This is a genomic window from Sphingomonas sp. LR59 (genome assembly GCF_036855945.1).
Classification (GTDB): domain Bacteria; phylum Pseudomonadota; class Alphaproteobacteria; order Sphingomonadales; family Sphingomonadaceae; genus Sphingomonas.
In genome coordinates this window covers 745,344-860,686 of record NZ_JASPFL010000001.1, presented here as the reverse complement: position 1 = coordinate 860,686, position 115,343 = coordinate 745,344, and the positions used below count along the sequence as shown (strand labels likewise).

Here is a 115,343-nt window from a genome sequence, read left to right as displayed (position 1 = left end):
CCGTCCTCGCGATCATCGCGCTGGTGTTCGTCCTGCCGACCGCACTGGCAATGGCCTTGTCGGTCACCGATTACTCGATCTACGCGCTCGCCGACTGGGCGAACCTGCGGTTCGTCGGGCTCGGCAATTTCGTCGACCTGTTCTCGACGCCGCTGTTCTGGCGCGCGATCGGCAATACCGCGCTGTTCGCGGTGCTCGGCGTACCGATGGCGATCGGTACATCGCTCGCCGTCGCGCTGCTGCTCAACGACGCGACGGTCCGGTGGAAGCCGCTCTGGCGCGTGCTGTTGTTCGCGCCCTACGTCACCAGCATCGTCGCGACCGCAGTGGTGTGGCGGTTCCTGTTCAACGAACGTTCGGGCCTCATCAACCGCGCGCTGGCGACGATCGGGGCGGCGCCGATCGACTGGCTGGGCAACCCGCACACCTCGATCCCGGCAATCCTGATCTTCGTGACGTGGAAGATCTTCGGCTACAACATGATCGTCTTTACCGCCGCGCTGTCCGCGGTGCCGCAGGACCTGATGGAGGCCGCGCGGCTCGACGGCGCCGGCCGCTGGGGCCGCTTCCGCCACGTCACCCTCCCCGCGATCGGCCCGACGCTGTTGCTCGCCGCGGTGATGAGCGTCGCGGGCTTCCTCCAGATCTTCGCCGAACCCTATGTGATGACGCTTGGCGGGCCGGCGCAGAGCACCACGACGATCCTGTATTTCATGTTCGACGAAGGCTTCAAATGGTGGAACCTGGGGCAGGCGAGCGCGGTCGCGTTCGTGCTGTTCCTGATGATCCTCGTGCTGACGATGGTCCAGACGCGGATCGGGAGGCGCTACGAATGGCTCTGAAACCCCGGGCGATCCTCGCCAATGCCGCGGTGGCGACCCTGACCGCGCTGACGATCGCCCCTCTGCTCTACATGGTGATCGTGTCGTTCATGCCGCGCGGCCAGTCGAGCAACCTGCCGACGCCGCTGTGGCCGTCGCACTGGTCGCTGGAGAATTACCACGAACTGCTCGTCCGGCGGCTGATCGACGGGGCGTGGTTCGATTACCGGATCGTCCCCGCATTGTTCAACAGCATCGCGGTCGCCGCGATCTCGACGCTGCTCGGGCTGCTGCTGACGGTGCCGGCGGGGTATGCGTTCGCCAAGCTGCGGTTCCGCGGGCGAGAGCGGCTGTTGAAGATCCTGATCGCGTCGCTGGTCGTGCCCGGTCAGGTCGCGATGCTGCCGCTGTTCCTGATCTTCAAACAACTCGGGCTGGTAAACACCTATGCCGGCGTGATCCTGCCGAGCCTGGCGGGGATTTTCGCGATCCTGTTCGTGCGGCAGGCGACGCTGGCGATCCCCGACGAGATGATCGACGCGGCGCGGATCGACGGCGCGAGCGAGGCGCGGATCTTCGTGACCATCGTCCTCCCCCTCCTCACCCCGATCGTGGTCACGCTGGCGCTCTTCATGTTCCTCGGCTCGTGGAACGACTTCCTCTGGCCGCTGATCGTGCTGGCCGACCAGCATCTCTACACGCTGCCGGTCGCGGTCGCCGCGATCGCGCGCGAGCATTCGGCGGACGGCGAGCTGATGATGGCAGCCGCCGTCGTCACGACGATGCCCGTGCTGCTGCTCTTCCTCGCGATGCAGCGTTATTACCTGACCGGACTGCTCGGGGGTAGCGTGAAGGGATAGGCGCGGCCATCGACGCCGAACACATGCGCGTCGTCGGGCGCAACGCCGACCCGCAGGACTTCGCCAAGCGTGATCGACCGATCCCCCGGCAACTGCGCGACGATCGTATCCGCCGCGCCGCGTGCGCCGAGATGCGCGAACGACAATGGCCCGAGTCGCTCGAACAGCTCGACTGCGCCAACGAACGGTCCCGCATCATCGACGTGCAGATGTTCGGGCCGGACGCCGAGAGTGACCACCCCGCCGACCGAGTCCGGAGGCATGATTGCGCCGGTCCTCACTATCTCGCCCCCAGCCAACCGCACCGTGCCGCCAGACTCGTCGACCGACGCGATCGTCGCCGCGAGCAGGTTCATGCCCGGCGACCCGATCGCCGCGGCGACGGCCAGGCTCGCCGGCCGCCGATACACCTCGATCGGCGGTCCGACCTGCTCCACGCGCCCCTCGCTCATCACGACGATGCGATTGGCGAGCGTCATCGCCTCCAGCTGATCGTGCGTGACATAGATCATCGTCGCGCCAAGCTGCTGATGCAGCCGCGCGAACTCGTGCCGCATCCGCGCGCGAAGATTGGCGTCGAGGTTCGACAACGGCTCGTCGAGCAGCAGCACCTTCGGCCGCCGCACTACCGCGCGCGCGATCGACACCCGCTGGCGCTGCCCCCTGACAAGGCACGCGGCCGCCGGTCCAGCAGCTCGGACAGGTCGAGCATCGCCGCGACCTCCGCAACCCGCTCGGCAATCTCGCGCTTGGCGACCTTTGCGACCTTCAACGGAAATGCGATGTTCTCCGCAACCGTGAGATGCGGGTACAGCGCATAGGACTGGAACACCATCGCCAGCCCGCGGTCCGACGGCGCTGCGTCGGTCACGTCGCGTCCGCCGATCATGACCCGCCCCGCGCTCGGGATCTCAAGCCCCGCGATCATCCGCAACAGCGTCGACTTGCCGCACCCAGATGGCCCGACGAGCACGACGAACTCGCCCTCCTCGATCGCCAGGTCGGTCGACTGGAGCACGGTCGTGTCTCCGAAACGCTTGGAAAGTCCGCTAATTTCAACGCTCGCCACCGCATGCCCCTTTACCGATGCCGCCTTGGGTAGCGGCATGAACGGTAGCGTGCAAAGCAGCGACCGCGTGACGAAAACGGCGAACGACACGATTCATAACCGGTGTTTTGCCAGGAACGATCCGTTCTAGCGCTGCCCGGAGCGGATGCAGATGCGTCCTGAGTTTACAGATTGGCCTCGATGCGCTGGCGAGTGCGACCGATTCGCCACACTAGCAACTTAATCTATCTCAAGTCTCACTTCGGTGATTGGCGCAAACCAGCGCGGGGATTAAAGAGTATCCCACTGGCTTCATTAGAAAAGCTGGCGGTTGGGAGAGCTATGATGACTGATCGACGCGCGCTTCGCGTGTTCCTTTTGGCTGGTTGCGCGACCGTGTCGCTCCCGGCTTATGCGCAGACCGCAGAACCAACCGCGTCGACGGCCGCGACCATCCCGCAGGACCCGGCCCAGGCTGCGACCGCTGCCGACGACTCCACCACCCCCGATATCGTCGTCACCGGCCAGACCACGCGCAACCGTCCGCTGATCACCGCCTCCGCCGACATCACGCTCGCGTCGCGTGCCGATATCGACCGCAAGGCTCCGCGGTCGACCGCGGACATGCTCGAACTGATCCCCGGCATCTTCGTCGAGTCGACCGCGGGCGCCGTATCGAACAATTATTCGGTGCGCGGCCTGCAAGGCGGCGGCCAGCGCTTCATTCAGCTGGAAGAGGACGGCATGCCGATCCTGTACAGCGGCGGCGGTGCCGACTTCTTCTTCGACCAGGACCTGACCATCGATCGCCTCGAAGCGGTGAAGGGCGGCTCGTCGGGCGTGCTGACCGTCAACGGTGCCGGTGCGACGATCAACTTCATCTCGAAGACGCCAAACTTCACGCGCACCGAAGCGATGGCGCGCGGCAGCTACTATAATTACGGCCAGAAGCGTGGCGAAGTGTACCTGTCGTCGCCTATCACCGACAGGCTGGCGTTCAACATCGGCGGCTATTTCCAGTCGAGCCCTGGCGTGCGCGACAACCCGTTCGACTATCGCGGCTGGCGCATCAAGGGCGCGCTGGAATATCGCCCCGAGGCCGGTGGCTATATCCGGATCTCGGCCAAGGGCGGTGATATCGAGAATGCCTTTTACGCGGATCAGCCGTACCGCTTCATTGATGGCGAGCCGAGCGGTATCCCGAGCCTCAGCACCCAGTTCGGCAATGTCGGCGGTGATGCGTTCAAGAGCATCCAGGTCCCGGTCTCGACCTTCGCGCATCCAAGCGGCTTCCGCGAATTTCGCTATCAGGATGGCATCAAGGCGAAGACGGCGCAGTTCCGCATCGATATGGAGGCGCCGGTCAGCGACAACGTCAACCTGTTCCTGCACAGTCGCTACCTGAAATATTCGTACGACTTCAACGGCCTGTTCCCGGGCTCGGGCACCGGGAACGCCGGCCTGACCAGCGCGGTCAACTATCTGACGCCCGGCGTCGGTTCGCCGATCAACGACCTGCTGACCGCGGGGCGAACGGCGTTTCCGACCGCGACGCGCTTCGGCATCCGCAACCTGCGGACCGGCACGGTGCTGGGCAGCAACCAGACTGCGGAACTCAATGCGCTGAACGGCAACGGCTTCCTCCAGCGCACGACGCTCAACCACGATTACATCGACGGCAAGGATTTCGGTCTCAACGGCGGCGGCACGTGGGAATATGAGAGCGGCGGCTTCAAGAACTCGCTGACCGTCGGCGCGATGTATTACGACGTGACACGCGAGCAGGACCAGTCGGCGACGGCAAGCGTCGTCAACGACGTGCGGTCGAACAGCGACATCTACGACATCGTCGCGCTGAACGCGGCTAATGGCGTCGTCGGTACGCTGTCCGATAACGGCCTAGTTTCGTATGGCGACTGGGGCGCTGGCATCCGCACGCGCAAGGACTCCACCGTCTCGTTTTATGCCAATGACGAGCTGTCGATCGGCGACCTGCATCTCGACGGCGGCATCCGCTGGGAGCACGACTCCGCGACGTTCCTGGACGGTCAGGCAGCAGCGGTGAACCAGCCGGTGCAGCCGAACGTGCCCGGCCTCATCCGCACGGTCGGATCGACCTTCGACGGGACCTTTGCACGGACGCAGCGGACGCAGTCGAAGGCAGCGTACACCGCCGGCGCGAACTATCAGTTCACGCCGAACCTCGCGATCTACGCGCGCTATGCGAACGGTTTCCAGACCAACAACACCGATCCGATCACGACGATCGAGCTGTACGAGGCTGGCGTCCGCTATCAATACCAGCGCTTCATCAGCGGCTCGGCGACGGTATTCCAGACCAACTTCAAGAACCAGAACTACAACTTCGCCAACCCGACCAACCCGTCGCAACAGCAGAACATCAACGCCGACCTGCGCACGCGCGGTGTCGAAGTGGATGTGAACGTCCGTCCGGTCACGTGGTTCTCGGTCGATTTCCAGGGCGTGTTCCAGCAACCCAAGCTGCTCAACCTCGAGATCGACGGCGTCAGCCAAGGTGCGCAGTACGAAGGCAACCGCCCCGAACGGACGCCCGCCAAGCTGTTCACGATCACGCCGGCGATCAAGCTGCCGAATGGGTTGGGCGAAGTGTACGGCCGTTACAAATATGTCGGGCGGATCTTCGCCGATGCCGGCAACGGGGTCGCGCTGCCCAGCTACGGCGTGACCAGCGCGGGGATCACGATCAACGTCAACCAGCGGATCCAGGCGAATTTCAACGCCGACAACATCTTCAACGTCGTTGGCCTGACCGAGGGCAATCCGCGCCAGGGCCAGACTCAGGCGGTAACCGATGGCTATTTCTATGCCCGCGGCATTGTCGGTACGACCTATGGCGGATCGGTGACGCTGAAGTTCTGATAGACCGGCGATGTGAGGGTTCAAACGGGGCGGCGAGCAGGCGACTGTTCTGCCGCCCCTTTTCGCGGAGTGACAATCATGAAGACGATAGCGCGCATGGCGATGGCGGGTGGCCTCGCACTCCTCACCTGCGCCGCGGCGCCGATCACGGCTCGACCGGAGCTTACCTATCAGTTGACCGAGGGAAAGAACCTCAACGCCTTCGTCCGCGACAAGGCGGTGGCGGCGCATGTCCTGCTGCGCAACGGTGACGATCCGCGCATCCTGGTAGCGTTTCCGGCGGGCAACAGCGGTGTCGGCCTTTGGTTCGCGAACACCGCACGCCCCGTGACCTGGCGGCTGGACCAGGCGCCGCTACCGCTGAACCGCGGGAGCTTGCACGGCATCGTCGCGGTCGCGACCGTCGATGCGCCGCGGTTGGTCCCGAAGCAGGCGGTGTTGTCCAATATCCGCTTCCTGCGCGACTATCAGGCGGTCGGTACGTTTCCCGCGGAGCTCACCGCGACGCCGGTAATCGCCGGGGACACGATCACGTGGCGCCGCAAGCGCCTCGACGGCGCGGCAGGCTATGAACTGACGCTGCGGGTTATGGCGGGACGGATCGACCAAGGCGCGATCGTTGCCGGCGCGAACGGGCAAATTCGGTTGGAGATCACGGCGCTGACCGGCGACGCAGCGTTGACCCCGATCCCGGCGGCGGAGTTACTCAATGCGACGGCGGCCGCCGATCCCGCCACGCGCAATGCACTGGCGTTTCTCAGCTATCGGGAGAAGTTCCTGGCGGGTTCCTGGCGCTTCGATACCTATTTCGGGCGCGACACGCTGATGTCGTTGCGGCTGCTAATGCCGGCCCTCAAACCCATCGCGATCGAGTCGGGCCTCAATGCGGTCATCGCGCGACTGTCGCCCGGCGGCGAAGTCGCGCATGAAGAAGGGATTAGTGAATTCGCGATCCTCGCCAATCGCAAGGCGGGCCGCAGCGGTGACGCCGCCGAACTCGACTATGGCATGGTCGACGACGATTACATGCTCGGGCCGGTCGCCGCCGACTATCTGCTCGGGGCGGGCAAGCAGCGCGCGTCCGCCTATCTGGCCGCACCCCTCGCGAGCGAGAGCCAGCCGGGGCGCCGCGAGCCGGTCGGTGCGGCGCTGGTCCGCAATCTCCGCTTCGTGCTGGCGCAGGCGAGTGCGTTCGCCGCAGCCCCATCGGCCCGCAACCTCGTCGCGATCAAGCCCGGGCGGATGACCGGCGAGTGGCGCGACAGCGAGGAAGGCCTTGGCCGCGGCATTTACGCGTATGACGTGAACGCCGCTCTAGTCCCCGCGGCGATCGAAGCGGCAGACCGCCTCGCGCGGGCCGGACTACTCGACAGATATCTGTCGCCGGGCGATCGCTCGGCGTTTGAGCGGGCCGGCACGATGGCCGACGTCTGGCGGACAAAGGCACCAGCGCTGTTCCGCGTCGAGATCCCTGCTGCATCTGCCGCGGCGGACGTGCGGCGCTATGCGGCGACCCTCGGCGTGCCCGCAGCACCGGCGCTGGCGGCGCTGGGCAAGGCCCCGGTCGTATTTCATGCGCTATCTTTGGGCGCCGATGGCGCGCCGGTGAAGATCGTCAATTCGGACGAGGGCTTCGCGCTGTTGTTCGGGCGACCGTCCTCAATCGATCTCGATACCTTTGTGGGCGGGATCATGCGGCCCTTCCCGGCGGGTCTGATGACCGACATCGGGTTGCTGGTAGCCAATCCGGCGTTCGCCGATAGGGCGGCACAGGCGCGCTTTACGCCCGCGGCATATCACGGCGCGGTCGTCTGGTCGTGGCAGCAGGCGTTGCTAGCGGCCGGGCTGGAACGTCAGCTGGCGCGGACGGACCTGCCTGCGGCGACCCGGATGCGGCTCAGGACCGCGCAGACGGCACTGTGGCGCGCGATCGCCGCAGGCATGACGATCCGCGGATCGGAACTCTGGTCGTGGGCGTACAAGGACGGCGGCTACCGCATCGTCGCATTCGGCGCGGGCAACGCCGATGTCGACGAATCAAACGCGGCGCAATTGTGGAGCACGGTCTATCTCGCCGTGCAGCCGCCGGGGGCTCGCTAACCGGCGAAGAAGCCAGTGATCGTCAGGCGTCCAGTTTGCGGGTCGGACGCCAGCGACACGCCGTCCGCGATTTCACCGGAATGCAGCAGGCTGCTGCGATACAACAGCGCCCGATTGTACACGCCGTCGATGCGCGCGATCCGTTCGAACAACGGCGTGTCACCGGCGATATAGGACTCGGGTGCGCCGTGCTTCACCAGGTCCCGGTTAAGCGCGGCGAAATAAGGATCGCGGCGACTCGCGTCGATCGTCTCGAACCCGGTCGAACGATGTCGGTAGAACGCGGTACCGCCGGTTTCGTCGGGCACAAGATAATGAATCAGAGCCAGCCGTCCAGGCTCCACCGCATCAACGTGCGGCAGGCGTTGCTCGATCGACAGCGCGGACGGCGCCATCGTCACGATTGAGAAGCGCGCTTCCAGCAGCGACAGCCCGGCCGACATCCCAAAAACCTGCTTCGCGATCGTAGCGATGAGCGCCCCTTGATCGCGCATATAGCTATCGGGAAGCGACGCGGCGATGCCGGGGTAATGTCGTCCTGCCGGGCTATAATCCTGCGCCGCGGCAAAAACCCGCAGCGCGTGGGGATCGGGGACGAAGTGGTCGATGACGACCACGGGTTCCCCCTCCGTGCCGATACGACGTGCCCGCACGTTGGGCGTCGTCATCGCGCGGCGACCTGCGGGTCAACTAGCGCTGCGATCGCCACGTCATGCAACGGCAGCGTCGGCGTCGCGCGTGCGATGACCGTCTCGATCTGGTCGAGCTGGCGGCGGTTTGTCACCGCATCGAGGGTATCGGCCAACGGCGCATGGCCCAAGGCGCCCACCCCTTGCCCCTCCAGCACCGCGAGCCAGCTTGCCTCGCGGAACAGTTCGTCGGCACTCAGCATCAGCCGTCCAGCACGCGCGTATTGCGTCATCTTGTCGATCAGCGTGGGAGGCGGCGTCATGTGACGCGTGTGTCGCCAGAGCGGCGCGTCATGGCCCTGCGTGGCGTGATAGTGAAGGATCAGAAAGTCGCGAATGCCGTCCATGTCGCGCGCCAACAGAGTGTTGAACTGACGTGCCAGCGCGGGGTCGCAATCGGCATCTGGGAACAGCGTGATAAGTTTGGCGATGCCACTCTGGATCAAGTGAATACTGGTCGATTCGAGCGGCTCGAGGAACCCCGATGCCAGCCCGATCGCGACGACATTGCCGCGCCATGCCTCGCGCCGGAACCCTGCGGTGAAGCGAAGCATGCGTGGATCCGCCAGCGCTTCGCCGTCGAGGTTGGAGAGCAGGATCGCCACCGCCTCGTCGTCCGACACGAAGCTGCTCGCATAGACATAGCCGTTGCCGGTGCGGTGCTGGAGCGGGATCCGCCACTGCCAGCCGGCGGGGCGCAGCGTCGACCGCGTAAACGGCGTCGTCGCGGCGATGCGCGCGCACGGCACCGCGACTGCGCGGTCGCAGGGGAGCCAATGCGACCAGTCCTCGAACTGCGCGCCCATCGTCTCGCCGATAAGCAGGGCACGAAACCCCGAGCAGTCGATGAAGAGATCGCCTTCCAGCCGCTCGCCTCGGTCGTTCGTCAAGGCGGTAACGAAGCCGGTTTCGGGATCACGCTCGATGTCGCGCAACAGGCCCTCGTGCCGAACGACGCCGCGCTTCTCGGCAAGTTGACGCAGATGGCGGGCATAGAGGCCGGCGTCGAAATGATAGGCATAGCCGAGCGTCGACAGGATCGACCGCGGGTCGTCCACGGGCTTCGCGAAGCGGCCGGCAGCGGCAAGCTGCGCGGCCAGCGAATAGGCCGATAGCGGCCGATCGAGCCCATCCGCCCTGGCCCGCAGCCAGTGCTGATGGAACGGCACGGGTCCAAGATCGACGCCGTAGCGGCCGAACGGGTGGAAATACCGCGTGCCGGGTCGCGCCCAATCGACGAATTCGATGCCGAGCTTGAAACTCGCTTTCGTCGCCGCGACGAACGCCGCCTCTTCCAGTCCGATCAACTGATTGAACCAGTGGATCGTCGGGATAGTCGCTTCGCCGACACCGACGGTCCCGATCGCGTCAGATTCGAGGATGCTGATCTTGACTAGGTCGCCGAACGTGGCGCCCAAGGCCGCGGCGGTCATCCACCCCGCGGTTCCTCCGCCAAGGATTACAAGACGTTGCACGCGCTTCATGCCGCGCAGTCCTGCGCAATTTCTTTTGGATAGCAAGCTGCTTCCTTACCCATGGCCCGCACGACGGTCAGCATTGACAGGTGCCCAATGCCCTGAAGTCCCGGTTGGCCAGTGGCGTTCTGTCGGCGTGTAATCGATCAAACTAGCCCGCGTAGACTGGGCCGTGCCCAAGCTCCGCAGCGGGTCAGCCATTCGGACACGTTACGGGGCCCACAACCGGTCGTTCAGACCGCGCCACCGTGCTTGCGACGCTGCCCGGGTCGAGTGGCATAGCCACCGTGCCGCGGTCACGGTTGATAGCAGGACGAGCATCCTGCACGAAAATTTGCGCGACTGTATCGCGCGCATCGAGGCCGACGATACCAACACCTTGTTGTCGGCCGAGTTTTGATATTATTGGTACTTCCGCACCCGACAAGTTGATGATTATACTAGAAACTTTGGCCCGCCTCGCTGGTTTGGCGCTTGGGATCATCAGATTGTCGGCCACTCCGGCCTGACTGTGTGACCCCTAACAAAAGGGGCTTTTATGACACAGTATCGTAGTCTTTCACGGGTCGGGCTTGTTGCCGTCGGCATCACGACGATGTTGCTCACCGCGTGCGTCAACCCGTCGGCGAAGATCGCGACCTCGCTCGAAGGCTATGGCTTCCAGCCTGCCCAGTCGCAGTGCGTCGGCGATCGGCTCGAGGCTAACCTATCGCTCGGTCAGCTTCAGCAGCTCGGCCGCGCCGCCAAGGCATCGCGCCAGGGCGACACGACACCGGGGCGCCTGACCGCCAGCGATTTCATTCGCGTATCCGCGCAGGTGAAGGACCCGAAGGTCCCGCTGGAAGTCGGCAAGGCCGCTGCGGCGTGCGGCATTCTGACGGACCCCGCCTCGCCACTTTAATCACGCCAACCGCGCCGCTGCACGCGCCCGAAACGGCGGGGCGGCGGCGTCATGCAAGACACGTCCCGGATGGGCGCTTTCAGGAACACCACACATGCAAGACGTAACCTATGCGGGCGATACGGTGGTATCGAACACTCGCGATTTCGGGGCGCAAGCCTGGAGCTATGTCGAGATCTGGACACCACGGATCATCGCGGCGCTGATCATCCTCGTCATCGGCTGGGCGATCGCCCGCGCCGTGAAATGGGGCGTCGCCAAGCTCGTCAACAAGACGCCGCTCGCGATCCATGCCAACGAGCCGAATGCCAACCCGCGCAACCCGACGACAATCGGCGCACAGGTCGGTGATGCCGCCTATTGGGTGGTCCTCCTCATCGCGCTGTTCCTTGCGACCCAGCCGCTCGGTCTGGCCGGCGCAACCGGCCCGCTCGGCGACATGCTGCAGGGCTTCGGCACGGCCATCCCGAGGATCATCGGCGCTGCGCTGATCTTCTTCCTCGGCTACGTGCTCGCCAAGGTCGCCAAGAAGGCGGTCGAGGCGGTCATCACGGCCAGCCATGTCGAGCGCTTCTCGACGCATGTCGGCGCGACCACGCCGACCGATCCGACGATGCTGCCGCGTACCATCGGTGGCATCGTGTTCGCGCTGATCATCATCCCGGTCTCGATCGCGGCACTCGACACGCTCAATATCGCGGCGATCTCGCAGCCGGCAACCGCCATGCTGCGCATCATCCTCGACGCCATTCCGCACGTCATCGCCGCCGGCATGATCCTGGCCGTTGCCTATGTCATTGCCAAGTTCGCGTCGCGTCTGTTGACGCAGTTCCTGGCAACGACCGGCTTCGACCGGACGATCGGTTCGATCGGCATCTTCGGCAACACGGAAAACCGCGAGCTCGGCAGCACCAGCCAGTCGACCGGTCCGTCGTTCGTGCCCTCGAAGACGGTCGGCACCAGCGCATTCGTCGCGATCCTGATCTTCGGCCTGATGGAAGCTTTCCGCCAGCTGAACTTCGCCTATGGCTCGCAGATCATGGCCGAGGTGCTGACGCTGTTCGGGCAGGTCGTGTTCGGGGCGATCATCATCTTCGCATCGGTCGTCATTGCCCGCTTCGTGGCGCACGCGATCGAGCGTAACGGCGACCATGGCACGCGCGTTGCCGCCCCCGTCGTGCGGATCGCGATCATCGTGCTCGGCACGGCGATCGGCCTGCGCTTCATGGGTCTCGCCGACGACATCATCAACCTGGCGTTCGGGTTGCTGCTCGGTGCGATCGCAGTGGCCTTTGCCTTGGCGTTCGGCCTGGGTGGTCGCGATGCGGCCGGGAATGCCGTGAAGCGGATGCTTGACGGTGCCAAGTCGACCGACGACCGCGCCAACCCGGCCATCGACAGCGACCGCACGACGCCCCCTCAGGAATGGCGTCGATGGATCGCCAGTCGGACGGCAATTTCGCCCGTCAGGATGACCGCGGCGACGTCCAGGACCTTACCGACCGCCCCCTGATCTGACTGCCCTTCCCGAGAGAACCAAAGGAAACTCTTATGAACACCGATACCCTCAACGGCACCGCCGCCAACGTCGGCGGCAAGCTCAAGGAGACGCTCGGCGGCGCGATCGGCGACAAGTCGCTGCGGAGCGAAGGTGCCGAGGACCAACTCGGCGGCACCATCCAGAAGACTGTTGGCCAAGCCAAGGATGCCGTCGAGGACAACATCCGCCCGCTGCTCGACTATGTCCGCCAATTCTCGAAGGAACGCCCCTTCACCGCTGCAGCCTTAGCCGGCGTGCTCGGCATCGCGGTCATCAACACCCTGCGCGGCAAGTAAGCCGCCAGAGACGCCGCTTCCCAACGGCGGGCGGGGCAGCGATCGCTGTGCCCTGCCCGCCACTTCAAAGACCGACGGGCGCTCATCGATGCACCCCAGTTAGGCACGAAAGACATGGCCGACAGTCCACACCTCCAGCGCGCATCGACCATCGCTACGCCCGCTGGTCAGGTAGCCCGCCCCCGCCGTATCGCTACCGCGCGACGGCTGGCCGCCGAAGTCATTGGCACGTTCTGGCTGGTCCTGGGTGGCTGCGGCGCTGCGGTTCTTGCCGGGGGACGGGCGTCCCCGGCACGATCGGCATAGCGGGCGTGGCACTGGCATTCGGCCTTACCGTCTTCACGATGGCGTTTGCCGTCGGTTTCATCTCGGGCGGCCATTTCAACCCGGCCGTCAGCGTCGGCTTGACGGTCGCCGGCCGCTTTCCCGCTCGCGACCTGCCGGGCTATGTCATCGCGCAGGTGATCGGCGGCATATTGGGCAGCGCGGCACTCGCTGCACTGGCATCGGGCACCGCGGGGTTCGACCTGGTCGCGAGCGGGTTCGCCGCGAATGGCTACGGCGTGCATTCGCCAGGCGGATACAGCGCGGCAACCGCATTCCTATCCGAGGCATTGCTGACCGCGGGCTTCCTCACGGTCATCCTCGGCGCGACCGACGAGCGCTCCCCGGCAGCGTTCGCACCACTGTCGATCGGTCTAGCATTGACGCTGATCCACCTCATTTCGATCCCGATCGACAATACGTCGGTGAACCCGGCGCGCAGCACAGGTCCCGCGCTGTTCGTCGGCGGATGGGCGCTGTCGCAGCTCTGGCTGTTCTGGATTGCTCCCCTGGGTGGTGCCGCCGTAGCCGGCCTTCTTGGTCGCTGGCTGTTCGCGCATACAGATGAAGATCAGTCGCCGGGGCCGATCGGCGATACACCGGTCGAACTGATGGTCGGCGATGACCGCAATACTGCACCGCTTGAAAGATAAACCATCGGGCAATCCCGAGGACGGCGAACGGTAGTGCAACGGGTAGACAGCAACGCACTTCTCGAGGCGACACTAAACTAACCGCTTTGAGTATATATCATAGTTAAGCTTCCCGATATCGGTATAAGTAACCGACCCTTACCTTTCACTTTATCTGTCGTACAGATTATGAACCACCATACGGCTCTACTTGGTATCAAAATGGGGCACTCTTCGTATGACAGATTTTTCACTAAATCTATCGATTAACTGAGACGTATCTTCGTGACGACGAGGGACGACCATGACTAACGATTGCCTGGATATCTTCACACGCCCCCATCACACGCTCGCGGGCACTATGTGGCATGCGCCCGAACACGCAACGCGGCTAGAATGCTCGATCGAGTCGAACCCCGCCCCCGCGATCGTCTGCGGCTTGCGGGACCTGCGTTACGTGATGGTCAACCGCCGTTTTCTTGCGCTTACCGATAGCGCGGACGAGGATTGGCTGAGACGCTCGATGTACGAGCGCAACATCCTTGAGGGCGTCGCGAATTACGAGTTGGTGAAGCGCGCGCTCGTCAACGCGCAGACGATCCCGCAAACCCGGGCCCGTCTGGCTATGCCTGACGGCACGTACCGGCCCGTGATCGTCACAGGCCAGCCCGTGACCGTCGCCGGCCAGCCGTGCATGCTGTTTACCTTCACGGATATCGGGGCATGGCAAGAGACTGAACGCTGCCACGATCAACTGCGCACAAGCGTCCAAACCGCGTTCACAACCTCGTCGGCGTGCATGATGATCGTCGATCCGGCCGACAACGTCGTGACAGTTGCGAATGAGAGTTTTTGTTCATTGCTCGGCTACTCGCTCAACGAACTATCCGGTCGATCGACTGACGACATCGATATCTGGCCATCGGGAATTGCAACCGGCTTCGTCCGTACGAAGTGCGGACAGCATCTCGAATGCGTCATTTCCGAGGCCACGATCCACGTCGTCGGCAAAGCCTACGCCCTGTGGACGTTTCAGGACGTGACCAGTCGTCGGATCGACGAACGCAGTCTGGCCGCGGCGATCGAAGCGACGATTTCGGAATCCAAATGGCTCAGCCATGCCATCTTGGATAATATGGCGCTTCGGTCCGAACCGTCGCGAGACGATGGCGCATCGGGATTGAGCGAACTCACTGCACGCGAACGCGATGTGCTGGCGTTGATCTGCGAGGGAATGGACGACAAGACGATGGCACGTACACTGCAAGTCAGCGGCAACACGATCCGCAACCACGTCGCTCGCGTCTACAGCAAGATCGGCGTCAATCGCAGAGTGGCAGCGGCCGCCTGGGGCCGCGCGCGCGGGTTTGACACGGGAAGCAACCGTGTAGCGCTACTGGCATGCGCCACCGGCGCTATGTCGGGCTGATCGCATAATACTTCCAACGTGCAAATGCCCACGCTTTGAAAGTCGCACCTGGGAGACTCGGAACAACGCTGTCGTCCACCGCTCATGTCGAAAATACTATTCCGGCACGACAAATCGATCTGTCGGCTGCGTTCGCCTTTGGTTAGATAACAGTAACTTGGCCAAGCCACCGAACGAGGGAGCGTTCATCATGCAGAAGGATACCAGCAAACTTTCCAACGTGGCCAGAAGTTCGGTCACGGATACGCTGTGTAAACTTACCGGCATTTCGCCATCTCAGACTAATGTCGGCGTAAAGTCGGTAGATACCGAAGAATCTTCTCGGGCCAAACCCCTTTCGCGCCGTGTTGGCACGATTCACCTCAAGCATTAAATTGGGAAACATATGAAACAAGCATTTACACTGATCGTCCTTGCCGCAGGCCTGTCCTTGACCGGTTGCCATACCGTCAACGGCGTCGGCAAAGACGTGAAATCCGCAGGAACGGCTGTATCAAACGCCTCAGGCGAGAGCGGCAAGAAGAAGTAGCGCACAATAGATTGGGGACTTCGTCAAATCGTCGCTCCCCAATCATTCATCCGCTCTTGGCGTTTTCGATTGCCTATACTTCCAATGCGCCAGACTTTATAATATCCGGCCACTGGCGGGATTTTTACTACGCTTTTCGCTAGGTATCGTTCGGCGTGAACTCGTGAGGTAGACTAGGTTTTGGTGCCCAGACGCAGTCGCCGATGCTCAGGTGCGGTCGATGGCGCCCCGGATACGAACGCTCTATTATCGTCAGCTAAAGCCCTTCCATCCAGATGGTGGACGCCGACTAATTACCATTCTCACGACGGGCGAACAGATCGCCGATGGATGCGACGAAATGCGTATTCATTGCGGCGATCGCAGCTTTCGGATCACGATCGGTAATGGTGCGCGCCAGGTCGTGATGGTGCGCCAACACGGCGGTACGCTGCCGCGCGGTGGTTCGCGTTGCCCAGGCGGCAGGCACAGCATGGACCATCATCGGCGCGAACGAGCGGACGATCTGCAAAAACAGCATGTTGCGCCCTGCCTGCGCGATCGCCTGGTGAAACTCGATGTCGTGGCGAGTCAACGCATCGACATCGGTACCCGCCGCTTCCATCGCCTCGGCCAGGCCGACGATCGTCCGCGCCTCGTCGTCGGTGCGTTCGATCGCGGCGAGTTCGGCGGTGCGGAGTTCCAGCGTGCGGCGCACGTCCCAGATCTGCACCATCGAGATCTGCGCCGTCGCCACCGCGTGATCGAGCGAGGTCGCCATCACCGATCCGTCGATCGCAGCGACCCGCGCGCGCCTGCCATTGCCCACGTCGATCAGCCGCAGCGCCGCCAGCGCGCCGAACGCCTCTCGTAATACTGGCCGACTGACGCCAAGCTCGGCCGCAAAATGGCCTTCGGACGGCAGCGTGTCGCCGACCTTCATGTCGTTCGTGCGGATGTGCGTGCGGACCGCATGGACTGCCTGATCGACGAGCGAGCCGCCCTCGACCAGTCGCAGGCTCGCCGCGCTCATGCCGCAAGCCGTGGTGCGCGCAGCGACGACGGGGTCGCGCCGAACTGCCGCGAGAAGGCACGCGTGAAACTGGCGTTGTTGAGATAGCCGCACTGGTACCCGATCGACGATACCGGCAGGTCGGTCGCGATCAGCAGCTGACGCGCCGCTCCGAGCCGCCGGTCGAGCAGCGCGTCGGCGACCGTGCAAGCGAACATGTCGCGGAAGCCGCGCGTCAGCTTCGCTCGGTTCAGTCCACAGGCGCGCGCGATCGAATCGAGCGTCATCTTCTCGCCCCAGCGCTCGTCGATCATCCGTTTCGCCGCGACGATCCGCTGGCTGTCGCGAGCCGACAATTGCCCGGCACCCGCGAGAGGGACAAGGTCGTCCTCGACGATCCGCTGAAACGTGCTGGACAGGAGCTCGATGCATTTTGCCGAACGATGCGTGCTGCGCCAGGGTTCGGGCAACGTGCAATCGAGGATCGCCGCGACCATCATCCGCAACTCGCTCGGCAGATGGCACGCGATGTTCGCGTCGGGCGCATAATCGAAGACCCGCAGGCAGGCGCCACGTTCGACCGCAAGGACGAGGATCGCGCGCTCCTCCGAGGGAACCGTGCCGGTGGTGACGGTGACCTGCGCCGGCGCGTCATCGCCGAGTGTGAAGCAGAGGACCACCGCGTCGGCGGAAACAGCCGCCGGGTCGACCAGGCCCTCGCCGATGAAGGCCGCCATCTCTGGCGACACCGTGACCCGTTCCTTCTGCATGCTATCCTCACCCAACACCGATCTCCTGTTCCCGATTGCCGGGATTGAGTCGATCATGCAGCTATCGGATAGCTCGTACAAGAGCTATCTTACAGGTCAGGCGGTTGCCGATACCGGCGCGCGCCGCATCGCCATCGTGAAGGCGATGACCGAGATCGCGCTGGTCACCACGCCAACGATCGCGAGACCCTGCGCGAGATGCGCCTCGCCGCCCAGCATGCCGCTTGCCGCCGCGACCAGCGTCGGTGCGAGGCCGTAGCCGATCAGCCCGGCGATCGCGATGAACGCGCCGATGCACAGTCCGCGCAGCTCATTGGGGATCAGAACGGTCAATGCCACCGAGGTCACGACGCCCGTCACCGCGCCGCACGTCACGAGCAGGCCGACCGCGACCCCGAACAACGGAACCGAGGGCATGATCGGGAACAGCGCGGCAGGCACGCCAACCGCTGCGGCGACGATCGCACCGATCAGCAGGCCACCGCGCCGTCCGCTTTTCTGTCCCCGGTCGGCGGAAAGCCCACCGACGATCGCACCGACTACGCCCGAGCCAAAGAGCAGCGTGCCCATCCAGCCGGCGAACTGGTCGGGCTGCAGGTGGAAATTGCGCGACAGGACCGGCGAGACCCAGATCCCCGCGGCGGCATCGGCCATCACCACGCTGATCTGGCCGATGAACAAGGGGATCAGGAACACGCGACGCGCCCAGAGTTCACCAGCGACGACCTTGAAAGGCGCATGCGTGCCCGCCGCGACCTCCTGTCGCGCCGGCTCGCGCAACAGCAACAGCGGCAGGATGGCAAACACGCTGATGACCGCAAGGCCGAGATGGACGCTGCGCCACGGCATCATGCCTGCGAACCATGACGGCGCGCCGCCATGGGCGAACAGGCCGAACAGCGCGCCTGACAAGCCCAGGGCGAGCGCAACGCCGAGCGACTTGCCGAGGTTGACGATCAGCATGGCCCTGCCCCGCTGCGTTGGAACGCAAAGTCGGCGCACAGCGACAGCGCTGCGGTCAAGGCGCCGGTCGTGCCGATCCCGGTCAGCATGCGCGCGACGAACAGCACGGGCACGCCCTGCGCGAACGCGGTGAGCACCGTCCCCAGCGTCCACACGAGCGCAAGCGCGATCATCATTCGCACGCGGTTGTAGCGATCGACCAGGATACCGATCGGGATCGAGAACACCGCGAGAGGCAGTGCCGCCGACAGCCCCTGGATCAGGCTCAGCGTATAGTCGCTCAGGTGAAGTTCGGCTTTCGCGCCCTCCTGGACCGTCCCAAACGAGCCCATCATCGTGAAGCCGACCGCCATCGCCAGCGCGAGCGCGAGCAACGGCAGCAGCGTCCTTGCGAACGGCGGTGAAGTTGCCTCGATCGGTCGGGCGAAATCGGTCATGGGAGGTCCTTATGCAAGCGCACGGCGCAGTGCCTCGTGGCTGTCGCGGCGCGCCTGTTGCGAGACCGGGCCGTCGGCGAAGACATCGAAGGCGTGATAGCCGCCGGGATAGACGTGAAGCTCGACCGGCACGCCCGCGCGGATCAGCCGTGTCGCGTAGTCGATGTCCTCGTCGACGAAGAGATCGAGCGCACCGGTCGCGATATAGGTACGCGGCAGGTTGCCAAGATCGGTCGCGCGGGCGGGTGCGGCGTAGGGCGAGACGTCGTCGCCACCGGGCCCGTGGCCGAGCAACGAACTCCAGCCGAAGCGGTTGCTCTGCCCCGTCCACACGAACTCGCCGGCATACGGATGCGGTGGCGCTGTGCAGGTGCGATCATCGAGCATCGGGTAGATCAGGTGCTGGAACGCTAGTGCATACTCACCACGGTCGCGCACCATCAGCGCCAGCGCCGCGGCATACCCGCCGCCCGCACTCTGCCCCATCACGCCGAGCCGGGTCGGATCGATTCCGAGGTCCTCGGCATGGGCGATCGTCCAGGCGAGCCCGGCATAGCAATCCTCGATCGGGCCGGGGAAGTTCGTTTCCGGCGCCAAGCGGTATTCGACCGACACCATGACGCACTGAAGGTCGGCGATCAGCGGACGGACCAGCGGATCGTAATCGCTGACCTTGCCCATCACATAGCCGCCGCCGTGGATGTGATAGATGCACGGCAAAATGCCGGTGACGCCCACTGGGCGGAAGACGTGCAAATCGATATCGGGCGCTCCGGCAGGCCCTGGAACCGTATGGATCTCCAGCGTCGCCAGCGACTCGTCGGCCGGGGAAACATCGAAGGCCGGTCTCGCATCGCCGGCAGGATATCGGCGGTGAGCGATATCGGCGGCAACATCTCCAGCAGCGGGCGCAGCGTCGGATCCACCAGGTGCAGGCTGTCCATCATTCTCTCCACGATCGTTGTTATGACGCGCGTTCGATATTGGAACGGCGTTCAGAACGCGAAGATCTTGCCCGGATTGAACAGGTTGTGCGGGTCGAGAGCATGCTTCAACGTCCGCATCAGATCGACCGCATCGCCGAGTTCGGCGACCAGCCAATCCTGCTTGCCGATACCGATCCCGTGCTCCCCGGTGCACGTGCCATCCATCGCCAGCGCCCGCTCGACCATCCGTGAATTGATCGCCGAAACCTCGGCCAGTTCGGCTTCGGACTCCGGATCGATCGAGAACACGACGTGGAAATTGCCGTCGCCGACATGGCCGAGAATGGTTGCCGGGACCGACGAGGCCTGGAGGTCGGCCTTCGTCTCGCCGATGCACTCCGCCAGGCGGCTGATCGGCACGCACACGTCGGTCGCCCAGCCGACCGCGCCGGGGCGCAGGTTGACCGCAGCGTAATACGCCTCGTGCCGCGCCTTCCACAGCTTCGAGCGTTCCTCGGGCAGATTCGACCAACGGAAGTCGCCGCCGCCGTTCGCCGCCGCGAGTTCGCGCACCGTCTCGGCCTGTTCGTCGACATAGCGCGGCGAGCCGTGGAATTCGAAGAACAGTGTCGTCAGTTCCGGGTAATCGAGCTTCGACCAGGCGTTGACCGCCTTCATCTGCATGTCGTCGAGGATCTCGACGCGAGCGAGCGGCACGCCGATCTGGATCGCCTGCACCACCGTATCGACCGCGCCGTTCAGCGTGTCGAAGCTGCACACCGCGGACGAGATCGCCTCGGGTATCCCATGAAGCCGCAGCGTCACTTCGGTGATGATCCCGAGCGTACCCTCGGAGCCGACGAACAGCCGGGTCAGGTCATAGCCCGCCGCCGACTTGCGCGCGCGGCGGCTGGTGCGGATCTCGCGACCGTCGGGCGTTACCACGCGCAGGCTCAGTACAGCCTCGCGCATCGTGCCGTAGCGCACCGCGTTGGTACCGCTTGCGCGCGTCGCGGCCATCCCGCCGATCGTCGCATTGGCGCCGGGATCGATCGGGAAGAACAGCCCCAGGTCGCGGATATGCTCGTTCAGCTGCTCGCGGCGGACACCGGCCTGCACCGTGCAGTCGAAGTCGTCGGCGTTGATCGACACGATCTGCGTCATCTCCGACAGGTCGACCGACACGCCACCTTGCACCGCCAGCGTGTTGCCCTCGATCGAGGTGCCAGCCCCGAACGCCACGATCGGCACCTTGGCGGCGGTACACAGCTTGACGAGATCGACCACCTCCTCGGTCGATCGCGCGAAGACGACCGCGTCGGGCAGCATCGGTGCGAAATGCGCCTCGCTGCTACCGTGGTGGAGCCGCATTGCGTCGCTCATCTGGAGCGCGTCGCCGAACCGCTGCTTGAGCGCCGCGACGAACGCCGGGTCGAGCGGTGCGCGCTCGATATGTTCGAATTGCATGGTCATCCTAGAACCGGAAGCTCGCGCGCACGCCGTAGCGGCGGCGGTCGCCCTGGATGGCGAGGTTCGACGCGAGCGGCGCGAGCCCGGCGCGGACCAGCGCAGACTTGTCGATATAGCTCTCGATGAACTTGGTGTTGAACAGGTTCGTGCCGAACGCCGTGACGGTCAGGCCGCTCGAGAAACGGAAGCCGAGCGAGGCGTTGGTGATCGCATAGGCCGATAGTTTCGGCGCGACATTGGGGTCGAGCGAGGAGCCGATGCGGCTGCCCTTGCCGAAGATCCCGGCATCGAGCAGCACCGCATTGGCGCCGACCGGCACGGTGTAGGTCGTATTGAAGTTGAAGTTGTAATCGGGCGTGAAGATGATCCGGTCGCTCGATACGTGGACGCCGGTGGTCGCGAAATACTGGCTGTCGTCGGTGATGCGGGCATGGAGATAGGACGCGCCGGCATCGATCCGCCACTGGTTCGTCACGCGAAGATGCGCCTCCACTTCGGCGCCGTAGCTTTCGACGGTGCCGGTGTTCAGGTTGATCGCGACGAAGCCCCCGCTGGTGTTGGGCGCGAGCGAGTTCTGGCCGATGAAATCCTTGTAGTCGTTGTAGAACACGTCGGCGTTGATCGTCAGGCGACGGTCGAACGCGTCGAACTTGGTGCCGAGTTCGTAGGTCCAGACATTGTCGCCCTTGTAGGTCGCATCCTCCGGCCGCGTACCTGGACCGTTCTGGCCACCGCCGCGGATACCCTTGGCGACCGAGGCGTAGCTCATCACCGCCGGCGTCCAGTGCTGCGTCAGCGTGACGCGCGGCTGGAACTGGTCCTTCTTGTACTCGGGTGCCGTGTACGGCGTCGTGCCATTGATCTGGCTCGCGACCAGCTTCTGGTGATCGTAGCGCCCACCGACCGCGAGATCGAGCGTGCCGACTTTCAGGAACGCGGTGGCGAAGATCGCGCGGGTGTCGTTGCGGACATAGGTCGACGACGGCGTGGTCGAGGCCGGCACGGGGAAGGTCGGCCCCAGCAGCGCGCGGAAATCGATCGTCGTCAGCTGGTCGCTCGTCTGCGTGTAGCGGTTGCCGTACAGCCCGATCAACGTCGAGAACGCGTCGCTCCACTGCGTATCGAAGCGCAGTTCGGCTGTCTTCGTCTTCAAGGTCGAACCGCCGCGGGTGCGGAGCAGGTCGACCGCGCTGAAATCACCGTCGTTGATTCCGGCGACATTCTTCTGGTTGTAGGCGCCGATCGCGGTGATCTTGGTTTTCAGCGAGGCGGCATCGAACTCGCCCTTCACGTTCGCGCCGTAATAGTCGATTACCGCACGGTTGAGGACATTAGTCGCGCCGTCGAGGCGGTAATCGGTCGGCCCGGCGACGTGGATATATGACGTGCTGCCGCCCGCGGTCCGGTCGTAATTGCCGTTGACGGTGAACACCGCCCAATCGGCCGGCGTGAAGCGCAGCGTGCCGCCGACGCTCTGCTGTTTCAGCGGGTTCATGTCGCCGATCGTCAGCGTGTTGCGCATGAAGCCGTCCTGCTCGTGGTAGGACGCGCCGATCCGGAACTGCAGCAGGTCGCGCACGATAGGGCCGCTGACCGAGCCCGAGACCGACGCGTAATTGTCCGTGCCGGCGACCGCGGCGTCGAACCGCCCTTCCCACTCGTTGCCCGGCTGGCGTGTGATGACGTTGATCGCGCCACCCAGCGTGTTGTTGCCGAACAGCGTCCCCTGCGGCCCACGCAGCACTTCGATCCGCGCGACGTCGACGATCGGCGAGTTCAGGTAGGACGTGTTCGGCTGATAGACGCCGTCGATGAAGATCCCGACGCCCGGCTGCACCGTGTCGATGAGCGTCGTGCCGATGCCGCGGATCGAGACGAACGCGCGACCGACGCTGTCCGAGTTGATGTTGAGCCCCGGCGTGTAGGACGCGATGTCCTTCACCGTGTTGACCTGCAACTCCTTCAGCCGGTCGCCGGTGATCGCGGTCACCGCGATCGGCACGTCCTTCAGCGACTCCTGGCGCTGGCGGGCAGTGACGACGATGTCATCGGAGCTGACGGGCGTTGCGGTCTTGGCCGTATCGGCGGCGTCCTGTGCATAGGCCGGCACGGTCGTGAAGGCGGCGGCGGCGCATCCTGCGGCGAGCAATGTCTTAAAGCGCATTGGATCCTCATCCCTGTAGAGCGCCGATCCATTGCCGGCTACTTCTACAGTCAGAGCTATCCGATAGCTTACCTGTATGAAAGGTCTCGCGCTATGCCGTCCGGCTCGCGGACTTCGCCGATCGGTGCGTTACCAGCAACTGTAACCGCCATCGGCCAGGACGATGCTGCCGGTCATCAGGCTGGCCGCATCCGACGCGAGGAAGGCAACGATCGACGCTACTTCTTCGGGTTCGCCAAGCCGACCTTGCGGCGTGCCGTCAATCCAGCGCTTGTACATTTCGCCCTCGCGATCCGCGAAGCTGTTGAGAACGGTGTTGATATAGGTCGGGGCGACCGCGTTGACGCGGACGCCGCGTGGCGCCCATTCGGCAGCGAGGCTCTTGGTGAGCTGGTGCACTGCGGCCTTCGACGCGTTGTAATAGCTTTGCGGCTGCGGTCGGTTGACGATGAAACCGCTCATCGACCCGACATTGACGATCGCGCCCTTCCCCGCCGCCAGCATGTGCCGGCCAAAGGCGCGCGCGCACCAGAAAGTGCCGTTGAGATTGACGTCGAGCACGTTCAACCAATGCTCGTCGGCGACGTCTTCGGCCGCGGTTTCGCTGCGTGCGATGCCGGCATTATTCACGAGAATATCGATCGCCCGGAGCTGATCGGCAACGGCAGTCACGCGGGCGGAATCAGTCACGTCCATCGCGATACCGTCGACCGCGTAGCCCTTGTCCGAGAGCGCCGCCTGCCCGGCTGCGATCACCGCCTCGTCGCGGTCGGCGATCGTTACGTGCGCGCCCATCTCCGCCAGCGCTTCGGCACACGCCAGGCCGATCCCCGCCGCGCCACCCGTCACGAGCGCACGGCGGCCGGTCAGCTTCAGTCGTTCGAGATACATCGTCGGTCCTCAAGGCAGGAAGGGTGCGGCCGGCATGACGGGCTCGTGTCGCGCCTCCTGCCGGACAAGCGAATAGACCTGCCGCGTCTCGGCATCGAATTCGACCCAGGGCAGGCGGCCGTCGGTCGCGAACCGGATCCACAGCGCGTGCATCCGTTCGGCAAGATCCTGTGGCGGATTGGGTCCGCAAAGACCCTGCTCGCCGGTCGCACACGCCAACGTGTCGAACACGAACGGCAACTCCATGCCGTGCGACGCGCCAAGCTCGCCGCCGAACATCGGCGACCGCCAGTCGAACTCGTACATATGCGTGCGCCCCTTGTGCGCCTCGGCAAAGCGCCGCGCGGGCCAGCGGAAGACGAGATCGTTCATCGCATCGGTCAGCGCCTGCCCCGGCTTCTTGCCCTTCGTCCCGATCCCGTACGCCTTCAGCACTTTGCGCGCATGCGGTTGCGACTTGTGGAGGACATAGGTCGCCAGCAACCGCCCGATCTTGTCGCGCACGCCGGTGGGGACGAGATACAGGTTCATCTCCTCGGCATTGGTGCCGATCAACAGATCCACCTCCGCGCCAGCGCCGTTCGCCAGCGCATCGAGCGGACGCTGGGGCAGCACGTCGTCGCCGTGGACGGGGACGAAGCGGCTGATCCCGAACACCGGTTCGTGGCCCGCCTCGTCGCGCAGATCGATCCGCGCAGTCGGTGCCGATATCGCCTCGACCGCGTCGATCAATGCGTCATACGGCACACTGCTAAAGCCGGTCGCGTCCGGGGTGATCTTCAGGATCTTCGCGAGCTTCTTCACCAGCCGCTGCATCACCGGGACCGAGCGCGTCATCCCGCCATGGCCGCTCTGGACGATCGCCCGCCGGAACAATCCCTTGGCTTGTGGCGAGGCGATAAGATCGGCGATCGCCATCGCGCCCGCGGACTCGCCGAACACCGTGACATTATGCGGATCGCCGCCGAACGCGGTTATCCCGTCCCGTACCCATATCAGCGCCGCGATCATATCGCGCAGGCCGAGGTTGGTCGGCACGCCGGGGATCGGCAGGAAGCCGTCGACCCCCATCCGATAGTTGATCGCGACGCAGATAACGCCATCGCGGGCGAACGTGCTGCCGTCCTGTACCGGCGCATCCTTGCTACCGATCACGAACCCGCCGCCGTGGATGAACACCATCACCGGCAGGCCAGTCCGGTGGTCATCGGGCCGCCAGATATTCGCCGTCAGATAGTCGTCGCCCGGCGCCCAGCCTTCACCAATCAGCGGTACGGTATCGAGGCCTGAGAACGCCTTGGTCCGCTGCGGTGCATTGGGTCCGGCCGCCGTTGCGTCGCGCACGCCTTGCCACGGCACGACCGGTTGTGGCGGCGCGAAGCGGTTGGCGCCCACCGGCGCCGCGGCGTAGGGTATACCGAGGAACCGCCGCACGTCGCCCGCGGTACTCCCCTGCACGATACCGGCGGCGGTCGAGACGATGGGTTGGCTCACGATGTTCTCTCCTCCCGATCCGCAGCCGCGGTCGGAGGACTAAGGTAGCAGTCCGGCAAAGTACGTCGCGAACTCACGTTATGCGCATCGTTGCTTTTATCGTGCAGTCCGGTGGGCCGACAAGCGCCCCCGTTACCAGGCCCCGGTCCCGGTCGCGCCCTGCTGGTATTCGGCGATGCGCCGTCGGGTCGCGGGCGATGTAGTCTCCGGCAGGTCGCCCAGCGTGAACCAGCCGGCCTGTTCGATCTCCCGCAGGTCAGCTCGAGCGAGCACACCGCTGGCCGCGGTTCGCACGACGAAGATGACGATATGGTCGTCCTTGCCCTCCCCGCGGCTGTGATAGACGCCGAGCACCCGCTCGATCACCGGGTCAGCGATCGCCACTTCCTCGGCAAGCTCGCGCGCCAGCGCAGCGACCGTGCTCTCGCCTCTCTTCACGCCGCCGCCCGGCAGATACCAGTGATCGGCATAGGTATGCCGTACCAGCGCGACCCGCCCGTCCCGGTCCAGCAACAGCGCACGAACACCGATCGTCCGCGGCCTGCCGATCCGCCATACGAGCCTCGCTATCCTGCCGATCAATCGATGAGGTACACCCACGCTTCTATCCCTCTGCGTTTATCGACTCGTCCCAAAGTACCCGGGAACTTGGTTTACGCCCGATGCCGTTGGGAGGCACAACCAAGCAGCGGACGGGCACAGCGAATGGTTTTGTAGCTCGCTCCGAATGCGGTCAGATTGAAATGGCTTCTCCGACATCCTGATCACGGGAGCAATCCGCACCGACTTCAACCAGTGGCAGGGCCCATGACGCGACTTCAACGTGCGAACAACATAGCCGATCTGCGCCTGATGGCACGCAAACGGCTGCCGCGACCGATCTTCGACTATATCGACGGCGGCGCCGACGACGAAGTGTCGCTGCGCCGAAACGTCGGCGCGTTTGCGGACTACGAGCTGGTGCCGGACGTCCTGAACGACGTCTCGGAAATCCGGACCGGCACGACGCTGTTCGGACAGCCATCGCGCTGGCCGCTGATGCTGGCGCCGACAGGGCTTACCCGAATGTTCCACGGCCATGCCGAACTCGCCGTCGCGCGCGCGGCCGCACGCCACGGCATCCTCTACAGCCTGTCGACAATGGGAACGACGCGGCTGGAAGACCTTGCCCAGGCCTTCGCCGGACCGAAGGTTTTCCAGATCTATATTTTCAAGGACCGCGGCCTTACCGCAGAGTTCGTCGCTCGCTGCCGGGACGCAGGCTTCCACGGACTGGCGTTGACGGTCGACACACCTGTAGCCGGCAACCGCGAGCGAGACAGGCGCAGCGGACTGTCCCTGCCGCCCAAGCTGACAATGAAGTCGTTGCTGAGCTTCGCGCGTCATCCCTCATGGTCGCTGCCCGCGCTGACGGGGTCCAAATTCGATCTCGCGAACGTCAGCCACAAGATCGACGCGCTCGCGTCGGGGCCGATGAGCCTGTTCGATTATATCGGCGGCCAGTTCGATAGGTCGGTCGGTTGGCGCGATGTCGAATGGCTCGCCCGCGAGTGGAACGGGCCGCTCGCGATCAAGGGCGTGATGACACCCGAGGACGCGCGGCGTTCGATCGCGTCGGGCGCGACCGGCGTGATGGTATCGAACCACGGCGGACGCCAGCTCGATGGAGCGCCTGCCCCAATCGATCAGATCGCCGCAGTACGTGACGCCGTCGGCGATGCGCCAGACGTCATCTGCGACGGCGGCATCAGGCGCGGGTCGGATGTTGTGAAGGCGTTGGCGCTAGGGGCGACCGCCTGTTCGATCGGGCGCCCATATCTGTACGGCCTGGCAGCGGGCGGAGAAGCAGGCGTCGATCGCGTCCTAACGCTGTTGACCGAAGAATTCGAGCGCACGTTGACGCTCGCTGGCGTGAATGATGCAGCAGCCTTGTCACGTGGCCATGTTCGAACTCGGGAAAACCGGAGTGATATGGCGTAGCTCTCGGCATAAATGAGATTGCCATGTTCGCTGGCGCTACTGAACAGGCCCAAACGATGCGTGTGTATCCGACTCCCTGCTGCCTTGACCGGATCTGATGTGTTTTGGCATAAGTGTACTCAAGAGATGCAGCCTAATTACCCGATTTAACATTTCAAAGTTCGGGCTCTTGCTAACATCTCAAAATAGATTTCAAATCAGATTGACTCACTTGCGATCATTCGCGGCCTTTTTCTAGCTCCCCAACTTCTGCCATCCATTCAGTATTGCAGCAGAGAAGGTGCTGAGCCTCGGCCCTGCACGCTGCCTCACCATCTTTCAAAAGGATGATAAGGCGGCAAAGCTTTTGCCGGCCCATTAACGGGCTGTCGGCTGCATAAGCTCTATCGTGATATGATCGGGGCCTGAAACGTAGGCCACCAACGTTCCCTTCCGTGGACCACCCGGGATCGGCAGCGGATTGCCTTTCGCCTTCCATCCTGCTGCCTCGACACGGGCAATGGCGCCATGAATATCCTCTACGGTCAGAGCCAGATGGGCCGCGCCGATCGATCCTGCGCCGCTGGGCACCGTCCCGTTCTGGAGCCCGTTTGAATATTCCAACAGTTCGATCACGTAGCCGTCTTGTGCCTTGACGATCGCCGTTCTCACTTTCGGATCATCGACACCGGTCACCTGATTCAGGAAGTCGCCCCCCATCTCCGATTGCCGCTCAAGTGTGAAACCGAGCGCTCCCGTCCAGAACCGAACGGCTTCGTCCAAAGACGACACAGCGAAGCCTGTGTGGTCCACGGCAATTACGTTTGCGGCGTCCGTCATTACTGCCCTCTCACTGGTATGCCGCCCGTGCTTACCACGCGCACCGTTCACCATCGTAAACTGCTTTCCCTAAACCCTTCCCCGCATACACTTTCCCAATATGGGCTGGTGGGCACGGAGAAACGGAAAGGCTTCGAGCCTCTTAAAGCAGCGAGTTCCAGGATGCGAAAGACCTTGGGAGCAGACGAGCTTGGTATGCAGCGATCAGGCGACCAGCGGCCGCGGAGACCCACATTCGGTCATCCCGATGCGGCTTTTGCCGTTCCGAATTCCGACATCCGTTCATGTTTGCCGCTGACTTGAGCGATCAATCATGACGGCGGTACGGAGCAAGCTTGCGCGGGCCAGCGACGTATAGCTGGTGCGGTGATCTCCCTTGACCTGCTCCTCAGAAGTCATCCGCTTGGTAAGTTATCTCGTCAGATGCAGGGGAGTGATGCGGCAAGGCCGATCTTGCGAGCATCAGATCATTGGCGCCCTGCGCGAGCATAAGGCTGACGCGAAAACATCGCTCGGATGGCGACGATGTCAGCCAATCGAATTGTAGTTAAGCCGATCATGGCGATTTACGATTGCAGGAACGAGCATTACCGCCGGCGGACTACTTTACAGAAAGTTGGAGGGAGCCACGCTGCCATTGGAGTTCCGGCCCAGCGCGTTGATCAAGGCGAATGCGGACAGCCTGCGCCAGACGGTCCGCGTGATCGTTGCGACTGCAGCAGCGTTTGCGGCGTACAAGACGCTCGGCCTGCACGAGGGCTATTGGGCGGTGTTCACCGTGCTGATCGTGATGCAGGCGTCGATCGGGGGAACGCTCGGCGCGGCGACCGATCGGTTGCTGGGGACCTTGCTGGGCGCGGTGCTCGGCGGCATCGGCGCGGCGCTCGGGCGGACCGATACGCTCGAACTCGGGCTGGTGCTCGTCACCGTAACCGGCATCGCCGCACTCATCGCGTCGGTCCGGCCGCGGTTGCGGATCGCGCCGGTCACCGCGGCGATCATGTTGCTCAGCGCGCCGCCGGGCTCTTCGGTGGAGATCTTCGTGCGCGACCGCATCATCGAGATCGGTCTGGGCGGCATGATCGGCGTGCTGGCGGCGATGCTGATCCTGCCGGCACGCTCGCACGGCGTGGTGATCGCACGCACGCTGGCCGTGCTGAGCCATATCGAACGGATGCTGCGCGCGCAGGCCGACGCGCTGACCACCGGGCTGGCGCTGCCCTCGTCGCCCGAACACGCCGCGCTACGTCATGCGCTGGCCGCGGTCGAGCTGGCGATGACGGATGCCGACCGCGAGCGAGCGTCGCGTCTCGCGGATCACGGTATCCCCGCCGCCGTACCGCGCACGCTCTGGCGGATTCGCAACGACCTGGTGCTGAGCGGTCGCGCACTCGACGAACCGCTGCCCCCGGCAGCGATGGCGGCGCTCGCCAAGCCATCAGCGGCGATGCTGACCGCGCATGCCGCGCTTGCGTCGCGGTGTTCGGAGGCGCTTCGCACGCGCGGAAAAGTAGATCGCGGCGACGTTGAAGCCTGTTATCGCATGTTCGGTACCGCGCTCGATCTGTTCCGCCGGAGCGATGCCGCAGCGACGCTGGATTTCGACGCATCGGGGCGCGTGTTCGCGCTCGCCTTTGCCGCGGGCCGGCTGCACCGCGACCTGATCGACCTGGCGGGTCGCGTCGACGAAATCGCCCCGACCAAGGTGCTCGCTGCCGATCAGGCATAGCCCCGCGAGCTTGACCGCCGGCTCTCGAACGGTACGGGCGACCATGACCGATACCGCTTCAACACCAGATCTCGCCGCCGAACTGGTCGCGCTGCTCGACCTCGAACCGCTCGATACCGACCTGTTCCGCGGACCGCAGCGACCCGGCGCAACCGCGCGCGTCTTCGGCGGGCAGGTCGTGGCACAGGCGCTGATGGCGGCGCAGCGATCGGTCGACGCACCCGCCGTGGCGCACAGCATGCACGCCTATTTCCTGCGCGCCGGCACCGAGACGCAACCGATCATCTTCCGGGTCGAGCGCGACTTCGACGGCAAGTCGTTCGCCAACCGCCGCGTCACTGCAAGCCAGAACGGCGCGACGATCCTGACGCTGGCTGCGTCGTTCCAGCGGCCGGAAGCCGGGCTGGAGCATGCGGTCGCGATGCCCGATCTGCCGCCGCCGGAGGAACTGCGCTCGCTCGACATCCTCGCTGGCGACTATGCGGGTATCTCGGCGGAAGCCGTCGCGTTCCTCGGCCAGCCGTCTGCCTTCGATATCCGGCCCTGCGGCGTGCCAGCGTTCCTCCAGACCGAGCCCGGCACGCCCGTATCGCATGTCTGGATCCGGTTCCGGGGCAGCGCACCGACCGATCCCGCGTTGCGCCGTGGTGTGCTCGCCTATCTGTCGGACTATGCGCTGCTCAGTGCGTCGCTGATCCCGCACGGCGTCAATATGTTCGCGCACAGCATGCAGACCGCGAGCCTCGATCACGCGATGTGGTTCCACGAGGACGTGCCGCTCGACGACTGGCTGCTGTATAGCAGCGAGAGCCCGTGGTCGGGGCATGGTCGTGGTATCGCGCGCGGCGTGTTCCATAGCCGCGACGGGCGGGCGGTCGCGCATGTGGCGCAGGAAGGGTTGATACGGATGCGACCAGACCTCGCGCCGCACACCACGATCCCGCATATGCCCTGACCAACTCGGCCCTGACCAACGCGGCCCCGATCGATCCGCGCTGAATCAGCTCAACGCGGAAATCCATGTTGACAGCGCATTTGTACGGACATTAATACTATCTCGCGCCAGTGAAGCTGGTTCCAGGATGTCGCGCCGCGGAAGACGGACGATCCCGATCTTGAGAGGATGTCTGTATGCGTCATTCGTACGCCGTATCGCTGTGCGCGTTGCTCGCGGTACTGCCATCGGTAGCCCGGGCGCAGACCGCGTCTCCGCTCGATACCGATCCGTCGTACCAGACGATGCTGGCGCTGATCGACGAGATGGTCGAGAACAAGCTGGTCAGCCGCGAGCGTGCCGATACGCTGATCGCCAATGCCAAGGCGAAAGCCGGCCGTGCGCTTGCCGCGAATGCACCGTCACCAGCAGCCCCGCCACTGACAGCCCCGCCAACGGCAGACCCGATACTGCCGCCGACCCGCGTGCAGGTCGCCAACCAGACGGCCGATCCCGGCGCGAAGATAGCTCCCGTACCGGTCGGTAACGCACAGGTCGTGAACGCCGGCGGGGTCGCGCTGCCCGCCGATCTCGCGGTCGACTGGAGCCGGGGTGCCCCCGTGTTCAGCAGTCGCGACGGGAAGTTCACCTTCAAGATGCGCGGGCGGTTGTTGGCGGATATCTCGTCTACCGGCGGGTCGGATTTCGACCGTCGCAACATCACCGTCTCGACGCTGCGCCAGTTCCGCGTCGGCGCGATCGGCACGATCGGCGATCACCTGTTCTATCAGTTCGAGACCGATTTCCGCCGCAACGCGACCGAGGTCGTGCAGGCGTTCGTCGGCTACCGCCAGAAGTTCGGCAAGACCGACGCCGACGTCCGGTTCGGCAATCTCATCACCGACCGCGGCATCGACATCGGCACCGCCTCGACCGCCAACCCGTTCATCACGACCAATATCAACACCACCGCGCTCGCGACGCAGGGCGGCAAGGTCTTCCTGATGGGCGCGGTCGGCCGCGCGGGCGGCAAGAACTGGCATGCGAGCTTCGGCGTGCACGGCGATGCGATCGACAGCGATTTCACGCGCAGCGACAACCGCATGCTGCTGGGCCGTGCGCACTGGAACCCGATCCTCACCAAGCATGGCCTGATCCACATCGGCGGCTGGGCGTATAGCGAGAACATTCCCGACACGACGCTGCCGACCACGTTCGCGCAGGGCATGGCGGGGGCGCTCAACAACAGCGTCCGTGTCGAGTCCGCGGCACTGACCGGCGCGGACGGATCGAAGGCGTTCGGGCTCGAACTCGGCGGCACGCTCGGGCCGTTCTACGCGTTTAGCGAATATGGCCAGCGGACCGTGCATGGCGGCCCGACCTCGACGTTCCGCAGCGGCAAGATCAAGGCCTTGTCGGTCAATGGCGGGTTCTGGATCACCGGCGAGACGCCGACCTATTCTGCGCGCAGCGGCACCTATGTCGCGCCGAACGTCCTGAACTCGGTACTTGATGGCGGCTGGGGCGCGCTGGAAGCGGTCGTGCGCTACGAGGATCTCGACAGCTCGAGCCTGCCCCTCGGCGGCACCGGTACGGCGGGTACGCTCGGGCTGAACTGGTCGCTGACGAACAATTTCCGATTCATGGCGGACTATACCCATTTCCGTACCGACAACCGCACCGGCAGCTTCATCGGGCGCGATAGCGGCGACACGTTCGCAGCAAGGGCCGAAGTGGCGTTCTGACGCCAACCCACTGCTCGCTTCGACTTGCCAGCATACCATAAGTTCGATAATGTCCGTACAAAGCGATAAGGAGGATGTATGAGCCTTTCGGCTATCAAAATTGGCGAGCAGCGTTACCGCGCGAGCTATGGCCGCTATCTCGAGGATTTCGTGGTCGGCGACATTTACGAGCATCGCCCCGGGCGGACGATCACCGACGTGGACAACATCCAGTTCTCGCTGATGACGATGAACGCGCACCCGATGCACTGCGATGCGCAATATGCCGCCAAGAGCGAATTCGGGCGGCTGCTGGTCAATAGCGGGCTGACGCTGGCGATCGTGCTTGGCATGACCGTCAACGACGTCAGCGGCAAGTCGCCGGCCAATCTCGGCTGGACCGAGATCAAGCTGACCCACCCGGTATTCGGCGGCGACACGCTGACCGCGGAAACCGAGGTGCTCGAGATCCGCGAGTCCAAGTCGCGGCCGACGCAGGGGATCGTCACCACCCGAACCCGCGCGTTCAATCAGGACGCCAAGCAGATCATGGAGTTCACGCGCAACTCGCTGGTCTACAAACGCGGCGAATCTCCCGACGACAAATAGCCCGACCGAACGACTTAATCGGTTGCCCTTGATGGTGACCGGACGTCCCCCGCGCGGTCTGCGAGAGCTTCGACCAACGAAGACCCGGCCCGTCGTCATTCCGAAGAGAGGTAGCCCCATGGCCGATACCATCGCCGTCAACGCAGGAGCCAGGCTAGACCGTCTGCCCATCTCCCGATTCCACTGGCGTATCCTGGGGCTTATCAGCGCGGGCGCGTTCCTCGACGCGTTCGACGTCTATCTTGCGGGTGGCGTCATCGCCGCGCTGAAGGCGGAGGGCTTCTCGACGCTGGCGCAGGCCGCGGTGTTCATGTCGATGACGTTCCTCGGCATGATGATCGGCGCAGGCATGGCCGGCTATGTCGGCGATCGGTTCGGGCGTCGCGCGTCCTACCAGTTCAATCTCGCGCTGTTCGGGCTCGCGTCGATCGCGGCGATCTTCTCACCCAACATGACGTTCCTGATCGTCTGCCGCTTCATCATGGGTATCGGCCTCGGTGCCGAGCTGGTGGTCGCGGCGGGCACGCTCGGCGAGTTCATCCCGCCCGCCTATCGCGGTCGCTGGGTGTCGATCATGGGGATGGTCGTCAATTCGGGCCTGCTGGTCGCGACCTCGGTCGGCTATATCGTCATCCCGACGCTCGGCTGGCGCTACATGTTCGCGATCGGTGGCATCCTCGCGCTGATCGTCTGGGTGATGCGCAAGAAGATGCCGGAATCGCCGCGCTGGCTGGAGTCGGTCGGGCGCAACGAGGAGGCCGAGGCGACGCTGCGCGAGATCGAAGCCGACGTCGTCAAGCACAAGGGCCCCCTCGTCGCCGTCCCCGAAATCCGCGTCGTGCCAAAGGTCCACGCACCGCTCAGCGCGCTGTTCAGCTCCAAACTACGCCGCCGCCTGATCGCCGCGACGCTCGCCGCGATCGCGGTCAACGTCTCGGTCTACGGCTTCGTCGCGTGGTTGCCGACCTTCCTGGTCAGCCACGGCACCGGCATCGTCACCTCGCTCTGGTACACGACGCTGATGTCGTTCGGCAGCGTGTTCGGTGCGATCGTCGCGATCGGCATCGCCGACCGCATCTCGCGCCGCGCCTCGCTGATCGCGGCGGCCGTCGCGATCATGATCTTCGGCTTCCTGTATCCGAATGCGCAGGGCAACCTGATGGTGCCGCTGACGGGCTTCCTGCTCGTGTCGAGCATCTACACGCTCGTGACGCTGGCGCTGTTCGCCTACATCCCCGAGCTGTTCCCGACTGCCTATCGGCTGCGCGGTACCGGTTTCGCCGGCATGTGCGGGCGCGCCGCGTCGATGGTCACACCCTATGCCACCGTCGCGCTGTTCGAGCGCTTCGGGCTGGAGGGCGTGCTCGGCATGGTCGGCGTGGTGCTCGCCTGCATGATCGCCGCGGTCGGCCTGTTGAACATCGAGACCACCGGTCAGTCGCTCGATGACGTCGCCGACGAGTCGCTGGTTACCGGGGGGCCGCCAAGTGACACTCTCGCAAACCTTCGCCGATTTCGCGACTGGCCTGACGCTCGACGCCATTCCCGAACGGGTCCGGGAGCGCGCGCGGCACCTGATCCTGGATTCGGTAGGAACCGGGCTCGCAGCGGTCGGTGCGCCTTGGGCCGAAGCGAGCTTTGCCGCCGCGGGCGATCTCGGCAGCGGCACGGCGCCGGTACTCGGCTATGGCCGTACGCTGGCGATGCGCGACGCGGCGCTGATGAACGGGCTCGTCACGCACGGCCTCGACTATGACGACACGCATTCGCGCGGGATCATCCACGCGACCGTCAGTGCCTTCCCGACCGCACTCGTTGCAGCGGACAAGGCCGGCGTGTCGGGCGCCGACCTGCTTGTCGCCTATATCGCGGCTATGGAGGTTTTGACGCGGGTCGCCGCCGTCGGCGCTGGTGGGTTTCACGGCTTCGGCTTCCACCCGACCGGGTTGATCGGTGCATTCGGATCGACGCTTGCGGCCGGCAGGTTGCTCGGGCTGGATGCACAGCAGATCGCGATGGCGCAGGGGATCGTGCTGTCGATGGCCGGCGGGAGTCTCGAATTCCTGGCCGACGGCGCGTGGACCAAGCGGTTGCATCCCGGATGGGCGGCGAGCTCGGCATTGACCGCCGCCACGCTAGCCAAGCGCGGCTTCGTCGGACCGCCTGCTGCGTATGAAGGGCGGTTCGGTCTATATGCGCTGTATCTGCGCGACGCTGCCCCTGCCCTGCTTGCGCAGGCGACCGCAGCGCTCGGCGAGATCTGGGAAATCGAGGCGGTATCGGTAAAGCCGCTGCCCGCGTGCCACATGACGCATGCCGCGGTCGATGCGGCGATCGCGTTGCGCACGGAATACGACCTGACCGCGGCCGACATCGCCAAGGTCATCGTGCTGGTGCCCGAGGCGGTCATCCCGATCGTCTGCGAGCCAGTCGCCCCCAAGCGGACGCCCCGCACCGGCTACGACGCGCAATTCTCGATTCCCTATACGGTCGCGACTGCGCTGCTGACGGGCAAGTTCACGCTCGATGCGCTCGATCTCGTCGGCGCTGAACGACCCGGCGGTGCTCGATCTGGCGACGCGCGTCGAGTACGCGATCGACCCGGACAGCGATTATCCCAAGCACTTCACCGGCGAAGTCATCGTCGAGACCAACGACGGCCGGATGCTCCGCCACCGCGAGGCGATCAACCGTGGTGCGTCCGACCGGCCGCTCAGCAACGCCGACATCGACGCCAAATATTTCGAGAACGCAACGCGCACGGTCGACGCGACGCGCGCCGCGCACATCCGCGCCGCCGTACTCGACATGGACCGACACCCCGCTTCCGCGCTCGGCGACATCCTCGCCGGCGCCACTGCCCTCAAGGAGTATCCGTATGACCCTGGCAAACGCGATCGCCGCCGATGGCGCGATGACCGACGAAGAGATCATGATCCTCGATTCGATCGACAAATTCCTCGAAACCGATGTTCGGCCGTTCGTCCACCAGCTCGAGCATGACGACGAATATCCGCAGAAGATCGTCGACACGATGAAGGAGATGGGGCTGTTCGGCCTGATGATCGCGCCCGAATTCGGCGGGTTCGGCATCTCCACGCTGACCTATGCGCGGATCATCGAGAAGATTTCGACCGTGTGGATGTCGGTCGCGGGCATCATCAACAGCCACATGATCATGGCGATGACGGTCCAGCGCTGCGGCACCGAGGCGCAGAAGGATCATTACCTGCCGAAGTTCGCGACCGGCGAACTGCGCGGCGGCATCGGCCTGACCGAGCCCGACGCGGGCACCGACCTCCAGGCGATCCGCACCACCGCGGTGCGCGACGGCGACGACTATGTCGTCAACGGCAGCAAGATGTGGATCACCAATTCGGGCTTGGGCAACACCATCCTGTTGCTCGTCAAGACCGACACGGCCGCGGAACCACGCCACAAGGGCATGAGCCTGCTGATCGCCGAAAAGGGCGACGGCTTCATCGTGTCGAAGAAGCTGGAGAAGCTCGGCTACAAGGGCATCGACAGCAACGCGCTGACGTTCGACGGGTACCGCGTGCCGGTCGATCGGCTGATCGGCGGGATCGAAGGCGTCGGCCTGAAGCAGGTGCTGGGCGGGCTCGAACTCGGCCGGATCAACGTCGCGGCGCGCGGCGTCGGCATCGCGCAGGCGGCGCTGGATGAAGCGGTCGCCTATTCGCAAACACGAAAGACCTTCGGCAAGCCGATCTGCGAGCATCAGGCGATCCAGCTGAAACTGGGCGAGATGACGACGCGCACCTATGCCGCCCGCCTGCTCACCGAAGCCGCCGCCAAGGCGTATGACCGCGGCGAGCGTTGCGACATGGAAGCCGGCATGGCGAAGTATTTCGCGACCGAAGCAGGGCTGGAGAATGCGATCGAGGCGATGCGGATCTTCGGCGGCTACGGCTATTCGAAGGAATATAACGTCGAGCGGCTCTACCGCGACGCGCCTTTGCTGACGATCGGCGAGGGCACAAACGAACTGCAACGCATCATCATCGCCAAGCAGATTATCGCGCGGAACCCCGCATGAGCCAGCCACTCGCGGGCCTCCGCATCGTCGCGGTCGAACAATATGGCGCAGGGCCGTTCGGCACGCAGCAGCTCGCCGATCTCGGCGCCGAGGTCATCAAGATCGAGAACCACAAGGATGGCGGCGATATCGGGCGCCATGTCGGCCCGTATTTCTTCGCGCCGGGCGACAGCCATTTCTACGAATCGCTCAACCGCAACAAGCGCAGCATCGGCCTCGACCTCAAGAGCGCGGATGGGCGCGCGGTGCTGGAAAAGCTCGTCGCGGAGTCCGACGTGGTGTTCAACAATCTGCGCGGCGACCTGCCGGCAAAGCTCGGGCTCGACTATGCCGCGCTGTCGCAGTTCAACCCGGCGATCGCCTGCGTCCACCTCTCGGCCTATGGCCGTACCGGCAGCCGCGCGGCGTGGCCCGGCTATGATTATCTGATGCAGGCCGAGGCCGGCTACCTGTCGCTGACCGGTGAGCCGGGGACGCCCCCTGCGCGCTTCGGTCTGTCGATCGTCGACTTCATGACCGGCACCACGGCCGCGCTCGCGATCCTCGCCGGCGTCGTCTCGGCGCGCGCGAGCGGCATCGGGCGCGATCTCGACGTCAGCCTGTTCGACGTCGCGCTCGGCAATCTCAACTATGTCGCCGAATGGTATCTCAACGGCGGCGTCACTGTCGAACGCACGTCGCGATCGAGCCATCCCTCGCTCACCCCCAGCCAGCTCTACACGACCAGCGACGGCTGGATCTTCGTGATGTGCAACAAGGAGAAGTTCTTCGAGGTCCTGTGCGGGCTGATCGAGCGTCCCGAATGGGCGACCGATCCGCGCTACGCGACCTTCGCCGCACGGCTGGAGAACCGACCGGCGTTCAACGCCGATCTCGATGCGGTGCTATCGACCCGCACCACGGCGGACTGGATGCAGCTGTTCGAAGGTCGCGTGCCGGCCGCGCCGGTGCTCGACGTCCAGCAGGCGCTCGACAATCCGTTTCTTGCGGAATCGAAGCGGATCGTCGACTTCCAGCATCCCGAGCACGGCCCCCTGCCCGGCATCGCCTCGTCGATCCGCGCGGGCGGCGTCGAACATCCGGACAAGGCTGCCCCAGCACTCGGTGCGGATACCGACGCCATCCTCGCTACGCTGGGCTACACCGATCACGACGTGGCAGCTCTGCGGACCCGCGGCGCGGTACGGTGACACCCGCGCTTGCATCGAACGCCAAGGCATTGGACGGTGTGCTGTTGTCCGGATCACCCGACAAAGCGACCGATGGATATCCGATGCCCCAGCTTCGTCAGCAACCGCGTTACCTGCAGCTCGCCCAGACGCTGATCAACGAGATCGAGGATGGGCGCTATCCGATCGGCACGCTGCTGCCGACCGAGTTCGAGCTCTGCGACCAGTTCGGCGCGAGCCGCTTCACCGTGCGCGAGGCGATCAAGCGGCTCGTGCAATCGGGCATGGTCTCGCGTCAGGCCGGAGTCGGCACGCGCGTCCTCGGGCTGTCGCGCCCGGCCGCGTACCGACAGGTGATGGAGGGGCTTTCCGACCTCCAGCAATACACCAACGAAACCAGCCTCACGATCATCGCGCGTGAGACGGTCGCGCTGGACGGACCGCTCGCCGAACAGGTCGGCGCAACATCGGGCCAGACCTGGCTGCATCTGATGGCGCTGCGCCGCGCCGCCGGGACCAGCCCGATCTCCTATTCGGACATCTATCTCCACCCCGCGTTCCGTAGTCTGAAGCTCGACGACGATGTCGGCGACGTGCCGATCTTCAGCCGGATCGAGGAACAGTTCGGCGAGCGCGTCGCCGAGGTTCGCCAGCATATCGAAGCGGTGGCGATCCCCGCGCCGATCGCCGAGTTGCTTGAAACCAAGACCGGCGCGCCGGGCCTCCGCCTGACCCGCCAGTATCTGAACGCGCGCGGCGAGGTCGTCGAGATGGCGATCAATACCCATCCCGCGGACCGCTATTCCTATTCCCAGACCTTCCGCCGCGATCCCGTATCCGGCCTGTAGAGGATTTTCATGACCATTGCCGCCCGCAGTATCCTGTTCGTCCCCGGCGATCGTGCCGAGCGTTTCGAAAAGGCGCGCGCGAGCGGCGCGGATATGGTGGTGATCGATCTCGAAGACGCGGTCCTCCCCGACCGCAAAGCCGCCGCGCGCGATACGATCCACGATGCGCTCGCGGCCCGGACAGAACCGCGCTTCTTCGTGCGCGTCAACAGTCTGGATACCGAGTGGCATGCTGACGACGTGCGTGCGCTTGCAAACTTGCCGGGCGTCGCGGGGCTAATGCTGCCCAAGGCCGAGCGTGCATCGGACTTTATCGCGATGCACGAGGTCGCCGGTGGCAAGCCGCTCCATGCGCTGGTCGAGACCGTTGCGGCGATCCTCAACCTTGCTGACCTCGTCACCGCGCCTGGACTCGCCCGCCTATCGTTCGGCACGGTGGATTTTCAGGCCGACGCCGGGATCGACGGCGATGGCGCGGAGATCGACCATGTCCGCACCCAGATCGTCCTTCACTCGCGCAGCGCAAGCCTTGCCGCACCGGTGGACGGCGTCTCGACCGACCTCACCGACGACGCGGGGCTGGCCCGCGACACCGACCACGCCCGGCGCTTCGGGTTCGGCGGAAAACTCTGTGTCCATCCACGACAGGTTGGGATCGTCAACACGGCATTCCTGCCGTCCGACGCCGACGTGGACTGGGCCACCCGCGTGGTTGCCGCTATCGATGGCGCGTTCGGTGCGGTTGCGGTCGACGGCAAACTGATCGACAAACCCGTCGTCGATCGCGCTCGGCGACTTCTTGATACTTATTCGGCATTTACGGCTACGCGAAAGTAAGAGTCCGCTAGGTTTGCTTTTAAATATGGGGTTGGCTCAAGGACATAGATACCATCATTTTGAGTGACATCTCAGCAGTTAGCGCAAGCCATAATGATCCACTTCCAGACACTCGTGGCCTCCAGCGCCCTCCCCACCTTCGGACGTTCGTTCAGCCTGAGCACGGATCGTTGTTGCCCTCCCATTCGGTGAGGCGAAGGTGTAGTAGGGCCGTTCGGAGAAAGGCTGCCGCCGGATGGTACGATATTCATCGCTATTAGGCGTCGCACTGCTTGCGCTCGCGCCCATCCAAGCGGGCGCGGACATGACGGCGACTTACCAGCGGCCGGGTGCGGTAAACACAGCAGGCGCACTCACCATAAAGGTCGCGTCAAACGGCGACGTTCGAGCCGGAAACGACGATCGCGGCTACTATCTCTGGACCAACGGCAAGGGTTACGATGTCAGACCCGGGCCGGGCGGCCCGACGGTCATCCGGACTGCGGACACCGCTGCGGCTCGCGCGGGCATACGTCCCGCGTCGGAGATCATGCAACCTTGGCTGCCGGTCGACACAGTGTCGATCAACGGCCGGAAGGGCACCCGCTACTTCATCAGCGGTGCCAGCCACAATCCCGGTGCCATGCCGCTGGTCATCAGCCGCGATCCTTCGCTGGCAATTCTCGCGGCCGGCCACCGGCGCCTCGTGGCCATGCAGGAGAGCAGCTTCCCGGGCGCCGACAGTCCGGAGCGCGTCAGCTTCCGCGAGGTGATCGCGCAGCGTGCTCCGATCGACCTCCTCGGCTCGCAACTGGTCTCGATCAGCACCGCCGCCATCCCATCGACGCGCTTCCGTGTTCCGGCCGCCCCTGTGGCCGCCGCAGCCGTGCGCAAGCATCAAGCGGCAGTGCGCGCAGCGACGAACCCTGCCGCCCCCACTCCGGAGGATATGCTGCACAGACAGGACCGCTTCATCAAGCGAGCGGTCTGGGCCTCTGATCGCCTTTGGCTGCTTACAGAGCGCGGCACGCTCTCGAGCGTCGCACCAGGGAGACCAACCGCCGTACCGAGACGACGCCCGGACCGGCGGCCGACATCTGCGTCGCGGGCGCCGCACTGGTCATCCTCGGCGTGGATGGCCAGCTGTCCCGCCTCGAGGATCGTTCCTGGCACGCGATGCAACGCCTGGACCTCAACGGGGAAGCGGTTCAGGCTCTGAGCTGCACCGACCAGCGTGTGATTGCTGTGAGCCGGAGCCGCCTCGTCGTCAGCGCGGGCGGGCAGCAGCGCACCGTCGGCCTCTCGACGCCGCTCATCGGTCCCATCGTACGAACAGCGCCCTTCGATACAGGCACGACCCTGTTGCTGGGGCTCGCGAAGGGAGAGTGGGGTGGCGGCCTCGAGCGCATCGATACAAGTACTGGCGTGGTCAGTGAAGTCCCCGGACTCGGCGGCCCGATCAACGGCGTGGGACCCGAACCTGGCCGCCCGGGCTGCGTCGTGGCCACCGTCGGCCTAGTTCACTTCTTTCCCAGCGGACAGGTGGTCGAGGCGTGCGGCGACAAGGTCCGACGCCTCTACTACAAACCATACACAATGCAGAAGAGCTGGCCTGCCGATCCACCGAAACTCCCTTTTGAGACAGTGCCCTTCTACGCACTGACGGCGGCGGCCGATGGCTTGTGGCTAGCGGGTGGAGATGGGCTCTACGCGATCACCGCCAGCCGCCCGATCACTTTTAAAATAATGCCACCCTTCGAGCAAATCGACGGAGTGGATGTAAGCTTTGCCGTACCCGGCCTGGCTCTGGTGCGCACTGACATCGACGCCCATGTCTCGCTTGGCGGCGGTGCGCCCCTCCTTGTCGCCCGCTGAATCACCGCTTCTGCGAACTGGACCCATAATCGGTTATTCGGAGCTCCCGTGCCGCCTCCCGGTTTCGGCCTTGCGTTAAACTAACAAATGGCGGCTCACCGCGCCCGGATGGGGTGAATAAGCGGTGTGGATGGAGAAAGCGGAGGTTCGTTATTCCGCTACCTCGAGCCGTATTGCCGCGCCGTCAGCCACCTATGCGCTAAAGCGGATCGCCACTACACTCGACACGGCGAGCGGCAAGATTTGAGGGGCACGCGATGATTTATGAGGTTTTGTCGGCGGCTACAGGAGCTGCCATTTTGGCTTCTGGATCAGCGAGCCCGCCGCAATGTGTAGTTTCAGGTTCCTACGTCCTAGACGGCGGACGAAGCGACAACGTCGAACGAGCGATCGCGAGCGCTACCGCCGGCCTTCCCAACACCGACTATTTCTCACGCAGGCTGCGGAAGGCTAACATAGCTGTCGATGGAATTCGGATTAGAATCTCGAGTCCACCAGGCGGGTTCTCGATCAAATATGAAACCAGGCCGCTGATCCTTGTTTCGACAAGCGGAGAGCTGACTCAGTGGAAGCTCAACGACGGGCAGGTTTTTGACGTGTCCGCGAAAGCGAGCGGTGACGCTGTTTTGATAACGTTCCGTGCGCCCGACAACGAGCGCACCACAGTGTATCGAGTAGTGGGGCCGGACTTTGTGGAAGAGACTATGATCACAAGTCCTCGTCTCCCCAAACCGCTTCACTATAAGCTCACCTATAAGGAAGCGAAATGCTAGGATTTACGAGCTAGGCTCCCTGTTGAATAGCCACTGAGCCTTTGTCGTTTCATGACTGCCCAGGCTGGCCCCTATGATCGCCCCAGCGTCAACTTTCTCGAATGGTCTCGTGCAAGGCTGGCGTTGAGCACCGTGCCCAGCACCGCGGTTCCAAGAGTGCTACCGAGATTGCGGGCAAAAAGATTTGAGGCTGTGGCAGCACCACGTTCCGTCCGCCCGCCACTATCTTGGATGAGCACGATCGCTGCAGTGCTCGGAAAGCCCGTCCCGAAACCCATGGTCAGCGAACCGAGACCAGCCACCAGAGGCGGTGTGATGGGTGAAGGCGGCACGAACGGTATAACTCCAACTGGCAGTAGTGCGGCACCGAAAACCAGGATCCGTGGCAGACCAAACCGAGCCAAGTCACGGGCACGAAGCGTTGGCGCAACGTTCAGGCTGGCATAGGGTTGACGCTGCCGGCCGACGTCGTCGATGAACTCGGCCAAGATATACCCGTCCGCCCCCAGATCGCGCTGATGCGCGCGGTTCAGCGACCAACGATGATGATAGACCGCATCGAACTTCGGATCGGCGGATTCGAAAAAGGGGATGCGGTTTTCATATCACGGCGCTGTTGGCAAACCGCGCGCGGGCTATGCGGTGCATGTCGCGGGCGGCGGAGGGCGCCGCAGCAGGGGACTCTGCCACCGATGGCGCAACGATCCCCAACACTAAGCGAGACGGAAGATCGGCCTGACGATCAGGCGACCGATCATATCCCCTTATCCTTCGAATGGACGGCAGCGGTTTTATCGCCGCTGCCCGCCATCATCATTTGAACGTATAGCGTGCCCCTACCGCGAACGTACGGCTCAGTAGCGTCGTCCCCAGATTGAAGCGGTCGGGGCCGCCGACATCCTCGAACTTGTAATAGGTCTGCTGCTTCGCCTTTAGGAGGTTCACCGCATCGAAGGTGAAACCGAGACGATCGGTCGCGTTCAGCGTCAGCTGGAGATCGAGGCTCTTCTCCGGATTGCGCCAGACGCCGATCGGATTGGCGAACAGCCGCGCTTCGTTGTTGGCGAGGAACGCCTTGCGCCAGATGTACGACAGACGCGCCCCGACCGGCCCGCGATCATACGCCAAGGTCGCATTGTACGACAGGTCCGACACCCCGAAGAACGGCGACGACGCCTGCCCCGTGGTGTTGCCGGCCGCATCCGACAGCGGGATGTTCTGCTTCGAGTCGAGTACGGTCAGGCTGCCCTGGAAACCCAGCCCCTTCAGCACGCTAGGCAGATAATCCGGGAAATAGGTCAGGCCGAGTTCGACGCCTTTGAGCACGCCGTTCGAAGCGTTGACCGGCCGCGTGATCGCGAACGAGTTCGTGGCGCCGGCGACGATCCCGTTGTTCAGGATGGTCTCGCGCACCGTCAGCGGCACGACCAGCCCGTCGACCTCGCGGCGGAAGCCCGTCACGAAGATCGCGCTGTTGCGATCGAAATACCACTCGACTGCGACGTCGTAATTCTTCGAGTGAGTCGGCTTCAGCGTCGCGGTGCCTGCGCTGCCGCTGCCATAGCCGACATTGGTCAGATCGCCGACCAGATTGTAATTCGGGTTGATGTCCGTGAAGTTCGGCCGGCGCAACGTCTGGCCATAGTTGAACCGCACGCGCAGCTTGTCGGTCAGTTCGTAGCGCGCGGTGAAGCTTGGCAACCACCGCTGCGATCCGGTCGACACGAAGGTCTGCGCGCCGTTGTTGTAGCGATCGAAGAAATTGTAGTCAGTATCGACCGTGATGTGCCGCACGCCGGCCTGAAGCTTCAGCGGCCGCCCGAAGATCGAGACTTCGCCGTCGGCCTGGATATAGGCGGCGAGCGTGGTCTCATCGATGTCGAACACGCGTTGCAGCGACAGCTGGTCGGACGTCTTCAGCCCGTAGAGACCACGCACGGTGTCGGCATTGTCGTGCAGCCAATAGCCGCTCGGCAGCACCCAACTGCTCGGGGAATCGCTCTTGCCGTCGAAGAAGCCGGAATTGGTGAACAGCGCCTCGGACGGCAGCGTCGAGAGACTGCGCCCCAGACCGCCTGCATCCTGCGTCCGCACCGACGTCGAGGCCTTGCGGTTGTCGTAGCGGAAGCCCGCCTTGACCTGGCGAAGGAAACCTTCGTCCCAGCCGTAATAGCCGTCGAGCGTGCCGGTCAGCGCGCTGCCCTTGTCGCGATTGGCGTTGTCGTAAAATTGGGCGATGTTCCACTGCGCCGGGTCGGTCAACAGGGCGTCGTTGTCGAAATGGTACGACGGGATGCCGCCACCCGCATTGAAGTCGACGTTGATCTGGTTGGCGGTGCGTTCGGTCCGCATCGCGGTGAACGAACTCGTCACCTTGCTGGTCTGATAGGCGACGTCGCCGATGATCTTGCCGTGCGAGCCAACGTCCCATTTGCCGTTCAGCGCATAGACGAAACTGTCGGTCTTCGACTGGTTGTAGTCGCCGCTATTGAAGCCGTAGACGCTGTTGGCGGTGCGGGTCTTGACGATGTTGGTACCGTCGTAAAGCCCGACCGGCTGCGGATTGGCCCAAAAGTCGACGAAGCTGAACTGGAGGCTGTTGAACGTCTCGCCGCGGAAGCCCGCATAGAACACTTCGGCGGTGTAGACCGAGCTGCTGTTGGGCGCCCATTGCAGAGCGATGTTCGCCGAGGGCCGCTCGCGCTTGCCGTACAGATCCGAGCTGAAGATCGCATCGCGCGAGAGGTAATACGGCGTCTGTACGCCGTTGATGTTGAGCGTCGAGCCCGGCGCGGTCGCAAGCCCGCGGTCGAGGCCGGGTGTCCAATTCTCGTTGTTCGCACCCGGGAAGATGCGCTCCAGCGGTGCGAGGCCGGACCCGGCCGGCGGGGTTTCGGTCGCGAACGGCACCAGTGCGCCCGCCGTGATCGTCTGGTCGCGGTATTTGGTGCGCGTATAGCTGCCGTTTACCAGGATACCGATATCGCCGATCCCGGTCTCCCAGCGATCGCTGACCAGCAGCGCGACGTTCGGGTTATAGGTGTCTGCCTGCTCGTTATAGATCCCGCGTGCGAGGCCCGAGATTGCGAAGCCGTCGAAATCGAACGGACGACGCGTAGCGACGTCGATCTGGCCGGCGAGACCCGTCTCAATTTGCTCCGCAGCGCGCGTCTTGTAGACATCGACCTGCTTGACGAGGTTGGCGGAGATATCCTGCAACGCGAACGCCTGCCCCGCCGCGGTGAAGATGTTGCGGCCGTTGAGCGTGGTCAGCGCATCGGGAAGCCCGCGGATCGAGATCGCCGCCGCTTCGCCACCGGTCCGGTTAGTCACCTGGACGCCAGTAACGCGCTGCAGCGCCTCAACGACGTTGTTGTCGGGCAGCTTGCCGACATCTTCGGAGACGATCGAGTCGACGATCTGGGTCGAGGCCTTGCGGACGTTCAGCGCGCCGACGATCGAGGCGCGGACGCCGGTGACGACGATGTCCTGGTCGGTCTGATCCGCTGTCGGGACGTCCTGGGTCGTGGCGGCATCGGTTCGGGCGGGCGTTCCGGTCGCCGGGACGTCGGTGCGATCCTGCGGCGTGGTAGCGATGGCCTGCGCGGAGGCCGGGGTGCCGAGCGTAAGCGCTACGATCGATGCGGAACACAGAATTAACGGTTTTATCGCCATGCGGCCTCTCCCTAACGCGTCCGGTCGGCCTTGTTATCGGCTCGTTATTACTCCGACATTCGCTAAAAGCAGATGAGCCCCAATGCAAGAGCTAATTTACGCGCCGACCGTATCAGCCGGACCTGAGCCGATACAGCGCGGCACCATGCGATGGTACATCCTGCGTCAGGATGCCCGAGGCCGTTGCCAGATCATGACGGGCCCATAGGTCGCGGACCCCGACGTGTCCCTTCAGCCCGATCATATCGAGCCTAACCTGCACGAGCTTCGTCGTTTTGTCTGTGTTGAACAGCGCGAGATAACGATCGTTCGAGCGCGGCATACGGGCCGACCACATCCGAACGCCATCTTCGACGAAGTGCGGCTGGTTGTCGTAACTCGCCTGGTTGACCGCGATGACTTCGGGGTTGGTGAGAAGGTCGAGCGTCGGGCGGTCGAGATGGCGCAGGTCACCGCCCATGATCAGCGGCGAACGCGCGATCGACCACAGGGTCATCAGCGTGCGCTGTTCGTCGGGCGTGAACTTGGTGTCGCGCGCGCCGAGCGCGAGGCGCCCGAGCGGGAGCATGTCCGCATCGGGCCAGCCACCGGGCACGCGGTGTGCGTTCCAGTTCTCCAGCCGGGTGAACTGCGCTTCGAGCAGCGGCCATTCGTCCCAGAAATCGTCGCTGATCCGCCACATCTGCGCATACCGGCGGACGTGATCGGCGCGGGATACCGGCGTTTCGCCGGGCGACAGGCTGAGGATGATCGGGCGCCTAGTCGCGACGATCGCGGCGTGTGCGGCCTCGATCTCGGGAGCATGTGCGTCGTACGGGCGGCTCATGTCGTCCATCTTGATCAGGTCGACGCCCCAGGTTGCGTAGAGCGCGAACACGCTGTCGTAATAGGCCTGCGCGCCGGGCTTGCGCATGTCGACGCCGTACATGTCCGGGTTCCAGGCACAGATGCTGGCGGTGTCGGCGATGTCGCGCGCGTGGTACTTGGTCCCGAACACCGGCAGGTTGCGCTCCACCGCCAGCCGCGGAATACCGCGCATCAGGTGGATGCCGAACCGCAGGCCGAGCGCGTGCACCCGGTCGGCGAGCGGGCGGAAGCCCTTGCCGCTGGCGCTCGACGGAAACCGGTTTGGCGCGGGCAGCAACCGGCCATAGCCGTCCATCGCCGGTGTCGGCTTGGTCGCGTAGGTGTAGCTAGTCGCCCCCGGCTCGTACCACTGGATATCGACGGTGAAGATATCATAGCCCGACGGCAGCAGCTTCTCGGCCATGATCGTCGCAGTCTCGATCGCCTGCGCCTCGGTGATCGTCGTCGCGAAGCTGTTCCAGCTGTTCCAGCCCATCGGCGGGGTCGGCGCCAACAGCTTCGAGCTCGCGCTCCTGCCCGCGCCTATCGCGGCCGCGGGTACCGCTGCGGCTCCCGCGGCGAGGAACGTCCGCCGATCGAAGCCGCTCACCGCAATGGGCCGTTGGCAACCGGTTCGCCGAAATCGGGGGTGCCGTCGGGCTTGTACGTGAACCGTTGAACGCGGGTGTGGCGGTTGGGATCGAACAGCGGATCGCCCTTGATCGCCTCATAGTCACGCGCGTGATAGACCAGGATGTCGCGGCTGCGCTCGTCGACGGTGAAGCTGTTGTGGCCCGGCCCGAAGACCTTGTGCGCGGGCGACGACTTGAACACCGGCTGCGGCGATTTCGTCCAGGCTGCCGGGTCCATGATGTCGGCATCGTCGCGCGCGGTCAGCATGCCCATGCAATAGCGCGCGTCGGTCGCACTCGCCGAATAGGTCATGAACAGCTTGCCGTTGCGCGCCAGCAGTGCGGGCGCCTCGGCGACCTTGAAGCCGCGGATCTCCCAATCGAGCGTCGGCACCGCCAGCCGCGCGGGCTTCGCCGCCAGCGTCAGCGGGGTGGCGAGCGGTGCCAGATAGAGGTTGCTGTTGGTCTCGATCCCCGGCTCGCGCTGGGCCCAGGCGAGATAGCGCGTGCCGCGGTGGACGAAGCTGGTGGAGTCGAGCGTGAAGCTGTCCCACGGCGTCGTCAATTGCCCCAGCACGGTCCAGGTACCGGTCATTGCGTCGGGTCCGTCGCAGACCACCGCGAAGGTGCGGATGCGGAACACGTCCTCGCCGCCGCCGCTGGGGCCTGCCGCGAAATACATGACCCAGCGCCCGTCGATCAGGTGCAGTTCGGGCGCCCAGAGGAAGCCGGACATCGGCCCGGTCTTCTCGTGCCGCCACAACACGCGCTCATTGGCGGTCGACAGCCCTGCCAGCGTGCGCGAGCGGCGCAGCACGAGCCGATCGTATTCGGGTACCGAGCCGGTCATGTAGTAATAGCCGTCGGTGTGCAGGAAGACCTGCGCATCGGCGCGCTGGCGGACCAGTGGGTTGACCGGCACCGGCGCCTTGGCCGCGACCCGTGCGAGCGCACCGCTAGCAGTCGCCGCGCCGGCACCGGCCAGGAACAACCGTCGTGTGAAATCCATCGTCATGGTCGATTCTCCGCAACTGGCCAGCCATCCGCACCCCAGGCGATCGGTGCGATGCGCAACGTCGGGGTGCCTTTGGTCTGGGAATCATAGGCATGGTAGACGACATAGTCCTTGCCGTCGGTGTCGTGCATCACGCCGGGGTGGCCGGGGCCGCGATAGCGCTGCTTTTCCTGGAGGTCGGCGCGCAGGAAGATCGTCCCCCCGCCCTGCATCATCGCGCTGCCGTCCTTGCCGAGATAGGGCCCGGTAATCGCCTTCGATCGGCCGACGACGGTGTAATAGGTGCTGTTCACGCCCTTGCAGCAATAGTCGTAGCTCGTGAGCAGCCAGTAGTAGCCGCCATGGCCGATGATGAACGGCGCCTCGACCGGAGCGGGTCCGCCGGCGGGTGCGGGACGGCGGGCGATCGCATGGGGCTTCTCATTCGGGTCGAGCAGCTTGCCGGTCTTGGGGTTCAGCGCGAACAGCTTTAGGCCCGTCCAGAAGCTGCCGAGCGACAGCCATTCGCGGCCCTGCGCATCGACGACGTGGTTGGGATCGATCGCGTTGAAATCGTCCGAATGCGTGGACATCACCACCAGCCCCTCGTCGCGCCAGCCATAGCCGGGCGCCTTGGGGTCGAGCGTCGGGCTGGTCGCCAGCCCGATCGCCGAGCGGTTCGAGCCGAACGTCGAGACCGAATAATAGAGCCGGTAGCGCCCGTCTGCGCTGCGCGAAATGTCGGGCGCCCACATGCCTTTGGTGCCCGGCACCGCCTTGGTCGCCCAGTCGGGCAGGCGCGTCAGCGGCGGCGTGCCGGCGGTCCAGTGGACCAGATCGGGGGACGTGCGCGCGCTCAACATCTGGCCGTCGAGCCCGGTGCCATAGACGTAATAGATATTGCCCGCGCGGATCATCACCGGGTCGTGGACCGGCGCGATGTCGCCCGTCAGGCTAGCGTTGAGGCCCCCGCGTGCACGGGGGTATCCGCGGTTTGCGCCACCACGCTACTGGCCAGCGTCAGCGCGATCAGTCCGGTCGCCCATCTTGGTGCGGCCATCGTCTCTCTCCCGGTAGGTGCGCCCGCCGGTTGGTCCGGCGGGCGTCACGATCATTTCAGTTCGAGCATCACCACCGACATCGGCGGCAGCGTCACAGACAGAGTGCCGCCGCTCAGCCGCGCGCCGTTGAACGCCGTCGGCGCGACCGCATTGGGTGCCTCGAAAGTGTTGAGCGCGGTCATCGTCGGCGCGGTCAGCACCTGCCCGGTGACGGTTTGCGCGGTCACGCCCGTCAGCGCAGCCGACACACTCGTTGGCTTGTTCGGATCGAGGTTCGAGAGCGCGATCCGCACCACGCCGTCCTTGCCGCGCACGGCCGACGCGCTGACCGACGGCATCGTCCACTGGTCCTTGTTGTACCAGGGCGACTTGATGTCGATCGGCAGGACAGTGCCATCCATGTACGGCTTGTACATCGCGAACACGTGGTAGGTCGGCGTCAGTACCATCTTGCTGCCGTCGGTCAGGATCATCGCCTGCAGCACGTTCACCATCTGCGCGATCGCGGTCATCTTCACTCGGTCGGCATGCTTGGCAAAGATGTTGAGGTTGATCGCGGTAACCAGCGCGTCACGCAGCGTGTTCTGCTGACGCAGGAAACCGGGGTTGGTGCCCGGATCGCCGGCATACCACGTGCCCCATTCGTCGACCGCGAGCCACATCGTCTTCTTCGGATCGACCTTGTCCATGATCGCCGAATGCTTGGTGATCAGCTCGTCCATCCTGAGCGTCTCGGACAGCGTCTCGGCCCAGCCGCGCTCGTCGAACACGGTCGCGGACGCACGCGGTGGCCAGCCGCCGGGGATCGTATAGTAATGCAGCGACAGCGCATCGACCTTGCCGACCAGCTCGCGCGCCATCGTCTCGGTCCAGTTATAGTCGTCGACGTTGGCGCCGCTCGCGATCTTCATCACGCGCGTGTCCTTGGGCGCCTTGATGAAGGTGGCGTAGCGCCGCGTCACGTCGGCGGCATATTCCGCGCGCATGTTGCCGCCACAGCCCCACAGCTCGTTGCCGACGCCGAAATACGGCACTGCCCAGGGCGCCTTGTGGCCGTTCTTGGCGCGCTCGTCCGCCAGAGTACCGGCAGGCGAGGTCATGTATTCGACCCACTCCGCCATTTCCTGCGGCGTGCCGTTGCCGACGTTACCGGCGATATACGGCTCTGCGCCGAGCTGTCCGGCGAGGTCCATGAACTCGTGCGTGCCGACCGTGTTGGGCTCGGTCACGCCGCCCCAATGCGTGTTGATCTTGACCGGGCGCTTGGCCTTGGGGCCGATCCCCTCGCGCCAGTGATATTCATCGGCGAAGCAGCCGCCCGGCCAGCGCACGACCGGCACGCCGATCCCGCGCAGCGCGGTGACGACGTCGGTGCGGAAACCGCGGACGTTGGGGATCTTCGACTTCTCGCCGACCCACAGCCCGCCATAGATGCCGGTGCCGAGGTGCTCTGCGAACTGCGTGAAGATGCGGCGATCATAGGTCGGGCCAGGCGTGTCGGCGTGGACGGTCACGGTCGCCCCAGTCGAACTGGGTGCGGTGGCGGGCGCGTCGGTCTGCGCGGTGCCGATGCCGGCGGTCGACAGCAGCAGCGCGGCGGCGAGGCCCTTGAGAGTCCGGGTCATTTTTGCCTCAATCATCGAAAGCCTCCACGGAATTGCGGGTGCCGCGCAGGAACGCGTCGGCGACGAGGGTGAACGGGGTCGTATCGACTTCGCTTCGGCCGCCGCGGATCAGCGCGGCGAAGCGGGCGTAGAGGCCGGGATATTCCTCGTCGTCGTTATGCACGGTGCCGCTCGGCAGGGTGAGCACCGCGCCGCCCTTGGCGAGGCTGAGCGTGCCGGCGTCGGTCTCGACGGTGATGTCCCAGCTCTGCGGCCCGGTCTGGCGCCAGTCGAGATCCATGCCGATCGGCGTGCCCGAGGCGCTGCGAAAGGTCAGGTCGGCGGCGATCGGCGCGGCGCGGTTGGCGGGCGTCGACAGCGTCGCGGCGGTCAGGAAGAAGGGCTGCGGCAGGATCTCGGTCGCGATCGACAGCGCGTTGATGCCCGGATCGAACACGCCAAGACCACCCGGCTCCCAGATCCACGCCTGCCCCGGATGCCAGACGCGAACGTCCTCGCGCCAGACGATCGACACGCGTTCGATCGTGCGGTCGGCGAGCCACGCCTTGGCCGGCGCGACCCCCGCCGCGAACCGCGAATGCCAGCCGGCGAACAGGGTCGTTCCGGTCTCGGCTGCCTGGGCTTCGAGCGCATCGACTTCGGCGAGCGTCGCACCGGGCGGCTTTTCGAGGAAGACGTGCACGCGCTTGGCGAGCGCCATCGAGGCTAGCTCGTAGCGTACCTGCGGCGGGGTGCAGAGCGCGATCGCGCCGATCGCCGGACCGTCGGCGAGCAGCGACTCCAGCGACGTGAAGTTGGCAACGCCCTCGACGCCCGGATCGCGCGGGCTGACGCTGGCGACGAACTCGAAGTCGGCGTTGCCGGCGATCGACGGCAGATGCTGGTCGCGGGCGATCTTGCCCATGCCGACGACCGCGATTCTGATAGCGGCCATGCTCAGAGTGCCTTCACGACGACGGGCTGCGGTTCGGCCTTGGTCAGCGTGTTGCGCAAAGGCAGCGTGAACGGTGCGGCCTCGATCTCGAACACATCGCCTTCGCGCGTCGTCACGCCGTCGGCGAACGACAGCGTCGCGGTGCCGAAGAAATGGACGTGGACGTCGCCCGGACGGCGGAACAGATCGTATTTGAAATGATGCGCCTCGAGATTGGCGATGCTGTGCGACATGTTCGCCTCGCCCGACAGGAACGGCTTTTCCCACAGCAGCGCACCGTCGCGGTGGATGCGGCTCGCACCCTCGATATGCTGAGGCGGCGTGCCGACCAGCAGCTCGGGGCCAAGCGATGCCTGGCGCAGCTTCGAATGCGCGAGCCACAGATAGTTGTGGCGCTCGGTGACGTGATCGCTGAATTCGTTGGCGAGGCACAGGCCGAGGCGGAACGGCGTGCCGTCGGGACCGATCAGGTAGATCCCGGCAAGCTCGGGCTCCTCGCCGCCATCCTCGGCGAAATCGGGCATCGCGAACGCCGCACCCGGCGCGACGAGCCCCGAGCCATCGCCCTTGTAGAACCACTCGGGCTGCTGGCCGCGTGTCCCCGCTGCCGGCTTGCCGCCCTCGACGCCTTCGAGGAACATCCGCATCGAATCGGTCTGCTTCTCGGCGTCCGCGGCGGCGCGGTGCATCTTGTCGCGACCCTCGGCCGAACCGAGATGAGTCAGGCCGGTGCCGGTCATGATCAAATGGGCCGGATCGACATGATCGATCGGCGAAGTCAGGCGACCCGCGGCGAGTTCGGCAGCGATGTCGACGCTAGCGCCCGTTCCACAGGCCGCAACCGCGCCGGCGAGATCGCTACCGGCGGAAATCGCACGCTCGGCCAGCGCGCGAACGCTGTCGACCCCAGTGACGAACGCCGCCCCCTCGTTAGTGGCCGCGATCACCGAGCGCGTGCCATCGACGCCAACATGCTGCAACAGACGCAAAGTCATCAATTTCTCTCCTAGTCGGGACGCCGCTGTTACGGTTCGCCCCCGATATTTTCAGGTCAGTTGGCGGGAACGCCGTCGATCAGCCGCGGCGCGGTCGTGCCGTCACGCAACACCTCCGGCAGCAGTTCGGGTAGCAGATTCTGGTACGACACCGGCCGCAGGAACCGGTCGATCGCAAGGCTGCCGACCGAGGTCGTACGACCGTCCGACGTCGCCGGGAACGGACCGCCATGCACCATCGCATGCGCGACCTCGACACCGGTAGGCCAGCCGTTCGCGAGGATCCGTCCGGCCTTGCGCTCGAGCAGCGGGATCAGTCGCGACGCCTTGTCGGCATCAGCGTTGTCCATCTGGATCGTCGCAGTGAGCTGCCCCTCGGCGGCGCGCAGTACGGCGTGGAGTTCGTCCTCGCTCGTGCAGCGCACCAGCAACGACGACGCACCGAACACTTCATGGCCCAGCGCCTTGTCGCTCAGGAACTGTGCGGCGGTCGTCTCAAAGAACGCCGCCTGGCCCTGAGCCACGCCTTCGCCGGCCTTGCCACGTGCGATCTCGTTCACCGCGTCGTGGCTGGCAAGTGCGGCGATGCCCTGCTCGTAGGCGGCATGGATGCCGCTGGTGAGCATCGTCGCGGCAGGAGCCTCGGGCAATGCCGTTGCGGCAGCGGACACGAATGCGTCGAGCCCCTCGCCTTCGAGCGCGAGCACGAGACCGGGGTTGGTGCAGAACTGCCCCGCGCCCATCGTCAGCGACCCGACGAACGCCGTCCCCAGCGCCGCGCCGCGAGCCTTCAGGGCTTCGGGCAGCAGCACGACCGGGTTGATGCTCGACATCTCGGCATAGACCGGGATCGGAACTTCACGGGTCTGCGCCAGCTTGACGAGTGCAAGCCCCCTGCCCGCGAACCGGTGAAACCGACTGCGGCGATCCGGGGATCCTGCACCAGCGCGCTGCCGAGGTCGTTGCCGGGACCGACCAGATGCGAGAACACGCCCGCCGGCAATCCGCACGCAGCGACCGCAGCCTCGATCGCGCCAGCGACCATCGCGCCGGTCGCGGGATGCGCAGGATGCCCCTTCACAACGACCGGGCAACCGGCCGCCAGCGCCGACGCGGTGTCGCCACCGGCGGTCGAGAAGGCGAGCGGGAAATTGCTTGCGCCAAACACCGCGACCGGGCCGAGCGGTATCATCCGCAGCCGCAGGTCGGGACGCGGCAGCGGTGCGCGATCGGGCAGTGCCGGATCGATCCGCAGCCCCATCCAGCCGCCGCGACGGACGACGCCCGCGAACAGCTTGAGCTGGCCGACGGTGCGGCCGCGCTCGCCTTCCAGTCGTGCGCGCGGCAGGCCGCTTTCGCGCATCGCGGTGGCGATCAGGTCGTCGCCGAGCGCGACGATCTCTTCGCCGATCCGCTCGAGGAAATCGGCGCGCGCGTCGTTAGCGGTCGCGCGATATGCATCGAAGGCAGCGTCGGCGGCGGCGCAGGCGGCCTCGACGTCGGCTGGACCATGGATCGCGATCGGATTACCCACCGCAAGTCCGGTGGCGGCATCGATGGATCGAAACGCCGAACGCTCGGCTTGGCTCGCGCTTGTGTCTGACATAGTATCCACTCCCTATACTCCGACATATAAGCGGCGCCGGGCTTTGGCAATCTTTGTCGTTCCTCGATCGCACAGGGACTGTTAGGCCGTGCCCAGGGAGCAAGCGGTATGACGGAATTGGATTACATTGAGGAGCCTGCTGAGGGCGGTAACGACGATGAAACCCCGGTCGCCCGCGTTCCGCGCGGCACGGGTCGGCGCCTTCACGGTGCGGTCGCACACAAGCTCGGCACCGCAATATTGTCGGGGAGTATGCACCCGGCGACAAGCTGTCCGGCGAGGTCGAGTTCTCGAAAACGCTCGACGTGTCGCGTAGCGCCTACCGCGAGGCCGTCCAGGTCCTGACCGCCAAGGGACTGGTCGAAAGCCGTCCGAAGATCGGTACGCGCGTCCTGCCGCGAAGCCGGTGGAATCTGCTCGATCCCGACGTGCTGGCCTGGGCGTTTGCCGGCGAGCCCGACATCGCGTTCGTTCGCGGGCTGTTCGAATTGCGCGCGATCGTCGAGCCTGCGGCGGCAGCGCTTGCTGCGGAACGTCGCGAGCGGACCGACCGGAGGATTATGAAGGACGCGCTGGCGGCCATGCGTCGGCATACGCTGGCCACCGAAGCCGGACGCGCCGCCGATCGCGAGTTTCACGACGCGGTGCTGACGGCGACCCGTAACGATGCGCTGATCGTGCTGAGCGCGAGCATCGGTGCCGCCGTCAACTGGACGACGCAGTTCAAGCAGCGTGCGCGGGCCCTGCCCCGCAATCCCATTCCCGATCACATGCTGGTCTATGACGCGATCGCCGCGGGCGATGCGAACGGCGCCAGCGCGGCGATGCGGACGCTGGTCGACCTGGCGCTGGAGGATACGAAACTGGCGATGGCGCGCTGATCGCACGCCACCGCCGTATCATGGTCGACCGCTAGATCGGCGCCCCGGTCGTGGGGCGCCACACTTTAGGGAATGGCGACAGGATCGGGCACCGCGTCGGTCATGCGCGAGCCCCAGATCGCATAGAACAGGATGTAGAGTTCGCAAACCGCGGTCAGCAGGAACGAGATCTGCAATCCGTAGGTATCGGCGAGCCAGCCCTGGACGATCACCAACGCACCGCCTGCGATCGCCATGATCAACAGCCCTGAGCCCTCCTCGGTCAGCGGCCCGAGGCCGCGGATGCCGAGCGTGAAGATCGTCGGGAACATGATCGAGTGGAACAGCCCGACCGAGATCAGCGCCCACATCGCGACGTGGCCGGTGGTGAAGGTCGCGATCAGCATCACGACGAACGCACCGATGCTCGCCACCGCCAGCACGCGTTCGGCCGGGATCGTCCGCATGACGACGCTGCCGATCAACCGACCGACCATCATCCCGCCCCACAGGATAAACAGGTAATGCGAGGCCTGTTCGTGCGTCAGATTGCCGATCTGCGGTTGGCTGACGAAGTTGATGAACAGATTGGCGACGCCGATCTCGGCGATCAGGTAGATGAAGATCGCCGGGATGCCGAGCACGAGGTTGCGGTGCGACCAGAGCGACAGGCCCTTGCGATCCGCCTTCGCCGAGCGCTGCGTCGCAGTACCCATCGCCGGCAGCGGGAAGCGCGCGATAACGATCGCGAGCACCACCAGAACGCCCGCGACGATCAGGTACGGCAACACCACCGACTGTGCGTCGGCAAGCCGCTCGGCCGGGGTCAGCACCGCGGTCGATCCGGCAACCGCGGTCCCCGACGTCGAACGCCCGAGGATCAGATAGCCGCCGAACAACGGCGCCAGCGTCGCGCCAGCCGAGTTGAACGCCTGCACGAGGTTCAATCGCGACGACGCGGTCTCGGGAGGACCGACGACCGCGACATAAGGATTGGCCGCGACCTGCAGCAACGTGATGCCGCTGGCGATTACGAACAGAGCAAACAACGTGACGCCGTAGGACGGCAACCGCGCGGCGGGCACCATCATCAGCGCGCCGACCGCCATCAGGCCGAGCCCGAACACCATCGCGCGTTGATAGCCGACCCGCTCGATCAGCTTGGCGGACGGGATCGAGGCGAAGAAATAAGCGATGAACCAGACGCTCTCGATCAGCGTCGTCTGCGTATAGCTGAGGTCGAACACGCTGCGCAGGTGCGGCAGCAGCGTGTTGTTGATGACGGTGATGAAGCCCCACATGAAGAACAGGCTGGCGAGCAGCGTCAGCGCAGAGCGATAACTGGGACTGCCCACCGGCGGACCCTGTGTCGCTGCGTCCTCGACGGGCCGTCGCATCTCTATCGGCATCGCCATAATCGCTTACCCTCCGCGCCATGTCTGCGACTGAACGACAGTCTTTTACCGCATGGCTTGCTCAGAAATATATTGTCCGACTATATAGCCGAACAAGGCGCGTCAACGGCGTCGAGCGATTAAGGACGGGAACCGAAATGCGCGCAATCGAAAAAACGGGGATCATCGTGGCGGCCGTGCTGACGGCGTTGTCGACGCAGGCCGTGCAGGCGGCCTCCGCGAAGCGCGAATCGTTCGGCAAATTACCCAACGGCACCGCGATCGAAGCCGTCACGCTGACCGGCACCAATGGTGTTAGCGCGCGGATCATGACGCTCGGCGCGACGCTCCAGTCGTTGAACACACCCGATCGCAACGGCAGGACCGCCGACATCACGCTCGGCTACGACGATGCCGCAAGCTACGTCACCGCACCCAATTTCTGGGGCCAGACAATCGGCCGCTATGCCAACCGCATCGCCGGCGGTCGCTTCACACTCGACGGCAAGCCCTATCAGATCACGCTCAACGACAAGACCAACACGTTGCACGGCGGCACGGTCGGGTTCGACAAGCACATCTGGAAGATCGTGTCGGTCACCAATGGCGCGCAGGCGAAGGTCGTGATGACGCTGACCAGCCCGGCGGGCGACCAGGGCTACCCCGGCACGTTGGTGGCCAAGGTCACCTACGCGCTCGACGACAAGGGCGCGCTGACGATCGACTTCGACGCGACCAGCGACGCACCGACGATCGTCAACATGACCAACCACGCGCTGTTCGATCTGGCCGGCGAAGGTTCGGCGACCGGGATCTACGGCCAGCGGCTGACGATCCCAGCGCGGCGCTACACACCCGTCAATGCGACGCTGATCCCGACCGGCGAAATGAAGCCGGTTGCAGGCACCGTATTCGACTTTACTAAAGGCCGCGCGCTGTCCGACGGCATTCGCGACGGCCGCGATCCGCAGATCGTGATCGGCCACGGCTGGGACCATAATTTCGTGCTCGATAAGGGTGCGACGCCAGAGCCCGGCCTTGCCGCACGCGTGGAAGATCCAGCGTCGGGTCGCGTGCTCGAAGTGCTGACGACCGAGCCCGGCGTACAATTCTATTCGGGCAATTTCCTAGACGGGTCGCTGGTCGGCAAGTCGGGCCATGTCTACCGGATGGGCGACGGCCTCGCGCTCGAACCACAGAAGTTTCCCGACACGCCGAACCAGCCCGCGTTTGGCTCGGCGCGCGTCGATCCGGGCAAGCCCTATCACCACCGCATGATCTACCGCGTTTCCGTCGCCCGCTGATACCGGCCCCGACTTCCCAGAAAGCCTCTCGATGACCGACACACCAAAACTCCGAAGCCGCGCGTGGTTCGACAGCCCCGAGAATATCGACATGACCGCGCTCTATCTCGAGCGCTATTTGAACTTCGGGCTGAGCCTCGAGGAACTACGCTCGGGCAAGCCGATCATCGGCATCGCGCAAACCGGCAGCGATCTCTCGCCGTGCAACCGCCATCACCTCGTGTTGGCCGAACGCCTGCGCGAAGGCATCCGTGAAGCGGGCGGCATCGCGCTCGAATTCCCGGTCCACCCGATCCAGGAAACCGGCAAGCGCCCGACCGCCGGGCTCGACCGCAACCTCGCCTATCTGGCGCTGGTCGAGGTGCTCTACGGCTATCCGCTCGACGGCGTCGTGCTGACGATCGGCTGCGACAAGACCACGCCGGCGTGCCTGATGGCCGCCGCGACCGTCAACATCCCGGCGATCGCACTGTCCGTAGGCCCGATGCTCAACGGCTGGCACAAGGGCGAGCGGACTGGCTCGGGGACGATCGTGTGGAAGGCGCGCGAGCTGCTCGCGACCGGCGCGATCGACGACGAGGGCTTCATCAAGCTCGTCGCCTCGTCGGCACCATCAACGGGTTACTGCAACACGATGGGCACCGCGACGACGATGAATTCGCTCGCCGAGGCGCTCGGCATGCAGTTGCCCGGCTCGGCCGCGATCCCCGCGCCGTACCGTGACCGCCAGGAGGTCGCCTATCGCACCGGCAAGCGCATCGTCGACATGGTCGCCGCGGATCTCAAGCCCAGCGACATCCTGACCAAGGAGGCGTTCCACAACGCGATCGTCGTCAATTCGGCGATCGGCGGCTCGACCAACGCACCGATCCATCTCGCCGCGATCGCGCGCCACATCGGCGTCGACCTGCCGATCGACGACTGGCAGATTCACGGCCACAAGGTGCCGCTGATGGTCAATCTCCAGCCCGCCGGGGAATATCTCGGTGAGGATTATTACCATGCCGGCGGCGTCCCCGCGGTGGTCGCCGAACTGATGAAGCAGGGCCTGATCCACGAAGACGCGATGACCGCGAACGGCAAGTCGATCGGCGACAATTGCCGGACCGCGACGATCGAGGACGAGCGCGTTATCCGCCCGTTCGCGACGCCGTTGCTCCAGGATGCCGGCTTCATCGTGTTGCGCGGCAATTTGTTCGACTCGGCGATCATGAAGACCAGCGTGATCTCACCCGAATTCCGTGTACGGTATTTGTCGAACCCTGCCGATCCAGAGGCCTTCGAAGGCCCCGCCGTCGTGTTCGACGGCCCCGAGGATTATCACCACCGGATCGACGACCCCTCGCTCGGCATCACGACCGACACGTTGCTGTTCATGCGTGGCGCCGGCCCGATCGGCTATCCAGGCGCGGCCGAGGTCGTCAACATGCGTCCGCCGGCGTATCTGATCCGCGAGGGCGTCCATGCCCTCCCCTGCATCGGCGATGGCCGCCAGTCTGGCACGTCGGGCTCCCCCTCGATCCTCAACGCGTCACCCGAAGCGGCAGCGATGGGCGGCCTCGCGCTGATCCGCACCGGCGACCGGGTTCGCATCGATCTCGGCAAGGGCAGCGCCAACGTGCTGATTTCGGACGAGGATCTCGCCGAGCGCCGTGCCGCGCTGACCGAGGCTGGCGGCTATGCCTATCCGCGTTCGCAGACACCGTGGCAGGAAATCCAGCGCGCTACCGTCGGCCAGATGGAGACCGGCGCGATCCTCGAGGGTGCCGAGAAATACCAGCGTATCGCCCAGACCATGGGCCTGCCGCGCGACAATCACTGATACCGATGCAGCATCGCCTTCCGGTGTGAGGGCGATGCTGCACAGCGTATCACCGTTGGCGCCGTACCGCTGGCGCATCGGAAAGAGCCGCCGGTACGACGCCCTTCGGCGCTGCACTCATTCCCCGGATCAGATCGGTCTCGGCCTGCCGATACGGCGTGCCGTCGTTGCGGAACACCTCGTGGAACCAGATCGTCGGCTCGGCCAGCACATACGGCTTCTGCCAGCTATCCCAGGGTAGCCGCGTCTGTGTCTTGCCGTCGACGAACCCCCAGTTGATCATCCCGACATTGTACCGCTTGCCGATCGGCAGCGATCCATCGAAGGTCGAGCCGTTGCCGCGCGCCATATACTCGGTGCAGATCACCGGACGATTATAGGCGAGCAACTGCTTGATCCGCCGCTCGAACGTCTCGGGCCAGCTATAGTCGTGGAACGTGACCACGTCCGATTGCGCGAGCTGGAGCTTTTCCATCGGCGAGGTCTTGCCGCCCGGCGTCCAGTCGTCGCCGATCCACACCCCGGAGGTGAGCGGCTGCGACGGATCGGCATCGCGTGCCCAGTCGAACACCTGCGCCAGCAGCGCGCGGACCAGCGGCTCCTTGCCCTCCTGCCCCTTATATTGATCGGCGCCATTGTCGGGCTCGTTCCAGACGTCCCAACCGAGAATCCGGTCGTCCTTGGCAAAAGCGCCGATCACGCCCTGCACATACGCCTTGTAGCCGGGATAGCGCGTGCGATCGCGCAGGCCCAGCATGCCAGGCCCCTGCACCCAGCCCGAATTATGCACGCCGGGGATCGGCGGATGCTGCGGCCCGAGTTTCGGATCGGGATCCCAGCAACTGTCGAACAGCACGAACAACGGCTTGATCTTGCGCGCCTTGGCCATCGTCAGGAACGCGTCGATCCGCTGCTTGAAGCCTTCCGGATCCTGCTGCCAGAGCTGATCGTGGAGGAACACGCGCATCGTGTTCATGCCGATGCCCTGCGCAAGACCGAGTTCGTAATCGATCCGCTTGGGATCCCAGGTCGTCGCCTGCCACATCTCGAGCTGGTTGATCGCGGTCGCGGGCGCGTAGTTGGCGCCGACCAGCCAGGGCTGTGCCGCGTACCAGGTTTTCGCCTGCGTCTCGGTCCAGCGCGTCCGAGCGTCGGCCGGACTTGCGGCTAGCGCAGCGGTAGCGAGCAAGACGAGACAGAGTGATTTTCCAGCAGCCGCGATTCTTCCGGTCCGACAAACCCCGGTTCGCTTTGCCGGTATCCGCGCTAAATTGCCATGTTGCACTGGCGTTCCTCTCCTGTTCAACGGGTTCGCCGCTCGTCGTGTCGACGATACGCAACGTCACCGCGGTGCGGTTGCCGCATCCGTCGCAACCCTAGCGGGCCATGCCTCGGATCCACAAGACCCCGCAAAGATTGTTGAAGTCTTGTCCTACAAAACAATTGAATACGGCGTTTGATCGTTTTAGCGTGACGCCAAGTCGCATGGAGAACCAGCGACACTTAGGGGAGAGAGATATGAACACGAAAGCACGCTTGTGCGCATCCGTAGCCGCGATGACGCTGGCTACCGTGACGCCGGCAACCGCACAAACTTCCGACAATGCGACCGGGAAGACCAAGGTCGGCGGCCAGGACCTGCCCAAACCGACTACGGCTTCGGACCAGAATGCCAACCCCGCCGCACCACAACCGTCGCTCCGGGAAAGCCCGACCGAGGGCGACGGCGAGATCGTCGTGACCGGACTTCGTCGCAGCCTCCAGTCGGCGCAGGCGATCAAGCGCAATTCCGACGGCATCGTCGATGCGATCGTCGCCGAGGACATCGGCAAGCTGCCGGATACGTTCGCGTCGTCCGCGCTCGCACGCGTGTCGGGCGTGCAGGTGACGCGCGGTGGCGGTGAGTCGGCGGGCGTCACCGTGCGCGGCCTGCCCGATCTCAGCACCACCTATAACGGCCGTGAAATCTTCACAGCCGAGGGGCGCTTCGTCCAGATCCAGGATTTCCCCGCCGGCACGGTCGCAGCGCTCGAAGTCTATAAATCGGGTACCGCCAACCTGATCGAGGGCGGCATCGGCGGCCAGGTCAACGTCCGCGGCCGCCGGCCGTTCGACTTCAACGGCTTCGAACTGTCGGGATCGTTGAACGGCGTGAACTGGCAACAGTCGGGCAAGATGTCCTGGAACGGCAATCTGCTCATCAGCGACCGCTGGGACACCGGGATCGGCGAGATGGGCCTGCTCGTCAACGCATCCTATGTCGGCATCAATTTTCTCGATTCGACGCGCGAGCAATCGCTGGTCGTGGCCACCACCAATGCCGTGAATGCCCCCGGCACGACCGGCGGGGTGCGCTATCCCGACGCGCAATCGCTCTTCCTCGGCTATGGTCGACGCTGGCGCCCGTCCGCCAATGCCGCATTCCAATGGAAGCCGACGCCGGAACTCGAAATCTATGCCGACGGTCTCTACCAGGGCTATCGTGGACGCGACTCCAACCGGTTCATGTTCGTGCCAAACTTCGGTGGCGCCGATTTCCAGCTGAACAACCTGACCACGCGCCCCGGCAACCCGAACGTCGCGCAAAGCGCGACCGTTTCGGGTGCCAATGCCCCCGATGGCTATTACGGATCGGCCAACGGGACGACCAATACGTATCAGGCCGGCGGTGGCGCGATCTGGAAACACGACAAGCTCCAGATCTCGGGCGACATCGCCTACACCGACAGCACCTACACGTTCGATGCGGTCAACATCGACTACACGTTCCGCAGTTCGCCGGTCCGCAACGTCGTGTTCGAGTCGCCGGGAACCGACGGGGGCCCGAGTTTCGACCTTGGCACGTTCAACCTGACCGACCCCGCCAATTACCTCAGCCGCGGCTTCTTCCAGGAATATACCAAGGTCGGCGGCAAGGACATCCAGTCGCGCGTCGACGTCCAGTACGACATCGGCGAAGGCCTGCTGAAGCGCCTGCAGTTCGGCGTTCGCTACAATGATCGCGACGCCAACCGCGATCGCGGCGCACCCTATATCTTCAACCTGCCGGCTCAGATCCCCATCACGGCGCTGCCGGTGACCACCGAGAGCACGCTCGCTGGGTTCGGCTATAACAACACGCTGCCGATCCACACGTTCACCGCGATCCCCTCGAGCAGCATCCGCGATAATCTCGTCGCCTTGCGGAGCTTCTACGGTGCGCCGGCAGGACGACCGGAGTTCAATCCCTCGGAGAATTTCCGCGCGAACGAAAAGGCCTTGGCGGCCTATGCACAGGTCAAATACGGTTTCGACATCGGCAGCGTTGTCGTCGACGGCGTCGTCGGTTTGCGCGCGATCCGCACAAAGAACCAGATTAGCGGCTTCCTGCGCGACGAACAGACCCCCGGAAACTTCGTCATCACGCCGATCACCGCGAAGAACGAATACACCGACTACCTGCCGAACGTCAGCGCCCGCGTCGCCGCCACCGATGAACTGCAATTGCGGCTCGCCTACACGCAGACCCGGACCCGGCCGAACTTCTTCGACCTCAATCCAGCTCTGACCGTCGGATCACCGCCGACGATCGATCCGAACAATCCGCCGAACCCGAATGATCCCAATAGCAACGCGCGCAATATCACGGCGGGCAATCCGAACCTGTCGCCGCTGACATCGAACAACTACGACGCGAGCCTCGAATGGTATTTCTCGCGGACCGGTTCGCTCACCGGCGCGATCTTCCGCCGTGATGCGCAGGGTTTCATCTCGAACACGACCGTCTTCACCACCGACCCCACTTATGGCCGCGTGCGCTTCACGCAGCCCGAAAACACCGGCGCGACGCGGTTCCAGGGTGTCGAAGTCGGCTTTACGAGCTTCCTCGACATCGACGGCCTGCCCGATTGGGCGAAGGGCTTCGGCCTGCAGGCCAACGGAACCTATGTCGATTCGAAGGGCGATCTGGCGTCGACACTCGCGACGTCACCCAACGTCGCCGGCCAGCAGCAGCGCTTCAATGGCGTATCGAAATGGACGTACAACCTCGTCGGGCTGTACGAACGGCCGTTCTTCTCGGCGCGGGTCGCGTACAATTTCCGCTCGGACTTCGTACAATATTACAGCCAGGAGCCGCTCGACGTCGACGTCAACGGCGCTCAACGCACTGGCGGGGTGATCGAGAAGGCGCGCGGGCAACTCGATTTGTCTGCAACGGTCACGCCGGTTCCGAGCGTCACGCTGGCGTTCGACATCGTCAACGTGCTGGGCAATCCGATCCGACGCTATCGCCAGTTCGATGACGCGGGCGATCAGTTCGCCCGCCAGATCTTCTATCTCGAGCGCACGTACTCGCTCGGCGTCCGGTTTCGGTTCTGAACACCACAGCTGTTTGGGGGACATACTATCGTGCGGATTGCTTTCCTCGCGGCGCTTGGGTTGACCATGCTGTCGACCACGCCAATCCTGGCGGCGGACACGCCGAGCATGGCTGACCGGCTGGTCAACGATCCTCGGGTGGAGGCACTCAATCCGTATGGGTTGCGTCTTCCGCCAACCGTGCGCGCCGACAAGGGCGTGCAGTTCGGCAAGGCCTTGCGCAGGGCCATGCGGATTTCTGGCGGATTGGCGTGACCACCCAGAGATAAAACGACGCGTACCTGTGTGATCCGTCAGTGTCCGGCGACTTGCCCACCGTCGACGTGGAGTATTTCGCCGGTCACGAAACTGGCATCCTCGAGGTACAGCACCGCGCCGACCACGTCCGCGACGGTGCCCATCCGACCGAGCGGGTGAAACGCTCCAAGCCCGGCGCGCGTCTCGGGAGGGTGCATTGGCGTTTCGGTGATGCCGGGCGACACCGCGTTGGCGCGTACGCCGCGGGAGGCATATTCGATCGCCAGGCTGCGCGTCGCCGCAGCCAGCCCGCCCTTGGTCAGCGACGCCAGCACCGAGGGGAATTCGACATTGGCGTGCTCCGCCAACGTCGTGACGATCTGCAGGATATGGCCACTGCCCTGCTCGACCATCAGCGGCAGCGCCGCCTGCGTCATGTGGAAGAAGCCGTCGAGATTGGTCTGCGTGATCTGGCGATACTGCTCCGCCGTGTAATCGGTAAAGCGCTCGCCAATAAAAACGCCGGCATTGTTGACGAGCGTATCGACACGCCCGAACCGGTCGCGCGCGGCCATCACGACGCGCCTCGCGGTTTCGGGATCGGCAACGTCCCCCGCAACGGTGATCCAGTCGTCCGATTGCGACGCTGCGATCGATCGTGACACGCCGACGACACGCCAGCCGCGCGCGCGATACGCGTCTGCGATCCCCTCCCCAAGCCTTGCGAGGCACCGGTGACGATAGCGACCATGGGCGCGTCAGACATCGACGGCGCCGATCTGCGCGCGGAGGGTAACGGGGGTTGTCATTGCCGAATGGACTCGAAAAGGACCGACAGCGCGTTACTGCGCTCTCGCGATGTCAGGACAGCGGGGGTTGGCCGTTGGACGCGGTCAGTCCGCCGTCGACCGGCAGGTTGACGCCCGTCACGAAGCGCGCGTCGTCGCTCGCCAGGAACGCGATCGCACCGGCGATGTCGACGGGCTCGGCACCCCGTCCGATCGGGATCCGCTCCTCGAACTTGGCGATCAGGTCAGGTTGTTCCTTCATTCCCGCGGTCAGCGCGGTATAGGTCAGCGACGGGTTGACCGCATTGACGCGCACGCCGTTCCTGGCCTCGTCCATCGCCAGCGCGCGTGTGAAATTGCTCACCGCACCCTTGGCCGCGCAGTAGAAGCTATGGTTCCAGTCGCCGCCGAGCCCCGACACCGACGACACGTTGATGATGCAGCCCTTCGACGTGCGCAGATGTGCGATCGCCGCGCGGCTCATGTGGACGACGCCGTACAGGTCGGTCTCGATCACCTTGGTGAATTCGGCGAAGTCGCCTTCGTCCAGCTTGCCGAGATGATCGACGCCGGCGTCATTGACCAGCACGTCGATCCGACCGAAGCGATCGATCGCCGCCTCGACCAGCGCCTCGCACGCGGCGCGGTCGGTAACGTCGGTTTCCCGCGTCTTGACGGTGCCGCCCAGTTCGGCTGCCAACCTGCCGAGCGCGCCGGTGTCGATGTCGCCCAGCACCAGGATCGCGCCTTCCTCGGCGAAGCGGCGCGCGGCCCCCTCGCCGATGCCCGAGGCGGCACCGGTGATCACGACGACCTTGTCGGCAAAACGCGCCATCATGCGTTCTCCGCCTGCGCCTCGTGCTGGCCCTCGCAGAACTCCTCGACCAGCTTTGCACAGAACGCAGGCAAGTCATCCGGGGTGCGGCTGGTGATGAGCCCCTGGTCGACGACCACCTCCTGATCGACCCAGGTCCCGCCCGCGTTGCGGATGTCGGTGGCGAGCGTCGGGTACGACGTGAGCGTACGACCGCGTACCTGATCGGCCTCGATCAGCGTCCACGGCGCGTGGCAGATCGCCGCGACGGGCTTACCGGCGGCGAAGAAATCGCGGACGAACGCCACGACCTTGTCCGACGACCGCAGCGTATCAGCGCCGACGCACCCGCCCGGAATTACCAGGCCATCGAAGTCGGCGGCCGACACGTAGTCGATCGCCTTGTCGATGGCGAACGTCTTGCCGGGATCGAGGTCGTTGTTGAACGTCTCCGCGTCGCCGGTTTTGAGGCTGATGACGGTCACTGCGCCGCCCGCCTGCTCGACCGCCGCCTTGGGCTGCGCGAACTCGGGTTCCTCGGTGCCGCGGGGTGCGATCAGGATCGCGATTTTCTTGCCTTGGAGCTTCATGATCGTCCTTTCGAAATCTGAATAAGCGTGAGCGGCGTCAGGCCGGGATATCGGTGATCGCCGCGGTGTTGGCGGCGGCGATGCCAGTCTCGCGGTGGCGGAAATCGCTGAGCGCGCGGTACACCTGCATGCGTGCGCGCATCACGCCGCCGAGCGGGCGGTGCGCTTCCAGGGCGTGCGCTGGCCGGAACGTCATGACCTCGTCGAAATAGCGGACGCGATTCGGCCCATAGGCGGTCTGCCGCGGCAGGCGGATCGTTGCGATCGTGCGGTATTCGCTAACCCGCGTCGGCCAGTCGACCGACGTATCCTCGATCGGCTGCGTCTCGGCATCGACCCAGAGTTGCGCACGCAGTTCGAAGACCGCGTCGTTGCCGTCGAAATACGCGATCGCGGCGTGACGGAAGCCATCCTCATCCTGATGCGGATCGAGCCGCCAATCATCGAGCGCACGCTGCTCAGGCGCGACCGGAAACACGCCGAGTTTCGCGACATGATCGCCGTAGCGGATGGGGCACTGGCTGAAATAGGTCTCGACGAGCGGGTGGCTGAACGGATGGCCATAAAAGTCCAGCGTCGGGCTTGCTTCGGCACCGACCGCGTTCAGGACCTTGTTGATGTTGCGCGCGATCGATGCGGCCGCGCTTTTCATACCTTCGGGCATCGGCACGGTCATGCCGATTTTCTTCGCCTGCGCTAGAAACCCGGCGGCGGTGCCGGCCGGGAACGTCGTGCCGCTCGCCAGTACGAAGTCCTGGGTCGGCGCGTCGTGACCGGGCAGCTTGGCGCCTTCGACCCCGAAGACCTTGATCGCCATGCCGCGGTGCGTCGATACGCGGTCTCCAAGCTTCTCGCCCGGCCCCTGTGCAAAGCGGACCGCGACGTCGAACGTCCCCGGCTTCGCGAACAGCCCCTGCGCCAGTTCCGGCGGCAGATCGGCGGCCACGACCATCTTGCCGATGACGCAGGCCGTGCTCTTGGCATGGCTGGCACGTACCGCATGGCCGTCGCGCTTCTCGACCGTCTGGCTCTCCTGCGTCATCCCCTTGATGATGCCGTCGATACTCTCCTGCTCGACGGGCTCAGGCGTCTCGATGTCGTCGCGATAGGGTAGATAGGGCATGGGAAGCTCCTGCTGGATCAGGATGTTAACACCCGAATGCCCTGCGACGTTTCGGTACGGTTCCGTGCAGACCCGATCAGTCGAGCGCGGGTAGCGACCGTGGCTCGTGCATCGGACAGCCGTTCAGCTGGCTGCGCAGATCCTGGATCACCGGATACACCGCACGGCGCGCTCGCATGACCGACCCGAGCGGTCGATGCGCCTCGACGCCGTGCCAGGGGCGGAATGCGGTCTGTTCGTTGAGCACGGTGACGCGCTCCTCGGACCAGCTCTTCTGTGGCTTCACCGTGATCGTCGCGACCGGGATGTAGGGATTGCCCTGCTCGGGCCACGGCGTCGCGGCGTCCTCGATCGGGTTCTCCTCGAGGTCACGGCAGAGCTGCGCGCGCAGCGTCCAGGCACCACCCTCGTTCGCAAAGATCGCCATCAATTCTTCGCGGATCGAGTCGGGGCTCTTGCTCTCGTCGAGCTTCTGGTCGGTCAACGCGCGAAAGTTGGGCGATTCCGGCACGATGTCGAACTTGGCGATGTAGTCGCCGAACCGGAGCGGCGCCTGCGTGCCATAGCGGTCGCCGATTGGATTGGTGTCGGGATAACCACCAAAGCCCTTCAGCAATGCACTCTCGCCGCCGACCGCTTCGAGCGCCTGATCGCTTCTGGAACGACTTCTCGGCCAAGCCGGCCCGCTTTACCGAAGCAGACCGCGCGCATTATGCGGCGCTCTACGCCGGGCCGGGCCGCATGCATGCCGGCTTCCTGCAGTTCGCCGCGTTCGACCAGGATGCGATCGACAACCGGGCGTGGATGGCCACGCACGGCAAGCTGACTATGCCTGTGCTGGCGATCGGCGGCGAGAAGTCGTTCGGCGCGACCATGGCAGCGGTCACCCGCGCCGGCGCGGTCGACGTGCAGGAGCGCGTTATCGCCGATGCGGGCCACTGGCTGATGGAAGAGCAGCCCGACGCGACCGTCAAGGCGATCCGCGACTATCTCGACGCGCCGGTCGTCACGACGCGGGTGCGGTTCGGGCCGGTCTCGCTCTCGAGCGAACAGGTCGATCGCATCGCGACGACGGGAGCCGGCACCGGCACATCGGGCATGGCCGGGATCCGCACGGTGCTGCTGTCGGGCGATCCGGCCAAGCCCGGATCCTATACGCTGGAGATCCGCGTTCCGGCGCACACCACGATCGCACCGCACACGCACCGCGACGACCGCGTGGCGACCGTGGTCTCGGGCACTTGGTACTTCGGTTATGGCGCCGATACTTCGACCACGACGCTTCGCGCGCTGGGCGCCGGCGGGTTCTACTCCGAGCCCGGCAGGGTGCCGCACTTCGCCGCTACCCGCGACGAAGCGGCCGTCGTTCGCATCACCGGCACCGGGCCCAGCGACACCGCCTTCGTGTCCGCCGCAACACCGCGCTGATCCGCCCACGTCAAGGAGACAGGAGATGCCACAATTCGCTTCGACCACCATGCAGGTGCATGAACTCGACGGGGGTGCCGGACGGTTATTCGTCCGGCACTGGCCCGCGATCGGCACGGGCGGCGCCTCTCTGGTCCTCTGCCATGGCTTCCATGCGCATAGCGGCCATTATGCGCGTGCCGCCGAGGTGTTCGCCCAGCGCAGCTTCGTCGTCACCGCGCTCGACCTGCGCGGCCGGGGCCGTTCCGAAGGCGCACGCGCTTACGTCGACACGTTTGACGAGTATGTGTCGGACCTGGCTCGCACCATCGACTTGGCGCGGTCGCTGGCACCGGATCTGCCGGTCTACGTCCTCGGACACAGCGCCGGCGGGGTGATCGCGCTGACCTATGCGCTCGCCCATCAGGACAAACTCGACGGCCTGATCTGCGAGAGCTTCGCCTACCGCGTGTTCGCGTCCGATTTTGCGCTTACGCTCCTGAAGGGCGCCAGCCACATCGTGCTGCACGCGCGGGTGCTGCGCCTGAAGATGGCCGACTTTTCGCGCGACCCCGCCTGGGTCGAAGAGCTCGAACTCGATCAATTGGTGCGTGACGAAATGCAGCCGGTGCGGACCGTCGCCGCGATGGCGCGCGCTACCGATCGACTGCGGGTGGAATTCGGCCGCATCGTCCTGCCCGTCCTTATCCTGCACGGCACTGCGGACAAGGCGGCAAACGCGCAGGGCAGCCGCGACTTCTTCGAGGCTGCCGGCGCGAGCGACAAGACGCTCAAGCTGTACGAAGGGCATTACCACGATCTGCTCAACGATCTCGACCGGGACCGCGTGACGAACGATATCGGCAACTGGATACAGCAGCGCACCGCCGCGTTGGCCCCCTGAAGATCGCTTACGGTCACCACGCGCGGAGAAAGACTCCGGCACGCCCTCCATCCCCACCGGCACACCAGCTCAACGTATTTCACACCCCCATCAAAGGACCAACACCATGAACATCGACCTCAATGGCAAGACCGCCATCATCACCGGCTCGACCGAAGGCATCGGCTTCGGCATCGCGGTGGGGCTGGCTCGCGCGGGCGCAACCGTGATCGTCAACGGCCTCACGCAGGCCAAGGTGGACGCTGCGGTCGCGAGCATCGGTGGCAGCGCGCGCGGCGTGGCGGCCGACCTAGGAAGCATCGACGGCCACGACCAGCTCGTCGCCGCGGAGCCTAGGGCAGACATCGTCGTCAGCAATCTCGGCATCTTCCAGCCCGCCGATTTCTTCGACACTGATGACGCGACCTGGGATCGCCACTGGCAGGTCAACGTGATGGCCGGCGTGCGGCTCGCCCGGGCGTATCTGCCGGGGATGGAAGCCGGTGGCTGGGGCCGATTTCTGTTTCTGGCGTCGTGTAATCGCTGGTCAGCCTGTTCGAGGTGATGTCCGCTACAGGGATGACCCATAAGTCGCCGTTCGGGCGCCCTTCCCCGCCTCCCAACTTCCGCCGTTCATCCATCGAGTTCCACGGCAGCGCTTGCCTTCGGTTAAAGCGGTTGGTCGAAATGACTGCCTAGGAATCGATGACTTCCAAAAGTCATCCCGACCGATGCGAGATTGGCCGCTTTGCCTAGTCGCCCTGCTGAGTAAGGCCTAGCTCAGTACCGAACAGCTTTGATACGCGGCCGAACAGTGCGCGTGAATAATGCTGGCTGTCATAAAACGACAGTATAACTGACGCTGTTCTGTCGCGTCGACATCATAGGCGAAGCGCTCGAGGCCGCAGATTGGTCTCACAATGGGTAGGACCAGCTCTTCCGTTCCTGGAAGCACTATCTGCCCTCTCGGAGATGCTGGCCCAATGTTGTTCCTTTCGCCCGCCAGACGCGTCCGGTTGGTCGCGTCCGCGGCCTGTGCGCTTCCGCTGTTGTTCGTAGCTAGTGCCGCAAGCGCCGAGGACCCGACCGCTGACCCCGAGCAGACCAAGTCCGACATCATCGTCATGGGCGATCGCGCGATCCGCTCGGACAAGGAGCAATCGACGTCGGTACGTGACTCGATCGTATTCGACGATCTCGAGACGCTGTCCGCCGACGGCAGCGTCGCGGGCCAGTTGATTCTGCTGCCCGGTATCAGCGCGATCGAGGACGGCGATGCACCGCGGTTCGTCAGCATCCGCGGCATCTCGCCCGATCTCAACCAGACCACCATCGACGGGATCACTCTCGCGACGATCGGCAACGACGGCGAAGGATCGCGCAAGGTTAACCTCCTGCAGATCCCGTCGGAACTCGCCTTTCACAATGACGTCTACAAGACCTTCACCGCCGAACAGGACGGCGCGGCGATCGGCGGGATCGTCGACATTGTCACGCGCAGCGCCTTTGCGCTCAAGCGCCGGTACGTCATGGTCGACGGCTATGGCATCTATTCATCGTTCAAGGGCGATGGCGGCAGCAATGCCGGCAACGGCAGCACGCCGCATTTCGGCGGTGGCGGCAAGATGGTGTTCGCCGACAAGTTCGGCGCGGGCGACCAGTTCGGCGTGGTCCTGTCGGCGCGCTACGAGAACCGCATCCGCAACTCGCGTAAATGGTGGCAGGACACCAAATATTACTTCAGCGACGCCGGCAAGAAGCTGACGGGCCCCGACGATCCTGCCTGGAACGGCATCGCCGTGCCCTACAACCACAGCTATGGCAGCTACACCAACCGCCTCCAGACCGCGGGCAGTTCGGCAAAGTTCGAATGGCGGCCGCTTGGTACCGACATCTATGCGTCGCTGCTGGGGTTCAATTATCGTCAGTGGGAATCCTCGACGATGAACAAGAACGATTACTACACCAAGAACAGCGTCAGCGACCTGACCGCGGAGGGCGGCGGGTCGGACATCAACAGCCTCTATTCGCGCTATCGCTACGACACCTGGAACAAGGCGACGGTCGGCGCGATCGGCAATGTCGAATGGCATGACGACCGCTCGTCGTTGCGCGTTCGCGGCGGTTACACCCGCGCCCGGTACGACAATACGCAACCCTATATCGGCGTCCGCGCCTACCCGACCGGCCTTTCGCTCGATTGGGCAGCGGGCAATGACGCCACCGGCGGGCTTCCCTACGTCACCGGAATCAACAAGCCCGGCCTCGTACTCGGATCACCCTACAAGCTCAGCACGGCGCAGACGACATACCGCATGGCCAACGAGGGGCTGGCGAATGCGCGCGTCGATTATGGCTGGAACGCCGAGCCCGAGGATCGTGGCTTCGGGTTCGTCACAGGGATCGAATTTCGCAATCTGGAACTGTCGCGCAACGTCGACATGACCGAATACAAGCTCGGTCAGGCGATGAACGCCTACCTCTATGATCCCGGCTACGTCCCGGTCGGCGCGCCCCAATCGTTCCCGTGGGTCGACTGGGCGCGCGTGAAGAAGGAGTTGTGGCCCAAGTTCGCCAAGGACGTACCCAACTCGACCTACGACAGCATCACCGGGGACTATCGTTACACCGAACGTTTGGTGACGCCGTATCTGTCGCTGCACTATGCCACCGACGATACCACGTTGGTCGCCGGCGTCCGCTACGACCACACCCGGTTTTCCGCGTTCCAGCCGACGATCACCGGCGGCACTGCGTCGGCGGTCATGACGCGGAACAAAGGCGGGTACCAGTATCTGCTGCCATCGTTCACCAGCATCCAGGACTTCGCCGGCGGAAAGAAGCTCCGTTTCTCGTACAGCCGCACGCTCGGCCGTCCGACGCCGGGCAACATCGCGCAGCCGGAATCGCTTAATTGCGGCGACGAGGACTCGGGCGGGGCGGATTGCTCGATCAGCCGCGGCAATCCCGATCTGCGCCCGCGTCGGTCGGACAATCTCGATGTCCAGTTCGAGCAGTATTTCCACAAGGACGGCATCATCTCGCTCGGCGCATTCGCCAAGTGGATCAAGGACGACATCTTCACGCTGACCACGACGCAGCTGATCGACGACGTCAACTACCGGGTTCGCCAGCCGCTCAATGCCGACAATTCGCGGCTCTACGGTATCGAGTTCCAGGCGGCCGATCATGACGTCAACCTGTTCGGGCAGCGGATCGATCCGTTCTTCAACGCGACCTGGCTGAAGGGACGGATGTCGATCACCAGCGATGCCGGATCGCGTACGCTCGACCGGCTGATCTACCAGCCGAAATGGATCGTCAACGGCGGCGCGACGCTCCGCCTGCCCGCGATCGACGGCGCGTTCCGGGCCACCGTCACGCACCGCGGCAGCTATATGGAAGGCATCGGCGAGACCGCGCAGGACGACAACGGACGTGCCGAACTGACCACCGTCAACCTCGGCCTGTGGCACCGCGTGACGAAGCACGTGACGTTCAAATACGAGATCACCAACCTGCTCAACGACCAGCCGAAATTCCTGGTCGGCAACGGCCTTCGCTACGTCAGCGAAGTCGACGACTATGGCCAGGGTGCCTTTTTCCACATCATGTTGCGCTGATAAGCCGTAACGGAGTCACGACCATGTACGAAGTCGACCGCCGCTATCTTCTGTCCGCCCTGGGAAGCCTGACCGCCGCTGGTATCCTGCCTTGGCGGGCCTCCGCCGCCGAGGTGCGGCCACGCAATTTGATGGAGGCGCCACGCTTCCCCTCGCCGCCGTTCACGCTCGGCGTCGCTGCGGGCGATCCGGACGCGACCGGCTTCGTCATCTGGACCCGGCTTGCCCCGCTGCCGCTTCAACCGGATGGCGGGATGATGATGGCTCCGGTGCTGGTCGCATGGGAAGTCGCCGCCGATCCCGACTTCCGCCAGGTGCTTCAGCGGGGCGAGGCGATCGCACATCCTGAACTGGCGCATTCGGTCCATGTCGAGGTCGCCGGGCTCGCCCCCGCGCGGCCCTATTGGTACCGTTTCACCTGCGGCGGCGAGCGTAGCGCCGCCGGGCGCGGGGCGACCCTGCCTCCGCCAGGCGCACCGCTCGACCGGGTGCGCTTCGCGGTCGCCGGGTGCCAGCATTATGAAGAGGGCTATTACACCGCGTGGCGGCACATCGCGACCGAACCGATCGACTTCGTGTTCCATTACGGTGACTATATCTACGAGGGGCCGGACCGCGGCGAACAATCGCGCGGCGCGAAGAAGCCGCTGGTGCGCCGCCATCTCGGCCACGAAATCTATTCGATCGGCGATTACCGTCAGCGCTACGCCCAGTACAAGAGCGATCCCGATCTCCAGGCCGCGCACGCCGCCGCGCCGTGGTTCGTCAGCTTCGACGATCACGAAATCGACAATAACTGGGCCGGCGACATCGACCAGGACAACACCGCGCCTGAGGTCTTCCGGACGCGGCGGGCGATGGCCATGCAAGCCTATTACGAGCATATGCCGCTACGCCGTTCGTCGATGCCCGACGGATCGCACATGCAGATGTATCGCGGGGCTCGTTTCGGCGATCTGATGGACGCGTTCTTTCTCGATACGCGGCAATATCGCTCCGATCAGGTCTATGGCGATCGCGATGCGCCGCAAGGACCGGACGCCTTCGCGACCGACCGGTCTATCACGGGCGCGCCGCAGGAAGCGTGGCTGTTCAAAGGCCTAGATCGCTCCAAGGCGCGCTGGAACCTCATCGCCCAGCAGGTCTGCCTAATGAACCTTGGCTATCACAGGGTGGGTCAGACCGAGCAGCTGGTCTCGATGGACCAATGGTCGGGTTACATGAACAGCCGTCGTCGCCTGCTTGCGCACATCGACGCGCATTGTCCCGGCAACGTCATGACCGTCAGCGGTGACGCGCACCGCCATTATGCCGGCGACCTGATTCAGGATCACGGCAACGGCAAGATCATCAGCAGCGAATATCTCGCGACTTCGATCAGCTCGGGTGCCGATGGCGTGGGCGAGAACGACGAGTATACCCGCTCATCCCGTGCGGAAAACCCTAACCTGAAGGCGCTGATCGATCGGCGCGGTTATGTGCTGTGCGACGTCGGTCGCGATCTATGGCGCGGCGACCTGGAAGTCCTGGACACGATCGCTACGCGGAACGGGATGCTCTCGACGCACGTCAGCTTCGTCACCGAACGCGGCAAGCCCGGCTTGCAAAGCACCTGACGGGTGCTCGATACCGAGAAGCCACTCCATTCGTATGTTGAGTAAACTCAGAAGCTGACGTTAGAGCCCCCTTGTCGCCTTTCCAACTACGGACGTCCGATTATCTTAACGCTAGGTCAGCTTATAGTGCCGTGCCTGCTAACGTGATCGAGAAACACGCGCACGCGCTGTGGTAGCGCTTCCGACCGTCCGAGATAAACGGCATGAAAGGTTTCCAGACCGGGCGCGAGCAGACCTGGCAACAATTGAACCAATCGTCCGTCGGTCAAGTCGTTGCGAATGGTGAAGTGAGCGAGCCGTGCGGGCGCTACGCCCGCCAGCGCGAGTTGCCGGATCCCTTCGCCATCGCTGACCCGAACGCGATCCGACTCAGTGCGAGCGGGTTTCAGCCATTCTTCCGCTGCTCGCGGATAGGCGAAACCCAGTCGATCATGAGTTGCAAGCTGCTCGACAGATACCGGCATGCCGTAACGTTCGATCCAGGCAGGAGCCGCTGCGACTATCAATGCGGTATGACCCAACGGTCGAGCAACAAGAGTTGAATCGGCAAGCGGTCCCGCACGAATGGCGATGTCGGTCCGATCCGCGACCAGATCGGCCAACGCATCCGACTGAATTATATCGAGTGTGATATCCGGATAGAGCGCAAGGAAATCCGGCAGGATCGGAGCCAGTACGCGGAGGACGTAGGACGCGCTGCTGCTGACCCGGATCCGACCCGCCGGCAAACGTGAACCGCCTGCTTCGCGTTCTGCCGCTCCGATATCGGCCAAGATTGCTTGTGCGCGGGCATGAAAGATTTCTCCCTCTCGTGTCAGCGCCAGCCGGCGGGTTGATCGACGGAATAGCTGGGCACCAAGGCGCGCCTCCATCCGCGAAACGAGCTTGCTGACCGCTGAGGGCGACATGCTCAACGCACGCGCTGCACCCGAAAAGTCGCCGGTTTCGACGATGCGCACGAACACCATCATCTCGGCAGCGCGGTTGGGCTCCTTCGAAATATCTATTCCTTCAAGGCATAGATCGTATGCCGAACGATGCTCTAATTCATCCTTTCGGGTTCCGCTACAAAGCGGACAGGACGACACGCACAGCGCCCGTGCCATCTGTCGCCGAAAGACCACCCGATCGAACGAGGCTTTAGTATGAAAACCGCTATCCTGGTCGCTGGCGCGGCCAGCGTCTTGCTGTCCCAGCCCGCGCAATCCCGCGTCGTCCCGGCGTGGACGGCCAGCCAGCAAGCGACATGGGGCAGCGACTTTCTCTTCCCGACCAACATCCCAAGCGTTCTGAAGGGCCGGACGCTACGTCAGGTTGTCCGGCTCGGAATTGGCGGCCACGATGTTCGGATCGCTCTGGCCAACATCCATGGCAGCCGGCCCGTCGCTGTTTCCGAGGCCAATCTTGCGTTCTCGGCGGGGAAGGAACGCACATTTCCTGCGAGCAATCATGTTCTGCGTTTCGGCGGGGACACCGCGGTGACGATCGCCCCGGGAGCGACGATCCTGAGCGACCCAGTTCCAATGTCCGTGATGGCGGGGCAGGACTTGGCCGTTTCCCTCTATTTTGCCGAAAACCCCGCCATCGAGAGCTTCCATTGGGACGGCAAGCGCACCGGATATGTCTTCGAGGGCAATCAACTGGCGGGAACCGCTCCGCCGGTCGCGGAAACGACGGCGACCCGGTTGCTCCTTGCCAGCGTGTTGATCGACGCACCGGACGCGGAGGGCACCGTGGTGATCCTAGGCGATTCGATCACTGATGGCGCGGGCGCCTCGCTCGACACCGAGACCAGGTGGCCTGATTATCTCGCGGCGCGGGCAGCGCCACGCCATATCGCGGTCGTAAACGCTGGCATTTCGGGTGCACGACTGCTCGCGGACGGAATGGGACGTAACGCGCTTGCCCGGCTTAATCGCGACGTGCTGGCACAACCCGGTGTTCGCACGCTCATCGTGATGTTGGGTATCAACGATATCGCATGGCCTGGAACACCGTTTGATCCCCAGGCGCCAACTGCGACCTTTGAAACGATGGTTGCAGGGTATCGCGCGTTAGTCGCACGCGCACATGCGGGGAACGTACGCGTCGTTGGGACGACACTCACGCCCTTTGCCAACGCGCTCCCCGGCACACCGCTTGCCGCGACCTATTACAGTCCGGCGAAGGATGCGCTCCGGGAACGAGTGAACCACTGGATCAGAACATCCGGCACGTTCGATGATGTGGTCGACTATGACCGGATCCTTGCCGATCCAAAGGCCCCGGGGCATCTCGCCCGCGCGTTCGACAGTGGCGATCATCTTCATCCCGGCGACGCCGGGAACAAGGCGATGGCGGATGCCATCGATCTCGATACCGTGTTCGCAACCAGACCATGAAATCGATGGGCGCGACAAAAAGGCCATCGTCGCGGCTGGACGAAACGCATGGGCTTTGCCGAGCCAAATTCCTTCGACGACAACCCGACGACACGTGAAGTAGCGATGGAGGATACGACGCCGGAAAATTACGATTCGCTTGCGCGCAAACTGCGTGCTCACGCGGAATAGCGGCGCGTCGCCAAAACATCTCTACTGGTGCTTTCGCCGCCCTCGATTTTGGTGACGAAGCATTCCGGGAGTTATCCTGAACTGTGACGAGATTGCCCGCCTTGCCCGGTTGCGCTCTGAATGCCTGGAAGCTCGCTGAGGAATGCTGCGAGCGTGTCGATGACGAGGCGGACACGGGCAATGCGTGCGCGGGCAGGCACGAACAGGATTGAAAGCGGGACCGGCTCCAAAACCAGCTCGGGCAACACCCGTTCTACCGTTCCGTCCTTCAAAAGGTCATCGACGAGCCAAATGTGGCAGGCTGCGATACCACGCCCCTGCACGACCGCCTCGCGTGCCGCGAGCCCGTGATCGACCGTAAGGCGTCCGCTCAACGCGATGGCGTGCATGGTCTCATCCGCCCCCGGGCGCGCAGCGTGCCGCTTCCCATGACGTTGCTCATTCGGATCGTCTGGTGCCGCGCCAGTTCGTCGGGTGTGCTCGGGCATCCATGGCGCGCTAGATAGGCTTGCGACGCGACAAGCACGCGGTGCGACTGGCCGACCGGCTTGAGCTGCAACGAACTGTCTTCCAGCGGCCCGAGCCTGATCGCCACGTCCACGGCTTCGCGAACGAGATCGATACGAACATCCGACAAACCAAGATCGATAGCGATGCCGGGGCAGCGATCCTGCAGCGCGAAGACTCCGCGCGAGACGTGCCGGATACCAAGGGCCGCCGTGCACGATACGCGCACCTTGCCGATCGGGTCACCGCCTGCGCTTCGCGCCTGGTCCGTCGCTTCGTCGACCAGTCGGAGGATGGTGCGCGCCCCCGCCAGGTAGCGCGCGCCTTCGTCTGTCAGCGAAACGCGCCGCGTCGTCCGGTTGAGGAGTGAGACACCGAGCGCGCGCTCCAGTTCGGCGATGTGGCGCGTCACCGTCGATTGTCCGACGCCTTGCTGGCGCGGCGGCCGAAAGGCTTCCAAGCTCTGCGACCCGGACGAAGCTCCGCATTCGTTCCAGCGTGACGATCGATCTATCCATTGAACGGCATAGTCCTTTGCATTCTCAATACCTACGCATGAACGTCGATCGACCTAGCTTTGGTGTCCAATCCACAGATGAGTTGAGATCCATGAACATCCTTATCGTATCCGCCCATCCCGATCCCGCATCGTTGACCAACGCGCTGAGTGGCGTGGCCGCGGAGCAGCTGCGGGAGGAAGGGCATGAGGTACAGGTCTGCGACCTTTATGCAGCCGACTGGAAAGCCGTGGTCGACCGCAGCGACTTTCCAGCGCTTCCACCATCGGAGCGGTTGCGTGTGGCTGTCGCATCAGGTGAAGCCTACAAGACGGGCACGCTAACCCGCGACGTGATTGATGAACAGGCAAAGCTACTTTGGGCAGACGCCTTGATCCTGGCGTTCCCGCTGTGGTGGTTCTCGATGCCCGCGATCCTCAAGGGCTGGATCGATCGCGTCTACGCCTTCGGCTTCGCGTATGGCGTGGGCGAACATAGCGAACGACGCTGGGGCGATCGTTACGGCGAAGGGCGGCTGGCGGGAAAGCGAGCGATGTTGATCGTCACAGCCGGTGGGTGGGAACCGCATTATGGGCCGCGCGGCGTCAACGGCCCGATTGACGACCTGCTTTTCCCGATCAACCACGGTGTGCTGTACTATCCAGGGTATGACGTCCTGCCTCCCTTCGTGACCTATCGTGCCGATCGGATGGACGAAGCCGGGTTCAAGGAGACGTCGGAAGCTCTCCGCGATCGGATGCGCACCTTGTTCACCGAGACGCCGATCCCATACCGTCAACAGAACGGCGGCGATTACAGCATTCCCGCAATGGAGCTCCGATCCGAAGCCGTCGACCCGAAACTGGTTGGCTTTGCCGCCCACGTCCGGCACGGCTTGTAGGAGATTGCTCTCAGCTTTTGGCCGCGTCTAGATTGCCACCTTCAACTGCCGCGGCGTTTTGCCATGGGCCGCCTGCACGCGCCGGGAAAAATGCGACCGCGACACGTAGCCAGCGGCTTGGGCGGCTTGCGTTACGGAATAGCCCGACGCGCCAAGCAGGGCGCCGGCCGTGGCCATACGAACGGATAGCAGCACTTCAGGGAACGAGGTGCCCGCTCCGTTCAACTGGCGGCGGAGTGTGGAGGTGCCGATGCCCAGTGTCGCCGCAACCTCGTCGGCCTGCCAGGCGTGACCCGGATCTGCGCAGATGATCGCTTCGACCTGCTCCTTGCGGCCAACGGCGATCAGCATCCCGGCGACGGGTGTTTCGCTCAACAACAGCAGGATTGCCAATATGCGGTAACGTGCGAGGGTCGCAGCCACCGCAACACCCAGGCCCGTCAGCGCACTGGCGGCATGGCCGAATGCCTCGACAAGTTCCGGCGTCAGATCGACGTCGAGCCGGTCAGGGTTGGACGTTGTCACCGGCAACCCGCGCAGGGTGCTGCGAAGCGTGTGGCGGAGTGTCTCATCCACCGTGATGCAGATCGATTCATACCGGCCAGTCACCGGATCGGGATTGTTGACTAAGTCGAAATCCATTCCGGCCGGAATGACGAACGGCACACCCGCCGCGAATGTCTGGGCAATGTCGCCACGCCAGACCTCCTTGGTGCCGCTGAGCACCACGACCACCACCGGATGCTCCATGCGGGTGCGTGCGATGCGTTCGCGCTCTTGGATGCAATAGCCGAAGACACGCACCCCGCTGCCCGCGCCGTGCGGTACGCTGCCAAAAGTGCCGGCGGGGGCGCCCAGACCAGCAAGGCGGCGCAATAACTGGGTGCGCAGACATTTCTGATCGGCGGTCGCGGTCGGCATTGCATGGCCATCGACCTGTCATTCGAGCGATACAAGGCGCGAGTGAGCGTTTCGGGCGCAAACATGAGCGTCGCCGGCGCATCACGCTTCTCACAAGCGGGCATTCTCAGGGCATTCCTGAGGAGAAGACCATGTACGTTGCCCTGTGGCCCCGCCTTCTGGCGGGCAGCCTGTCGCTGGCCTTGAGCGCCGCGGTCCAAGCCGCTGCCCCTAAGGCGGACGTCATGATCTGGCGCCTGGATTGCGGCCAGATCCAGATGAACGACGCCTCTCCGCTGTCCGACACCGGAACCTACGATGGGCGATCCCGTCGCCTCAGCAATGGCTGCTATCTCATCCGTCACGGCGCGGAGATGTTGCTGTGGGACGCGGGCTTACCCTCCACGTTGCTCGGCAAACCGATCGATAGCCAGCCGATCAGCCCCACCCTATCGGTTGATCTTCCGACCCAACTGGCGAAGTTGGGTCTCCGGCCAGATGATATTACGCGCCTCGCCCTCAGCCATTATCATTTCGATCATGCCGGTCAGGCGGCGGCTTTTCCCAAAGCCACCTTGCTGATCGGTGCGGCGGACTGGACGGCATTGCGATCCACCCGAAAACCGGCTGGTGCCGAACCGGCGCTCCTTGCGCCATGGTTGACGGGGAAGGGCAAGGTCGATCCGGTCGAAGGAGATCGCGATGTGTTCGGCGATCGCTCGGTGGTCATGCTTGCCATGCCGGGTCATACGCCCGGCGCATCGGCGCTTCTCGTGCGATTGCGGCAGGCCGGGCCTGTCATCCTCAGCGGCGATGTCGTTCATCTGGAAGCGCAATGGTCGCTTTCAGCCGTGCCAAGCTGGAACACGCAACGCGCCGACAGCCTGTCGTCGATGGATCGCTTGCAGAAGCTGGCGGCCAACCTCGGTGCCACAATCATCGTCCAGCACGACCCGTCCGACGTGTCCAAGCTCGCCACCTTCCCGGTGGCCTCTCGATAGAGATTGCACATCACCGGGAAGCATTTGCCCTGTTCGATCGTTGCATTTCGGGAAGGGGAATGCCCTATGCGGCTTAACGTTTGGCGGGTTGCGCGGTAAAGCAGTTCACAAGGGAACAGCAATGTCGTTTGATCGCCCGTACGTCGCCTCGCCGCTCCGGTATGAAAGCGGCATGCCGTATCGACGCACCGGCCGCAGCGGGCTGAGGCTGCCGGCAATCAGCCTGGGTCTGTGGCAGAACTTCGGCGGAAACGACGTGTTCGAGACGGGGCGGGCCATCCTGCGCCGGGCGTTCGATCGTGGCGTGACCCACTTCGATCTCGCCAACAACTACGGCCCCCCATATGGTTCGGCGGAGGAGAATTTCGGACGCGTCCTTGCAGCTGATTTCGCTGCCCACCGCGACGAACTGATCATCTCGACCAAGGCTGGGTGGGACATGTGGCCCGGGCCGTACGGCGATGTCCGCTCCTCCAAAAAATACCTGATTGCGAGTTGCGACCAGCCTCAAACGGATGGGCTCGATTATGTCGACATCTTCTATTCGCACCGGTTGGATCCCGCGACCCCGCTCGAAGAGACGATGGGCGCGCTGGTACAGCTCCATCGACAGGGCAAGGCACTCTACGTGGGCATCTCCTCCTACGAGCCTGGGCTAACCTGCCGAGCGGCCAAGATCCTGACTGATGAAAAGGTGCCGCTGTTCATCCACCAACCCAGCTATTCGATCCTGAACCGGTGGATCGAACGGGAACTACTAGCCACGTTAGAGGAACTGGGCGTCGGCTGCATTGCCTTCTCGCCGGTGGCGCAGGGCATGCTGACGAACAAGTATCTGAGCGACGTACCGCAGGACACTCGAGCCACCCGAGGCGGATCGCTGTCGCAGACCTTGCTTACAGATCAGAACCTCGCCGCCGTTCAAACGCTGAACGAGATCGCAAGTGAGCGCGGACAAACGCTCGCCCAGATGGCGCTAGCGTGGGTTTTGCGCGACCCGCGGGTCACCTCGGCGCTGATTGGTGCACGCACCGTCGAACAGCTCGACGACTCCTTGGACTCGATAAAGATGCTCGATTTCTCCGTCGACGAACTCGCTGCTATCGATAAGGCCGCCAACGACGGTGGCATCAATCTTTGGTCGGAATCGTCTGACATTGTCGTTCTGCCAGCAGCGCAAGGAGTGCCTGCGTAATGTGGGGTTCGCCGACAGGCTCTCTACCGGGCGAAGTCGGTGCAACAGACGAAGGGTTTGACGACCCATAAAGCGACATTGAAGCCCCCTGAGTCACGCCCCAAGACCCGACACTTGTTCAGGTTCGCTTGCGGCTTTGCCACTAGACGACTGTCAGGTATCAGAAGGCTGAGACGGCGAGTGTCAGTGCGCCCGATATGAACCCCAGCGCGTTCTCCTATCAACACCGACTGGTCAGGAAACGCGATGACGACATACCCCTTGAGTGAGCCGGCGACGATTTATTCGGTCGATGCGTCTGGTGACGTGACCTCAGACGCGCTCGGACAAGGAACGCTGGAAGACTGCGTTGAAATTATCGCCGGTCTGTCCACAGATAGACAGAAAGCCATATCCATTCGTATGGATGGCCTTGCCCTAACGTTTGGACCGAAAGAAGTTGGCGAACTCTTGCACTTCCTGCACGAGGAAGACGCGGGTCTTTCGAACAACGAAATTATAGACATCAAGAGTACCGAACGGTGATTGCCCATTTTGGGGGTATCGCACGGCTTCGCCATAGCGGTAGGCGGATCCTATGATTACCGGGTCAGTCGACGTTCGCGCCGACCCATAGTCGGACGCTGGGGTCGGCTTGTCGTTCCCCAACTTCGCCCGTTTGTTCATGTAGGCAAACCGTTGCCGATGGGGCCGTATTGATGGCAGCAATTGGGACGACCCTCGAGAGCCTGGCGATGCGTACCCCCTATAGTCGGCGCAATTGCGCACCGTCAGATGAAATACGCTGCGGCGCGCGCCGACGAGGCGCTGACTTTCGAGGGTGATTGACGGGCGTTGCGCATGGCCGACGCCACGGCGCGATCTGCGAGTGAAACAGGCCGGGCCGACGCCTTCAAGAGTAGCGACGGCGATCGATTTTAGACCAGCGATAGCACGCCGAACGGCACATTTATGCTGCCACCGGCCGTCGTTCTGGTCCACATTGCCGACTGGCTCGTTAGTCCGGGATGCGCTTGAAGACATTGTACCGATCCACGGTCCCGCTGCTGATCCTGCTTACCCACGGAGCGGCGCACGCTCAGATCGTTCCGATCGACGCCGTAACCCGTCCAGACCCCATCGCGATTGCAATCGACAAGGCCGAAGTGACGGACCCCAGACTTCGGACGTTGTACGCCAAGTCGAAATGGCGAGCTTTGTGGTCCAAGCAAAGCATCACGGCATTCCAGTCCGCGCTCGCCGACCGCGGCCGGCACGGTCTCGACCACCTGGCCTTCGCCGCCGCGGACGCAATGGATGCAAGCCCCGCCGTCGCCGACGTAGCGCGGTCGCGCGCCGCCCTCTCCTATGCCGAAGCGTTGGCAAGAGGACACATCGATCCTGCCTCGTTGCACGAAGTCTATACCCTCCCCGGCCGAAAACCGACGTAACGGCCGGCCTCGGCGTCGCCCTTGCGACCGGTAAACTCACCGAGTGGCTGGCGTCGCTGGCACCGCAGGACGCAGAATACCGGGCTTTGTCCGACGCCTATCTCCGCTTCAGTCAGGCTGCGGCCGCGGCCGGACCAGTCCAGCCGATCACCGGTGGCCTGATCCGCGTCGGCGATCGAGACCCGCGGGTAGCGGCCATCGCCGATCAGCTGACGCAAAGCGACTATCTGGCACCCTCCGGTTTAGCGACCGAGCCGTCGCAACTCGCGCCTTCCCCCATGTCGGCGCTCTACACGCAAGCGCTGGCGGACGCGCTGAAAGGGTTGCAAACCGATTACGGGATTGCCGCCGACGGCGTCGTCGGCCCCGAGACGCTGAAGGTGCTCAACCTGGGCGCCAGCGATCGCGCCCGGGCGTTGGGCGTTGCGCTGGAGCGCCGACGCTGGCTCGAACGCACGCCGCCGGCCACGCGGATCGACGTCAACACAGCGGCGTCACAGTTGCGCTATTACCGCGACGGCACGGTGGCGGACGAGCGAAAGGTCGTGGTCGGAGAACCCGGGCACGAGACCCCGGCGCTTGCATCGCCGATCTTCAGGTTGGTCGCCAACCCGACCTGGACCGTGCCGAAATCGATCCAGAACGGCGAAATGGCGAATGTCGACGACGCGTATCTGCAGGCGCACAACATGGTGCTGCGTGACGGATGGATCGTCCAGCAGCCGGGGCCCGACAATGCGCTCGGCCTCGTCAAGTTCGACATGGCCAACAACCAGGCGATCTACCTGCACGACACCTCGGCACCAGCCCTGTTCGAGCGCAGCCAGCGCCATCTCAGCCATGGCTGCGTCCGCGTCGAGGACGCGCTCGGCTTCGCGCAGATGCTCGCCGAGGACGAGGGCGTCGCGGACGCCTGGCAGGCCGCGCAGGCGACGGGCGAGATGACCTTCGTGCCGTTGCCGCGTCGTATTCCGGTCCGGCTGCTCTATCACAATGTCTATGTCGGCGCCGACGGGGCGATAGCCTTCCGCACCGACCCGTACGGATGGAACGATCCAATCGCTGAGCAACTGGGTTTTGCCAAGTCGTCGGCGCGCCGGGCGGAAGCGCAGGCGATCGACATCGGCCCCTAGTCACAACCCTTCCCCTTGCCCGCGAACGCGAGCGCATGGGTTTGGCCACTGGTTCCTGCCTATTGAGGGATCGCTTAGACAAAGCATTGCTGGCCGCTGGGCAGCCATACCCCACCAAGCGGATCGGCGTTGAATTCCAACCGCCGTCGTGTATCCGTACCGCACCACAAAAAGGGTTGATCATGAAGAAAGTTTTTGCTGTCGCCGTCGTTACCGGTCTGCTCTCGCTCGCAGCCTGCAATTCCAGCCCGCGCGAGCAGGCGGCCGATAAGATCGAGTCGAACACTGAAGCCGTCGCCGATAACCTCGAAGACGCGGCCGACGCCACGGGCAACGAAGCAGCTGAAGCGAGCCTGGAGAACAAGGCCGACGCAGTGCGCGCCACAGGCCAGAATCAGGCGGAAGACATGCGCACCAACGATCCGGATACCAATCTTTCGAATGGCATCTAAGCGACTGAGCGCTTAGAGCTGCAGGCAGGTTGCTCCCAAGCGGCTTGCAAAATTAGGGCATTCGAGGCGACTCGGATGCCCTTCTTACGTCTTGGAGTAAGCGCCAGGGCTGATGGCAGCTGTAGTCCTCCGATGCACCATGCATGATCGAAAGGCTGCCCCCGAACGTGGCGACTTCACCGGCGCTTGGCGCTTCTTCCTTGGTTGGGGACAGGTTTGGCTGACGCTGTTGCGGAACGAGTCGCTCCGACAGCAACTGGTCAACTCCCCGCACTCGCGGGGCCAGATCCACGCGGTGAACCGGCTACGCAACGTGGATGCTTGGTACGCCGGGTAGAGGATCGATGCTAGCCAGAGGCAGTATCTCGCGCCGGCCGACCGCGTACGGATCTGGTGACGTGACCCCCGTTTTTCATCCAGCGGCAACCAGAGACCGACCGTTGTTGTCGCGCAGGAGCGCGGGTGAAGCAACGGGCGGGTTTAAACCCGCCCGTTGCTTTTCGAGTTCGGCGGCGAAGGCCGCTGGTGTGGCGTAGCCGAGCGAGGAGTGCGGCCGCTCAGTGTTGTAGTCGTCGACCCAGCGCGCGAGGATCGCGCGCGCCTGGCGGATGGTGAAGAACAGCGTCTCGTTCAGCAACTCGTCGCGCATGCGACCGTTGAAGCTCTCGACGAACCCGTTCTGCGTCGGCTTGCCCGGGGCGATATAGTGCCACTCGACGCCGGCATCGCCCGACCACGCGAGCACCGCGTTCGAGGTCAGTTCGGTCCCGTTGTCGCTGACGATCATCTTGGGCGCACCGCGCTCGGCGATCAGATTAGCGAGTTCGCGTACCACGCGCTTGCCCGAGATCGAGGTGTCGAGCACCGCCCGCAAGCACTCGCGTGTCACGTCGTCGACGATGTTGAGGATGCGGAACCGCCGCCCCGTGGCCATCTGGTCATGCACGAAGTCCAGGCTCCAGCGCTGGTTGGGCAGCGCCAGCACGGGGGCCGGCGCCCGCGCGCCGACAGCACGCTTGCGTCCCTTGCGACGACGCACCGTCAAACCCTCTTCGCGGTAGAGCCGCTGGGTCTTCTTGCGGTTGATCGTGATGCCGTCCCGGCGCAGCAGGATGTGCAGCCGCCGATAGCCGAACCGCCGGCGCTGCTGCGCCAGCTCACGCAATCGCGACCGCAGGTCGCCATCATCTCCCCGGCACGAGCGGTACCGCATGCTCTTGCGATCCGCTCCGACGACAGCACACGCCCGCCGCTCGCTCATCCCCAGCGCCGTCTGGAGATGCGCGACCGCTTCCCGCTTCGCGGCAGGCGTCACCATTTTTTGACAGCAGGTCCTTCAGACCCGCGTTGTCGAGCATCGTATCCGCCAGCAGCCGCTTGAGCCGGGCGTTCTCCTCCTCGAGCGCTCGCAGCCGCTTCGCGTCGGACACCTCCAGCCCTCCGAACTTGGCCTTCCACGCGTAATACGTCGCGCTCGACATCCCGTGCCGCCGGCACAGGTCCGTCACTACCGCGCCCGCCTCGGCCTCCTTCAGGATGCCGATGATCTGCTCTTCCGAAAACTGCTTCCGCTTCATCTGTCCGTCCCTTTCCGGGGTCGGACTCTAGCTCCAACTGGAGGAAAAACGGGGGTCACGTCACTGGCTACAGTGTCATCCGCGAGATATCTACGCCGGGCGGCAAATGGGGAGTTCAGGATTTGAGGTGACTTGCTGCCCCTATTCGTCCGCCAGCGCTACTCATCCGCGCGACGACCCAGAAGTCGTCTTTCGCAGCGCGTTTCTGGCTCCCCAACTTCGGCCATTCGTTCATTGCGATCTCCCGCCTTCAGGAGATACGCAGGCGTGCCAGCAGCTTCTCTACAGAGGGTGGTGATTGACCGCAGCCGCTCTTAATCAGGACAAGGCGAAACGGCCAATGCTAGCAGGTTGTCGGTCGGAGTTCGGGCGGTGCTCGCCCAAAATAACAGACCGGCGATGCTGATCGTGGCGCCCGCCAGACAGACGCCGTGCCACCCGGAGACGCTATAAACGTAGGTCGATGCCGCGGCTCCCGCTGCGCTTCCCAGCGAATAGAACACCATATAGACGGCGATCACGCGACCGGCAGCGTCCGGGTGTCTACCGACGATCAACGTCTGATTGGTGACATGGACGGCCTGTACTGCAAGGTCGAGAAGCACGATCCCGACGGCAAGCCACCAGAGCGAGAATGACAAAAGCGCGATCGGCGCCCATGACAGGCATAACAATGCCAGGGCGGTACCTGTGACGCGTTGCTCTGATCCCTTGTCGACCAGTTTGCCCGCGCCACGCGCGCCGAGCGTTCCGGCGATGCCGACCAGGCCGAACAGACCCACCTGAGTATTAGAAAGACGAAAGGGTGCGTCGGTCAGCGGGAATACCACCGCCGTCCAGAACGTGCTGAACGCTGCAAAAATGATGAAGGCGTAAACGGCACGACGTCTCAGCAGTCTATCGTCGAGAAAGAACCGCGGAAGGGAACGCAGAATCGATCCGTAACTCGCAGTTCCTGGCTGCCTAGGATCGCCGGGCAACGCTCGGCTCAGCGCCAGCGTCGTGACCAGGCTCACAAGTGCCGAGATTGCATAGACCGCACGCCAGCCTAGCAATTCGCTGACGCTGCCCGACACGGCGCGAGCAACGAGGATGCCGATCACGATGCCGCCGGTGACCTTGCCGACTGCCGCGCCGCGCCTTTCAGGCAGCGCGAGCGTTCCCGCGAACGCCACAAGCGTCTGCACCGTAACCGCCAATGCGCCGACGGCAGCAAGCGCGAACAGAAAAAGCCCTGGTGAATCGGACAGGGCAACGATTGCGAGAGCCAGGAACGACAATCCCGTCTGGCCGACGATCAGCGAACGACGGTTCAAAAGATCGCCGAGCGGCACGAGGAGAATTAGTCCTGCTGCGTAACCGAGTTGGGTCAGTGTAACCGCCAGTCCGAGGTTTGCAGGGCGCATTGCCAAGCTTTCACCGATCACGTTCAGCAAGGGCTGGACCGTATAAACGTTCGCAACCGCCAAGCCGGCCGCAATCGCCATGATGGTCGTAGTCTTGTCGGCTAACGGGAAACAGGTGTCTTGGGATGTATCTGATTGTTCGAAGGTCATAGTCTTATTATAAGACCACTCTCTGTGTATGGGTCCAGTTCGTAATCGGAACCACTTGAGGAACAGCCTTGGTCAAGCGCGTTAGTTTTATGCATGCACCATGCCCGGTCGCGCGTTCGCTGGACGCGATCGGCGACTGGTGGTCCCTCCTGATCATCCGCGATGCGATGGAAGGCATCCGGCGTTTCAGCGCGTTCCAATCGAGCCTGGGGATTGCGAAAGGGATGCTCGCTACCCGTCTGCGCGCACTGGTGGAGCGCGGCATCCTCGAGACGCAAGCGGTATCGGGCGGCAGTGCCTATCGCGAATACGTCCTGACGGCGAAGGGACAGGCTTTGCATATCGTCGTCGCCGCTTTGCGTCAGTGGGGCGAAGCAGAGCTCTACGGTCCAGCCGAGCGCCATTCGTTGCTGGTCGACGCGCAAGATAATGTGCCAGTAGAAACGTTGATCCTCCGCGCGGCAGACGGAAGGTCGCTGGGCTGGACGGACACGTGCGTCGTTAAATTACCTCAGACAGTGTCCGGCGGGTGAGCCAGGGCTTCCGACGAGACGGGATAGGAACGCGGCCTGCAGTGAGCGATCAGGATACACGTGTGTTCTTAGCCTTTTCCCACAAACGAACGGCGGTTGAGACCGATCAAGCAGTCCCGCGAGGGATGGCGTTTTGGAAATAGCTGGAATTAAGAGCCGCCGGTACATGTAATATGAACCATTCCGAAGGCTGGAACGATAATGCTTCATCATCTCTCAATTGCTGTGACCGGTTTGAAACGCTCTATGATTTTCTATGATGCGGCACTTACCCCACTTGGCTATGCCCGTGTTTTTACGGGAGATGAATCAGTAGTTATGGATATATCGGGCAAGGTGACAAACTATTACTCAATCTTGAGTCCCAAGTAAGCGTACCCGGTGAGGGGTTCCACTTGGCATTCTCCGCGTCCGAGCCGGAACATGTCGATCGATTTCACGCTGCCGCATTGCTGCACGGAGGATGCTGCGCCGGGCAGCCCGGGCCACGTCCTGATTATGGCAACAATTATTATGCGGCCTTTGCGTTCGATCCAGATGGATACCGGATTGAGGCGGTGGTTAACCGAGCGCCGTAACGCCGGCTTCCAACCCGGTACGAAATCGACGGGGGCGACGAGCGAATGGTCGTTTCCTGCTGATCTGGTTTTCTCGAAAACGAACCCGTAGCGGGACAGTCGCCCGGGCGATCCCGCTGAGAACCGTCCCGGGCACCCCCTTCCCAAAATGTGTTCCCGATTGCTGTTTCCCGAAATGGCCTCTCGGAGACGGAGAAACGGGAAAGATCGAGCTTAACGAATGGCCGTTGTCGGGAGCGCTGATTATCAGTCTGAGCGTCCGGGTGTGAGCGGAAGGCACCCTGCCCTACAGCTTCCAGCCAGACCCAGTTACGGTCATTCCCGCGACTTTACCCGCCCACCGACTTCGGCATTCGGACTTCGGACTTCGGACTTCGGACTTCGGACTTCGGACTTCGGACTTCGGACTTTCGTTCATTTCGCTTTTTACGGTCACAAAAGCTGTAAAATGGATGAAACGGCCTTTTGAGCCCGCGTTGGCGGCTGGCGCCAGAGAACGTGGTCAGAACGCGATCATTACTTTGCCGAGGTGTCCGGCGGCGGCGAAGTAGCGGATGGCGGCCGGCGCATCATCAAAGGCGAACGTCCGATCGACGACGGTTGTCATCCCGTTCGCGACCATCGCGTCGAGCAGGTCGACGAACATCGCGCGACTGCCGTTGGCGATGCCGCGGATCGTCACGTTCTTGAGGATGAGGGACAGGTAATTAGGGATCGCCGGCCCCTCGCCTGGCGACACGCCGATGACGATGATCCGCGCATTCGCCGCGGCCGCTGCGATCGAATGGCCCAGCGTATCGACGCCGCCGGTTTCGATCACGATGTCGGCCCCCTTGCCGTCCGTCTTGGCGATCATTTCCGCCGCCCAATCGGGGGACGTGCGGTAGTTGATCGTGATGTCCGCACCGAGCGCGCGCGCCGTGTAGAGTTTGGCATCGCGGGACGAGGTGATCGCGACCCGCGCGCCCCGCGCCTTGGCGATCTTCAGCGCCGCCAGCGAGACGCTGCCGGTACCGAGGCACAGGACGGTGTCGCCAGGCTTGACGTCGCAGATCTCGATCAGCGCGTTCCAGGCCGTCAGCGCTGCTGAGGCGAGCCCTGCGACATCCGCGTCGGCCAGCGCGTCCGGCACGCGGATCAAGGCCGCGGCGGGCAGGACGATACGCTCGGCCAGCCAGCCGTCGTGCGTGATGCCGATATCGTGCGCAAACACGTCCGCGCGGAACGCACCGTCCAGCCAGTTCGCGAAATGGCCGCAGACGACACGGTCGCCGACCGCAATCTCGGTCACGCCCTCTCCGATCGCGACGACCTCGCCGACGCCTTCGGACATCGGAATGCGGGTCTCCGACTGGCGAGGACCGTAGGTGCCGCGTAACAACTGAACGTCACGGCTGATCAAGCCGACGAGGCGCGGTGCGACCAGCGCTTCGCCGGGGCCCGCGACGGGTTCGGGGCGGGTCGCCGCGACGAGGGCGTCGATGCCGTCCTGGGCGCCGATATGATAGGCTTTCATCGAAGTCTCCTGCGTTAATTGATGCGCGACCGGTACTTCAGTCGAACGCCCGTGGACCGGGCTTGAAGGCGTGGCGGCTTGCGCGGGACGCAAGCACCAGGGCGAGCAGCGTCGGCACTAGGACGGCCCAAGCGAGCGACCCTGCACCCAGATGATCGAGCAGCACGCCGCCGACGATCCCTCCCGCGGCGATCGCACCGTTCCATACCGTCGTCAGCATCGCATTCGCCAGATCGACGCCCTCTCCGGCGGCATCGGCAAGCGCGGTCTGAAGCTGAGTCGCGGCGCCGCCGAACGACAGCCCCCACAGAATCGTTACAACGATCGTCACCTCCGGGATTGCCGCGAACAGCCCGAAGGCCAAAGAAACTGCTGCGAACACCGTCAGGCTGACGAGCACGAGCGGCCGCAACGCCCGATCGATCAGCACGCCCGTGATCCAGATTCCGACCAGCGCGGCAAGTCCGAACCCGAGGAGCACGAGGTCGAGCCTGCCTTGCACGCCCGACAGCGCAACGATCGGGGCGATATAGGTATAGAGGATATTGTGCGCGGTGATCCACGCGAACAGCGTGACCAAGACGGTCCGTACGCCGGGTGTGCGGAACACGCGCGCGATCGACAATCGCTGCTCGGTAGAGTGTCCGGGGAAATCCGGCACCTGCCACAGCACCCAGCCGATCAGGCCGAGCGTGGTGATCGACATGAGCCCGAACGCCATCCGCCAGCCAAGCGTCGTGCCCAGCATCGCCCCGAGGGGCACGCCGATCGACAGCGCCAGCGGCGTCCCGACCATCGCGATCGCGAGCGCCTTGCCCCGCAGCGGCGCGACGACCATCCGCCGGGCATATCCCGCGATGATCCCCCAACCGAGGCCCGCGGCGACCCCGCCCATGAACCGCGCGACCAGCGTCAGCGCATAGGACGTCGATACGGCGGTCACGCAGTTGAAGATCAGGAAGCCGAAAATCGCGACCAGCAACGTCGGTTTGCGGCGCCACTCTTGCGTGCACAGCGTCAGCGGGATCGCCGCGAGCAGGGAGCCGACGGCATAGACCGTGATCGTCTGCCCGGCGAGCGACTCCGACACGTCCAGCCCCGCTGCCATGTGCGGCAACAACCCGGCAGGAAGCGTCTCGGTCAGGATCGCGGTGAAGCCGGTCATCGCCAGCGCTAGCAGCGCGGAGATCGGCAGCGTCTCGCTCGCGCCGGCTTCGGTCGGAATCGATTTTGGACGCACGCAACACTCACTTCTGGATCGACTGGTCCAGTGCATTCGAGGACCGAAGACCGCTTGTCAACGAATAATGGATTGATTAATCCACAATGTCAGGAGCGGAGAATTATGGCACGGAGCGGACGACCGCGTGGGTTCGACCGGGATGCGGCGCTGGACAGCGCGATGCATCTGTTCTGGGAGCACGGGTATGAGGGCGCATCGCTCCTCACGCTGCGTCGGGCGATGGGCGACATCTCGTCGGCGAGTTTCTATGCCGCATTCGGTTCGAAGGAGGCGCTGTATCGCGAAACGCTGGCGCGGTATCTGGACCGGCATGGCAGCATCGTCGACGCGCTCGACGACGAACGATTGCCGCCGCGTGCACGGCTGGAACAGGCATTGATGGCGTCGGTCGCGGTACAGACCGACCTTGCGCATCCCACCGGTTGCATGGTCACGTTGTCCGGAATGATCTCATCCGAGGCAAGCGAGCCGATCCGGGCGCTGACCCGATCCGAGCGCGATGTTACCCGGAAGGCGCTACATCGGTGTATTACTGCCGGCGTGAGCACGGGCGATCTCGACTCCGCCACAGATGTCACAGGGTTGGTCGCGCTGTACGACGGACTCGTCCTGGGTATTTCGATACAAGCGCGAGACGCGGTGCCCGCAAACGCCATACGATCAGGGATCAAGCACGCAATGGCGGCGTGGGACGACAGCCCCCGCAGTTCACGCACCTGACTTGGCTTCTTCCATCGTGGTCTTTCTGCTTGGACCCAGAAGACGACATTCAGCGGTGGTTGCGCGCTCCCCAACTTCGGACATCCTTTCATGTCCGCTGGACGCTTGGACGAGCGGCCCTAGAATGAGAAGAAGTAGGACGAAGCCGTCGTTCGTACTCGCACCGCTGAACGTCTGTTTGCGACGGAAGCATATTTTCCACCTTTGCCCCGGCATGTCCCGACAATTAGCAAGATTGACCGAACGGCCGCCGCTTTGGTTTCCGACGATCGTGATCCTGATACCGAATGGTGCGATAGTGACGCGCGGCCAGACCGGTAGAGCACTCACCCGTGCATGCTCCAGCCTTCATCAGACGGCTTCTAGTCTAACGCACGATCCCGGCGCGCGCCCGCCGGCTTTGTTCGGCAGGAGCGAACTCGTGACTGCAGACGGGGTCGTTCCCGCTGGAATTTGAGCCTCTACACTGTCCGTCGAACAGCGTGATCGTTCGCCCGCCTACCCATATTTGCGCGCGCTTGTCCTGCGAGACATCGATCCGTCCGTCGCGGCCGATGCACGAACCCTGCGCAGCGACGTAGCGATCGGCCGCCCGGCCGCTAGTGAAAAGCCACTGCCCGACCGAGGCATTGAGGCTGCCGCAGACCGGGTCCTCGATCAGCGCGCCGTGCGCGTCGCTGAAGATCGCACGAATCTCGAATGCGGCGTCGCAACCGGTGGGGTGCGGACCGACGATGCCGATATCGATGCGGCGGGAGTGATGCCGCGCGTGATCGACCGCGAGCACCTCAGCGGCGGAGGCAAGCATCACCGCGATCCACCCGGGACCGTTGTCGACCCACTGTGCATCGACGATCGTGGTCCGTTCGATCCGCAGCAGTTCGGCCACTTCCGCGATCTCCGCCTCAGTCGGCGTTCCGCTGCGGATCAACGGCGGTGCGGCAAACGCGAGCCGATCGCCGTCACGTTTGACCTCGACGAGTCCGACGCCACATTCCTGCACCACCACGCCGTCGCGTTTCGGAATGCCCCCGGCCTCCAGCCACGCATGACACGTCCCGAGTGTCGGATGTCCGGCAAACGGCAATTCGCGCGCAAGCGTGAAGATGCGGACACGGTAGTCCGCCAGCGCATCGGTCGGTGGCAGCAGGAAGGTGGTTTCCGAAAGATTGAGCCAGCGCGTGATCCGCTGCATCTCGTCCGTGGAAAGCCCGTCCGCATCGGCGATGACCGCGAGCGGATTGCCGGTGAACGGATCGGTGCCGAACACGTCGACGAGCTTGAAGAGTCTGGTCATGAGCGGTTCTCCGATGCGTGGTGGGCTTGCCAGGCCTGCGACAGCAGCGGCGCGTCAACCGCGCGGACCGCACCGTCGACCGCCTCGCGCCAACAGGTAGTGGCTTCGACTGCCCTGGTCACTTCGCGGAGACTGCCGCCGGAACCGCCGCATGCTGCCGTCGCCGCACGACCGATACGATCCAGCGCGCGCCGCGCCGACGCCAGCGTGGTCGCTGACACATCGGCACGCGCCACCGTGACTGAGTAGCGGGCGGGACCGATTTTCACCTCTTGCGCCATGCCCGGCGTGGACAGCGCGGCAAGGACCGATGCAACGAGAACGATAGTCTTCATGATAGCCTCCTGTGCGATGACCGATGCCGAATTGCGGCTGGCGCTGACAGAGACGGAAGCATACGATCGGGCTAAACTGTATTGGGCTAGAGAACGGTACGATGGCGACGAACATGCAGGACACGCGAACCGGACAGGTCATGCACGTCATCCGCGATCGGATCGAGCGGCGTACGCTGACGCCCGGCGCACGCCTACCTTCTGTTCGGGCAATGGCCGAGACGATCGGGTTCTCCAAATCAACGGTGGTCGAGGCGTATGATCGGCTGGCCGCGGATGGCACGATCCGGTCACGGCCGGGTTCGGGCTTCTACGTCGCCTCGCCGCTCGCCCCGCTCGCGCTCGACCGGCTGGGTAGCGCGGTCGAGCGCGAGGTCGATCCGTTGTGGATGCTGCGCCAGTCGCTTGCCAATCAGTCGTCGAGCGGAGGTGCCAACCGACTGATGCCAGGATGCGGCTGGCTGCCCAACGACTGGCTTGCGGGCGATGCGATCCGCAAGGGGCTGCGTGCCGCCGCACGGGATACGGACGATGGCGCGCTGGCCGGCTATGCCTCGCCGCAGGGATCGCTCCCGTTGCGTGCGCTGCTGGCCCGACGGCTTGCCGCGCAGGGCATCGACGCCGCGCCTGGCCAGATCCTCCTGACCGACAGCAGCACGCATTCGCTAGATCTCGTCTGCCGCTTCCTACTTGAACCCGGCGACACCGTGCTGGTCGACGATCCGTGCTACTTCAACTTCCTCGCTCTGCTCCGCGCTCACCGGGTCAAGGTGGTTGGCGTCCCGATGACGCCGATGGGGCCGGACTTAGCGGCGTTCGCAGCCGCGCTGACAGAGCACCGCCCGCGCTTTTACCTCACCAATTCCGCTATCCAAAACCCGACCGGCGCTACGCTGGCGGCGGCGACCGCGCACAAGCTGTTGAAGCTCGCAGAAGCACATGATCTGGTCGTCGTCGAGGACGACATCTTCGCCGATTTCGAACACACTGTCGCGCCACGGCTCGCTGCATTCGACGGGCTCGACCGCGTGATCCGCATCGGCAGCTTTTCGAAGTCACTCTCCGCCGCCGTACGCTGCGGGCATATCGTCGCCCGCCCCGACTGGATCGAGGCGCTTGCCGATCTGCGGATCGCGACATCGATGTCGGGCAATCCGCTGTCGGCCAACCTGCTCCACGCCGTCCTGACCGACGGCAGTTATCGCCGACATGTCGAGACCGTCCGCGCCCGACTGGCGCGCGCAATGGCACGGACGGTGAAGCGTCTGCGCGCGGTCGGGATCGAACCGTGGATCGAGCCCGACGCGGGGATTTTCCTCTGGGCACGGCTGCCGGACGGAATGGACGCGGTCGCGCTCGCTCGCGCCGCGCTGGCGGAAGGCATCGTGCTCGCGCCTGGCAACGTGTTCAGCACCAGTGGCGCGTGGAGCGACTACCTTCGTTTCAACGTGTCGATGTGTGACGATGAAGCGCTGTTTGCGTTTCTGGCGAAGGCGTGACGCTTTCCCACCCAAAGGCTAGGGAAATTACTGTTTACTCATGGGCAGCAGACTGCCGACAATGTGATTGACGAATACCCGCACCTTGATCGCGACGGTGGCATCTCGGTTAGTCTTCCTGATGACACAGATGCGGACGTCCAGCACTACCAGAGCGCTCCGCAGAACCTGCTATCGGTTCATCTCGGTTGCCTGACCGATCTTAGCATCGCAGCGCTGCCAAAAGGTGCGGTGCGGTACCCCGTTGGCGGCCTCATAAGCCAGGATCTCGAGATGGCCGCTCTTCGGTGAAGCCAAGCAACATTGTGCAAGCGAGGTCTCGGGCATTCGGTGCTAGCGCTTTGTCGGGCAGTTCGCCCGCAGTCCAGAACGACAGCACCCCACGAAAGGCGAACGCCAATTGCCCCGGCAAGCAACGTAGCGCCTGATCCCGCCGAGCTGGCATTAACCCTTCTCCCGCGCCGAGCGCCAGCGTCCAGAGGGCCGTCGAGCGCGCCCAGACCTGTCCGGGCGAAGAACTGGCGGTGCCAATCCAGCCCATGACCGCACGGTTGATCGCCGGTTCCTCTAGCATCACCGCCGCCGCCGTATCGATCGCCAGCATTACCCGCGCGGCCGTGTCCACCAGCGTCGGCGCGGCGGCGAAGCGTATCTCCATTGTATCGATCCGACGCGTGGAGAGCGTATGCATGATCGCCGCCTTGCTCCCGAACTGATTGAACGGGGTCGCAAAGCTGACCCCGGCCTCCGAGGCGAGGTCGCGCATTGAGAAGTCAGCTTTGCCGTCGCGGAGCAGCCGTTCGGCCGCGTCGATCACGCGCTGACGAAGCGGCTCCCTTCTTAGACCGGTCGATAAAGGTTCGATCTTGCTGTCTGCCATGTCACTATCTGTATCATGATATAAGTACTCTAGTAGGATGGAGTTTAGCTATGACGACCAACATTTCTAAGACCTTCCTCGTCACCGGCGTCAGCTCCGGCTTGGGTCGAGCATTCGCCGAAGGCGCGCTGGACGCCGGCCATCGGGTGATTGGCACAGTGCGCCGGGCTGCCGACGCCGAAGCCTTTGCCGCACTCGCACCCGACCGCGCTCATCCGCTGGTGCTCGACGTGACCGACTTCGACGCCATTCCGGCAGCTGTGGCGAACGCCGAACGGCAAGTAGACGCTATTGACGTGCTGGTGAATAATGCCGGGTATGGCCATGAGGTGTGCTGGAGGAATCCTCCATTGACGATCTACAGCGGCAGTTCTCGGCGAACGTGTTGGGTCCGGTGGCGATAATTAAGGCGGTGCTACCCGGGATGCGCGAGAGGCGTCGCGGGCATATCATCAACGTCACGTCGATGGGCGGCTTCATCACCATGCCGGGAATCACCTTCTACTGCGGCAACAAGTTCGCCCTGGAAGGCATCTCGGAAGCGCTCGGCAAGGAACTGGCGGGTTTCGGGATACGGGTGACGGCGCTCGCTCCGGGCCAGTTCCGCACCGATTGGGACGGACGGTCCATGGATCGCACGCCACGCGCCATTGCCGACTATGACGCCGTCATGGACCCGATCCGCGCCGCCAGGCAGGCCAAGAGCGGCAACCAGCCCGGCGACCCCAAAAAGGCTGCGCAGGCATTGCTCACGCTGATTGAGACAGAGAGCCCACCAGTCCGGCTGTTCCTCGGCGACGACGCACTGGGGTTAGTCGAGCCGAAGCTGGAGGCAATGAAGGTCGAACTCGGCAGCTGGGATACGCTCTCGCGCTCGACGAACTTTGGGTCTAATTGAGAACGTATCGGTCGAGCAATAGTATAGCCGGCTGAGCTTTGCTACCCGGCACCTTCGACCCATAAGTCGCCGTTCGGGCGCCCTTCCCCGCCTCCCAACTTCGGACGCTGGTTCATATTTGTAAATGACCGATTTTTAAGCCTGGCTATCCGCTCGCAAATGTCGTGATGGGGAAGGAAAGCGGACATTGACCAACAGCGTGGCGCTTCCGATACCCGCAGCATGATCTGGAAAGTTCTTTCACTATTGCCGCTTCTTGGAGGCTGCGGCCTCGCCCATCAGCCGGAGAGCTTAAAGACAGTTGCTGCCTATGAAGTTCCGCTGCCCACGGGCAAGGATAAGGCCAACTTTTTGGCGCTGCTCAAAGCAGAGGCGCAGACGCAAGGTTTTCATGTTGACGCATCTACGACTGGCGCAATGGAAGCGCAGTCTGAAGTGTCACCGATTACATTCAATGCGGCCGTATGGCGGGGCGACGATGAAGAGGTGATCGCCTCCGCAATGGATTTTCAAGATCATCCCGGTCGGGTTTGGATTACGTTTTCTATCGGAGAAAATCCATCTCGTTCCGCGCGGTTCAGAGGGTCGCTCATCGGCAAGACAAAGAAGATTTGGCCTGAGACGGCATCGCTGCCGATAATGCCAAATGGCGGCATTCCGCTGACGGATGACCTTATCCGGACACCTTCTGGCTATACCGTTAAGCCAGCCGCTGCATCGAGGTACGATGATGAACCCAGATAGCTAGTCCCTGTCCGCTATTGGGCGGAAGCGGAATGGCTGAATGAGAAGTATAGTGGAACGACCGCTTTGAAGCGATGGGTCGAGTAAGCGGACATTCGCTGTCGCGCCTTGGTACGTCCGCTACGCGCCCTAATTTCGGTCCTTGAGCGCTAGCGCACTGAACGAAGAAGCTGCCATTTTGGGCTATGTAAAAGCAGCTTTCTCACCTCGATGCGCCCTAGCAGAGCGACCGTAATACAAGCTTAATTATCTTGTCGTTACGGTAGCAAAATGAATACGCCTTCGTCCTCTCATGCGTCGCAGCCCGCTCGGCTTTGGCATGACTGGCTGGACGCACTAATTGCCTGGACGACCGCGCTCTCTCGCGTCCAGGCATTGACCCTGACGGCCACAGCCGTTGTTGTCGTCGGGTTCGCCGATAGCGCGTCCGGGAATGCCCTGTGGTTCGGCCCGATCTACCTGCTGATCGTCTGCATTCCCGCCTGGACCTTAGGGTGGCGCGAGGCCGCGTTGACCAGCGCCGCCTGCGTGGCGGTATCCCTCGCTGCGAACGGATTGGAGGCTTATCCGCTCGGTCAAACTGCGATTGCTTGGAACATGGCCATGCGGATCCTGGCGGTGACGATCATCATCGTACTGATGTCCGGCACGCGCCGCTCGCACGATCGCGAATGGAATCGCGCACGGAGCGATCCCCTGACCGGGCTCGTCAACGAGCAGGCCTTCTTTGACAACGCCGGTGCGGCCGCGAGGCATCGGGCTTGGGGCGTACTCGCTTATGTCGACCTCGACGACTTCAAGCAGATCAACGACCGCGACGGCCATGCCGCGGGGGACGAAGCACTTCGGGCCTTCGCGAACGGGGTCCGTGATTTGATTCGATTGAGCGACGTGTTCGCCCGGATCGGGGGCGACGAATTCCTGTTGTTCTTGCCGGTGGATACAGAAGCTGAAGGCTACCGTCGCGCCAAGACACTGCATCTGCAAATGAACTGCATGCAGACGCCGTTCGCGCTGAGCTGCAGCATGGGCGCCCTGATGTTGAACCTTAGCAAAACCGGTGTCAACAAAGCTCACGTCGGAGTTGCCGATCAATTGATGTATCAGGCAAAAAACGAGGGCGGCGCCATCTGGATTCGTACTCTCGACGCGCGGGAAGGCGACGACTGGACTGCTCTCGCCACAGCTCGGGCTCAGTGCGACATGGTGAGCCTTATCCCAGTCTCGACTGTCCTGCACTGACGTCCGACCTGAATGTCAATTTGCCCGCGGATGACTTTGAGCGTGAGCGGGCCTGCCACATCTGCCGGGAAATAACATGGAAAGCCTGCTTTAAAAGCGACCCCTTTCACGACATGTGGCCGTTCCCGATGCTTAGGCTCTTGCTTGAACTCCTGGCCGACCAACATGAACACATGGCAGGTTTCGGCATGCCCGGAGCGGCTTGAACGTCGTGTTTTGGGCGGGGAACTGCCCGGCAGCTCGGAGCTGGCGAGACCCATACTCGGACATTCACAACCCGTTTTCCGTTCCCCAACTTCGGCCATTTGTTCATCTTTGCTGCAAAGCCGAAATCAGCTCTTCAAGCCCTAGTCACATCATATTTTTTCAGAGCCAAGGGTGTTTAGGGATATGCCGATTTGAACCAGGACCTTGCGACGACGTTTGCGGATTTCGATGTCTTGAAAGCACATCCGGATATCAGTCGCTTCCTGCGCTGGATTGCCGACAAGACTGCGGATCTTCACGCCCCCACTCGCCGTGCCGAGATCCGCTGATTGCATCGGCCTCGACGATGGATCGTCATCGTCAACGGACTTTTATGGCGGCGGCACTTAACGATCGGATGACCGTTCCTCCAGCGACCCGAATAGCAGGACGCTTTCCATGACCGATGATCCGCGCACCAGCCACCCGACCAGCTTTCCCGGCGAACCGCAGCAGCCGCGCCCCGGGCTTGTCGCCAACATGACGACCAAACCCGACCACGGCGAAGAAAGCTATGTCGGCAAGGGCTTGCTGCGAGGGAAGGTCGCGCTGATCACCGGTGGTGATTCCGGCATCGGCAAGGCCATCGCCATCGCTTACGCGCGTGAAGGCGCGGACATCGCAATCTCGTACCTCGCCGTCGAGCAAGAGGATGCCGAAGATACACGCGCCTGGGTCGAAAAGGCAGGACGGCGATGCGTATTGCTGCCGGGCGACATTCGCGACCGCGATCACTGCGTCACGCTGGTGGAGCGCACCGTCAGTGACCTTGGCGGGATCGATATACTGGTCAACAACGCCGCCGCCCAGACGATGAACGAGGATCTGGACAGCATCGACGATGACGAGATGCAGGGCGCGTTTTCCGCCAATGTGTTCGCGATGATCCGCCTCGCCAAGGCTGCGGCGCCGCACATGAAGCCAGGGTCGGCGATCGTGAACACCACCAGCGAGCAGGCCAAGGTCGCGACCAAGAGCATGATCGTCTACGCCGCAACCAAGGGTGCGATATCCAGCCTGACCGTGGGGCTGTCCAACCTGCTCGTCGGCAAGGGCATCCGGGTCAACGCGGTGGCGCCCGGCCCGATCTGGACGCCGATCCAGCCGATCGCGAAATCGCCGGAGGAACTGGAGAAGCTCGGTCAGGATACGCCTCTGGGACGCGCGGGTCAGCCTGGCGAGCTCGCGCCGGCCTATGTTTTGCTGGCGTCGTCGGAGGGAAGCTACATGACCGGCGCGGTGATTGCGGTCACTGGTGGCGTGCCGATCAACTGACGAACGGACGGGCGCCCCGGCGCCCGTCCATCGATACGGCTAGGAGTTCGCCACCTCGACGCGACGCGCCGCGCGCGCATGCTCTTTCGTGAAATCGCCGACACCGCGGTCAGTGTGGCACAGCCTGTCCCAATGGCGGAAATACAGGCCGTAGTTGCAGCCATAGAGTTCGTGGTGCCGCTGATGATGGCTGGCCGTGATCAGCCATCCTCCCAGCGGGCCCGACCACATGAAACGCGGGAAGATCTCCCATCCCATGTGGTTCGTGACCCCCATCACCGTCATGATCGTGAGCACGATACCGAGGCCGGCGATATGGATCGGAACGAAGAACACCAGCAACGGAATGACCACCGCGCCGGTCAACGCCTCAATCGGGTGAAACGCCATCGCGGCCCAGGCCGTCGGCGGGCGGCTGGCATGATGCAGCGCGTGCGCCAGCTTGAACGGTTTGGGACGATGCATCCAGCGGTGCGTCCAGTAGAACCATGCGTCATGCAGCAGCAGATAGAGGAAAACCGAGACCGGCAGGTACCAGAGCGGATAAGCGTGGATGTCGGAGTACACCTGCGTCCAGCCATGATGCTGCCATCCCCAAGCGACCACGCCGGCCGGGATCCCGTAAAGCGCTGCGGACGCCAGGCTCCAGATGATTTCGCGGCGGACCTGCGGGTCCAGCCCAAGGTACAGCCCCGGATGCTTGCGGACCGTGATCCACGCGAACGCGCCTGATACGAGGAGATAGCGAACGCCGACGATGACGGTCATCGCGACGGCGGAGAGGATGATGGCGAGCGTCATGCTTGATCCTCGACGACTCTGCGATCGGCGGCTCGCACGGCAAGCGCACGGCGACGCGACGGAAGCCCCCACCACGGCGTTCCCGGCGAGAGATGATGCTCGTGATGATACCCGCCGAAGTGGAAGCAGGTCAGCAGCGACAAGACCGGGCCCACATCGATGCTGTGCGCGAGGTGTGAATCGGCAAGGGGGTCTCGCGTTCCCGGTGCGGCAACCACGTCCCGAAGACGAACAACTGTGCCACCGCGCCCAAGGCCGGCAGAGCCCAGAAGATGACGATGTTGCCGAGCGGTGCCCCGAGCAGCAGCGTATAGATCAGCGCCACCACGGTGATCCGGATGATCTGCCCGTGCGAATAATAGGTCTTGAAGAACTGTAGGAACCAGCCGCCGAGACTTGGGTCCCCACCGTGAAAATCGGGATCCCCCGCCCTTCCCGTTTCCTTGTGATGCAGATGATGCTGCGGCAACAGTGATGCATAGGACAGGCAGGCATAGAGCGACAGGCAGGTAGCACCGATCGCGCGGTTCAGGCGCGGCCGATCGGGTGCCAGCGCACCGTGCATCGAGATCATGCGCGACGATGAACAGTCCGGTACTCAGCCAAGTCTGTACGATGACCATCCCGATGGCCAAGAGAATTGTATCCGCGCTCCACCGCCAGAAGAAGATGCCGGTTACGTGGATCGCCAGCCACGCCACGACGATCGCGGCGGACAGCGACACGCCGACACGCGTCTGGTGCCTCAGGGCCTCCGCTTGGCGAACCGTCCCGCTCACTTCTTCGCGTCTGCCGAGACGAGGTTTCCCGCTTTGTCGGGACGTACCGCACGCCGCTGCGGATCGGCGTTCGCGCGCAACTGCGCCTTCAGCACCGACGGCTTGCGCGCGAACAGGAAGCCGTGGCTGACGGTACCGTCCTTGCCCTCGACCGCGTGGTGCAGGCGGTGCGCTTGCAGCAGGCGCTTGAAATACCCCTGCTTGGGTACCCAGCGAAAGCCGCCGCGCTGATGCACGAGCAGGTCGTGCACGAAGGCATAGATGCCGCCGTACACCGTAATGCCAAGCGCTGCCCACCACAGCGGTTCCCACCAGAGCCCAACGACGAACAACACGATCGGCACGATCGCGAAGACGATTGCGTAGAGGTCGTTCTTTTCGAACCAGCCGTCATGATCTTCGTGATGCGACTTGTGCCAGCCCCAGCCCCAGCCGTGCATGACATAGCGGTGCGCTGCCCACGCGAAGCACTCCATGAACAACACCATGAAGACGACGATCGCGAGTTTCTCGAACCAGGTCACTGTGCTCGATCGCACGAAATGACGATGGCCGGGTGCAACGAATTCAACATGATGCCTACATAACGGTTACCGGCGTTCGATGCGAGGGCGCCCCGCCACAAAATCTCGGGTTGGTGACGACTGCGGCCGGCTTTTGGTCGTCGCCGTTTGCAGAACGCTGTCATGGGCCTTCGCGACGAGACGTGCCGGTAAAAGCCCATCACCCTGGCACCGGAGGGTGACGAGCCGCGTTCGACCGCGATGATCGCCCGAGTCTTACGCGCCGACCACCGGGACACTCCCTCCTGGCTGTTGATCGCAGCCATGCTGATGAGTTTTCTCGCGGCCCAATATCATCACCGCTTCACGGTGGATCCGATCCGCGCGGCCCCCGCGATCGCATCATTGATGGCACTCGGCAGCGCGCTGGCGTTCGGCAGGTACACTGCGCGACCGCGGCTTGCGGCCGGCGCGACCGCGTTTCTTCAGATGACGCTGTTTACGCTGCTCGGCGTCGTGCTGGCGTATGCGTTGGCGGCGAATGCCGGACAATTGTGGGACGCGCGGCTGGCCGCCGCCGACCGTGCAATCGGCTTCGACTGGCCGGTTGTGCTCGCCTTGCTGGACACATGCCCTCCTGTAATCTGGCTACTTGGATTGGCGTATCACAGCCTCACCTTGCAGATGATCGTCGTCATCGTCGCGTTGAGCGGCATGGGGAAATTCGACACGCTGAGGATAATGGTCTGCGCGGCGATCCTGTCCGGTTTCGTCACCATATTGATCTCAGGCCTTACCCCGGCGATGGGCAACCTGTTCGACCCATCCCGCTACGCGCATCTCTGGCCATCGATAGCCTGGCTGGAACAGGGGCTGATATCCGGGCTTCGCGACGGATCCCGACGCGTGCTCGACCTCTCCATGCTCATGGGGATCGTCAGCTTTCCCAGTTTCCACGCGACGCTCGCCGCCATCTTCATCTGGGCATTCGGCGCGATGCCGCGGGTTGCCCTGCCGGGCCGGGCATGGGCCATACTGACGATCGTCGCGACGCCGGTCTTCGGCGGCCACTATGGGGTGGACGTCATCATGGGGCTTGTCCTCGCACCGCCTGCCGTCCTTGCAGCCCGCCACCTCACGCGGCAAAGGCAGTTGTTCCATCGGGTGGAGTCAGCCCTGCCGGCCTGACGTCGGTCTCACGGCCGAGCGCCGCGTCGACCATCGCCGCAGCCTCAGCTGCGCCGCCTGCCGCCGCCATATCCGTCGCCATCCTCCGTGCCGCACGACGGTATTCCGGATCGCTCAACACCAGCCGCAACGCCGGTTCGAGACCTCCCTTGCCCGCTTCGGCAGCCGAGACGACGCGGGCAGCCCCGATCCGCTTCAGACGCGCCGCCGTCGCCGGTTGTTCGAATGCCAGCGGCACGGCGACGATCGGAACACCGGCCGCCAGCGCGTCCAGCACCGTATTGAACCCGCCATGCAAAATCGCGGCAGAACATAGGGGCAGGATGCGGGTCTGCGACCAGAATGCCCTCACCAACGGGTTTCCCGGTAGCGAATGGGCTTCGCGGTCGCTCAGCCCGCCGCCATGCGCCACCACCGCACGGGCACCCACCGCGGAACAGGCCGCCGTCATCGCCGCGAACAGCGATCGGCGCGCACCCTGCAACGACCCCAGCGAACAAAATATGAGCGGTCGACCGTCGTCGTCCGGCAGGTTTTCTTCTGGCTCGTCTCGTCGCCAAGGCCCGCCGTATCGAAAGCTCTCCGGCAAGGCCAAGCGCGGAAAGTCCAGGCCTTCGGGGCATTGCGCGATCTGCAATCGTTCGGACCATTGATATCGGGGGTCGGGATCGAGCCCCCAACGCCGTGCATACGTCGCGACCATCGTCGTGATCGGCCGCATCAACAGGTCGCTGACTGCATACCCGCCATTGTTGCGATTCCGCCCCACCGCATCGGCACGATACGCCCACCCGAGAAAGGGTGGTGGTACCGTCGGCTCCCTTAGCAAGGGCAATCCGGTAACGGCGGTTACGAACGGCAGCCGGAGATGCCGTGCCACCAGTGCTCCGGCTGGCTCGACCGAGTCGGCGACGATGGCATCGACCCCCAGCCTGGACAGCGCCGTCGGGAGAGCCCTCAGAAGCAGTTCCGTCATCGATGCGGTGCCGCGGATCATCCGCGGTAGTCCGATAGGCCCCGATGGCTGCGCCAGCTTGCGGTAATACTCCGCCAGCAAGCCCTGGCCGTCGGCGGGGTGATCGAGCGCCGCAAACCCAACGCCACAGTCGGGCACGAGCGACACGACCTCGGCCAAGTGGAGTATCGTGACCCTATGTCCCGTTTCGACGAGCGATGTTCCCAATGCTGCTAGCGGATTGATGTGGCCCGCCGTTGGCGGCGCGATGATGGCAATATGCCGCCTTTTGACCGTCAATGCCGTGGAGCTTTCCGTCGCCGTCGTATTCGATCGGTTACTATCAGCATGCGAGGGAAGAGCGATAGCGCAATAATTCGGAGGTAGTACCGCCTCACCAATGACCGCGACCGGCGAATTCTAACATGGAGGTTTGATGCGAGCGAAGCCGACCGGCGCCTTGACTTCCAAGCGTGTAACGGGCCCGGAGCTGGTTAAGGATCGGTCCGAAGCACCAAGACGATCGATATAGCTTCGCTTCCGGTAGCGATACGCGGTAAATCACCCGAGCATACCGCTGAACTATCGGCCGTTGCTAAAATACGGGCTCGGGCGTTCGTAACCGCATGAACGCCAACCCGCTATCGATCCGAGACCAGACCAAGAGTAGCATCGTAAGGCAGGTACGGACCCTGTTTAATGATCGGGCACGCGGCGAGGAGCCGGTGACGCGCAGCGACGATGCGCTGTTTCCGACCGACTCGATAATCTGGCGCGTGCACGGCGATGTTGTCAGCATGATGGTAGGCGGCGTCACCGCGCTGCTGCTTCAGATGCTGCATCCTGCAGTTCTGGCAGGCGTCTGGGACCATTCGAACTTCCGAACCGACATGCTCGGCCGGCTGCGGCGCACTGCCCGGTTCATCGCTGCGACCACCTATGGTGAGCGGACCGAGGCCGAGGCAGCGATAGCGCGAGTCCGCGCGGTGCACGCGCACATCGGCGGCACGCTTCCTGACGGTACGTCCTACCGGGCCGACGACCCAAACTTACTGGCGTGGGTCCACATATCCGAGGCGTGGTCCTTCCTTGCTGCCTGGCAACACTATGGGGATCGTCCCCTCACACCCGCGCAGGAGGATCTTTATTATGCCCAGTTTGCCACCATAGGCGCCGCACTGGGTGCCGACGCTCTCCCGCGGAACCGTGCAAGCACACATCAGGCGCTTCGCACCATGCAGCCGGTACTGGTCGCAGACGGTCGCACGCGCGAGGTGGCGCAGTTGGTCCTTGCTCAGACACCGAGCAACCCTCTGGCGATACCGCTGCAACGGATCGTCGCGCAGGCGGCGGTGGACCTTCTCCCGAACTGGGCACGTCGGGTGCATTGTCTGAAGGCTTCGCCGATATTTATGAAACCGGTCGTCCGGTCCGGTGCACGACAAATGGCGAAAACGTTGCGCTGGGCCTTCGACGGGACTTGAATCCGAATACCCGGATGTGGACGTTTCTAAAGCGCATGGTGGTCGTGCGGTTGGGGTCATTGGCCCGCGGGCGAAGGGCAAGGTCTGGGCGAGCCGGATTATCGCGAGCCGCGCATCGAAGTATTGCAATGGCCTGGCGGAATTACGGCGGCCGACCTGCCCCTCCCAATCCTGACCGAGCTACCAGATAACGATATTCGTGCAGTATGTCAGCCGAGATAGCAAACTCATTGATCCAGATTGAGATGGCCAGGATCGCTGGAACATTGCCCATCCGTGCCGGTTCGGTTTGTAGCGGTGGGTTGAACGCGCCGCAGGCCCCAGGAGAATGTCATGACAAAGCTTCTTACGCTCGCAGCAATGATCGCACTGCCTGCCGTCGCGGCGGTCGCGCAGGCCCCCGCCGCCTCGACCTATGTAATGAAGGCGGGTGCCGGCGATCAGTATGAAATCCAGTCCAGCCGTTTGCTGCTCACCTCGACCAAGAACGCCAAGCTGCGTTCGTTCGCATCGATGATGGTCACCGATCACACCAAGTCGACCGCGGATGTGAAGGCGGCTGCAATGCGCGCTGGCCTGCACCCTGCGCCGCCCAAGCTCGATGCTATGGGCACGAAGAACGTCGCGGCCTTGCGCGCAGCCACCGGGACTGCGCGCGACCGGTTGTATGTCGAACAGCAGAAGTCTGCGCATCAGCGCGCGCTGACACTGCACCAGACCTATGCACAATCCGGAACGGCGGCGCCGCTCAAGACGGTCGCGGCCTCGATTGCGCCGGTCGTGCAGACCCACATCACCGAGCTGTCCACGATGTGACCGACGCGCGATGGCCGGCGATTGCACCTGCGCGCCGGCCATCGCTGCACCAGGACCTGGCGCCGCGCGCATCGACAGGAGATCAGACATGAACGATACCAACCCACATAGCGACGACGCGCCGCCAACCACGTGGAAACGCGGCGATTCTCTCGGGGCGGCTGCTATGTCAGAGCGCAAGGACGATGCGATCGTCGCGCGTGCGGTCACTATCAACCGGCCCGTTGCCGAGGTGTTCACCTATTTTCGCGACTTTGCCAATCTGCCGACGTTCATGGAGAACGTCGAACGGATCGACATTCTGAACGACACGCGGTCGCACTGGGTCGTGAAGGCACCCGCCGGCAAGACAGTCGAATGGGACGCGGTCGTGACCGAAGAGGCACAGGACAGATTGATCGCCTGGACGTCCGAGCCTGGTGCCGATGTCGCGAACAGCGGCCGGGTGGAGTTTCGTGATGCCGGCGCGCGGGGTACGGTCGTCACCGCGACCATTGCCTATGATCCGCCCGGCGGAATCGTCGGCAAGCTGATCGCCAAGATGTTTCAGCGCGAACCCGCAATCCAGGCGCGCCGCGACCTGCGCCGCTTCAAGCAATTGATGGAAACCGGCGAGATCGCGACCGCCGCGATGAACCGCAAGCAGCATGAAGAGGAACTCGCCTGATGCGCGCTCTGGCATGGCACGGCAAGCACGACGTCCGCGTCGACACCGTCGACGATCCCGAAATCGTCAATCCGCGTGATTGCATCATCAAGGTCACCGCGACCGCGATCTGTGGCTCCGATCTGCATCTGTACGACGGCTATATCCCGACGATGCAGGCAGGCGACATCCTCGGCCACGAGTTCATGGGCGAAGTCGTCGAGGTCGGCGCCAAGTCGACGCTGACGAAGGGCCAGAAGGTCGTCGTCCCGTTCACGATCGCGTGCGGCAGCTGTTATCACTGCGGCAAACATCAATATTCGGCGTGCGACAACGGCCTCCCCGCCGACAATCAGGATATCGCGCAGGAACTCTACGGCCAGCCGATGTCGGGTTTGTTCGGCTACAGCCACATGACCGGCGGCTATGCGGGCGGTCAGGCGGAATATGTCCGCGTGCCGTTCAGCGACGTCGGGCCGATCGTCATTCCCGACGGGGTCGACGACGAGAAGGTGCTGTTCCTATCCGACATCCTGCCGACCGGCTGGATGGCGGCGGAGAATGCGCAGATCGAGCCCGGCGACACCGTCGCGGTCTGGGGCTGCGGTCCGGTCGGGCTGTTCGCGGTGCAGTCGGCGTTCCTAATGGGCGCCGAGCGCGTCATCGCGATCGACCATTTCCCGCACCGCCTCGAGCTTGCGAAGAAGTTCGGCGCCGAGACCATCAACTACGAGGAAAGCGCGGTCTACGAAGCGCTGATGGTGATGACCGGCGGGATCGGTCCCGATGCGGTGATCGACAGCGTCGGCCTGGAGGCACACGGCTTCTTCGTCGACAACGTGCTCGACCAGATCAAGGCCTCGACCTTCCTCGGCACCGATCGCGCGCATTCTATCCGCCAGGCGATCATCGCCTGTCGCAAGGGCGGGCGCGTATCGATGCCGGCGGTCTATGGCGGGTTCATCGACAAGTTCCCGCTCGGTGCGCTGATGGAGAAGGGACTGACGCTCAAGACAGGCCAGACGCACGTCCAGCATTACATGCCCGCGCTGCTCAACGCGATCATGGAGGGCAAGATCGACACGACCTTCCTGATCTCGCACCGGATGGACCTGGAGGACGCGCCCAAGGGCTATGACATGTTCAAGAACAACCAGAACGAAGTGACCAAGGTCGTGCTTAAACCTGGGTTCAACTGACTTTGCTCCCCTCCCTGAAAGGGAGGGGCTGGGGGTGGGTTGGCTCGTAGGTAAATCGCAGCCCTCACCCCGAACCGACCCACCCCTGCCCCTCCCTTCCAGGGAGGGGTGAAGAAGGAACATGACATGGCCGATAAATTCGCGATCATCACCGGGGCCTCGACGGGCATCGGTTTCGAACTTGCCACGCTCGCGGCGAAGGACGGCTACGACATCCTGGTCGTCGCCAACGAAGCGCTGATCCAGTCCGCTGCCGCCGACTTCAAGCAGTTCGGCACCGACGTGACGGCGGTCGAGGCGGATCTGTCGACGATCGAGGGCGTCGATGCGCTGCTTGCCGCGACCAACGGGCGGAAGGTCGACGTGCTGTGCGCCAATGCCGGACACGGTCTCGGCCACGGTTTCCTTGACCAGACAGTCGACGACTGGCGCAACGTGATCGACACCAACATCACGGGCACGCTGTACCTTCTTCAGAAGGTGATGCCGGCGATGGTCGCGCGTAATGACGGCAAGGTGCTCGTGACGGGATCGGTTGCGGGCTACATTCCCGGTGCGTTCCAGGCGGTCTACAATGGCTCGAAGGCGTTTATCGACAGCTTCACCGAGGCACTGCGCAACGAAATCAAGGAGGCGGACGGCGTCACGCTGACGACGCTGATGCCGGGGCCGGTCGACACCGAGTTCTTCGATCGTGCCGACATGAACGACACGTCAGTGGGCACAGATCCGAACAAGCGGGATCCGGCCGATGTCGCCAAAGACGGCTGGGATGCGCTGATGAGCGGGAAGGCGTCGGTCTTTTCGGGCTTCATGACGAAGGTCCAGGGTGTGCTCGCCAACGTCATCCCCGGTTCGGTGCTCGCAGAACAGCATCGGAAGATGGCTGAGCCCGGCAGCGCCAAGGACTGATCGGCGGGCTGCCAGACGGTTTTACAATGCTCGGGGTGCCCAGCCTCGATAGGATTGGGCACCCCATCGATGAGGGGAAATTACAGATGGCGGCACCGTTGACCGCTCGGCGATCGGTTGTCGTCATCAGCGATTGGGTCGATGGCCAGCATCCCGAGCACGACCGTCCGCCATCCTCCCTGCTGCCGGCACACGCAGCCGCCCCAGTCAGTCAACCGTGGACCGGCGATCTTGCCCCCGCGGAGGTGACGGGCGGATATCTTGAGCGGCTACCCCTCGCGTTGATCGCCGCCGGCATCGTCGATCAGGCCGAAATCTGGCATCATTGGCGTGGCGAAGACGAGCCTCCATTCCGCAGGGACAACGCGGTTCTGGCGCGCCGCGCTTTCCGGATCGACGGCGAGCATGCCCCCTTTGCTTCGTCGCAAATGCATGCGTTCGTCGAGGCATTCGGCGCGCCGCATATCCTCGTCGTGTTCGGCTTGGGCGTCGCGCCCGACCTGCTCGAACTCTGCGCTAACAGCATCATTCTCTACAATTCGATCGACGCGCCATCGCTGCGCGTACCTCGGCAAGTCAGCGAGCATTTCGATCTCGTCATCACCGGCGCACAGTGGCAGTCGGACGAAGTCGAGGCCCGCCACCCCGGCATGCGCACCGCGATCCTGCCGGTCGGGCCTGAGTTCGCCGCGATCGACCAGTTCCGTCCGCTCGGCACGCCCAAGGATTTCGACCTGATCTACGTCGCCGCCGCGCAGCCGTACAAGCGCCACGACATCCTGTTCGATGCGCTCGCGCAGCTTCCGCGCGACATCCGCGCGCTTTGCGTGTTCGGATACGGCGAGGATGCCGACGCACTCCGCCACCGCGCGCAAGAGCAGAACCTCTCGATCGAGTTCGTCGGACCGCCGGGCGTGCCTATCGACGAGGTCAACCGCCTGATGAACCGCGCCAGGTTCGGCGTCGTCTGCGGCATCGACGACGGCGCGCCCGCGATCCTCACCGAATACATGCTCGCGGGCCTACCCGTGCTCGCCAACGCCGAATTACGCTGCGGATTGCAGTTCATTCTGCCCGAGACCGGCATGACGGCTTCGACGACCGGGTTTGCCGATGCAATTCTTACAATGCGCGAAACCTACGAAGAATATCGGCCCCGCCACGCCGTGTTGGAACGTTGGACTTGGCAGCATAGCATTGTGCGTTTGAGGGAAATTATCCAGCAAATACATGATGCAAAGCAATGACATTTACATAGTCAGGTTCGGGGTGTGGGCTTAGGTTCGATCGACAACGCGGATAACCGCGGATTTGCGGATTGGAAGAGCGTGCACGGTATCGGACCTATTCTCACGCCCTCGAAGTCCGACGATGCCGCCCCGCCGCCGCTGATCTGCTTCTCGCACCTGCGCTGGGATTTCGTCACGCAGCGCCCGCAGCACCTGATGAAGCGGTTCGCGCAAACCCAGAGCGTGTTCGTCTGGGAAGAACACATCCCCTGCGACCATCCGCTGCCCTTCCTCGAACACCACCCGTTTCCCGCCGACAACGTGATCGCACTGCGCCCGCGGCTGCCGCATTGGTGGAACGCCGAGCAGGTCGAGGCGGGCTTGCGGCAACTGCTCGACATGCTGGTCGCGACGAGCATTCGCGCCAAGCCTTTGCTCTGGTTCTACACGCCGATGATGCTCCCGTTCGCCGAGCATCTCGACGCCGCCGCAGTCGTCTACGACTGCATGGACGAGCTGTCCGCGTTCCGCTTCGCCGACCCCGCCCTGCTCGACCGCGAAACGCGACTGCTCGCGCGTGCCGACCTAGTCTTTACCGGCGGCTACAGCCTTTACGAAGCCAAGCGCGACCGCCACCGTGACGTCCACGCTTTCCCTTCGGCGGTCGACGTCGCGCATTTTGCACAAGCCCGCGCCGGCATCAGCGAACCCGAAGATCAGCGCCACGTTCCCGGCCCGAAGCTCGGCTTCTTCGGCGTCATCGACGAGCGCATCGACTTAGCGTTGCTCGACGCGGTCGCCGCTCAGCGACCCGACTGGTCGTTCGTGATGATCGGCCCGGTCGTGAAGATCGATCCCGCGCACCTGCCACGCCGCGCCAACATCCACTGGCTCGGCGGACGCGGCTACAATGAACTCCCCGCCTATCTCTCGGGCTGGGACGTCGCGCTGATGCCGTTCGCAATCAACGCCGCGACACGCTTCATCAGCCCGACCAAGACACCGGAATATCTCGCGGGCGGCCTGCCCGTCGTCTCGACGCCGATCGTCGACGTGATCCGCCACTATGGCGACGCAGCGGCCGTCACGATCGCCGCCGATGCGCCCGCGTTCGTCACCGCCTGCGAGACCGCGCTAGCCCTCCCCCGCGAAGGCGCCTGGCGCGACGAAGCCGATCGCCTGCTCGCCACGCAATCCTGGGACCGCACGCAAACCGCCATGGCCACCGAGATCGACCGCGTCCTCCACGCGAAACGCACCTTCCGCCCCGCGCCGAAACGCGAACGTTACGACACGCTGATCGTCGGCGCAGGGTTCGCCGGCGCGGTCCTCGCCGAACGCCTGGCCAGCGACAGCGGTCAGCGCGTGCTGGTCGTCGACCGCCGCCCGCACATCGGCGGCAACGCGTATGACGAGCATGACGCGGCGGGCGTGCTGATCCACCGCTACGGCCCGCATATCTTCCACACCAACTCCGCCGACGTGTTCGACTATCTGTCGCGCTTCACCGACTGGCGCCAGTACGAACACCGCGTGCTCGCCAGCGTCGACGACAAGCTCGTGCCGATGCCGATCAACCGCACTACGCTGAACGCACTCTACGGCCTGTCGCTCAAGGACGACGCGGAAGCCGCCGCCTTTCTCGCCAGCCGCGCGGAATCGGTCGAGGACATCCGCACGTCCGAGGACGTCGTCGTCGCCGCGGTCGGCCGCGATCTCTACGAAACGTTCTTCCGCGGCTACACGCGGAAGCAATGGGGCCTCGACCCGTCCGAACTCGACCGCGCCGTCACCGCGCGCGTCCCGACCCGCACCTCGACCGACGACCGCTATTTCACCGACAAGTTCCAGGCGATGCCGGCGAACGGTTATACGCGCATGTTCGAAGCGATGCTCGACCACCCCGGCATCACGCTCGATCTCGGCGTGGAATACCGCGACGTGATCGACCG

Annotated in this window: 97 protein-coding genes and 9 pseudogenes (2 of these 106 cut by a window edge); 60 read left to right on the top strand and 46 right to left on the bottom strand. The window is 64.0% G+C overall.

What is annotated here, in order from left to right; translation table 11 throughout:
- Both QP164_RS04030 and QP164_RS04025 read left to right on the top strand, forming a co-directional pair.
- Positions 1-842: the 3' portion of a carbohydrate ABC transporter permease gene (locus QP164_RS04030; protein WP_333922225.1), read on the top strand. 40 nt of this gene lie to the left of the window's left edge; 842 of the gene's 882 nt are visible here — the last part of the coding sequence; its start codon lies beyond the left edge, outside the window; it ends in the stop codon at positions 840-842.
- Complete coding sequence (locus QP164_RS04025; protein WP_333922224.1) at positions 833-1,681, top strand: carbohydrate ABC transporter permease; 849 nt, start codon at positions 833-835, stop codon at positions 1,679-1,681. Before QP164_RS04030 ends, QP164_RS04025 begins: the two co-directional genes overlap by 10 nt.
- Here the strand turns inward: QP164_RS04025 and QP164_RS04020 are convergent.
- Together QP164_RS04020 and QP164_RS04015 are read right to left on the bottom strand one after the other, a co-directional pair.
- Entirely contained in the window at positions 1,642-2,328 is a 687-nt protein-coding gene (locus tag QP164_RS04020; protein ID WP_333922223.1) for an ABC transporter ATP-binding protein, read from the bottom strand. The genes QP164_RS04025 and QP164_RS04020 overlap by 40 nt on opposite strands.
- Positions 2,329-2,789, bottom strand: a pseudogene (locus tag QP164_RS04015) (ABC transporter ATP-binding protein); the annotation flags it as partial.
- A 285-nt stretch (positions 2,790-3,074) separates the two neighbouring features.
- Between QP164_RS04015 and QP164_RS04010 the strand changes: the two are divergent.
- Positions 3,075-5,630: a TonB-dependent receptor domain-containing protein gene (locus tag QP164_RS04010; RefSeq protein ID WP_333922221.1), complete on the top strand. Its 2,556-nt coding sequence runs from the start codon at positions 3,075-3,077 to the stop codon at positions 5,628-5,630.
- A gap of 78 nt (positions 5,631-5,708) precedes the next feature.
- Positions 5,709-7,730, top strand: coding sequence for a hypothetical protein (locus QP164_RS04005; RefSeq protein ID WP_333922220.1), 2,022 nt, complete (start codon positions 5,709-5,711; stop codon positions 7,728-7,730).
- On the opposite strand, the gene QP164_RS04000 is transcribed toward QP164_RS04005, so the two are convergent.
- Positions 7,727-8,398 carry a DUF6445 family protein gene (locus tag QP164_RS04000; protein ID WP_333922219.1) on the bottom strand — a complete coding sequence of 224 codons (672 nt, stop codon included), beginning with the start codon at positions 8,396-8,398 and terminating at the stop codon, positions 7,727-7,729. The genes QP164_RS04005 and QP164_RS04000 overlap by 4 nt on opposite strands.
- A complete protein-coding gene (locus tag QP164_RS03995; RefSeq protein ID WP_333922218.1) occupies positions 8,395-9,903 on the bottom strand; it encodes a tryptophan halogenase family protein in 1,509 nt (502 codons plus the stop codon). Before QP164_RS03995 ends, QP164_RS04000 begins: the two co-directional genes overlap by 4 nt.
- A gap of 529 nt (positions 9,904-10,432) precedes the next feature.
- On the opposite strand from QP164_RS03995, the gene QP164_RS03990 reads away from it, so the two are divergent.
- The 6 genes and pseudogenes from QP164_RS03990 to QP164_RS03965 all read left to right on the top strand — a co-directional run bounded on the left by QP164_RS03990 (position 10,433) and on the right by QP164_RS03965 (position 15,545).
- On the top strand, positions 10,433-10,795 hold the full coding sequence (locus tag QP164_RS03990; RefSeq protein WP_333922217.1) for a hypothetical protein: 363 nt from the start codon (positions 10,433-10,435) through the stop codon (positions 10,793-10,795).
- Between the two features lie 94 nt (positions 10,796-10,889).
- Positions 10,890-12,308 (top strand): mechanosensitive ion channel, encoded by a 1,419-nt coding sequence (locus QP164_RS03985; protein ID WP_333922216.1) that lies wholly within the window; start codon positions 10,890-10,892, stop codon positions 12,306-12,308.
- 38 nt (positions 12,309-12,346) lie between these two features.
- Positions 12,347-12,631: a CsbD family protein gene (locus QP164_RS03980; protein ID WP_132740676.1), complete on the top strand. Its 285-nt coding sequence runs from the start codon at positions 12,347-12,349 to the stop codon at positions 12,629-12,631.
- Positions 12,632-12,820: 189 nt separating this feature from the next.
- A pseudogene (gene aqpZ / locus QP164_RS03975) lies at positions 12,821-13,608 on the top strand (aquaporin Z).
- A gap of 439 nt (positions 13,609-14,047) precedes the next feature.
- Positions 14,048-15,016: a LuxR C-terminal-related transcriptional regulator gene (locus QP164_RS03970; protein ID WP_333924176.1), complete on the top strand. Its 969-nt coding sequence runs from the start codon at positions 14,048-14,050 to the stop codon at positions 15,014-15,016.
- A 385-nt stretch (positions 15,017-15,401) separates the two neighbouring features.
- The gene (locus tag QP164_RS03965) at positions 15,402-15,545 is read left to right on the top strand and encodes an entericidin A/B family lipoprotein (RefSeq protein ID WP_132740684.1); all 144 of its coding nucleotides are present in this window, start codon (positions 15,402-15,404) and stop codon (positions 15,543-15,545) included.
- A 289-nt stretch (positions 15,546-15,834) separates the two neighbouring features.
- Here QP164_RS03965 and QP164_RS03960 read toward each other — a convergent pair whose 3' ends face one another.
- The 9 genes and pseudogenes from QP164_RS03960 to QP164_RS03920 all read right to left on the bottom strand — a co-directional run bounded on the left by QP164_RS03960 (position 15,835) and on the right by QP164_RS03920 (position 26,251).
- Entirely contained in the window at positions 15,835-16,557 is a 723-nt protein-coding gene (locus QP164_RS03960) for a FadR/GntR family transcriptional regulator (protein WP_333922215.1), read from the bottom strand.
- Entirely contained in the window at positions 16,554-17,306 is a 753-nt protein-coding gene (locus tag QP164_RS03955) for a helix-turn-helix transcriptional regulator (RefSeq protein ID WP_132896596.1), read from the bottom strand. The genes QP164_RS03960 and QP164_RS03955 overlap by 4 nt, the downstream gene beginning before the upstream one ends.
- Positions 17,307-17,402: 96 nt before the next feature.
- A pseudogene (locus QP164_RS03950) lies at positions 17,403-18,601 on the bottom strand (MFS transporter).
- A gap of 114 nt (positions 18,602-18,715) precedes the next feature.
- Entirely contained in the window at positions 18,716-19,462 is a 747-nt protein-coding gene (locus QP164_RS03945) for an alpha/beta hydrolase (RefSeq protein ID WP_333922214.1), read from the bottom strand.
- A 239-nt stretch (positions 19,463-19,701) separates the two neighbouring features.
- Positions 19,702-21,105 (bottom strand): FAD-binding oxidoreductase, encoded by a 1,404-nt coding sequence (locus QP164_RS03940; RefSeq protein ID WP_277982857.1) that lies wholly within the window; start codon positions 21,103-21,105, stop codon positions 19,702-19,704.
- 1 nt (position 21,106) lies between these two features.
- On the bottom strand, positions 21,107-23,266 hold the full coding sequence (locus QP164_RS03935; RefSeq protein WP_333922213.1) for a TonB-dependent receptor: 2,160 nt from the start codon (positions 23,264-23,266) through the stop codon (positions 21,107-21,109).
- Positions 23,267-23,395: 129 nt separating this feature from the next.
- Complete coding sequence (locus QP164_RS03930) at positions 23,396-24,157, bottom strand: SDR family NAD(P)-dependent oxidoreductase (RefSeq protein WP_333922212.1); 762 nt, start codon at positions 24,155-24,157, stop codon at positions 23,396-23,398.
- 9 nt (positions 24,158-24,166) lie between these two features.
- On the bottom strand, positions 24,167-25,651 hold the full coding sequence (locus tag QP164_RS03925; protein ID WP_333922211.1) for a carboxylesterase/lipase family protein: 1,485 nt from the start codon (positions 25,649-25,651) through the stop codon (positions 24,167-24,169).
- Positions 25,652-25,783: 132 nt separating this feature from the next.
- Entirely contained in the window at positions 25,784-26,251 is a 468-nt protein-coding gene (locus tag QP164_RS03920; protein ID WP_333922210.1) for an NUDIX domain-containing protein, read from the bottom strand.
- Positions 26,252-26,458: 207 nt separating this feature from the next.
- Here QP164_RS03920 and QP164_RS03915 point away from each other — a divergent pair, with 207 nt between their 5' ends.
- On the top strand, positions 26,459-27,631 hold the full coding sequence (locus QP164_RS03915; protein ID WP_333922209.1) for an alpha-hydroxy acid oxidase: 1,173 nt from the start codon (positions 26,459-26,461) through the stop codon (positions 27,629-27,631).
- A gap of 357 nt (positions 27,632-27,988) precedes the next feature.
- Here QP164_RS03915 and QP164_RS03910 read toward each other — a convergent pair whose 3' ends face one another.
- The gene (locus tag QP164_RS03910) at positions 27,989-28,450 is read right to left on the bottom strand and encodes a VOC family protein (protein ID WP_333922208.1); all 462 of its coding nucleotides are present in this window, start codon (positions 28,448-28,450) and stop codon (positions 27,989-27,991) included.
- A gap of 637 nt (positions 28,451-29,087) precedes the next feature.
- Here QP164_RS03910 and QP164_RS03905 point away from each other — a divergent pair.
- The 13 genes and pseudogenes from QP164_RS03905 to QP164_RS03850 all read left to right on the top strand — a co-directional run bounded on the left by QP164_RS03905 (position 29,088) and on the right by QP164_RS03850 (position 42,211).
- Positions 29,088-30,179, top strand: coding sequence for an FUSC family protein (locus QP164_RS03905; RefSeq protein ID WP_333922207.1), 1,092 nt, complete (start codon positions 29,088-29,090; stop codon positions 30,177-30,179).
- 43 nt (positions 30,180-30,222) lie between these two features.
- A complete protein-coding gene (locus QP164_RS03900) occupies positions 30,223-31,134 on the top strand; it encodes an acyl-CoA thioesterase (RefSeq protein ID WP_333922206.1) in 912 nt (303 codons plus the stop codon).
- A 176-nt stretch (positions 31,135-31,310) separates the two neighbouring features.
- Positions 31,311-32,858 (top strand): OprO/OprP family phosphate-selective porin, encoded by a 1,548-nt coding sequence (locus QP164_RS03895; RefSeq protein ID WP_333922205.1) that lies wholly within the window; start codon positions 31,311-31,313, stop codon positions 32,856-32,858.
- 78 nt (positions 32,859-32,936) lie between these two features.
- Complete coding sequence (locus QP164_RS03890; RefSeq protein WP_333922204.1) at positions 32,937-33,446, top strand: MaoC family dehydratase; 510 nt, start codon at positions 32,937-32,939, stop codon at positions 33,444-33,446.
- A 31-nt stretch (positions 33,447-33,477) separates the two neighbouring features.
- Positions 33,478-34,887 (top strand): annotated as a pseudogene (locus QP164_RS03885) (MFS transporter); the annotation flags it as partial.
- Positions 34,888-34,891: 4 nt separating this feature from the next.
- Positions 34,892-35,971: pseudogene (locus tag QP164_RS03880) on the top strand (MmgE/PrpD family protein); the annotation flags it as partial.
- A 1-nt stretch (position 35,972) separates the two neighbouring features.
- On the top strand, positions 35,973-36,449 hold the full coding sequence (locus QP164_RS19750; protein WP_443027474.1) for a hypothetical protein: 477 nt from the start codon (positions 35,973-35,975) through the stop codon (positions 36,447-36,449).
- Positions 36,361-37,503, top strand: coding sequence for an acyl-CoA dehydrogenase family protein (locus tag QP164_RS03875; RefSeq protein WP_443027473.1), 1,143 nt, complete (start codon positions 36,361-36,363; stop codon positions 37,501-37,503). The genes QP164_RS19750 and QP164_RS03875 overlap by 89 nt, the downstream gene beginning before the upstream one ends.
- Positions 37,500-38,693, top strand: a complete 1,194-nt coding sequence (locus QP164_RS03870; RefSeq protein ID WP_132896611.1) for a CaiB/BaiF CoA transferase family protein — start codon at positions 37,500-37,502, stop codon at positions 38,691-38,693. The genes QP164_RS03875 and QP164_RS03870 overlap by 4 nt, the downstream gene beginning before the upstream one ends.
- Before the next feature lie 83 nt (positions 38,694-38,776).
- Positions 38,777-39,520, top strand: a complete 744-nt coding sequence (locus QP164_RS03865) for a GntR family transcriptional regulator (protein WP_333922201.1) — start codon at positions 38,777-38,779, stop codon at positions 39,518-39,520.
- A gap of 9 nt (positions 39,521-39,529) precedes the next feature.
- Positions 39,530-40,357, top strand: coding sequence for an HpcH/HpaI aldolase/citrate lyase family protein (locus QP164_RS03860; RefSeq protein WP_333922200.1), 828 nt, complete (start codon positions 39,530-39,532; stop codon positions 40,355-40,357).
- Positions 40,358-40,661: 304 nt separating this feature from the next.
- Positions 40,662-41,555, top strand: a complete 894-nt coding sequence (locus tag QP164_RS03855; protein ID WP_333922199.1) for a hypothetical protein — start codon at positions 40,662-40,664, stop codon at positions 41,553-41,555.
- Positions 41,513-42,211, top strand: coding sequence for a hypothetical protein (locus QP164_RS03850; protein WP_333922198.1), 699 nt, complete (start codon positions 41,513-41,515; stop codon positions 42,209-42,211). The genes QP164_RS03855 and QP164_RS03850 overlap by 43 nt, the downstream gene beginning before the upstream one ends.
- Before the next feature lie 844 nt (positions 42,212-43,055).
- Here the strand turns inward: QP164_RS03850 and QP164_RS03845 are convergent.
- The 9 genes and pseudogenes from QP164_RS03845 to QP164_RS03805 form a co-directional block, all read right to left on the bottom strand.
- A complete protein-coding gene (locus QP164_RS03845; protein ID WP_333922197.1) occupies positions 43,056-43,472 on the bottom strand; it encodes a hypothetical protein in 417 nt (138 codons plus the stop codon).
- Between the two features lie 325 nt (positions 43,473-43,797).
- Entirely contained in the window at positions 43,798-46,659 is a 2,862-nt protein-coding gene (locus QP164_RS03840) for a TonB-dependent receptor (RefSeq protein ID WP_333922196.1), read from the bottom strand.
- Between the two features lie 112 nt (positions 46,660-46,771).
- The gene (locus tag QP164_RS03835) at positions 46,772-48,121 is read right to left on the bottom strand and encodes a glycoside hydrolase family 27 protein (RefSeq protein WP_333924175.1); all 1,350 of its coding nucleotides are present in this window, start codon (positions 48,119-48,121) and stop codon (positions 46,772-46,774) included.
- Positions 48,118-49,152, bottom strand: a pseudogene (locus QP164_RS03830) (glycoside hydrolase family 43 protein); the annotation flags it as partial. The pseudogene QP164_RS03830 and the gene QP164_RS03835, both read right to left, overlap by 4 nt.
- Positions 49,149-50,191: pseudogene (locus QP164_RS03825) on the bottom strand (arabinan endo-1,5-alpha-L-arabinosidase). The pseudogenes QP164_RS03825 and QP164_RS03830, both read right to left, overlap by 4 nt.
- Positions 50,192-50,242: 51 nt before the next feature.
- Entirely contained in the window at positions 50,243-51,817 is a 1,575-nt protein-coding gene (locus QP164_RS03820; RefSeq protein ID WP_333922195.1) for an alpha-N-arabinofuranosidase, read from the bottom strand.
- Positions 51,818-51,824: 7 nt separating this feature from the next.
- Positions 51,825-52,751 carry a Gfo/Idh/MocA family protein gene (locus QP164_RS03815; protein WP_333922194.1) on the bottom strand — a complete coding sequence of 309 codons (927 nt, stop codon included), beginning with the start codon at positions 52,749-52,751 and terminating at the stop codon, positions 51,825-51,827.
- 2 nt (positions 52,752-52,753) lie between these two features.
- Complete coding sequence (gene araD1 / locus QP164_RS03810; RefSeq protein WP_333922193.1) at positions 52,754-53,746, bottom strand: AraD1 family protein; 993 nt, start codon at positions 53,744-53,746, stop codon at positions 52,754-52,756.
- Positions 53,747-53,802: 56 nt separating this feature from the next.
- A pseudogene (locus tag QP164_RS03805) lies at positions 53,803-55,352 on the bottom strand (aldehyde dehydrogenase (NADP(+))).
- 108 nt (positions 55,353-55,460) lie between these two features.
- Here QP164_RS03805 and QP164_RS03800 point away from each other — a divergent pair.
- Positions 55,461-56,233 (top strand): annotated as a pseudogene (locus QP164_RS03800) (FadR/GntR family transcriptional regulator).
- 65 nt (positions 56,234-56,298) lie between these two features.
- Here the strand turns inward: QP164_RS03800 and QP164_RS03795 are convergent.
- A complete protein-coding gene (locus QP164_RS03795; protein WP_443027472.1) occupies positions 56,299-57,609 on the bottom strand; it encodes a sugar MFS transporter in 1,311 nt (436 codons plus the stop codon).
- Positions 57,610-57,764: 155 nt separating this feature from the next.
- Between QP164_RS03795 and QP164_RS03790 the strand changes: the two genes are divergently transcribed.
- Positions 57,765-58,910 (top strand): aldose epimerase family protein, encoded by a 1,146-nt coding sequence (locus QP164_RS03790; RefSeq protein ID WP_332756553.1) that lies wholly within the window; start codon positions 57,765-57,767, stop codon positions 58,908-58,910.
- A 31-nt stretch (positions 58,911-58,941) separates the two neighbouring features.
- On the top strand, positions 58,942-60,732 hold the full coding sequence (locus tag QP164_RS03785) for an IlvD/Edd family dehydratase (RefSeq protein ID WP_333922192.1): 1,791 nt from the start codon (positions 58,942-58,944) through the stop codon (positions 60,730-60,732).
- Positions 60,733-60,781: 49 nt separating this feature from the next.
- Here QP164_RS03785 and QP164_RS03780 read toward each other — a convergent pair whose 3' ends face one another.
- Positions 60,782-61,921, bottom strand: a complete 1,140-nt coding sequence (locus tag QP164_RS03780; protein WP_333922191.1) for a cellulase family glycosylhydrolase — start codon at positions 61,919-61,921, stop codon at positions 60,782-60,784.
- A gap of 329 nt (positions 61,922-62,250) precedes the next feature.
- Here QP164_RS03780 and QP164_RS03775 point away from each other — a divergent pair, with 329 nt between their 5' ends.
- Both QP164_RS03775 and QP164_RS03770 read left to right on the top strand, forming a co-directional pair.
- On the top strand, positions 62,251-65,091 hold the full coding sequence (locus tag QP164_RS03775; RefSeq protein ID WP_277982663.1) for a TonB-dependent receptor: 2,841 nt from the start codon (positions 62,251-62,253) through the stop codon (positions 65,089-65,091).
- A gap of 30 nt (positions 65,092-65,121) precedes the next feature.
- Positions 65,122-65,346, top strand: a complete 225-nt coding sequence (locus tag QP164_RS03770) for a hypothetical protein (protein WP_277982664.1) — start codon at positions 65,122-65,124, stop codon at positions 65,344-65,346.
- A 38-nt stretch (positions 65,347-65,384) separates the two neighbouring features.
- Here QP164_RS03770 and QP164_RS03765 read toward each other — a convergent pair whose 3' ends face one another.
- The 5 genes from QP164_RS03765 to QP164_RS03745 all read right to left on the bottom strand — a co-directional run bounded on the left by QP164_RS03765 (position 65,385) and on the right by QP164_RS03745 (position 69,259).
- The gene (locus QP164_RS03765) at positions 65,385-65,993 is read right to left on the bottom strand and encodes an SDR family NAD(P)-dependent oxidoreductase (protein ID WP_333922190.1); all 609 of its coding nucleotides are present in this window, start codon (positions 65,991-65,993) and stop codon (positions 65,385-65,387) included.
- Positions 65,994-66,189: 196 nt separating this feature from the next.
- Positions 66,190-66,951, bottom strand: a complete 762-nt coding sequence (locus tag QP164_RS03760; RefSeq protein WP_333924173.1) for an SDR family NAD(P)-dependent oxidoreductase — start codon at positions 66,949-66,951, stop codon at positions 66,190-66,192.
- Entirely contained in the window at positions 66,951-67,520 is a 570-nt protein-coding gene (locus tag QP164_RS03755) for a type 1 glutamine amidotransferase domain-containing protein (RefSeq protein WP_056050035.1), read from the bottom strand. Before QP164_RS03755 ends, QP164_RS03760 begins: the two co-directional genes overlap by 1 nt.
- A 37-nt stretch (positions 67,521-67,557) precedes the next feature.
- Positions 67,558-68,643 (bottom strand): catalase family protein, encoded by a 1,086-nt coding sequence (locus QP164_RS03750; protein WP_333922189.1) that lies wholly within the window; start codon positions 68,641-68,643, stop codon positions 67,558-67,560.
- Positions 68,644-68,719: 76 nt separating this feature from the next.
- Positions 68,720-69,259 (bottom strand): hypothetical protein, encoded by a 540-nt coding sequence (locus QP164_RS03745; RefSeq protein WP_333922188.1) that lies wholly within the window; start codon positions 69,257-69,259, stop codon positions 68,720-68,722.
- Between QP164_RS03745 and QP164_RS03740 the strand changes: the two genes are divergently transcribed.
- The 5 genes from QP164_RS03740 to QP164_RS03720 all read left to right on the top strand — a co-directional run bounded on the left by QP164_RS03740 (position 69,259) and on the right by QP164_RS03720 (position 76,172).
- On the top strand, positions 69,259-70,071 hold the full coding sequence (locus QP164_RS03740; RefSeq protein ID WP_333922187.1) for a hypothetical protein: 813 nt from the start codon (positions 69,259-69,261) through the stop codon (positions 70,069-70,071). The genes QP164_RS03745 and QP164_RS03740 overlap by 1 nt on opposite strands.
- A gap of 25 nt (positions 70,072-70,096) precedes the next feature.
- The gene (locus QP164_RS03735; protein WP_333922186.1) at positions 70,097-70,954 is read left to right on the top strand and encodes an alpha/beta hydrolase; all 858 of its coding nucleotides are present in this window, start codon (positions 70,097-70,099) and stop codon (positions 70,952-70,954) included.
- A 106-nt stretch (positions 70,955-71,060) separates the two neighbouring features.
- Positions 71,061-71,498 carry an SDR family NAD(P)-dependent oxidoreductase gene (locus QP164_RS03730; RefSeq protein WP_333922185.1) on the top strand — a complete coding sequence of 146 codons (438 nt, stop codon included), beginning with the start codon at positions 71,061-71,063 and terminating at the stop codon, positions 71,496-71,498.
- Between the two features lie 418 nt (positions 71,499-71,916).
- The gene (locus tag QP164_RS03725) at positions 71,917-74,556 is read left to right on the top strand and encodes a TonB-dependent receptor (RefSeq protein ID WP_333922184.1); all 2,640 of its coding nucleotides are present in this window, start codon (positions 71,917-71,919) and stop codon (positions 74,554-74,556) included.
- Between the two features lie 23 nt (positions 74,557-74,579).
- Positions 74,580-76,172 carry an alkaline phosphatase D family protein gene (locus QP164_RS03720; protein WP_333922183.1) on the top strand — a complete coding sequence of 531 codons (1,593 nt, stop codon included), beginning with the start codon at positions 74,580-74,582 and terminating at the stop codon, positions 76,170-76,172.
- A 116-nt stretch (positions 76,173-76,288) separates the two neighbouring features.
- Here QP164_RS03720 and QP164_RS03715 read toward each other — a convergent pair whose 3' ends face one another.
- Positions 76,289-77,278 carry a LysR family transcriptional regulator gene (locus QP164_RS03715; protein WP_333922182.1) on the bottom strand — a complete coding sequence of 330 codons (990 nt, stop codon included), beginning with the start codon at positions 77,276-77,278 and terminating at the stop codon, positions 76,289-76,291.
- Between the two features lie 39 nt (positions 77,279-77,317).
- On the opposite strand from QP164_RS03715, the gene QP164_RS03710 reads away from it, so the two are divergent.
- Positions 77,318-78,553, top strand: coding sequence for an SGNH/GDSL hydrolase family protein (locus QP164_RS03710; protein WP_333922181.1), 1,236 nt, complete (start codon positions 77,318-77,320; stop codon positions 78,551-78,553).
- Positions 78,554-78,795: 242 nt separating this feature from the next.
- Here the strand turns inward: QP164_RS03710 and QP164_RS03705 are convergent, their stop codons facing one another.
- Positions 78,796-79,113: a LysR substrate-binding domain-containing protein gene (locus QP164_RS03705; RefSeq protein WP_333922180.1), complete on the bottom strand. Its 318-nt coding sequence runs from the start codon at positions 79,111-79,113 to the stop codon at positions 78,796-78,798.
- Positions 79,095-79,691 carry a LysR family transcriptional regulator gene (locus QP164_RS03700; RefSeq protein ID WP_333922179.1) on the bottom strand — a complete coding sequence of 199 codons (597 nt, stop codon included), beginning with the start codon at positions 79,689-79,691 and terminating at the stop codon, positions 79,095-79,097. Before QP164_RS03700 ends, QP164_RS03705 begins: the two co-directional genes overlap by 19 nt.
- A 149-nt stretch (positions 79,692-79,840) precedes the next feature.
- On the opposite strand from QP164_RS03700, the gene QP164_RS03695 reads away from it, so the two are divergent.
- Positions 79,841-80,629, top strand: coding sequence for an NAD(P)H-dependent oxidoreductase (locus QP164_RS03695; protein ID WP_333922178.1), 789 nt, complete (start codon positions 79,841-79,843; stop codon positions 80,627-80,629).
- A gap of 27 nt (positions 80,630-80,656) precedes the next feature.
- On the opposite strand, the gene QP164_RS03690 is transcribed toward QP164_RS03695, so the two are convergent.
- A complete protein-coding gene (locus QP164_RS03690; RefSeq protein ID WP_333922177.1) occupies positions 80,657-81,550 on the bottom strand; it encodes an AraC family transcriptional regulator in 894 nt (297 codons plus the stop codon).
- A gap of 131 nt (positions 81,551-81,681) precedes the next feature.
- Here QP164_RS03690 and QP164_RS03685 point away from each other — a divergent pair, with 131 nt between their 5' ends.
- The 6 genes from QP164_RS03685 (at position 81,682) to QP164_RS03660 (ending at position 86,740) form a co-directional block, all read left to right on the top strand.
- Positions 81,682-82,530: an N-acyl homoserine lactonase family protein gene (locus tag QP164_RS03685; RefSeq protein ID WP_333922176.1), complete on the top strand. Its 849-nt coding sequence runs from the start codon at positions 81,682-81,684 to the stop codon at positions 82,528-82,530.
- A gap of 121 nt (positions 82,531-82,651) precedes the next feature.
- The gene (mgrA, locus tag QP164_RS03680) at positions 82,652-83,725 is read left to right on the top strand and encodes an L-glyceraldehyde 3-phosphate reductase (RefSeq protein WP_333922175.1); all 1,074 of its coding nucleotides are present in this window, start codon (positions 82,652-82,654) and stop codon (positions 83,723-83,725) included.
- Between the two features lie 246 nt (positions 83,726-83,971).
- Positions 83,972-84,250 carry a hypothetical protein gene (locus QP164_RS03675; protein ID WP_333922174.1) on the top strand — a complete coding sequence of 93 codons (279 nt, stop codon included), beginning with the start codon at positions 83,972-83,974 and terminating at the stop codon, positions 84,248-84,250.
- 488 nt (positions 84,251-84,738) lie between these two features.
- On the top strand, positions 84,739-85,155 hold the full coding sequence (locus tag QP164_RS03670) for a hypothetical protein (RefSeq protein ID WP_333922173.1): 417 nt from the start codon (positions 84,739-84,741) through the stop codon (positions 85,153-85,155).
- Positions 85,156-85,241: 86 nt separating this feature from the next.
- On the top strand, positions 85,242-86,288 hold the full coding sequence (locus QP164_RS03665; RefSeq protein ID WP_333922172.1) for a L,D-transpeptidase family protein: 1,047 nt from the start codon (positions 85,242-85,244) through the stop codon (positions 86,286-86,288).
- Positions 86,289-86,470: 182 nt separating this feature from the next.
- The gene (locus tag QP164_RS03660; RefSeq protein ID WP_121884093.1) at positions 86,471-86,740 is read left to right on the top strand and encodes a hypothetical protein; all 270 of its coding nucleotides are present in this window, start codon (positions 86,471-86,473) and stop codon (positions 86,738-86,740) included.
- A gap of 412 nt (positions 86,741-87,152) precedes the next feature.
- Here the strand turns inward: QP164_RS03660 and QP164_RS03655 are convergent.
- Both QP164_RS03655 and QP164_RS03650 read right to left on the bottom strand, forming a co-directional pair.
- A protein-coding gene (locus tag QP164_RS03655) for an IS3 family transposase (RefSeq protein ID WP_333922098.1) occupies positions 87,153-88,317 on the bottom strand; the annotation gives its coding sequence in 2 pieces (ribosomal slippage) (positions 87,153-88,062 and positions 88,061-88,317; 1,167 coding nt in all).
- Between the two features lie 314 nt (positions 88,318-88,631).
- The gene (locus QP164_RS03650) at positions 88,632-89,873 is read right to left on the bottom strand and encodes an MFS transporter (protein WP_333922171.1); all 1,242 of its coding nucleotides are present in this window, start codon (positions 89,871-89,873) and stop codon (positions 88,632-88,634) included.
- A 68-nt stretch (positions 89,874-89,941) separates the two neighbouring features.
- Between QP164_RS03650 and QP164_RS03645 the strand changes: the two genes are divergently transcribed.
- On the top strand, positions 89,942-90,406 hold the full coding sequence (locus QP164_RS03645) for a winged helix-turn-helix transcriptional regulator (RefSeq protein WP_333922170.1): 465 nt from the start codon (positions 89,942-89,944) through the stop codon (positions 90,404-90,406).
- 395 nt (positions 90,407-90,801) lie between these two features.
- Positions 90,802-90,984 carry a hypothetical protein gene (locus QP164_RS19745; RefSeq protein WP_443027417.1) on the top strand — a complete coding sequence of 61 codons (183 nt, stop codon included), beginning with the start codon at positions 90,802-90,804 and terminating at the stop codon, positions 90,982-90,984.
- A 502-nt stretch (positions 90,985-91,486) separates the two neighbouring features.
- Here QP164_RS19745 and QP164_RS03635 read toward each other — a convergent pair.
- Both QP164_RS03635 and QP164_RS03630 read right to left on the bottom strand, forming a co-directional pair.
- The gene (locus QP164_RS03635; RefSeq protein ID WP_333922168.1) at positions 91,487-92,500 is read right to left on the bottom strand and encodes a zinc-dependent alcohol dehydrogenase family protein; all 1,014 of its coding nucleotides are present in this window, start codon (positions 92,498-92,500) and stop codon (positions 91,487-91,489) included.
- Between the two features lie 37 nt (positions 92,501-92,537).
- Positions 92,538-93,740: an MFS transporter gene (locus tag QP164_RS03630; RefSeq protein ID WP_333922167.1), complete on the bottom strand. Its 1,203-nt coding sequence runs from the start codon at positions 93,738-93,740 to the stop codon at positions 92,538-92,540.
- A gap of 105 nt (positions 93,741-93,845) precedes the next feature.
- Here QP164_RS03630 and QP164_RS03625 point away from each other — a divergent pair, with 105 nt between their 5' ends.
- Positions 93,846-94,463, top strand: a complete 618-nt coding sequence (locus QP164_RS03625) for a TetR/AcrR family transcriptional regulator (protein WP_333922166.1) — start codon at positions 93,846-93,848, stop codon at positions 94,461-94,463.
- A gap of 367 nt (positions 94,464-94,830) precedes the next feature.
- Here QP164_RS03625 and QP164_RS03620 read toward each other — a convergent pair whose 3' ends face one another.
- Positions 94,831-95,760, bottom strand: a complete 930-nt coding sequence (locus QP164_RS03620; protein WP_333922165.1) for a PhzF family phenazine biosynthesis protein — start codon at positions 95,758-95,760, stop codon at positions 94,831-94,833.
- A complete protein-coding gene (locus tag QP164_RS03615) occupies positions 95,757-96,095 on the bottom strand; it encodes a UrcA family protein (RefSeq protein WP_333922164.1) in 339 nt (112 codons plus the stop codon). The genes QP164_RS03620 and QP164_RS03615 overlap by 4 nt, the downstream gene beginning before the upstream one ends.
- Before the next feature lie 101 nt (positions 96,096-96,196).
- Between QP164_RS03615 and QP164_RS03610 the strand changes: the two genes are divergently transcribed.
- Positions 96,197-97,594 carry an aminotransferase-like domain-containing protein gene (locus tag QP164_RS03610; RefSeq protein ID WP_333922163.1) on the top strand — a complete coding sequence of 466 codons (1,398 nt, stop codon included), beginning with the start codon at positions 96,197-96,199 and terminating at the stop codon, positions 97,592-97,594.
- A 253-nt stretch (positions 97,595-97,847) separates the two neighbouring features.
- Here QP164_RS03610 and QP164_RS03605 read toward each other — a convergent pair whose 3' ends face one another.
- Complete coding sequence (locus QP164_RS03605; RefSeq protein WP_333922162.1) at positions 97,848-98,411, bottom strand: TetR/AcrR family transcriptional regulator; 564 nt, start codon at positions 98,409-98,411, stop codon at positions 97,848-97,850.
- Between the two features lie 113 nt (positions 98,412-98,524).
- Here QP164_RS03605 and QP164_RS03600 point away from each other — a divergent pair, with 113 nt between their 5' ends.
- The 6 genes from QP164_RS03600 (at position 98,525) to QP164_RS03575 (ending at position 102,879) form a co-directional block, all read left to right on the top strand.
- Entirely contained in the window at positions 98,525-98,878 is a 354-nt protein-coding gene (locus tag QP164_RS03600; RefSeq protein WP_333922161.1) for an SDR family NAD(P)-dependent oxidoreductase, read from the top strand.
- Complete coding sequence (locus tag QP164_RS03595) at positions 98,806-99,372, top strand: SDR family NAD(P)-dependent oxidoreductase (RefSeq protein WP_333922160.1); 567 nt, start codon at positions 98,806-98,808, stop codon at positions 99,370-99,372. Before QP164_RS03600 ends, QP164_RS03595 begins: the two co-directional genes overlap by 73 nt.
- Positions 99,373-99,594: 222 nt before the next feature.
- The gene (locus QP164_RS03590; RefSeq protein WP_333922159.1) at positions 99,595-100,116 is read left to right on the top strand and encodes a hypothetical protein; all 522 of its coding nucleotides are present in this window, start codon (positions 99,595-99,597) and stop codon (positions 100,114-100,116) included.
- Positions 100,117-100,386: 270 nt separating this feature from the next.
- A complete protein-coding gene (locus QP164_RS03585) occupies positions 100,387-101,358 on the top strand; it encodes a GGDEF domain-containing protein (RefSeq protein ID WP_333922158.1) in 972 nt (323 codons plus the stop codon).
- A gap of 398 nt (positions 101,359-101,756) precedes the next feature.
- On the top strand, positions 101,757-101,894 hold the full coding sequence (locus QP164_RS03580) for a hypothetical protein (protein WP_277982691.1): 138 nt from the start codon (positions 101,757-101,759) through the stop codon (positions 101,892-101,894).
- A 109-nt stretch (positions 101,895-102,003) separates the two neighbouring features.
- The gene (locus tag QP164_RS03575; protein WP_333922157.1) at positions 102,004-102,879 is read left to right on the top strand and encodes an SDR family oxidoreductase; all 876 of its coding nucleotides are present in this window, start codon (positions 102,004-102,006) and stop codon (positions 102,877-102,879) included.
- Positions 102,880-102,918: 39 nt separating this feature from the next.
- Here QP164_RS03575 and QP164_RS03570 read toward each other — a convergent pair whose 3' ends face one another.
- The 4 genes from QP164_RS03570 to QP164_RS03555 form a co-directional block, all read right to left on the bottom strand.
- The gene (locus QP164_RS03570) at positions 102,919-103,680 is read right to left on the bottom strand and encodes a sterol desaturase family protein (protein ID WP_333922156.1); all 762 of its coding nucleotides are present in this window, start codon (positions 103,678-103,680) and stop codon (positions 102,919-102,921) included.
- A complete protein-coding gene (locus QP164_RS03565; RefSeq protein WP_333922155.1) occupies positions 103,677-103,835 on the bottom strand; it encodes a fatty acid desaturase in 159 nt (52 codons plus the stop codon). The genes QP164_RS03570 and QP164_RS03565 overlap by 4 nt, the downstream gene beginning before the upstream one ends.
- Positions 103,811-104,254, bottom strand: a complete 444-nt coding sequence (locus QP164_RS03560) for a hypothetical protein (protein WP_333922154.1) — start codon at positions 104,252-104,254, stop codon at positions 103,811-103,813. The genes QP164_RS03565 and QP164_RS03560 overlap by 25 nt, the downstream gene beginning before the upstream one ends.
- Before the next feature lie 201 nt (positions 104,255-104,455).
- Positions 104,456-104,983: a sterol desaturase family protein gene (locus QP164_RS03555; RefSeq protein ID WP_333922153.1), complete on the bottom strand. Its 528-nt coding sequence runs from the start codon at positions 104,981-104,983 to the stop codon at positions 104,456-104,458.
- A gap of 309 nt (positions 104,984-105,292) precedes the next feature.
- Between QP164_RS03555 and QP164_RS03550 the strand changes: the two genes are divergently transcribed.
- On the top strand, positions 105,293-106,150 hold the full coding sequence (locus QP164_RS03550) for a phosphatase PAP2 family protein (RefSeq protein ID WP_333922152.1): 858 nt from the start codon (positions 105,293-105,295) through the stop codon (positions 106,148-106,150).
- Here the strand turns inward: QP164_RS03550 and QP164_RS03545 are convergent.
- Positions 106,098-107,285, bottom strand: coding sequence for a glycosyltransferase (locus QP164_RS03545; protein WP_333922151.1), 1,188 nt, complete (start codon positions 107,283-107,285; stop codon positions 106,098-106,100). The two genes, QP164_RS03550 and QP164_RS03545, sit on opposite strands and share 53 nt — an antisense overlap.
- Before the next feature lie 446 nt (positions 107,286-107,731).
- Here QP164_RS03545 and QP164_RS03540 point away from each other — a divergent pair, with 446 nt between their 5' ends.
- From QP164_RS03540 to glf, 7 genes are all read left to right on the top strand, one after another.
- A complete protein-coding gene (locus QP164_RS03540; protein ID WP_333922150.1) occupies positions 107,732-108,589 on the top strand; it encodes an oxygenase MpaB family protein in 858 nt (285 codons plus the stop codon).
- A gap of 333 nt (positions 108,590-108,922) precedes the next feature.
- Entirely contained in the window at positions 108,923-109,405 is a 483-nt protein-coding gene (locus QP164_RS03535) for a DUF4142 domain-containing protein (protein ID WP_333922149.1), read from the top strand.
- Positions 109,406-109,571: 166 nt separating this feature from the next.
- Complete coding sequence (locus QP164_RS03530; protein ID WP_443027471.1) at positions 109,572-110,072, top strand: SRPBCC family protein; 501 nt, start codon at positions 109,572-109,574, stop codon at positions 110,070-110,072.
- Positions 110,072-111,250 carry a zinc-dependent alcohol dehydrogenase gene (locus tag QP164_RS03525; protein ID WP_333922147.1) on the top strand — a complete coding sequence of 393 codons (1,179 nt, stop codon included), beginning with the start codon at positions 110,072-110,074 and terminating at the stop codon, positions 111,248-111,250. The genes QP164_RS03530 and QP164_RS03525 overlap by 1 nt, the downstream gene beginning before the upstream one ends.
- A gap of 126 nt (positions 111,251-111,376) precedes the next feature.
- A complete protein-coding gene (locus tag QP164_RS03520) occupies positions 111,377-112,162 on the top strand; it encodes an SDR family NAD(P)-dependent oxidoreductase (RefSeq protein WP_333922146.1) in 786 nt (261 codons plus the stop codon).
- Positions 112,163-112,248: 86 nt separating this feature from the next.
- A complete protein-coding gene (locus tag QP164_RS03515; RefSeq protein ID WP_333922145.1) occupies positions 112,249-113,409 on the top strand; it encodes a glycosyltransferase family 4 protein in 1,161 nt (386 codons plus the stop codon).
- A 198-nt stretch (positions 113,410-113,607) separates the two neighbouring features.
- Positions 113,608-115,343, top strand: partial view of a UDP-galactopyranose mutase gene (gene glf / locus QP164_RS03510; RefSeq protein WP_443027470.1) — the 5' portion only. 466 nt of this gene lie beyond the right edge of the window; only the first 1,736 of its 2,202 coding nucleotides appear in the window; the start codon lies at positions 113,608-113,610; the stop codon falls past the right edge of the window.

Coding starts and splice junctions, on each gene's coding strand:
- QP164_RS03930 (WP_333922212.1), bottom strand. CDS start 24,157: ATGTATCTCGAACGACTGAAGCTGACCGGCCGCCGTGCGCTCGTGACG.
- QP164_RS03775 (WP_277982663.1), top strand. CDS start 62,251: ATGAACACGAAAGCACGCTTGTGCGCATCCGTAGCCGCGATGACGCTG.
- QP164_RS03860 (WP_333922200.1), top strand. CDS start 39,530: ATGACCATTGCCGCCCGCAGTATCCTGTTCGTCCCCGGCGATCGTGCC.
- QP164_RS03635 (WP_333922168.1), bottom strand. CDS start 92,500: ATGAAAGCCTATCATATCGGCGCCCAGGACGGCATCGACGCCCTCGTC.
- QP164_RS03535 (WP_333922149.1), top strand. CDS start 108,923: ATGACAAAGCTTCTTACGCTCGCAGCAATGATCGCACTGCCTGCCGTC.
- QP164_RS03530 (WP_443027471.1), top strand. CDS start 109,572: ATGTCAGAGCGCAAGGACGATGCGATCGTCGCGCGTGCGGTCACTATC.
- QP164_RS03720 (WP_333922183.1), top strand. CDS start 74,580: ATGTACGAAGTCGACCGCCGCTATCTTCTGTCCGCCCTGGGAAGCCTG.
- QP164_RS04000 (WP_333922219.1), bottom strand. CDS start 8,398: ATGACGACGCCCAACGTGCGGGCACGTCGTATCGGCACGGAGGGGGAA.
- QP164_RS03675 (WP_333922174.1), top strand. CDS start 83,972: ATGACGACATACCCCTTGAGTGAGCCGGCGACGATTTATTCGGTCGAT.
- QP164_RS03725 (WP_333922184.1), top strand. CDS start 71,917: ATGTTGTTCCTTTCGCCCGCCAGACGCGTCCGGTTGGTCGCGTCCGCG.
- QP164_RS03740 (WP_333922187.1), top strand. CDS start 69,259: ATGCACTCTCGCCGCCGACCGCTTCGAGCGCCTGATCGCTTCTGGAAC.
- QP164_RS03715 (WP_333922182.1), bottom strand. CDS start 77,278: ATGGCACGGGCGCTGTGCGTGTCGTCCTGTCCGCTTTGTAGCGGAACC.
- QP164_RS03650 (WP_333922171.1), bottom strand. CDS start 89,873: ATGACCTTCGAACAATCAGATACATCCCAAGACACCTGTTTCCCGTTA.
- QP164_RS03815 (WP_333922194.1), bottom strand. CDS start 52,751: ATGGCCGCTATCAGAATCGCGGTCGTCGGCATGGGCAAGATCGCCCGC.
- QP164_RS03685 (WP_333922176.1), top strand. CDS start 81,682: ATGTACGTTGCCCTGTGGCCCCGCCTTCTGGCGGGCAGCCTGTCGCTG.
- QP164_RS03515 (WP_333922145.1), top strand. CDS start 112,249: ATGGCGGCACCGTTGACCGCTCGGCGATCGGTTGTCGTCATCAGCGAT.
- QP164_RS03615 (WP_333922164.1), bottom strand. CDS start 96,095: ATGAAGACTATCGTTCTCGTTGCATCGGTCCTTGCCGCGCTGTCCACG.
- QP164_RS03760 (WP_333924173.1), bottom strand. CDS start 66,951: ATGGCGCGTTTTGCCGACAAGGTCGTCGTGATCACCGGTGCCGCCTCG.
- QP164_RS03755 (WP_056050035.1), bottom strand. CDS start 67,520: ATGAAGCTCCAAGGCAAGAAAATCGCGATCCTGATCGCACCCCGCGGC.
- QP164_RS04025 (WP_333922224.1), top strand. CDS start 833: ATGGCTCTGAAACCCCGGGCGATCCTCGCCAATGCCGCGGTGGCGACC.
- QP164_RS03990 (WP_333922217.1), top strand. CDS start 10,433: ATGACACAGTATCGTAGTCTTTCACGGGTCGGGCTTGTTGCCGTCGGC.
- QP164_RS04005 (WP_333922220.1), top strand. CDS start 5,709: ATGAAGACGATAGCGCGCATGGCGATGGCGGGTGGCCTCGCACTCCTC.
- QP164_RS19750 (WP_443027474.1), top strand. CDS start 35,973: ATGCGCTCGATCTCGTCGGCGCTGAACGACCCGGCGGTGCTCGATCTG.
- QP164_RS03790 (WP_332756553.1), top strand. CDS start 57,765: ATGCGCGCAATCGAAAAAACGGGGATCATCGTGGCGGCCGTGCTGACG.
- QP164_RS03560 (WP_333922154.1), bottom strand. CDS start 104,254: ATGATCTCGATGCACGGTGCGCTGGCACCCGATCGGCCGCGCCTGAAC.
- araD1 (WP_333922193.1), bottom strand. CDS start 53,746: ATGACTTTGCGTCTGTTGCAGCATGTTGGCGTCGATGGCACGCGCTCG.
- QP164_RS03935 (WP_333922213.1), bottom strand. CDS start 23,266: ATGCGCTTTAAGACATTGCTCGCCGCAGGATGCGCCGCCGCCGCCTTC.
- QP164_RS03730 (WP_333922185.1), top strand. CDS start 71,061: ATGAACATCGACCTCAATGGCAAGACCGCCATCATCACCGGCTCGACC.
- QP164_RS03525 (WP_333922147.1), top strand. CDS start 110,072: ATGCGCGCTCTGGCATGGCACGGCAAGCACGACGTCCGCGTCGACACC.
- QP164_RS03890 (WP_333922204.1), top strand. CDS start 32,937: ATGAGCCTTTCGGCTATCAAAATTGGCGAGCAGCGTTACCGCGCGAGC.
- QP164_RS03570 (WP_333922156.1), bottom strand. CDS start 103,680: ATGACGCTCGCCATCATCCTCTCCGCCGTCGCGATGACCGTCATCGTC.
- QP164_RS03550 (WP_333922152.1), top strand. CDS start 105,293: ATGAGTTTTCTCGCGGCCCAATATCATCACCGCTTCACGGTGGATCCG.
- QP164_RS03660 (WP_121884093.1), top strand. CDS start 86,471: ATGAAGAAAGTTTTTGCTGTCGCCGTCGTTACCGGTCTGCTCTCGCTC.
- QP164_RS04010 (WP_333922221.1), top strand. CDS start 3,075: ATGACTGATCGACGCGCGCTTCGCGTGTTCCTTTTGGCTGGTTGCGCG.
- QP164_RS03915 (WP_333922209.1), top strand. CDS start 26,459: ATGACGCGACTTCAACGTGCGAACAACATAGCCGATCTGCGCCTGATG.
- QP164_RS03955 (WP_132896596.1), bottom strand. CDS start 17,306: ATGCAGAAGGAACGGGTCACGGTGTCGCCAGAGATGGCGGCCTTCATC.
- QP164_RS03970 (WP_333924176.1), top strand. CDS start 14,048: ATGGTCAACCGCCGTTTTCTTGCGCTTACCGATAGCGCGGACGAGGAT.
- QP164_RS03540 (WP_333922150.1), top strand. CDS start 107,732: ATGAACGCCAACCCGCTATCGATCCGAGACCAGACCAAGAGTAGCATC.
- QP164_RS03980 (WP_132740676.1), top strand. CDS start 12,347: ATGAACACCGATACCCTCAACGGCACCGCCGCCAACGTCGGCGGCAAG.
- QP164_RS03795 (WP_443027472.1), bottom strand. CDS start 57,609: ATGCGACGGCCCGTCGAGGACGCAGCGACACAGGGTCCGCCGGTGGGC.
- QP164_RS03910 (WP_333922208.1), bottom strand. CDS start 28,450: ATGACGGACGCCGCAAACGTAATTGCCGTGGACCACACAGGCTTCGCT.
- QP164_RS03585 (WP_333922158.1), top strand. CDS start 100,387: ATGAATACGCCTTCGTCCTCTCATGCGTCGCAGCCCGCTCGGCTTTGG.
- QP164_RS03610 (WP_333922163.1), top strand. CDS start 96,197: ATGGCGACGAACATGCAGGACACGCGAACCGGACAGGTCATGCACGTC.
- QP164_RS03895 (WP_333922205.1), top strand. CDS start 31,311: ATGCGTCATTCGTACGCCGTATCGCTGTGCGCGTTGCTCGCGGTACTG.
- QP164_RS03590 (WP_333922159.1), top strand. CDS start 99,595: ATGATCTGGAAAGTTCTTTCACTATTGCCGCTTCTTGGAGGCTGCGGC.
- QP164_RS03735 (WP_333922186.1), top strand. CDS start 70,097: ATGCCACAATTCGCTTCGACCACCATGCAGGTGCATGAACTCGACGGG.
- QP164_RS03900 (WP_333922206.1), top strand. CDS start 30,223: ATGACCGATACCGCTTCAACACCAGATCTCGCCGCCGAACTGGTCGCG.
- QP164_RS03995 (WP_333922218.1), bottom strand. CDS start 9,903: ATGAAGCGCGTGCAACGTCTTGTAATCCTTGGCGGAGGAACCGCGGGG.
- QP164_RS03575 (WP_333922157.1), top strand. CDS start 102,004: ATGACCGATGATCCGCGCACCAGCCACCCGACCAGCTTTCCCGGCGAA.
- QP164_RS03965 (WP_132740684.1), top strand. CDS start 15,402: ATGAAACAAGCATTTACACTGATCGTCCTTGCCGCAGGCCTGTCCTTG.
- QP164_RS03695 (WP_333922178.1), top strand. CDS start 79,841: ATGAACATCCTTATCGTATCCGCCCATCCCGATCCCGCATCGTTGACC.
- QP164_RS03960 (WP_333922215.1), bottom strand. CDS start 16,557: ATGAGCGCGGCGAGCCTGCGACTGGTCGAGGGCGGCTCGCTCGTCGAT.
- QP164_RS03750 (WP_333922189.1), bottom strand. CDS start 68,643: ATGCCCTATCTACCCTATCGCGACGACATCGAGACGCCTGAGCCCGTC.
- QP164_RS03690 (WP_333922177.1), bottom strand. CDS start 81,550: ATGCCGACCGCGACCGCCGATCAGAAATGTCTGCGCACCCAGTTATTG.
- QP164_RS03785 (WP_333922192.1), top strand. CDS start 58,942: ATGACCGACACACCAAAACTCCGAAGCCGCGCGTGGTTCGACAGCCCC.
- QP164_RS03940 (WP_277982857.1), bottom strand. CDS start 21,105: ATGACCATGCAATTCGAACATATCGAGCGCGCACCGCTCGACCCGGCG.
- QP164_RS03855 (WP_333922199.1), top strand. CDS start 40,662: ATGACGGCGACTTACCAGCGGCCGGGTGCGGTAAACACAGCAGGCGCA.
- QP164_RS03985 (WP_333922216.1), top strand. CDS start 10,890: ATGCAAGACGTAACCTATGCGGGCGATACGGTGGTATCGAACACTCGC.
- QP164_RS03850 (WP_333922198.1), top strand. CDS start 41,513: ATGCAACGCCTGGACCTCAACGGGGAAGCGGTTCAGGCTCTGAGCTGC.
- QP164_RS03705 (WP_333922180.1), bottom strand. CDS start 79,113: ATGCACGCCATCGCGTTGAGCGGACGCCTTACGGTCGATCACGGGCTC.
- QP164_RS03600 (WP_333922161.1), top strand. CDS start 98,525: ATGACGACCAACATTTCTAAGACCTTCCTCGTCACCGGCGTCAGCTCC.
- QP164_RS03710 (WP_333922181.1), top strand. CDS start 77,318: ATGAAAACCGCTATCCTGGTCGCTGGCGCGGCCAGCGTCTTGCTGTCC.
- QP164_RS03865 (WP_333922201.1), top strand. CDS start 38,777: ATGCCCCAGCTTCGTCAGCAACCGCGTTACCTGCAGCTCGCCCAGACG.
- QP164_RS03840 (WP_333922196.1), bottom strand. CDS start 46,659: ATGGCGATAAAACCGTTAATTCTGTGTTCCGCATCGATCGTAGCGCTT.
- QP164_RS03620 (WP_333922165.1), bottom strand. CDS start 95,760: ATGACCAGACTCTTCAAGCTCGTCGACGTGTTCGGCACCGATCCGTTC.
- mgrA (WP_333922175.1), top strand. CDS start 82,652: ATGTCGTTTGATCGCCCGTACGTCGCCTCGCCGCTCCGGTATGAAAGC.
- QP164_RS03625 (WP_333922166.1), top strand. CDS start 93,846: ATGGCACGGAGCGGACGACCGCGTGGGTTCGACCGGGATGCGGCGCTG.
- QP164_RS03870 (WP_132896611.1), top strand. CDS start 37,500: ATGAGCCAGCCACTCGCGGGCCTCCGCATCGTCGCGGTCGAACAATAT.
- QP164_RS03875 (WP_443027473.1), top strand. CDS start 36,361: ATGACCGACGAAGAGATCATGATCCTCGATTCGATCGACAAATTCCTC.
- QP164_RS03520 (WP_333922146.1), top strand. CDS start 111,377: ATGGCCGATAAATTCGCGATCATCACCGGGGCCTCGACGGGCATCGGT.
- QP164_RS03820 (WP_333922195.1), bottom strand. CDS start 51,817: ATGACCCGGACTCTCAAGGGCCTCGCCGCCGCGCTGCTGCTGTCGACC.